104 protein-coding genes and 2 tRNA genes (1 of these 106 running past the window's edge) are annotated in these 115343 nt (G+C 34.0%); 65 read left to right on the top strand and 41 right to left on the bottom strand.

Annotated features, from left to right (window positions below):
* The 12 genes from porZ to K8B81_RS14190 form a co-directional block, all read left to right on the top strand.
* A protein-coding gene (gene porZ / locus K8B81_RS14245; RefSeq protein ID WP_223682247.1) for a type IX secretion system anionic LPS delivery protein PorZ crosses the window boundary here: on the top strand, positions 1-1774 show its 3' portion. Its footprint begins 509 nt before the window's first position; 1774 of the gene's 2283 nt are visible here — the last part of the coding sequence; the start codon falls outside the window, past its left edge; the stop codon is at positions 1772-1774.
* 34 nt (positions 1775-1808) lie between these two features.
* Positions 1809-2867 carry an acyltransferase family protein gene (locus tag K8B81_RS14240; RefSeq protein WP_223682246.1) on the top strand — a complete coding sequence of 353 codons (1059 nt, stop codon included), beginning with the start codon at positions 1809-1811 and terminating at the stop codon, positions 2865-2867.
* A 52-nt stretch (positions 2868-2919) separates the two neighbouring features.
* A complete protein-coding gene (recO, locus tag K8B81_RS14235) occupies positions 2920-3633 on the top strand; it encodes a DNA repair protein RecO (protein ID WP_223682245.1) in 714 nt (237 codons plus the stop codon).
* Between the two features lie 84 nt (positions 3634-3717).
* On the top strand, positions 3718-5610 hold the full coding sequence (locus K8B81_RS14230) for an outer membrane protein assembly factor BamB family protein (RefSeq protein ID WP_223682244.1): 1893 nt from the start codon (positions 3718-3720) through the stop codon (positions 5608-5610).
* Between the two features lie 55 nt (positions 5611-5665).
* The gene (locus tag K8B81_RS14225; RefSeq protein WP_223682243.1) at positions 5666-7588 is read left to right on the top strand and encodes an Atg14 domain-containing protein; all 1923 of its coding nucleotides are present in this window, start codon (positions 5666-5668) and stop codon (positions 7586-7588) included.
* A gap of 202 nt (positions 7589-7790) precedes the next feature.
* Positions 7791-11192 carry an isoleucine--tRNA ligase gene (gene ileS / locus K8B81_RS14220; protein WP_223682242.1) on the top strand — a complete coding sequence of 1134 codons (3402 nt, stop codon included), beginning with the start codon at positions 7791-7793 and terminating at the stop codon, positions 11190-11192.
* An 11-nt stretch (positions 11193-11203) separates the two neighbouring features.
* Positions 11204-11584, top strand: a complete 381-nt coding sequence (locus K8B81_RS14215) for a TraR/DksA family transcriptional regulator (protein ID WP_163395408.1) — start codon at positions 11204-11206, stop codon at positions 11582-11584.
* A gap of 90 nt (positions 11585-11674) precedes the next feature.
* The gene (locus tag K8B81_RS14210; protein ID WP_223682241.1) at positions 11675-12271 is read left to right on the top strand and encodes a lipoprotein signal peptidase; all 597 of its coding nucleotides are present in this window, start codon (positions 11675-11677) and stop codon (positions 12269-12271) included.
* Positions 12272-12409: 138 nt separating this feature from the next.
* Positions 12410-15568 (top strand): UvrD-helicase domain-containing protein, encoded by a 3159-nt coding sequence (locus tag K8B81_RS14205; RefSeq protein ID WP_223682240.1) that lies wholly within the window; start codon positions 12410-12412, stop codon positions 15566-15568.
* 81 nt (positions 15569-15649) lie between these two features.
* On the top strand, positions 15650-16843 hold the full coding sequence (gene kbl / locus K8B81_RS14200; protein ID WP_223682239.1) for a glycine C-acetyltransferase: 1194 nt from the start codon (positions 15650-15652) through the stop codon (positions 16841-16843).
* 112 nt (positions 16844-16955) lie between these two features.
* Complete coding sequence (locus tag K8B81_RS14195) at positions 16956-18419, top strand: OmpA family protein (RefSeq protein ID WP_223682238.1); 1464 nt, start codon at positions 16956-16958, stop codon at positions 18417-18419.
* A 64-nt stretch (positions 18420-18483) separates the two neighbouring features.
* Positions 18484-21249 carry a PD-(D/E)XK nuclease family protein gene (locus tag K8B81_RS14190; protein ID WP_223682237.1) on the top strand — a complete coding sequence of 922 codons (2766 nt, stop codon included), beginning with the start codon at positions 18484-18486 and terminating at the stop codon, positions 21247-21249.
* A 648-nt stretch (positions 21250-21897) separates the two neighbouring features.
* On the opposite strand, the gene K8B81_RS14185 is transcribed toward K8B81_RS14190, so the two are convergent.
* Both K8B81_RS14185 and K8B81_RS14180 read right to left on the bottom strand, forming a co-directional pair.
* On the bottom strand, positions 21898-22677 hold the full coding sequence (locus tag K8B81_RS14185; protein WP_223682236.1) for an alpha/beta fold hydrolase: 780 nt from the start codon (positions 22675-22677) through the stop codon (positions 21898-21900).
* A 163-nt stretch (positions 22678-22840) separates the two neighbouring features.
* The gene (locus tag K8B81_RS14180) at positions 22841-23644 is read right to left on the bottom strand and encodes a TIGR00266 family protein (RefSeq protein ID WP_223682235.1); all 804 of its coding nucleotides are present in this window, start codon (positions 23642-23644) and stop codon (positions 22841-22843) included.
* Positions 23645-23821: 177 nt separating this feature from the next.
* Between K8B81_RS14180 and K8B81_RS14175 the strand changes: the two genes are divergently transcribed.
* A complete protein-coding gene (locus tag K8B81_RS14175) occupies positions 23822-24178 on the top strand; it encodes a hypothetical protein (RefSeq protein ID WP_223682234.1) in 357 nt (118 codons plus the stop codon).
* A gap of 90 nt (positions 24179-24268) precedes the next feature.
* The gene (locus K8B81_RS14170) at positions 24269-24787 is read left to right on the top strand and encodes a ferritin (RefSeq protein WP_223682233.1); all 519 of its coding nucleotides are present in this window, start codon (positions 24269-24271) and stop codon (positions 24785-24787) included.
* 61 nt (positions 24788-24848) lie between these two features.
* On the opposite strand, the gene K8B81_RS14165 is transcribed toward K8B81_RS14170, so the two are convergent.
* Complete coding sequence (locus K8B81_RS14165) at positions 24849-26141, bottom strand: aminopeptidase P family protein (RefSeq protein WP_223682232.1); 1293 nt, start codon at positions 26139-26141, stop codon at positions 24849-24851.
* A gap of 567 nt (positions 26142-26708) precedes the next feature.
* On the opposite strand from K8B81_RS14165, the gene K8B81_RS14160 reads away from it, so the two are divergent.
* Positions 26709-27389, top strand: a complete 681-nt coding sequence (locus K8B81_RS14160) for a transglutaminase domain-containing protein (protein WP_223682231.1) — start codon at positions 26709-26711, stop codon at positions 27387-27389.
* A gap of 113 nt (positions 27390-27502) precedes the next feature.
* Here K8B81_RS14160 and K8B81_RS14155 read toward each other — a convergent pair whose 3' ends face one another.
* Positions 27503-28864: a hydroxymethylglutaryl-CoA synthase family protein gene (locus K8B81_RS14155; protein ID WP_223682230.1), complete on the bottom strand. Its 1362-nt coding sequence runs from the start codon at positions 28862-28864 to the stop codon at positions 27503-27505.
* 362 nt (positions 28865-29226) lie between these two features.
* Here K8B81_RS14155 and K8B81_RS14150 point away from each other — a divergent pair, with 362 nt between their 5' ends.
* The 6 genes from K8B81_RS14150 (at position 29227) to K8B81_RS14125 (ending at position 34958) form a co-directional block, all read left to right on the top strand.
* The gene (locus tag K8B81_RS14150) at positions 29227-29892 is read left to right on the top strand and encodes a succinate dehydrogenase cytochrome b subunit (protein ID WP_223682229.1); all 666 of its coding nucleotides are present in this window, start codon (positions 29227-29229) and stop codon (positions 29890-29892) included.
* Between the two features lie 15 nt (positions 29893-29907).
* Positions 29908-31908, top strand: a complete 2001-nt coding sequence (locus K8B81_RS14145; protein ID WP_223682228.1) for a fumarate reductase/succinate dehydrogenase flavoprotein subunit — start codon at positions 29908-29910, stop codon at positions 31906-31908.
* A gap of 22 nt (positions 31909-31930) precedes the next feature.
* Positions 31931-32305, top strand: coding sequence for a four helix bundle protein (locus K8B81_RS14140; protein ID WP_223682227.1), 375 nt, complete (start codon positions 31931-31933; stop codon positions 32303-32305).
* A gap of 46 nt (positions 32306-32351) precedes the next feature.
* The gene (locus tag K8B81_RS14135) at positions 32352-33098 is read left to right on the top strand and encodes a succinate dehydrogenase/fumarate reductase iron-sulfur subunit (protein WP_223682226.1); all 747 of its coding nucleotides are present in this window, start codon (positions 32352-32354) and stop codon (positions 33096-33098) included.
* A gap of 167 nt (positions 33099-33265) precedes the next feature.
* Entirely contained in the window at positions 33266-34090 is an 825-nt protein-coding gene (locus K8B81_RS14130) for a hypothetical protein (protein ID WP_223682225.1), read from the top strand.
* Between the two features lie 100 nt (positions 34091-34190).
* The gene (locus K8B81_RS14125) at positions 34191-34958 is read left to right on the top strand and encodes an amidohydrolase (protein WP_223682224.1); all 768 of its coding nucleotides are present in this window, start codon (positions 34191-34193) and stop codon (positions 34956-34958) included.
* Here the strand turns inward: K8B81_RS14125 and K8B81_RS14120 are convergent.
* Positions 34955-36649: an Ig-like domain-containing protein gene (locus tag K8B81_RS14120; RefSeq protein ID WP_223682223.1), complete on the bottom strand. Its 1695-nt coding sequence runs from the start codon at positions 36647-36649 to the stop codon at positions 34955-34957. The two genes, K8B81_RS14125 and K8B81_RS14120, sit on opposite strands and share 4 nt — an antisense overlap.
* A 183-nt stretch (positions 36650-36832) precedes the next feature.
* Between K8B81_RS14120 and K8B81_RS14115 the strand changes: the two genes are divergently transcribed.
* The 5 genes from K8B81_RS14115 (at position 36833) to K8B81_RS14095 (ending at position 41166) form a co-directional block, all read left to right on the top strand.
* Complete coding sequence (locus tag K8B81_RS14115) at positions 36833-37837, top strand: hypothetical protein (RefSeq protein ID WP_223682222.1); 1005 nt, start codon at positions 36833-36835, stop codon at positions 37835-37837.
* Positions 37797-40154: a hypothetical protein gene (locus tag K8B81_RS14110; protein WP_223682221.1), complete on the top strand. Its 2358-nt coding sequence runs from the start codon at positions 37797-37799 to the stop codon at positions 40152-40154. The genes K8B81_RS14115 and K8B81_RS14110 overlap by 41 nt, the downstream gene beginning before the upstream one ends.
* A gap of 26 nt (positions 40155-40180) precedes the next feature.
* On the top strand, positions 40181-40585 hold the full coding sequence (gene mce / locus K8B81_RS14105; RefSeq protein WP_223682220.1) for a methylmalonyl-CoA epimerase: 405 nt from the start codon (positions 40181-40183) through the stop codon (positions 40583-40585).
* Positions 40586-40722: 137 nt separating this feature from the next.
* Positions 40723-40796: transfer RNA gene (locus tag K8B81_RS14100), tRNA-Ile, on the top strand.
* 163 nt (positions 40797-40959) lie between these two features.
* On the top strand, positions 40960-41166 hold the full coding sequence (locus tag K8B81_RS14095; RefSeq protein ID WP_223682219.1) for a hypothetical protein: 207 nt from the start codon (positions 40960-40962) through the stop codon (positions 41164-41166).
* Between the two features lie 36 nt (positions 41167-41202).
* Here the strand turns inward: K8B81_RS14095 and K8B81_RS14090 are convergent, their stop codons facing one another.
* Positions 41203-41793, bottom strand: a complete 591-nt coding sequence (locus K8B81_RS14090) for a riboflavin synthase (RefSeq protein ID WP_223682218.1) — start codon at positions 41791-41793, stop codon at positions 41203-41205.
* Between the two features lie 57 nt (positions 41794-41850).
* Here K8B81_RS14090 and pdxA point away from each other — a divergent pair, with 57 nt between their 5' ends.
* From pdxA to accC, 6 genes are all read left to right on the top strand, one after another.
* Complete coding sequence (gene pdxA / locus K8B81_RS14085) at positions 41851-42900, top strand: 4-hydroxythreonine-4-phosphate dehydrogenase PdxA (RefSeq protein WP_223682217.1); 1050 nt, start codon at positions 41851-41853, stop codon at positions 42898-42900.
* A gap of 106 nt (positions 42901-43006) precedes the next feature.
* Positions 43007-43549, top strand: a complete 543-nt coding sequence (locus K8B81_RS14080) for a YceD family protein (protein ID WP_223682216.1) — start codon at positions 43007-43009, stop codon at positions 43547-43549.
* Between the two features lie 9 nt (positions 43550-43558).
* On the top strand, positions 43559-43753 hold the full coding sequence (gene rpmF, locus K8B81_RS14075; RefSeq protein ID WP_008465217.1) for a 50S ribosomal protein L32: 195 nt from the start codon (positions 43559-43561) through the stop codon (positions 43751-43753).
* A gap of 173 nt (positions 43754-43926) precedes the next feature.
* Positions 43927-44925: a beta-ketoacyl-ACP synthase III gene (locus K8B81_RS14070; protein ID WP_223682215.1), complete on the top strand. Its 999-nt coding sequence runs from the start codon at positions 43927-43929 to the stop codon at positions 44923-44925.
* 23 nt (positions 44926-44948) lie between these two features.
* Positions 44949-45437, top strand: a complete 489-nt coding sequence (gene accB / locus K8B81_RS14065; RefSeq protein ID WP_110307307.1) for an acetyl-CoA carboxylase biotin carboxyl carrier protein — start codon at positions 44949-44951, stop codon at positions 45435-45437.
* A 99-nt stretch (positions 45438-45536) separates the two neighbouring features.
* Positions 45537-46883: an acetyl-CoA carboxylase biotin carboxylase subunit gene (gene accC, locus K8B81_RS14060; protein ID WP_163395367.1), complete on the top strand. Its 1347-nt coding sequence runs from the start codon at positions 45537-45539 to the stop codon at positions 46881-46883.
* A 232-nt stretch (positions 46884-47115) separates the two neighbouring features.
* Here accC and K8B81_RS14055 read toward each other — a convergent pair whose 3' ends face one another.
* On the bottom strand, positions 47116-48366 hold the full coding sequence (locus K8B81_RS14055; RefSeq protein ID WP_223682214.1) for an OmpA family protein: 1251 nt from the start codon (positions 48364-48366) through the stop codon (positions 47116-47118).
* 447 nt (positions 48367-48813) lie between these two features.
* On the opposite strand from K8B81_RS14055, the gene K8B81_RS14050 reads away from it, so the two are divergent.
* From K8B81_RS14050 to K8B81_RS14030, 5 genes are all read left to right on the top strand, one after another.
* Complete coding sequence (locus tag K8B81_RS14050) at positions 48814-49110, top strand: hypothetical protein (protein WP_223682213.1); 297 nt, start codon at positions 48814-48816, stop codon at positions 49108-49110.
* 28 nt (positions 49111-49138) lie between these two features.
* Positions 49139-49426 carry a hypothetical protein gene (locus K8B81_RS14045; protein ID WP_223682212.1) on the top strand — a complete coding sequence of 96 codons (288 nt, stop codon included), beginning with the start codon at positions 49139-49141 and terminating at the stop codon, positions 49424-49426.
* A 14-nt stretch (positions 49427-49440) separates the two neighbouring features.
* Complete coding sequence (locus K8B81_RS14040; RefSeq protein ID WP_223682211.1) at positions 49441-49737, top strand: PepSY-like domain-containing protein; 297 nt, start codon at positions 49441-49443, stop codon at positions 49735-49737.
* A gap of 15 nt (positions 49738-49752) precedes the next feature.
* The gene (locus K8B81_RS14035) at positions 49753-50049 is read left to right on the top strand and encodes a hypothetical protein (RefSeq protein WP_223682210.1); all 297 of its coding nucleotides are present in this window, start codon (positions 49753-49755) and stop codon (positions 50047-50049) included.
* Positions 50050-50175: 126 nt separating this feature from the next.
* Positions 50176-51516, top strand: coding sequence for a sigma-54-dependent transcriptional regulator (locus tag K8B81_RS14030; protein ID WP_223682209.1), 1341 nt, complete (start codon positions 50176-50178; stop codon positions 51514-51516).
* Here K8B81_RS14030 and K8B81_RS14025 read toward each other — a convergent pair.
* A complete protein-coding gene (locus tag K8B81_RS14025; protein ID WP_223682208.1) occupies positions 51513-53954 on the bottom strand; it encodes a hybrid sensor histidine kinase/response regulator in 2442 nt (813 codons plus the stop codon). The two genes, K8B81_RS14030 and K8B81_RS14025, sit on opposite strands and share 4 nt — an antisense overlap.
* A 135-nt stretch (positions 53955-54089) precedes the next feature.
* Positions 54090-55991 carry a S9 family peptidase gene (locus K8B81_RS14020; protein WP_223682207.1) on the bottom strand — a complete coding sequence of 634 codons (1902 nt, stop codon included), beginning with the start codon at positions 55989-55991 and terminating at the stop codon, positions 54090-54092.
* A 274-nt stretch (positions 55992-56265) separates the two neighbouring features.
* On the opposite strand from K8B81_RS14020, the gene K8B81_RS14015 reads away from it, so the two are divergent.
* The 4 genes from K8B81_RS14015 (at position 56266) to K8B81_RS14000 (ending at position 59534) form a co-directional block, all read left to right on the top strand.
* Positions 56266-57378: an NAD(P)/FAD-dependent oxidoreductase gene (locus tag K8B81_RS14015; RefSeq protein ID WP_223682206.1), complete on the top strand. Its 1113-nt coding sequence runs from the start codon at positions 56266-56268 to the stop codon at positions 57376-57378.
* The gene (gene mtgA / locus K8B81_RS14010) at positions 57378-58145 is read left to right on the top strand and encodes a monofunctional biosynthetic peptidoglycan transglycosylase (RefSeq protein ID WP_223682205.1); all 768 of its coding nucleotides are present in this window, start codon (positions 57378-57380) and stop codon (positions 58143-58145) included. The genes K8B81_RS14015 and mtgA overlap by 1 nt, the downstream gene beginning before the upstream one ends.
* Positions 58135-59088: a lipid A deacylase LpxR family protein gene (locus K8B81_RS14005; protein WP_223682204.1), complete on the top strand. Its 954-nt coding sequence runs from the start codon at positions 58135-58137 to the stop codon at positions 59086-59088. The genes mtgA and K8B81_RS14005 overlap by 11 nt, the downstream gene beginning before the upstream one ends.
* A gap of 116 nt (positions 59089-59204) precedes the next feature.
* Positions 59205-59534 (top strand): YegP family protein, encoded by a 330-nt coding sequence (locus K8B81_RS14000; RefSeq protein ID WP_223682203.1) that lies wholly within the window; start codon positions 59205-59207, stop codon positions 59532-59534.
* Positions 59535-59734: 200 nt separating this feature from the next.
* On the opposite strand, the gene K8B81_RS13995 is transcribed toward K8B81_RS14000, so the two are convergent.
* Positions 59735-60298, bottom strand: coding sequence for a DUF6642 family protein (locus tag K8B81_RS13995; RefSeq protein ID WP_223682202.1), 564 nt, complete (start codon positions 60296-60298; stop codon positions 59735-59737).
* Positions 60299-60450: 152 nt separating this feature from the next.
* Here K8B81_RS13995 and K8B81_RS13990 point away from each other — a divergent pair, with 152 nt between their 5' ends.
* Positions 60451-60654, top strand: coding sequence for a hypothetical protein (locus tag K8B81_RS13990; protein ID WP_223682201.1), 204 nt, complete (start codon positions 60451-60453; stop codon positions 60652-60654).
* Positions 60655-60689: 35 nt separating this feature from the next.
* Here K8B81_RS13990 and K8B81_RS13985 read toward each other — a convergent pair.
* Positions 60690-60763 (bottom strand) — tRNA-Ala (locus tag K8B81_RS13985).
* A gap of 177 nt (positions 60764-60940) precedes the next feature.
* On the opposite strand from K8B81_RS13985, the gene K8B81_RS13980 reads away from it, so the two are divergent.
* The 3 genes from K8B81_RS13980 to K8B81_RS13970 all read left to right on the top strand — a co-directional run bounded on the left by K8B81_RS13980 (position 60941) and on the right by K8B81_RS13970 (position 63140).
* The gene (locus K8B81_RS13980; RefSeq protein WP_223682200.1) at positions 60941-61705 is read left to right on the top strand and encodes an enoyl-CoA hydratase/isomerase family protein; all 765 of its coding nucleotides are present in this window, start codon (positions 60941-60943) and stop codon (positions 61703-61705) included.
* A 164-nt stretch (positions 61706-61869) separates the two neighbouring features.
* Positions 61870-62322: a 6-pyruvoyl trahydropterin synthase family protein gene (locus K8B81_RS13975; RefSeq protein WP_223682199.1), complete on the top strand. Its 453-nt coding sequence runs from the start codon at positions 61870-61872 to the stop codon at positions 62320-62322.
* A gap of 74 nt (positions 62323-62396) precedes the next feature.
* Positions 62397-63140: a UDP-2,3-diacylglucosamine diphosphatase gene (locus tag K8B81_RS13970; RefSeq protein ID WP_223682198.1), complete on the top strand. Its 744-nt coding sequence runs from the start codon at positions 62397-62399 to the stop codon at positions 63138-63140.
* Here the strand turns inward: K8B81_RS13970 and K8B81_RS13965 are convergent, their stop codons facing one another.
* From K8B81_RS13965 to K8B81_RS13930, 8 genes are all read right to left on the bottom strand, one after another.
* Positions 63141-64355 (bottom strand): cytochrome c3 family protein, encoded by a 1215-nt coding sequence (locus K8B81_RS13965; RefSeq protein ID WP_223682197.1) that lies wholly within the window; start codon positions 64353-64355, stop codon positions 63141-63143.
* 73 nt (positions 64356-64428) lie between these two features.
* Positions 64429-64785 (bottom strand): hypothetical protein, encoded by a 357-nt coding sequence (locus K8B81_RS13960; RefSeq protein ID WP_223682196.1) that lies wholly within the window; start codon positions 64783-64785, stop codon positions 64429-64431.
* A gap of 84 nt (positions 64786-64869) precedes the next feature.
* Positions 64870-65733: a carboxypeptidase-like regulatory domain-containing protein gene (locus K8B81_RS13955; RefSeq protein WP_223682195.1), complete on the bottom strand. Its 864-nt coding sequence runs from the start codon at positions 65731-65733 to the stop codon at positions 64870-64872.
* 125 nt (positions 65734-65858) lie between these two features.
* Positions 65859-67139: an MFS transporter gene (locus K8B81_RS13950; RefSeq protein WP_223682194.1), complete on the bottom strand. Its 1281-nt coding sequence runs from the start codon at positions 67137-67139 to the stop codon at positions 65859-65861.
* Positions 67129-68829 (bottom strand): single-stranded-DNA-specific exonuclease RecJ, encoded by a 1701-nt coding sequence (recJ, locus tag K8B81_RS13945; protein WP_223682193.1) that lies wholly within the window; start codon positions 68827-68829, stop codon positions 67129-67131. The genes K8B81_RS13950 and recJ overlap by 11 nt, the downstream gene beginning before the upstream one ends.
* A 203-nt stretch (positions 68830-69032) precedes the next feature.
* Positions 69033-69377, bottom strand: coding sequence for a HopJ type III effector protein (locus K8B81_RS13940; RefSeq protein ID WP_223682192.1), 345 nt, complete (start codon positions 69375-69377; stop codon positions 69033-69035).
* 132 nt (positions 69378-69509) lie between these two features.
* Positions 69510-70229: a 16S rRNA (cytidine(1402)-2'-O)-methyltransferase gene (gene rsmI / locus K8B81_RS13935; protein ID WP_223682191.1), complete on the bottom strand. Its 720-nt coding sequence runs from the start codon at positions 70227-70229 to the stop codon at positions 69510-69512.
* A gap of 37 nt (positions 70230-70266) precedes the next feature.
* Positions 70267-71283 carry a hypothetical protein gene (locus K8B81_RS13930; RefSeq protein WP_223682190.1) on the bottom strand — a complete coding sequence of 339 codons (1017 nt, stop codon included), beginning with the start codon at positions 71281-71283 and terminating at the stop codon, positions 70267-70269.
* A 230-nt stretch (positions 71284-71513) separates the two neighbouring features.
* Here K8B81_RS13930 and K8B81_RS13925 point away from each other — a divergent pair, with 230 nt between their 5' ends.
* Positions 71514-72107 carry a thymidine kinase gene (locus K8B81_RS13925; RefSeq protein WP_223682277.1) on the top strand — a complete coding sequence of 198 codons (594 nt, stop codon included), beginning with the start codon at positions 71514-71516 and terminating at the stop codon, positions 72105-72107.
* 20 nt (positions 72108-72127) lie between these two features.
* Positions 72128-72547: a hypothetical protein gene (locus K8B81_RS13920; RefSeq protein WP_223682189.1), complete on the top strand. Its 420-nt coding sequence runs from the start codon at positions 72128-72130 to the stop codon at positions 72545-72547.
* A 66-nt stretch (positions 72548-72613) separates the two neighbouring features.
* Here K8B81_RS13920 and rpoN read toward each other — a convergent pair whose 3' ends face one another.
* From rpoN to K8B81_RS13900, 4 genes are all read right to left on the bottom strand, one after another.
* Complete coding sequence (rpoN, locus tag K8B81_RS13915) at positions 72614-74074, bottom strand: RNA polymerase factor sigma-54 (RefSeq protein WP_223682188.1); 1461 nt, start codon at positions 74072-74074, stop codon at positions 72614-72616.
* 152 nt (positions 74075-74226) lie between these two features.
* Positions 74227-75672 (bottom strand): asparagine--tRNA ligase, encoded by a 1446-nt coding sequence (gene asnS / locus K8B81_RS13910; RefSeq protein WP_223682187.1) that lies wholly within the window; start codon positions 75670-75672, stop codon positions 74227-74229.
* 45 nt (positions 75673-75717) lie between these two features.
* Positions 75718-75897: a hypothetical protein gene (locus K8B81_RS13905; protein ID WP_223682186.1), complete on the bottom strand. Its 180-nt coding sequence runs from the start codon at positions 75895-75897 to the stop codon at positions 75718-75720.
* 147 nt (positions 75898-76044) lie between these two features.
* Entirely contained in the window at positions 76045-78411 is a 2367-nt protein-coding gene (locus tag K8B81_RS13900; RefSeq protein ID WP_223682185.1) for an efflux RND transporter permease subunit, read from the bottom strand.
* Positions 78412-78589: 178 nt separating this feature from the next.
* On the opposite strand from K8B81_RS13900, the gene K8B81_RS13895 reads away from it, so the two are divergent.
* From K8B81_RS13895 to K8B81_RS13880, 4 genes are all read left to right on the top strand, one after another.
* Entirely contained in the window at positions 78590-78919 is a 330-nt protein-coding gene (locus tag K8B81_RS13895) for a DMT family transporter (RefSeq protein ID WP_223682184.1), read from the top strand.
* A gap of 10 nt (positions 78920-78929) precedes the next feature.
* Positions 78930-79691: a sensor histidine kinase gene (locus K8B81_RS13890; RefSeq protein WP_223682183.1), complete on the top strand. Its 762-nt coding sequence runs from the start codon at positions 78930-78932 to the stop codon at positions 79689-79691.
* Entirely contained in the window at positions 79654-80373 is a 720-nt protein-coding gene (locus K8B81_RS13885) for a LytR/AlgR family response regulator transcription factor (protein ID WP_223682182.1), read from the top strand. The genes K8B81_RS13890 and K8B81_RS13885 overlap by 38 nt, the downstream gene beginning before the upstream one ends.
* Before the next feature lie 111 nt (positions 80374-80484).
* Entirely contained in the window at positions 80485-82755 is a 2271-nt protein-coding gene (locus K8B81_RS13880; RefSeq protein WP_223682181.1) for a cation:proton antiporter, read from the top strand.
* A 90-nt stretch (positions 82756-82845) separates the two neighbouring features.
* Here K8B81_RS13880 and K8B81_RS13875 read toward each other — a convergent pair whose 3' ends face one another.
* The 3 genes from K8B81_RS13875 to pyrH all read right to left on the bottom strand — a co-directional run bounded on the left by K8B81_RS13875 (position 82846) and on the right by pyrH (position 86893).
* Entirely contained in the window at positions 82846-85341 is a 2496-nt protein-coding gene (locus K8B81_RS13875; RefSeq protein WP_223682180.1) for a DUF5686 family protein, read from the bottom strand.
* A gap of 118 nt (positions 85342-85459) precedes the next feature.
* Complete coding sequence (gene frr / locus K8B81_RS13870; RefSeq protein ID WP_223682179.1) at positions 85460-86023, bottom strand: ribosome recycling factor; 564 nt, start codon at positions 86021-86023, stop codon at positions 85460-85462.
* Between the two features lie 162 nt (positions 86024-86185).
* Positions 86186-86893, bottom strand: coding sequence for a UMP kinase (gene pyrH, locus K8B81_RS13865; protein ID WP_223682276.1), 708 nt, complete (start codon positions 86891-86893; stop codon positions 86186-86188).
* 183 nt (positions 86894-87076) lie between these two features.
* On the opposite strand from pyrH, the gene K8B81_RS13860 reads away from it, so the two are divergent.
* A complete protein-coding gene (locus K8B81_RS13860; protein WP_223682178.1) occupies positions 87077-87694 on the top strand; it encodes a thioredoxin family protein in 618 nt (205 codons plus the stop codon).
* A gap of 371 nt (positions 87695-88065) precedes the next feature.
* Here the strand turns inward: K8B81_RS13860 and truB are convergent, their stop codons facing one another.
* The 6 genes from truB to K8B81_RS13830 all read right to left on the bottom strand — a co-directional run bounded on the left by truB (position 88066) and on the right by K8B81_RS13830 (position 92104).
* On the bottom strand, positions 88066-88761 hold the full coding sequence (gene truB, locus K8B81_RS13855) for a tRNA pseudouridine(55) synthase TruB (RefSeq protein WP_223682177.1): 696 nt from the start codon (positions 88759-88761) through the stop codon (positions 88066-88068).
* Positions 88761-89558: an undecaprenyl-diphosphate phosphatase gene (locus K8B81_RS13850; protein ID WP_223682176.1), complete on the bottom strand. Its 798-nt coding sequence runs from the start codon at positions 89556-89558 to the stop codon at positions 88761-88763. Before K8B81_RS13850 ends, truB begins: the two co-directional genes overlap by 1 nt.
* Before the next feature lie 85 nt (positions 89559-89643).
* The gene (locus tag K8B81_RS13845; protein ID WP_223682175.1) at positions 89644-89904 is read right to left on the bottom strand and encodes a DUF3098 domain-containing protein; all 261 of its coding nucleotides are present in this window, start codon (positions 89902-89904) and stop codon (positions 89644-89646) included.
* Positions 89905-89984: 80 nt separating this feature from the next.
* Positions 89985-90860, bottom strand: a complete 876-nt coding sequence (locus K8B81_RS13840; protein WP_223682174.1) for a cell division protein FtsX — start codon at positions 90858-90860, stop codon at positions 89985-89987.
* Positions 90861-91096: 236 nt separating this feature from the next.
* Positions 91097-91687 carry a molybdopterin-dependent oxidoreductase gene (locus tag K8B81_RS13835; protein ID WP_223682173.1) on the bottom strand — a complete coding sequence of 197 codons (591 nt, stop codon included), beginning with the start codon at positions 91685-91687 and terminating at the stop codon, positions 91097-91099.
* A gap of 69 nt (positions 91688-91756) precedes the next feature.
* Positions 91757-92104, bottom strand: a complete 348-nt coding sequence (locus K8B81_RS13830) for a winged helix-turn-helix domain-containing protein (RefSeq protein ID WP_223682172.1) — start codon at positions 92102-92104, stop codon at positions 91757-91759.
* A 281-nt stretch (positions 92105-92385) separates the two neighbouring features.
* Between K8B81_RS13830 and K8B81_RS13825 the strand changes: the two genes are divergently transcribed.
* From K8B81_RS13825 to K8B81_RS13815, 3 genes are all read left to right on the top strand, one after another.
* Entirely contained in the window at positions 92386-95478 is a 3093-nt protein-coding gene (locus K8B81_RS13825; protein WP_223682171.1) for a leucine--tRNA ligase, read from the top strand.
* Between the two features lie 306 nt (positions 95479-95784).
* Complete coding sequence (locus K8B81_RS13820) at positions 95785-96057, top strand: hypothetical protein (protein ID WP_223682170.1); 273 nt, start codon at positions 95785-95787, stop codon at positions 96055-96057.
* 33 nt (positions 96058-96090) lie between these two features.
* Positions 96091-96270: a hypothetical protein gene (locus K8B81_RS13815; RefSeq protein ID WP_223682169.1), complete on the top strand. Its 180-nt coding sequence runs from the start codon at positions 96091-96093 to the stop codon at positions 96268-96270.
* 76 nt (positions 96271-96346) lie between these two features.
* Here K8B81_RS13815 and K8B81_RS13810 read toward each other — a convergent pair whose 3' ends face one another.
* A complete protein-coding gene (locus K8B81_RS13810) occupies positions 96347-96748 on the bottom strand; it encodes an MmpS family transport accessory protein (RefSeq protein WP_223682168.1) in 402 nt (133 codons plus the stop codon).
* A 178-nt stretch (positions 96749-96926) separates the two neighbouring features.
* On the opposite strand from K8B81_RS13810, the gene K8B81_RS13805 reads away from it, so the two are divergent.
* The 3 genes from K8B81_RS13805 (at position 96927) to K8B81_RS13795 (ending at position 100346) form a co-directional block, all read left to right on the top strand.
* Entirely contained in the window at positions 96927-98915 is a 1989-nt protein-coding gene (locus tag K8B81_RS13805) for a sensor histidine kinase (protein WP_223682167.1), read from the top strand.
* A gap of 13 nt (positions 98916-98928) precedes the next feature.
* Positions 98929-99558, top strand: a complete 630-nt coding sequence (locus tag K8B81_RS13800) for a response regulator transcription factor (protein WP_223682166.1) — start codon at positions 98929-98931, stop codon at positions 99556-99558.
* Between the two features lie 101 nt (positions 99559-99659).
* Positions 99660-100346: a zinc metallopeptidase gene (locus K8B81_RS13795; protein WP_223682165.1), complete on the top strand. Its 687-nt coding sequence runs from the start codon at positions 99660-99662 to the stop codon at positions 100344-100346.
* Positions 100347-100466: 120 nt separating this feature from the next.
* Here K8B81_RS13795 and K8B81_RS13790 read toward each other — a convergent pair whose 3' ends face one another.
* From K8B81_RS13790 to K8B81_RS13780, 3 genes are all read right to left on the bottom strand, one after another.
* Complete coding sequence (locus tag K8B81_RS13790; protein WP_163395318.1) at positions 100467-100937, bottom strand: Lrp/AsnC family transcriptional regulator; 471 nt, start codon at positions 100935-100937, stop codon at positions 100467-100469.
* A 210-nt stretch (positions 100938-101147) separates the two neighbouring features.
* Positions 101148-101897: a uroporphyrinogen-III synthase gene (locus K8B81_RS13785; RefSeq protein ID WP_223682164.1), complete on the bottom strand. Its 750-nt coding sequence runs from the start codon at positions 101895-101897 to the stop codon at positions 101148-101150.
* An 11-nt stretch (positions 101898-101908) separates the two neighbouring features.
* A complete protein-coding gene (locus K8B81_RS13780) occupies positions 101909-102586 on the bottom strand; it encodes a DUF4271 domain-containing protein (RefSeq protein WP_223682275.1) in 678 nt (225 codons plus the stop codon).
* Positions 102587-102694: 108 nt separating this feature from the next.
* On the opposite strand from K8B81_RS13780, the gene K8B81_RS13775 reads away from it, so the two are divergent.
* The 3 genes from K8B81_RS13775 to K8B81_RS13765 are packed head-to-tail and all read left to right on the top strand — an operon-like array spanning position 102695 to position 105276.
* Positions 102695-103420 (top strand): polyprenol monophosphomannose synthase, encoded by a 726-nt coding sequence (locus K8B81_RS13775; RefSeq protein ID WP_223682163.1) that lies wholly within the window; start codon positions 102695-102697, stop codon positions 103418-103420.
* 10 nt (positions 103421-103430) lie between these two features.
* Positions 103431-104771 (top strand): dihydroorotase, encoded by a 1341-nt coding sequence (locus K8B81_RS13770; protein ID WP_223682162.1) that lies wholly within the window; start codon positions 103431-103433, stop codon positions 104769-104771.
* Between the two features lie 7 nt (positions 104772-104778).
* Positions 104779-105276 (top strand): DUF4296 domain-containing protein, encoded by a 498-nt coding sequence (locus K8B81_RS13765; RefSeq protein ID WP_223682161.1) that lies wholly within the window; start codon positions 104779-104781, stop codon positions 105274-105276.
* Here K8B81_RS13765 and K8B81_RS13760 read toward each other — a convergent pair.
* Positions 105271-106272, bottom strand: coding sequence for an NAD-dependent epimerase/dehydratase family protein (locus K8B81_RS13760; RefSeq protein WP_223682160.1), 1002 nt, complete (start codon positions 106270-106272; stop codon positions 105271-105273). The genes K8B81_RS13765 and K8B81_RS13760 overlap by 6 nt on opposite strands.
* A gap of 332 nt (positions 106273-106604) precedes the next feature.
* Here K8B81_RS13760 and tyrS point away from each other — a divergent pair, with 332 nt between their 5' ends.
* From tyrS to K8B81_RS13745, 3 genes are read left to right on the top strand one after another with little or no spacing between them, the layout of a single operon-like run.
* Positions 106605-107900, top strand: coding sequence for a tyrosine--tRNA ligase (gene tyrS, locus K8B81_RS13755; RefSeq protein WP_223682159.1), 1296 nt, complete (start codon positions 106605-106607; stop codon positions 107898-107900).
* 32 nt (positions 107901-107932) lie between these two features.
* Positions 107933-108139 carry a hypothetical protein gene (locus K8B81_RS13750; RefSeq protein ID WP_223682158.1) on the top strand — a complete coding sequence of 69 codons (207 nt, stop codon included), beginning with the start codon at positions 107933-107935 and terminating at the stop codon, positions 108137-108139.
* A 49-nt stretch (positions 108140-108188) separates the two neighbouring features.
* Entirely contained in the window at positions 108189-108392 is a 204-nt protein-coding gene (locus K8B81_RS13745) for a type II toxin-antitoxin system RelE family toxin (protein WP_223682274.1), read from the top strand.
* Here K8B81_RS13745 and K8B81_RS13740 read toward each other — a convergent pair whose 3' ends face one another.
* The 4 genes from K8B81_RS13740 to K8B81_RS13725 form a co-directional block, all read right to left on the bottom strand.
* Complete coding sequence (locus tag K8B81_RS13740; protein ID WP_223682157.1) at positions 108393-109373, bottom strand: LuxE/PaaK family acyltransferase; 981 nt, start codon at positions 109371-109373, stop codon at positions 108393-108395.
* Positions 109374-109463: 90 nt separating this feature from the next.
* Complete coding sequence (locus K8B81_RS13735; RefSeq protein WP_025571362.1) at positions 109464-109799, bottom strand: T9SS type A sorting domain-containing protein; 336 nt, start codon at positions 109797-109799, stop codon at positions 109464-109466.
* 105 nt (positions 109800-109904) lie between these two features.
* Positions 109905-111095, bottom strand: coding sequence for a hypothetical protein (locus K8B81_RS13730; protein ID WP_223682156.1), 1191 nt, complete (start codon positions 111093-111095; stop codon positions 109905-109907).
* A gap of 174 nt (positions 111096-111269) precedes the next feature.
* Positions 111270-114059 (bottom strand): TonB-dependent receptor, encoded by a 2790-nt coding sequence (locus tag K8B81_RS13725; RefSeq protein ID WP_223682155.1) that lies wholly within the window; start codon positions 114057-114059, stop codon positions 111270-111272.
* Positions 114060-114292: 233 nt separating this feature from the next.
* Between K8B81_RS13725 and K8B81_RS13720 the strand changes: the two genes are divergently transcribed.
* Entirely contained in the window at positions 114293-114976 is a 684-nt protein-coding gene (locus K8B81_RS13720) for a response regulator transcription factor (protein WP_223682154.1), read from the top strand.
* Positions 114977-115343 lie beyond the last annotated feature (367 nt).

The raw sequence follows: 115343 nt of genomic DNA, 5'->3' as shown, positions 1-115343 counted from the left end.
AACCACTCTTTTTAATGGTTTTATTTATGCAGCTACTTCAAGCGGAATAAGACGAGCAGATAGTACTAATGCAAATTTAGTTGATTACAAACAATGGGCGGTAGTTAACTCAGGTGATTGGTCAAGTGTTGAAACGCTGGACACAGTGCTTATTGCAGTTAATTCTGGCGGGTATATTCATAGGTATAATTCAAATTCATTTGTTGGCTTTTTTCAGCTTCCACAATCTTCTACAGATATGAGGGCCATAAATCACCAGTTGTTTATAACTACGCCCGGGGCAATTTATGTTTACAATAATCAAATGGTTCTCAGTCGGCAGATCTCTAATACTCAGGTTTTAGATGCAAGTTTGAATTTTAGTTGTGCAACTGCTATTGATGATTTTATTTATATTGGAACTAAAGAAAATGGGTTATTTACTTCTTCCCTTTCAGTTTCAACAGTTTTTGAAAATAAAACACCAGGTGGACCTTCAAAAAACAACATTTTTTCAATTTATGCTGCTTCAAATCAAACTTGGGCAGTATATGGGGATTACGATTTGTTTTATAATCCGTATGCTCTAGATAGCTACGGTATTAGTAAATTTAGCTCGTCTGGTTGGTTAAATATTCCATATTCCAGTGTTTTAAACGCTCAGTCAATAACCAGAATAATTGTAAATCCAAAAAATACAAATGAGGTTTTTGCAAGTTCTTTTTTCTCTGGATTGTTAAAAATTGAAAATGATGTTCCAACTGTTTTATATAATGAGAAAAATAGTGGTTTAGAAAGTTTAACAGCCGGAGGTCCAACTTATATTGATATTCGTATTAATGGAACCGCTTTTGATCAAGCAGGGAATTTTTGGGTAACTAACAGCCGAATAGAAAATGGATTGAAAGTTTTAAAAACAACTGGGCAATGGCAAAGTTATTCGATGAGAAGTATTCTTTCAAAAGCCGAAGACGTAAGTTATGCAGATATTGTGATTGATAAAAATAATGTAAAATGGATAGCAACAAATAGAGATGGAGTAGTTGGTTTTAACGAAACAACAAATACGTTCAAGAAAATGACAACGGGTACTGATGCTGGAAATTTGCCAGTTGCTGATGTCAGAGCGATAGCAGTTGATACGAAAAATCAACTCTGGATTGGAACGACAAAAGGACTTCGCATTTTGACAAACGTAGGTAGTTTTCAATCCGAAAATCAATTAAAAACAAATCCAATTATTATTATCGAGGATAATTTAGCTCAGGAATTATTATATGAACAATTTATCACTTCAATTGCCGTTGATGGAGCTAATAATAAATGGATAGGAACTGTAGATTCAGGTGTTTTTATGGTATCGCCAAATGGTCAGGATACAAAATATCATTTTACGATAAACAATTCGCCCTTACCAGCTAATACTATAAACGATATTAAAATCAATGATAAAACTGGTGAGGTTTTTATTGCGACTAATAAAGGAATGATTTCCTTTAAAGGGGTAGCAACAGAAGCAGTTGATAATTTAAATAATGTATATGTATACCCAAATCCAGTACGGCCATCATATACGGGAACGATTAAAGTAGCCGGATTAATAGATAAGGCTAATGTTAAAATAACTGATGTAGAAGGGAATTTAGTTTATGAGGCAATATCAGAAGGAGGAACAATAGAATGGGATACAACTGCTTTTGGTCGTTATAAAGTAGCATCAGGAGTTTATATGATTTTTATTTCTTCAAAAGATGGTGCTGAAACAAAAGTTAAGAAAGTTATGATTGTAAGATGATTTGATTGTTACTCATAAATGATTTAGATTCAATATGAAAAGCTTACCAAATTTAACTTCATTAAGATTTATTTTGGCATCGTTGGTTGTGTTTTTCCACACGTTTCAATTTAGTAAAAATAGAGGTTTTACTTCTTATGATAATTTTTCCATTTTTGATAAAGGAGAAGAAGCTGTTTTTATGTTTTTTTCATTAAGTGGTTTTTTAATTATAAGACAATTATATATTGAGAAGTCAATTTATAATTCAATTAATTTGCAACACTTTTTTTTAAGAAGGATTTTAAGGATTTTTCCATTGTACTATTTAATATTAATCTTTGGATTACTATATTATAGGTTTATTTTACCATGGTTTGGATTTAATTTTCAAAATAATTATAATTTTTTACATGGTATTTTTTTATCAGCCACTTTGTTTTCAAATATTTTTGCCTCATATAAGCCAGGAGGTATAATAGAAATATTATGGTCAATAGCAATAGAAGAACAGTTTTATCTGCTAATAGCGCCATTAATTTTCGTATTGCCGTTAAAAAATATAGTAAGGTTTTTGTTGTTTTTTACAGTTTTATATTTCTGGCTCTATTTTTCAGATTTTGTTGATTTTTTAAAAAGCTATAAAATGTTATTTTTTTATTTTTCTTTTAGCGGAATGTGTTCAGTCATATTGCTAAATGAAAAGATAAGGATTCAAAAAATTAGATATTTTGTTTTTATAACTCTTGTGGTATATTTTACAACATCTATCTTTAAAGATAATTTGAGTAATTGGGCTTATCATTTTTTCAGTATGATATTATTCGGATTGACGATTTGCCAATTAGTGGAAAAACCAATCCTGATATTGGAAAGTAAAGTGTTGAATCATTTGGGCAAAATATCATATGGTATATACATGTATCATGCTATAATGATGCAAATTGTAGGATTAGTTTTTTTAAAATTTGATTTTCACTTAAAAGTGTCAAGCTTTTGCTCAATAATTATTTTTAATTTTTTAGTTTTTACTTTTACAGTTTTAACAGCAAATTTGTCATATAGATATTTCGAAAGTTATTTTTTAAATTTGAAGAAAAGACTAAGCAAATAATAATTTTTGACATGGCTAATTTGAATTTTAACGCTATTTGAATATTTAATATATGCTGGTTAAAACCAAAGCAATCGTTATTTCGGCTTTAAAGTTTAATGAAAAAAGCCTGATCGTAAAATGCTTCACACTTTCAAACGGACTGAAATCCTATTTTGTGCGTGACGCTTTTTCGAGTCGGAAAGCAAGCCAGAAAATTGCTTATTTTCAGCCTCTGTCTATTCTCGAAATAGAAGCAGTGCATAAAAATAAAGGCACTTTAGAAAACTTCAAAGAAATCAAAACAGCTGTTCCTTTTCAAAGCATTCATACAGATCTTGTAAAAAGTACAATGGTCATGTTTCTTTCTGAAATTTTGCATTATTCAATACAGGAAGAAGAAAAGAATGAATCATTGTTTGTGTTTTTAGAAACAGCGCTCACATGGCTCGACCATCACGATGAAATTTCTAATTTTCATTTAATTTTAATGTTGGAAACTACAAAATATTTAGGTTTTTATCCTGATATTTCAGAACTTGATTTGCCATATTTTGAAATGAATAATGGTGTTTTTACTCTTTTTAAAGGATCAGATTCCCTGTCTGAACACGAAACAAATCTGTTTAAAAAACTACTGACTTTAAAATTTGATAATGATCAGAAAACCTTTCACGTGATTGAAAAACAAATACTGCTAAAGATTCTGATTGATTATTACAGCTTTCATTTAGATGGTTTTAAAAAACCTAAATCACTTGAGGTTTTGAAAGAAATATTTTCTTAAATAAAGTTTAATTTGTATATATTCGCAGACAATTATTTCATTCATAATTGCCACATATCTATTCATTAATTAAAAAAATCTACTATGAAGAAAATTACTTTTTCAATTATTTTACTTCTGGCTGTTTCGATTTCTGCTGTTTCTCAAAGGAAGTATGATGAAATTGTTACAACAGAAAATGCCGTTCAGGATTTAGTACAAAACGAAATTACCGGTGTTGTTGTATTTAAGGAAGGCGGAACTATAAAAGGCTTAGATCCGGAAACAAAAAAAATTGTCTGGACCCTGACTAAAGATGATTTTGGAACTACTTCAGCAGGAGATATTTTGACAGATCCTGATTTTGGAAAAATTTTTAAGGAGAAAAGCGATTTAACCAGTGTTCCGGGAAGTCCATACGTTGAAGCTTATATCAATAGCAAATATTTAATTATTAATACCGATAGCGGGAAAGTAGTTTACAATTCATCTAAAGAATCGTTCTGGGTAACGCAGTCAGATTTTATTCCTGAAACAGACGAATATCTGCTTACTTTGAAAAAAGACGGTGACATGGCAATCGCTTTATTGGATATGAAAACAGGAGAATTGAAATGGAATACTACAGTAGATAAAGCAAAATCATTATTTAGTTTTTCTTTTAAAGAATCTGCAAACACAAATATTGCGACAGTACACGGATCAGTTATTTACTATTTGTTGTACGGAAAATTATATTCTTTCGACAGAAACTCAGGGAAATTAAACTGGAAAGGTGAAGAAGATTATTCTAAATTCTTTTTAACTCAAAATGATAAAAATATTGTGGTAGTTAATAATGCAGGAACTTTTTCTACCAAACAATACTTAAATGTGTTGAATACTGAAACAGGAAAAAGTATCTGGAAAGAATCTATCAAAACAAAAAGAGTGGTTTATCTGGAAGACTGGGGGACAAAAATCTTAGTAGCTCACTACAGCGGTTTTAATTTTTATGATTTAACTTCAGGTGAAAAAATATGGAAAAAAGATGCTCGTGGAGACGGTTTAAAAAGAGTTATCCCAATCGATCAGGATTTCTTATATGTAGCTGAAAACGAAATGATGCTAATCAACAAAGACGGTGAAAAACTTTGGAAAAAATTCATCGAAATTTCTGACGACAAAGAAGATCCAATTTATTATTTAGGAAAAGTAGGTGAAAAAGTTATGTACCTGACAGGTACTTACGGAAATATGGTTGATTACAAATCAGGAATTAAACTTTGGAAGCGTAATATTAATTTTGATAAAAATCGTCCTGTATTACCTGCTTACGATGAAGCTACAAATTCTTACGTAGTTTATAACGACGAAAAATTATACAAGTTTGATCCAAGTATTAGCGATAAACCGGAGCCTTTCGCAAAAGTAAATATCAAAAAAGAAAAAGAATTAAACAGTATAGAGCAGTTTCCTTGGGGAGTTGTACTTTCTGGACCAGTTGAAGTAATGGGGGTAAATGTTGACGGAACAATTAAATACCACCATACTTATACACAGCCAGGTGAAGGAACAAGACGTCTTATTAAAAGTGCTGCTATTGCAGGAAGCATTGGTATGGGTATAGGTTCAGCAGTAAGCGATATCAAAGGAGCTGAATTAACAATGACATACCGTGATTCTTCAGGAAAGATGAGATCCACAGTTATAAAAAAGGAAGATAAGACTAACCAGGATCAGGCAAAAGCTTATGCAGCAGGATCAGCAGCTCTTGGCATGGTAGCAGCTAAATTTAATTCCCGTTTTAATGCGATGAAACAAAACAGAGATTTCTCTTATATTTTTGCAAAAGCAGATACTGGAGAAAAAGTTTTGGTTAAAGTTAGTAAAGCGGATGGTGTTGAAGTAGATAAAATTATTTTTAACAACAATAAACCGGTTTACGAAATCGATCCGGCAACTCAGAATATCTTTTATGTTTCTGATAAGTCTATTCAGATTTTTAACAAAAAATAAAAAATGTAAAACCTTTAAGGCCATCAGATACAATTTCTGATGGCTTTTTTTGCCTATGAAAAAAACAGTACTCTTAATCGTTTTGCTTGTAATTGGTTCAATGCAGGCACAAGAAAAAATAAGCTCTAAAACCAAGAAATTTAAAATTCCGATAATTAGATATCCCGAGTACCAAGTTCTAGACAACGTATTAACTCAGACCGCTTTTTATCAAATGGATAAATCACTGCAGGAAGAAGAATCTAATTTAAAGAAACATTTTTTTAATATTAATGGATATATAAAAGATCCCGTAAACGGCAAACTTAAATTTTTTTTAACTTTTGCCATGCCCAGATATACAGATTCGAATATTGACAGTACTTATAATAAAAAAGAAAATAAATGGACTTACAGTGGTCGTTCTAACTATTTGACAAATGTAAGACTCGATGTTAAATATGGAGATAAGATTTTATTGACTAAAGATTTTGGAGGTTCAGAATCCTATTCATTGAGTATCGGAAATAATGGTTTAGGTGAAGTGAAAATTGCAGTTTCAGAACATGATAAAAAAGTAAGAGCTGCAGTTAAGGAGGCAGATTACAGTACTATAGGGCTTGGGTTTGACAATGTAATTTATCAGGCAGCAGCAAGAATCCAGGATTTTTTAAATTATAAATTTGGATATTCGCCTGATAAATCGAAGGAAAGATTTGAATTTGTAACATCAAAAGGACATTCAGAATACAAACAGATGCTTGCTTTTGAGACAGAAATTACAGCTCAGATGGAGAAAGTAAGCCTTGAAAAAGGTTTAGATGAGAAATTACTAACACCACATTTGCTGTATTTAGAAAGTTTATTAGTAAAATATCCGCCTTCCCCTGCAAATGAAGATATTCGTTTTATTGTTACTAACAATCTGGCGCAGACTTATTTTTTACTTGAGAATAAAGAAAAAGCATTGCAGTATGCTAATCTATTGATTGAAAATGACAAACAGGATTCAAGGGGGTCTGCTATTTTAGAAAGAGTAAACAAGGCTAATTTTGCAGATAAAAAGATAAGAAATCACACTACTCGTTTTATTGAACTTAAAAAATTAGGAGCGAAAATTGAAGAAGAAAAAGAAGAAAAACGATTAGCTTTTTTTGAAAAAATAGAGCAGCAGGAAGCAGAATGGGAAACTGAAAAAGCCAACCGTGAAGCAAAACTGGAAAAAGCCAAAATCCAAAGGAATAATATGCTCGATTCGATTCCGTATCAGCTTAATGCTAAATTGTTAGCAAAAGTAATTGCCAGTCTGGGAGGAAGTGATGCTTTGAAGAAAATTGAAAAAGCACATCTTTTTTCTAAACTTACGATTGAAGGAAATAAAGTGCCTCAGACAGAAGAAAAATGGGCTACAAATTCTAATTATCTTCTTAGAAAAAAAATGCCTGAAAGCTATTATGAAATTTTGAATGGAGCAGAAGCCTGGAGTCATGATGACCGTGAAAGCGGCGTAAATGCAAAATGGGCAAAACTTACCTCTTATGATCATAATAATTTATCTAAGAATGCTGATTTAGTAAACTTTCTTACTGATTTAAGACTCGATTTGTGGAATAATTTTGAAGTTTTGGAAGATGAAATGTACGAAGGAAGATTATGTTATCATTTAAACTACTTTGAAAAAACACTAAGCACAGGAAACAGAACAATTCCAAAAACGGATTATCATGTTTTTATAGATAAAGAAAATTTCAATATAGTTTCAACAGAAAAAACAGAATTTGATAACGGAAATAAGAGTTTCTTCGAGAGAAAACTTTTTGGAGATTATCGTCCGGTTGCAGCCCTGAATTCGGGAAAACTTCCGTACAATGTGCGTTACGAAATTGAAGATTTTAATGGCGAGACTATCTATCAGGAACAAAGGGAAAAAGTAGAAATAAACCCGGTTTTTGGAAATCGTATTTTTATGAAAGAAGTTTATTTCGGAGGATTTAAATAGTCTTTAATTTCTTTAAAAAAAATAACATAGAATTGACTACTTTTTGGTTTATTGACTCCTATCTTTGAGATTAGTACCAGAAAGTAGTCAATTCTTTTGTTTTTGATCTGGTATGTCTCTATAAAAGTGTGAAATTTCAAGAAATTGATGGACAATAATTCAAAATTCCTTACTTTCGCACCTCGTTTAAGAAAAGGATAAAATGAGTACAAAATTTACTGAATACAAAGGACTTGACTTGCCAACTGTAGCGTCTGAAGTTCTTGATTTTTGGAAGAAAGAAAATATATTTGAAAAAAGTGTAACTACTCGCGAAGGTGCTGAACCTTACGTATTTTTTGAAGGTCCGCCTTCAGCAAACGGATTACCGGGAATTCACCACGTAATGGCACGTGCGATTAAAGATATTTTTTGCAGATATAAGACTCAAAAAGGTTTTCAGGTAAAAAGAAAAGCCGGTTGGGATACTCACGGTTTGCCTGTAGAATTGGGTACCGAAAAAGAACTAGGAATTACAAAAGAAGATATTGGTAAAACGATTTCTATCGAAGAATATAACGAAGCGTGTAAAAAAACCGTAATGCGTTATACCGACGTATGGAATGATTTGACCGAAAAAATGGGTTATTGGGTTGATATGGAAGATCCGTATGTGACTTATAAACCAAAATATATGGAGTCTGTTTGGTGGCTTTTGAAACAAATCTACGATAAAGGTTTGTTGTACAAAGGATACACAATTCAGCCTTATTCTCCAAAAGCAGGAACGGGATTATCTTCTCACGAAGTAAATCAGCCGGGTGCTTACCGTGATGTTACCGATACTACGATTGTAGCGCAATTCAAGACTTTGCCGGAAACTTTACCAAGCTTTTTACAAGGTTTTGGTGATATTCATATTTTGGCCTGGACGACAACGCCATGGACATTGCCTTCAAACACCGCTTTGACCGTTGGTCCAAAAATCGATTATGTTTTAGTTAAAACTTTCAATCAATATACTTTTGAACCAGTAAATGTTATTTTGGCTAAAAACTTAGTTGGAAAGCAATTCGGAAAAGGATTTTTCTTAAGTGAAGACGACGCTGATTTTGACAATGTGAAAAACGGCGACAAAAAAATTCCATACAAAATCTTAACCGAAGCAAAAGGAAAAGATTTAGTAGAAATCCGTTACGAGCAATTATTGCCTTACGTTTTACCTTATGAAAATGCTGAAAATGCATTTAGAGTAATCGCTGGTGATTTCGTTACAACAGAAGATGGAACGGGAATTGTGCATACAGCACCAACTTTTGGTGCAGATGATGCTAAAGTTGCAAAAGAAGCAAAACCGGAAGTTCCGCCGATGTTGGTTTTAGACGAAAACGGAACTCCGGTTCCATTAGTAGATTTACAAGGGAAATTCACCTCACATTTAGGTGATTTAGCGGGTAAATACGTTAAGAATGAATATTACGATGCAGGAAAAGCTCCGGAGAAATCTGTAGATGTTGAAATTGCAATTCGTTTAAAAGAAGAAAATAAAGCATTTAAAGTTGAAAAATACGTGCACAGTTATCCGCACAGTTGGAGAACAGACGAGCCGTTATTATACTATCCTCTAGATTCTTGGTTCATTAAAGTAACCGATGTAAAAGATAGAATGTTCGACCTGAACGAAACTATCAATTGGAAACCTAAATCTACTGGTGAAGGACGTTTTGGAAATTGGCTTAAAAATGCCAACGACTGGAACTTATCTCGTTCTAGATATTGGGGAATTCCGTTGCCAATTTGGAGAACTGAAGACAAAAAAGAAGAAGTTCTTATTGGTTCTATTGAAGAATTGTACAATGCGATCGAGAAATCTATTGAAGCTGGTTTTCAAAAAGAAAATCCGTTTAAAGGTTTCGAAATCGGAAACATGTCCGAATCAAATTATGATTTAATTGATTTGCATAAGAATGTTGTTGATAAAATTACTTTAGTTTCTGCTTCTGGAAAACCAATGAAGCGCGAAAGTGATCTAATCGACGTTTGGTTTGATTCTGGAGCTATGCCGTATGCACAATGGCATTATCCATTTGAAAACAAAGACAAAATTGACGAAAACAAAGATTTTCCGGCTAATTTTATTGCTGAAGGAGTAGACCAGACTCGTGGATGGTTTTATACATTACACGCGATCGGAACTTTGGTATTTGATAAAGTGGCCTACAAAAATGTAGTTTCAAACGGTTTAGTGTTGGATAAAAACGGACAAAAAATGTCTAAACGTCTGGGTAACGCAACAGATCCTTTTGAAACCATTGCAGAATACGGTCCAGATGCGACACGTTGGTATATGATTTCAAACGCTAATCCTTGGGATAACTTGAAATTTGATATCGAAGGAATTGCTGAGGTTCGCCGTAAATTCTTTGGAACCTTATACAACACGTATTCTTTCTTTTCGTTATATGCCAACATCGACGGATTTAAATATGAAGAAGCTGAAATTCCGTTAAACGAAAGACCGGAAATCGATCAATGGATTATTTCTGAACTGCATACGTTAATAAAATTTGTTGACGAATGCTACGAAGATTACGAGCCTACAAAAGCAACAAGAGCGATTTCTGACTTCGTTCAGGAAAACTTAAGTAACTGGTACGTTCGTTTATGCCGTCGTCGTTTCTGGAAAGGCGAATATGCTAAAGATAAAATCGCAGCTTACCAAACGCTTTATACTTGTTTGCTTACAATCAGTAAATTGAGCGCTCCGGTTGCTCCATTTTTTATGGATAAATTATACCGTGATTTAACAGCTTCGACGGGAACCGAGGATTTTGCTAGTGTTCACTTGGCTGAATTCCCAAAATTTGTCGAAAACTTTGTTAATAAAACGTTGGAAAGCAAAATGCAGAAGGCGCAAACTATCTCATCTTTGGTTTTATCACTACGTAAAAAGGAGATGATCAAAGTGCGTCAGCCTTTGCAAAAGGTAATGATTCCAGTACTTGACGAGAATCAGCGTGCTGAAATCGAAGCTATTTCCGACTTGGTAAAAGCTGAGGTAAACGTGAAAGAAGTGGAACTTTTAGATGATGCATCAGGTATTTTGGTAAAACAAATTAAACCTAATTTTAAAGCATTAGGTCCACGTTTTGGTAAAGATATGGGGTTGATTTCTAAGGAGATACAAGGTTTTTCTGCAGAGCAGATCAATCAGTTGGACAAGCAGGGAACGCTAGATATTGTTATTGCAGGAAATAATGTAACTTTATCATTAGAAGACGTCGAAATAACATCGCAGGATATCGAAGGATGGCTGGTTGCAAATTCAAACGGAATTACAGTTGCGCTTGACATCACCATATCTGAAGAATTGAAAAATGAAGGTATTGCGAGAGAATTGGTAAACAGAATTCAGAATATCCGTAAAGATTCAGGATTTGAAGTTACTGATAAGATCAAAGTACAAATAAAAAGAGACAGCATTTTAGAAGAAGCTGTTTCAAAAAATGAAGATTATATAAAATCGGAAACATTAACACACGAACTGGTTTTTGCTGACGCTTTAGAAAACGGCACAGAAATTGAGTTTGATGATATTAAAACAATGATATTAATTTCAAAATAAGTATAAATACCATGATAGATGAAATTACAAGATACTCAGACGCTGATTTAGCAGAGTTCAAAGAAATAATTCAGGCAAAAATTAAAAAAGCACAAGAAGATCTTGATTTGATCAAAAGTGCCTATATGAACGATTTGAATAACGGAACAGACGATACTTCTCCAACTTTCAAAGCTTTTGAAGAAGGAAGTGAAACAATGTCTAAAGAAGCAAACTCTCAGTTGGCTATCAGACAAGAGAAATTCATTCGTGACTTAAAAAATGCCTTATTCCGTGTTGAAAATAAAACATACGGTATTTGCAAAGTAACAGGTAAACTAATTGGCAAGGAAAGGCTTAAAATCGTGCCTCATGCAACAATGAGTATCGAAGCTAAAAACATGCAAAGATAAATCACCTTCAAATTACAAAAGAATTAACGCTCCATCAGGGGCGTTTTTTTTGATTTAATTGTTATTTTTGCCAACATTAAAATTCACAACATGTCATTAAGAAAAGCATATCTCCTTATATTCATAATATTATTAATTGATCAGGTTTCTAAAATCTATGTAAAAACAAATTTTATTTTAGGTGAGGAGGTTATGATTTTCAATTGGTTTAAAATACATTTCATAGAAAATGAAGGGATGGCATGGGGAACTAAAATCCCCGGAGAATATGGTAAATTAATTTTGACTGTATTTAGGATTTTTGCTGTTTTCGGCATTGGATACTGGTTATATGATTCTGTAAAAAAACATGCGTCTTCTTATTTAGTTGTGGCCATTGCACTTATTTTTGCGGGAGCTGCCGGGAATATTCTGGATTCTGTTTTTTATGGTGTCATTTTTGACAGCAGTTATAATAATTTAGCAACTCCTTTTTCTCCTGAGCCGTATGGTACATGGTTTCATGGTTTGGTTGTAGATATGTTTTATTTTCCTATCTGGAAAGGAGATTTGCCTGCATGGATTCCTTTTTTTGGAGGAAAGCGATTTGAATTTTTTAATGCTATTTTTAACGTTGCTGACGTGGCCATTTCTACAGGTGTAGGTATTTTGCTTGTTTTTAATAAAAGAGCATTTCCAAAACATTGATCTTGTTTTAAAAAGTCAAAAAAAAATAAAATCCAAATTCTAATAGTATGTGATTGCCATCATCTATTAGAATTTGGATTTTGCATTTATTGGTTTTAATATTTAATGTGCTATTTTTACAAGACTAAAACCAAGCTTATGCAAAGCCCGTCTTTCTCAATTTATGATGCTTCTGCAGGTTCCGGAAAAACCTATACTCTGGTTAAGGAATATCTTAAAATCATTCTTTCTTCGCCTAAAAATGATGCTTATCGAAATATCCTTGCAATAACATTTACGAATAAGGCAGTCCATGAAATGAAAGGCCGTATTGTTGGAAGTTTATCTGAATTTGCCAAAGACGAACCTTCAGAAAAAGCCATAGATCTGATGGAAGATTTGTCCCGGGAAACAGGACTTTCTGTAATTAAAATCAAAACAAAATCTCAAAATATTATCAAGCATCTTATTCATAATTATGCTGCTTTTGATATTTCTACCATAGATAAATTTACGCATAAAGTAATCCGGGCTTTTGCTCACGATTTAAATTTGCCCATGACTTTTGAGGTGACTCTGGATACCGAAAATTTGTTGATTGAAGCTGTTGACGCCATTATTGCACAGGCAGGTCAGGACGAAACACTGACTAAATTGCTGATTGATTTTACAATGGAAAAGACCGATGATGATAAAAGCTGGGATGTTTCGCGTGAAATCCTTGAAACAGGTCGTTTGGTTTTGAATGAAAATAATCGAAATGAAATTATTCATTTTAACGATAAAACGATCGAAGAATTTGTTGTCATTAAAAAGAAAATGCTGGCTTTGTGTCAGGAATTAGAATCAGAAAATGAACAATTAGCTGTTGAGGCGCTTTCTTTAATCGATAAAAATGGAATCGACTTAAAATCTTTTTCCCGTGGGACTTTTCCAAATCATTTAGAAAGTATTCGTGACGGAAAATTCAATCCCAAAAATAAAACCTTTCATCAATTTGAAGATATTGCAATTAACAAAACGGCTAGTGACAGGGCTTTGATTGAAAATAGTATTCCGCAGCTGCTTCAGATATTAGACAAAGTCTATAAAAACTTTGAAAAAAGGGATTTTTACAAGGCCTTTCTAAAAAATATTACGCCACTTTCTTTGTTGAATACAGTTAGTAATGAGCTGGCTAAAATTCAATCGGAACAAAATGTATTGTCAATTTCAGAATTCAATGCGATTATTCATCGTGAAATCCAGAATCAGCCTGCGCCATTTATTTACGAACGTTTAGGCGAACGATACCGTCATTTTTTTATAGATGAGTTTCAGGACACTTCAGAGATGCAATGGCAAAATTTAATTCCGCTGATCGATAATGCACTTTCCGGACAGGATGATTTAGGTAATAAAGGAACCTTGATGATTGTTGGGGATCCAAAGCAATCAATTTATCGCTGGAGAGGAGGAAAAGCAGAGCAATTTATTGAGCTAAGTAAAGATTTAAATCCGTTTAATAACCCCGATAAATCTATAAAACATTTAGATACCAATTATAGAAGTTACAGCGAAGTAATTGATTTTAATAATGCTTTTTTTAAATTAATTTCTGCTGAATTTTCAAATGAGGATTATAAAAATTTATACGAAAATCATAGTTTTCAGAATGCAAACTCTAAAAAAGGAGGTTATGTAAATATTTCTTTTCTGCCTATAATTGAAAAAAATGATTTTGCAGATGAAGAAGAAGAGATTGAAAAGTCAGATTTGTATGTTCTGACAACTTTAAATACAATTCAGAAAGTTCTTCATGAAGGTTTTGAATACAAAGATATAGTGATTTTAACCCGTAAAAGAGATCAGGGAATCGCTATTGCAAATTATTTGACAGAACAAAATGTTCCGCTTTTGTCATCAGAAACATTGATGATTCAAAATGCTACTGAAGTGAGGCTGATCATCCATTTGCTGAAGTATCTCAATAATAGCATTGATTTGGAGGCAAAAGCAAATTTTCTGCATTTTCTGGGAAATGCAAAGGAGATCGAAATGCCAATTCATGATTTTATTGCAGAAGGAATGAATCAGAAAGCTGAAGATGATTTTGAAAAATGGCTTTTATCCTTTGATGTTTCGCTTTCTTTTGAAAATATTCGAAAAAAATCACTTTATGAGGCCGTAGAGATTATCATATCAAAATTTATTCTCCCTTCAGAAGGAAATGCTTATGTGCAATATTTTCTTGATATTGTCCTGGAGCGTGATATTCGAAATCAGGCAGGAATAGCTGATTTTCTAGCTTATTGGGATAAGAATGGAGAAAAATTTAGTATTCCGTCTCCCGAAGGAAATAATGCAGTTCGTATTATGACAATTCATAAATCGAAAGGTTTAGAATTTCCGGTGGTAATTATGCCTTTTGCAGAAGAAGATTATAACAGAAAACCCAAAGATAAACTCTGGCTGGATACTGAAGAAGCAGATTTGGGAGTTCCGAAAGCTCTCATTGATAATAGTAGTGCTGTAGAAAGTTTTGGAGAAAATGCTTCTGCTGTTTTTAATCTAAAAAAGCAAGAGGAGCTATTAGATAATATTAATGTTTTGTATGTAGCATTAACAAGGGCAGAAGAGCAGTTGTATGTTATTTCTCAATCGCTAAAAGAAAGAAAAGATGGAGAATTTCCAAGTAATATGGCTTCATTTTTTATTAAATTTTTAATCCATAAAGGAATTTATGATCCTGATAAAATGGAATATGAATTTGGAAATTCAAAGAAATTTTCTGTATCTGATAAAACACTGACTGTGTTGAAAACAATTCCGGTTGTTTCGGAAGTTTTAAATCTGAAAAATATTAAAATTGCTCAGCGTGAAGCCTTAATGTGGGGTACACACCAGCAAGAGGCAATTTCATATGGTAATATTGTGCATGAGATTTTAGCTTTCGTGAAAAATAAGTCAGATATTGAATTAGCGCTTACAAAGGCAATTGAAAATGGATTGATAACACAAGATCAAAAAGAAATTGTTGCTAAAACACTATTTGAAATCGTAAACCATCCAGAGATAAGTATTTGTTTTAACGAACAAAATACTGTGTTAAATGAGTATACAATAGTCCAAAAGGAGGGGAAAATCTTAAAACCGGACAGAATTGTGTTGACAAAGGATATGGAAGCTTATTTGCTGGATTATAAAACCGGAGCTAAAAATCCTAAATACGTGCATCAAATTCAGGAATATCAAAATGCAATTGAAGATTTAGGATACAAAGTGTTAAAAAGAACTTTGGTGTATATAGGTGCTGAAATTGATGTGGTAAATTTGTGATAAAATTAATCAGATGTTAAATGATTTACGTAGCTTTAATTTGGCTAATGTATTAATTTTTAACATATTATAAATATTGAGATGTACGGAAAAATTAAAGAGTATTTACAAAGTGAGCTCCACGCAATTGAAGAAAACGGGATTTTTAAAAAAGAACGTATTATAACCTCTGCTCAGGATGCAGAAATTACTATTTCTACAGGGGAAAAGGTTTTGAATTTTTGTGCTAATAATTATTTAGGACTTTCATCGCATCCTGAAGTAATTCAGGCAGCAAAGAATGCAATGGATACACACGGTTTTGGGATGTCATCTGTTCGCTTTATCTGCGGAACACAGGATATTCATAAAACTTTAGAGAAGAAGATTGCAGATTTTTATGGTACAGAAGATACTATTCTTTATGCAGCCGCTTTTGATGCTAATGGAGGAGTTTTTGAGCCCTTATTAGGAGAAAATGATGCTATAATCTCAGATAGTCTGAACCATGCCTCTATTATTGATGGGGTACGTTTGTGTAAAGCTGCCCGTTATCGTTATGAAAATAGTAACATGGCAGATTTAGAACAGCAATTGATTAAGGCTAATGAAGCTGGTGCACGTTTTAAATTAATCGTTACAGATGGTGTTTTTTCTATGGACGGACTTGTAGCGCCACTGGATGAAATTTGTGACCTTGCAGATAAATATGATGCAATGGTGATGGTGGATGAATGTCATGCAGCCGGATTCATTGGAGCAACAGGAAAAGGAACCCTTGAGGCAAAAGGGATAATGGGAAGGGTTGATATCATAACGGGGACCCTCGGTAAAGCTCTTGGAGGTGCAATGGGAGGATATACTACTGCCAAAAAAGAAATCATCGAATTGCTACGCCAGCGTTCACGTCCTTATTTGTTTTCAAATTCTTTAGCTCCCGCAATAGTGGGCGCTTCAATTAAAGTTTTTGAACTCCTGGAAAAAGATACATCTTTAAGAGATAAATTGGCCTGGAATACCAGTTACTTTAAAGAAGGAATGAAAAAAGCAGGTTTTGATATTATAGATGGGGATTCAGCCATTGTTCCTGTGATGTTATACGATGCAAAATTATCCCAAACGATGGCTAATGAGCTTCTAAAAAAAGGAATATATGTAATTGGCTTCTTTTTTCCTGTAGTTCCTAAGGGCAAAGCACGAATTAGGGTACAGTTATCTGCAGCTCATACTAAAGAACATTTAGACAGAGCAATAGAAGCATTTGTATTTGTAGGCAAAATGTTAAAAGTTATATAATTACCATTTTGAGGAATTTTTGTAGGTTTTTTTTAACATAACATTTTGTATTTAAAAAATTACGTGTTACTTTTGTCTATAATTAACTAAATTGTAATTAAAAAAAATAAGTATGAAACATCTTAACAAACTTTTTGTTGCTGTATTAATGGCGATGGGCTTAAATGCTCATGCACAGGACAGTAACAATCCATGGGCTATCTCTTTTGGGGTTAATGCCGTTGATACCAGAACAAGTTCTGGTTCAGGAAGTGGTTTCTTTGATCAACACTTTTCTCAGCCATTCGCTGTTAAAGACAACTGGAATATTCTTCCTTCTTTATCTTACATTGGTGTATCTAGATACGTTGGAAGTGGTTTTTCTCTTGGTTTACAAGGTTCTGTAAACAAAATTGATAAATATGTTGTATTTGATCCATCAAGTGCAGATCATGACTCAAGAGGAAATGTTGTTTACAATCCAGGAGATTTAATGTACTACGGAATTGATGCTACTATTAAATATAGCTTCCAGGAATTAATTAAATCTAAAGTAATTGATCCTTCGTTATCTGTTGGTGGAGGTTATACTTTCTTTGGTGATAGCAGTTATGGAACTGTTAATCCAGGTGTTGGTTTAACTTTTTGGTTTACAGATGCTATTGGTCTTGAACTTGCTTCAAGATATAAATGGGCTGTAGGTGGTGATAGAGAAGATGCTTCTGGTACTCCGGATGCTCCATCTCACTTCCAGCATACTGCAGGTTTGGTTTTCAAATTCGGAGGTAAAGATACTGACGGAGACGGAGTTTACGATAAAGATGACGCTTGTCCGGATGTTGCTGGTTTGAAACAATTCAATGGTTGTCCTGATACTGACGGAGACGGAATTGTTGATGCTTCTGATGCTTGTCCAGATGTATTTGGTCTGGCTGCGTTAAACGGATGCCCTGATACAGACGGAGACGGAATTGCTGATAAAGATGATGCTTGTCCGGATGTTGCTGGTTTAGCTGCTTTAAAAGGTTGTCCTGATGCTGACGGTGACGGAGTTGCTGATAAAGATGATAAATGTCCTAATGAGGCTGGTCCAAAAGAAAACGGTGGTTGTCCTTTCTTAGATGCTGATAAAGATGGAGTTTTAGATAAAGATGATGATTGTCCTACTGTAGCTGGTCCAGCTAGTAACAGAGGTTGTCCTGAAGTAACTACTGAAGCATTAGAAGAACTTAAAGTTCAGGCTAGAGCTGTTTACTTTAACTCAGGTAAAGCTACATTCAAAACAGGAGATAAAGAAACTCTTGCAAGATTAGATGCAATTAAAGAAATCCTTAAAAACTATCCTAATGCGAAATTCAGTATTGAAGGTCATACAGATAGTGATGGTTCAGACAAATTGAATCAAAAACTTTCTGAAGACAGAGCAGCAGCAGTTATGAATGCATTAATCGAAAGAGGAATTAGTGTTGATAACTTAGTTTCTAAAGGTTTTGGTGAGTCTCAACCAGTTGCAAGTAATAAAACTCCAGCAGGTAAAGCTCAAAACAGAAGAACTGAAATCAAACATATTGGTTCTAAATATGAAGGTAAACTATAATTTACTTTTCTAAATAATTTTAAAAAGCCATTCTTAATTGAATGGCTTTTTTTATTTTTATCATATGATAAACACTTCTTTTTTAGAAAAAATTGCAGCTACTATTATTCAGGATTATTCCGATAGATTATTTGAAATTACTATTGTTCTTCCTAACAAAAGAGCTAAGGTTTTTTTGATTGAAGCATTAAGGAAACAAACAAATAAAACCATTCTCTCTCCTGATATTATTTCAATTGAGGATTTTGTACAGGAAGTTGCTTCTATTCGTTCTGTTGATTCAATTGAATTGTTGTTTGAATTTTACGAAGTTTATCTCTCTGTTACAGAAAAACAGCATCAGCAGTCATTTGAATTATTTGCAAATTGGGCAAAAACACTTCTTCAGGATTTTAATGAAATTGATCGCTATCTTCTGGAGCCTTCTCATGTTTTGTCTTATCTAAAAGATATTGAAGATATTAAAAAGTGGGGTATTGAAGTTGAAAATAAAACGAAACTCCTTGAAAATTATATTGATTTTTGGAAATTGCTGCCAATTTATTATGAAGCTTTATATAGCCATTTGTTAAATAAAGGTTTTGGTTATCAGGGGTTAATATATCGTGAAGCAGTAAATAACTTAAATCATTTTTCAAACGCTATTTCGAATAAAACTTATGTTTTTTCGGGTTTTAATGCTTTAAATGCTGCTGAAGAGAAAATAGTACAGCATCTTTTAGCTCTTGATCAGGCAAAAATTTATTGGGATATAGATCAAACTTTTCTAAATGACCCTTACCATGATGCAGGACTTTTTGTAAGGCGGTTTAAAGAAAACTGGAAACATTATAAATCAAATCCTTTTGAGTGGATTACGGATGATTTTTCTCAGACAAAGAATATTCAGGTAATAGGAACCCCAAAAACTATTGGACAGGCAAAACTTTCCGGAAGCATTATTGAAAGTATTCTGAAAGATAATCCAGGTTCTTCTCTTGATAAAGTAGCAATTGTGCTTGGTGAAGAAAATTTACTTATACCAGTTTTGTATTCTTTGCCAAATTCTGTTGGTGCATTGAATATTACTATGGGGTATTCAGGTAAAAACAATCCGTCACAAATTTTAATTGCCAAATTGTTCAAAATGCATACAAATGCTCTTTCCAGAAATGGGGCAAGTTATGTTTTTTATTACAAAGATGTGCTTGATATTCTCACACATCCGTTGATTCAGCCTTTTGCCAAAACCGGTCAATTAGTTAAAGTTATAAAGGAAAATAATTATACTTTTATTACCCATAACAGATTAAACGAACTCAATTTTAATCCGTCAGATTTATTTAGTCTCCTGTTTAGAAAATGGGAAAATGGGGCTCTGGTTGTACTCGAAAGTATTTCGGCACTTTTGCTTTTGATTAAAGAAAATTTCAGTAATGACAATGAAGAAGAGAAAATCGCAAAAACTTTTGTGTTCTCTATTTTTAAAGTTATCAATAAGTTAATCAATTATTATTCTAAGCATACTCATATAGATAATATCCAGACTTTGTATGCAATTTATAAGCAAGTAATAGACGTTGCAGAGGTTTCTTTTGAAGGAGAACCTTTAAATGGGTTGCAAATTATGGGGGTTTTGGAAAGCCGCGTCCTTGATTTTGATACCGTAATTGTAACTTCTATGAATGAAGGGAAATTTCCTGCCGGCAAATCTCAAAATTCATTTATCCCATATGATGTAAAGAGGGAGCTTGGGTTGCCGACTTTTAAAGAAAAAGATGCTATTTATACGTATCATTTTTATCATTTGCTGCAAAGAGCTAAAAATATCTATCTGATACATAATACCGAAAATGACGGACTAGATGCCGGCGAACGAAGCCGATTTATTACACAATTAGAAGTGGAAAAGCAACCAAAACATAATTTAACTTTTGATATTTACAATCCGGTACTGCCAACAACTGCATATAAACCAATGTCAATTCCAAAGTCAGATGCCGTAATGGAGCGTTTGAAAGAAATTGCTTCTACAGGATTTTCTCCTTCTGCACTGACAAGCTATATTCGGAATCCAATCGATTTTTATTTTCAAAAAATACTTCGCATCCGGGAAGTCGAAGAAGTTGAAGAAAATATTGCTTTGAATACACTCGGAACCATAATTCATGAAACACTGAAAGCCTTATATGAACCTTTTATTGGTAATTTTATTTCGGAATCCGATATTTTGAATTGCTTTAAGCTTTTAGATAACGAGGTTTTAAAACAGTTTAAGCTGGTTTACAAAGAAGGTGAAATCAAAAAAGGACGTAATCTTCTGGCTTTTGAAGTTGCAAAACGTAATGTTTCTAATTTTTTAAAAATGGAATTGGAGGCAATCAAAAATGGGGATGCAATTAAAATTATCGCTTTGGAAGAAACATTTGGACGCAATTTAATTCATCCTAGTCTGCCATTTCCTGTTTTAATCAAAGGAAATGTAGATAGGATTGAACTACGTAACGGAAAGATAAGAATCATTGATTATAAGACAGGAAAAGTTGAAAAAGCTAATGTTGTCCTGAAATCATGGAACGGTTTGACTCAGGAGCTTAAAAATGATAAAATTATTCAGGTATTGGCTTATGCTTTTATGTTTGAAAAGGAAGCTGGGGAATTTCCTGTAGAAGTAGGAATTATTTCATTTAAAAATTTGAAGTCTGGTTTTTTACCGTTCGGATTTAAGGAAGATAAAGAATTGGATATCACTGTTACTAGTGAAAAGTTAAATAATTATTTGAATGAGGTTGTATTGTTGTTAAATGAGATTTTTGATGCTAATATTCCTTTCGAAGAAAAAATAAATTGATTGTCAGAAAGCTATTGAATATATTCGGATTTTTAAAGCTGTTAGATAATTTGTTTTGCCGAATGACTCTTCAAAAGATGTCTCCAATTATAATAGATTGCTTTGAACATGTTGATAAGATCAAATAAACAAATAAAAGGAATGATTATTACTGATCATGATTATCAGAATGTAATCAAAATTTCTACTAGTTTGGTTTTGATTAAAGAAGGCAAACGACATCATATAAATAAGAAAGAAGATCTTATTGAGAAAGGTTATTTGTCAAATACATCCTTTATTTAATTATATATTTTTAATTACCGCAATTTTATAAATTATTAAATTAAATTTTATTCTTTTATATTATTGTTTTTTAATGAGATATAAATTATTAAGTAAGATTTTTTATGCAGTTTATTTTAAAAAGAAAGAATTGATGTGTTATTAATAAAAGTGATACTAACACTTATTTTTAGGGCGTATTTTAACAGTCATTCATTGAAAAGTTATATTTATTCAAATACCTTTGTCGCGTCTAAAAAAATATATTATTTTAGAAATTTGACATGAGAAGTCAAAAATTAAAGCGATTAAGATTTTGCCCCCGATAATGAAGAAAGGCCGTTTCACAATGATGATCGGTCTTTTTTCTATTTTACGCAATTCTTAATCCCTGAAAAAATCAGAGAGAACTTTTTTCAAATCTTCCTTATTCTCAATTTGGCTCATGTGCCCGTCCTCAAAAGAAACAAGTTGCGCATTTGTATTTTTGATTTGGGATATATTTTCATCATAATTTAAAACAGGATCTTTTTTTCCCAAAACCAATAAAACAGGAAAAAGGTTTCGCTTCAAAATATTTTCCCTGTCTTTCCTGATTTTCATTCCTTCCAGTGAAGCTACAATTCCCTGCAAAGGTGTTTTTAATGCTTCTGTTTTTACTTTTTCAATTTCGTTTGCAAGACGCTCGCGATTATTCTCACTAAATAAATTTGCAATCGCCATACTAACAAAGCTGGCATAGTTTTGTTTTACCGCTTTAATAGCACGAGTTCTGTTTAGTTTTTTTTCTGCACTATCTTCTTTGGAAGTCGAATTTAGTAAAACAAGTTTTTGTAGTTTTTCGGGGTATAATTCGGCGAAAGCCAGACCAACGTAACCGCCCATTGAATGCCCAAGAATTATCGCTTTTTCAATTTTCAGATTTTCTAAAACGCTATTGACAGCTCTGGCATTTTCTTCCATTTCATGAACATAACCTAAACATTCGGATTCACCGTGGCCTAATAAATCAATGGCAATTAAGTGATAATTCTCAGAGAAAAAAGCAGCATAATCCTGCCACATTTTTTTGTTTTCCAGAAAGCCGTGAAGTAAAACAATCGCTGTTCCTTCGCCTGAATCAGTATAGGATATGGTGGTGTTTTTATATAGAACGGTTTTCAAAATGAAGTTTTATAATGTGAAAAGCAAAGATAAGAAACGATAAACCATATAAGAAATTTAAGTTTAAAATATGAGTTTTAGCTGTTATGTTGTGTTGTTTTCTTATAGCAATTGCAGTTTTGGTATAAATAAAATAGACTTCATTTTGAAATCTATTTTTAGATTAAAACCGATTATCTCCATCCAAAAGATTTCCCAATCCGCCAAGAAGACTTCCTTCATCACGACTGTTTCCCCCGGATCTTGGTGCCGATGCAATGATGCGGTCCGCGAGTCTGGAGAAAGGTAATGATTGTATGTAAACTGTTCCTGGTCCTTTTAAAGTAGCATAAAATAAGCCTTCACCTCCAAAAATAGAATTCTTAATACCACCAATAAATTCAATATCATAATCGACGTCTTTGGTAAAACCAATAATGCATCCCGTATCTACCTTCAGGATTTCACCGTGACCCAAAACTTTCTTAGCCATTGTCCCTCCCGAATGTACAAACGCCATTCCGTCCCCTTCAATTTTCTGCATGATAAAACCTTCTCCGCCAAATAAGCCGCGACCTAGTTTCTGAGAAAATTCGATCCCGACTGAAACGCCTTTGGCAGCGCATAAAAAAGAACTTTTCTGGCAGATAAATTTCCCCTGAAATTCGGTTAAATCAATCGGAAGGATTTTTCCCGGATAAGGTGATGCAAATGAAACTTTACTTTTGCTATTACCATGGTTTAAAAATGCGGTCATAAACAAGCTTTCGCCGGTAAGGACTCTTTTTCCTGCATTTAAAAGTTTGCCAAACAAACCTGATCCCTGTTGTTGTGAACCGTCGCCAAATATGGTTTCCATTTGGATGTTGTTCTCCATCATCATAAAGCTACCAGCTTCGGCAATTACAATTTCCTGTGGGTCTAACTCTATTTCAACATATTGCATTTCTTCTCCAAAAATCTGATAATCTATTTCGTGTGCCTGCATGATTTCTAAGTTATATAGTTTTAAAATAAGTCGAATGATGCGCTGTAATGTTACAACTTTTGATATTATTAAGAGATTTTTAAAAACAAAAACAGCCTTTGTTATTTTAAATTAGTCTTAATTACGCATTTAATTCGTTTAAATTCTATATTTTTGCAACGTTATAATTTTATCAGAATGGCATTAGTTAGCGATTTGACCACAAAAGTATTATTTGAAACCGAAAAAGGATATAGTTATCAGTGTGATTTGACTAATAGTATCATCATTAATTTTACTGATACAGAGTCAAGTTATAAAATTCAGGATTTTTTAATTTTCCAAAGAAAAGTCAATAGTGTCGATATTTTAGACATGCTTTATGATTTGTCTGATCATGCTGATGTACAGCTGATTGAAACTACTAAAAAAAATTTCTCCAGAAATCTTACCATCTGCGAAATAGTGCAGCTTCGTGAATTATTAAACGGGACTAAATTTACACTTAGTTTGCATTCTATGCTTTGTAGTATTGCAAATGTTGAACTAATTTAGATTCTTACTTAGATTAAATCCAAATTTTCAGTCGATTAAGGCTTTTGTTTTTATATTTTGTAAATTTACATGTATAAAAAATTAATGATTATGAAAGATTTACTAAGAACCAGTACTTCATTAACTGAAGGAATAGAAAATATATTGAACTTACAGGCAAAAATAGAAAGTGACGCTTCTAATAAATATTTAGCTATGGCTGCATGGCTGGATAGAAACGGTTTTGAAAATACAGCATCGTATTTGTACAAGCAGGCGGAAGAAGAAAGAGAGCATTTTCTGAAAATTTTCAAATTCATTACAGATATGGGAGGGATTGCTGTTACGCCATCTGTTCCGGAAGTGCAGCAGGAATTTGCTTCTTTCAGGGAAGTATTCGAAATTGCTTTACAAAATGAAATCGCCGTTACTCAGGCAATCAATAGAGTAATCGCAAAATGCAGAGCTGAAAATGATTATGCTACAGAAGATTTTATGATGTGGTATGTAGCAGAGCAAAGAGAAGAAGAGAAAAATGCAAGAAGAGCTCTAGAGCTTTTTGAGTTAATCAACGAAAACGAAGCTACAGGCAAATTTGAATTAGATCTTCAAATATCAAAAATTGCATAATAATCGATTTTATAAAAATTTAAAAGCCCTTAATACTTTTAATATTAAGGGCTTTTTTTATTTATGTATTCATCAGACTCTCAATCTCATCAACTTCAATCGGAATATTACGCATTAAGTTAAAAGGTTCTCCTTTTTCCTGAACTACAACATTATCTTCCAGACGAATTCCGAATTTCTCTGCCGGAATGTAAATTCCCGGTTCAACAGTAAAAACCATATTCGCCTTCATAGGTTCGTGTAATAATCCGTAATCGTGTGTGTCCAGTCCCATGTGGTGAGAAGTCCCGTGCATGAAATATTTTTTGTAAGCCGGCCAGTCCGGATTTTCGTTCTGAACATCAGCTTTGTCAATTAATCCTAAGCCTAATAATTCAGAAGTCATGATTTTACCCACTTCAACATGATATTGTTTCCAAAGCGTTCCCGGTGTCAGCATTTTTGTCGCTTCATTTTTCACTCTCAAAACGGCATTGTAAACCGCTTTTTGACGATCTGAAAAACGTCCCGAAACCGGAATCGTTCTGGTCATGTCGCTGGAGTAATTGGCATATTCAGCAGCAACGTCAAGCAAAATCAAATCTCCAGTTTTACATTGCTGATTGTTTTCGATATAATGCAAAACATTCGCATTATTTCCCGAAGCAATAATTGGCGTATAAGCAAAACCTTTAGAACGGTTACGAATGAATTCGTGTGCCAGTTCGGCTTCGATTTCGTATTCGGTAACATTTGGTTTTACAAATGACAACAATCTGCGGAAACCTTTCTCGGTAATATCACAGGCATGCTGAATCAAATCGATTTCTTCACTTTCTTTTACAGAACGGATTCTTTGTAAAATTGGGTTACTTTTTGCCACATTATGCGCAGGGTATTTTTCTTTCCACCATTTTACAAAACGGGCTTCGCGTGTTTCAGTTTCAACAGCAGCACGGTAATGTTCGTTAGTGTTGATGTACATCGTATCGGCATAGGTCATCATTTCGTTCAAAACTTTATGAAAATCCTGCAGCCAGTAAACCGTTCTGATTCCCGAAACCTGAAAAGCACGTTCCTTGGTCAGTTTTTCACCTTCCCAAATCGCGATATGTTCGCTGGTTTCTTTCAGAAAAAGTATTTCTTTCTGGTTTTCATAAGGTGCATCCGGGAACAAAAGCAAAATACTTTCTTCCTGATCGACACCGCTCAGATAAAAAATATCCCTGTGTTGGGCAAAAGGCAAAGTACTGTCGGCACTAATCGGGTAGATGTCGTTTGAATTGAAAACGGCAACCGAATTAGGTTTCATTTCTGCCGTAAATTTTCTGCGGTTTTTTACAAAAAGATTGCTGTTTATTTGATGATATTTCATAATAACTTGTTTTTTGAACTTCGAATTTCAAAATTACATATTTTAAGGCATCAACATAAAATTGATTTCTTAAAGTTTTATTATTTGTTTAGGAATTTTTATTCGTTTTAATTTTAACCGCAGAGTTAGCTAAGGTTTACGAAAAGCACGCAAGTTTTTTTGCTCGCAAAAGTCGCGAAGTCGCAAAGTTTTTCTCCATCTTGTCATTCTGAGGAACGAAGACATGAGCGAAAGCGAATTGGCGAAGCAATCTCCGCAAGTAACTCGACAAAGCTTAATAAGCGCAAAGTTCTGTCGTTTCGACCTTTTCGGAGAAATAACACTCGTAGCTTCACAAAGATTGGTAATTTATTTCACGCAGATTTTGCAGATTTCTCTAATCTTAGCAATTTAGAATTTTTATGTTGTGTCCCAAGGGCGGGCTTTCGGCATAAAGGATACCTCCTGTATACCTCACGCAAAACTCGGATTAACATAAAGTTGATAATGAAAATCATTTTTCAATCGAGGGAATTTGTATATTACAATTCTTAAAACGCTCTTGATATAAACAACTACAAAATAAAAGTGAAGGCAAACAAACTTATAATATTACTAATTCTATTTATTTCAATTTCTGGTTATTCTCAGATTAAGAATTTTCAAGAGGTAGAAAAATATGTCAAAGAGGTTCCGAAATCTGAAACATCAAATGTAGAATCTTTGGCTCTTTATCTTAAGAAAAACGCTAAAACAAAAACCGAAATTTCAGCAAGAATTTATTTTTGGATAATAGAAAATATAGAATACGATTGGGATACTTTTTTAAATAACAAGGACATTGATGTTTCTCCTGCTGCAACTTTAACAAACAGAAAATCTGTTTGCTCTGGATATGCAAATTTGTTTAAAGCAATTTGTGATATTGCCAAAATAAAATGTGCTGTAATTACTGGTTATGCTAAAGGATATGGGTATAAAGGCGAAAAACTAAGTGACACAAATCATGCATGGAATGCGGTAAAGCTTTATGATAAATGGGCACTTATCGACGTGACATGGGGAAGGCAAACTATTATTACTGATGAAGGAGAAGGGAAATTATGGAATGCCAGATATTTTTTAGATGATCCAAATGACTTTATTCTTGAACATTTTCCCCAAGATGAAGTATGGCAATTATTAGATAATGAAATAAGTATTGATGCTTTCTTTAGTGCTGAAATGGAAGAGAAACGAAAAATAAGATTACATCAAGATTTTAATTGATGAAATAACTCAAAGCCTGAATTTATAATCCATGTCCTCATAATATCATAAAAAAACCAAAGCTTTTTAAACTTCGGTTTTATTTGGGGTTTTAAAAATTGGAATTTTAAAATTTAATCCACCCATTTATAATAACGTGCTCCAATCAGAGTCGGAATCTCTGTTTCGATTCTGTCTAAAACCCATTCATTTTTAGGAGTTCGAACGCTTTGCTTTTGTTCTTTTTTGTGAAGGCTTTCGTAAGTTTCAAATCCAATTTCTGTACTTTCTTCCAGATTTTCAAAAAGTTGGATTTTGGCCAAAGCCGATTGCCATTCCGGTTGAATTGTTCCTTCAAAAACTTTTGATTTCGATCCGCTTCCATAAGCTAAGAAACCAAATTTAGTTCCGGAGATTTCTTTTTTTGTATCATAATAATGAGCTAAAGTCGATAATAATCCCATAAAAATAGAACCTGTATAAAGATTTCCTATTAAAGAAGAAGCTAATTCTGCAGGCTGCAATTTCTCGGTAACGAATTTTTTGTATTCATCGGATTTTCCAATCTCTTTAATTTTGTTTTGGTAATCTGCCGGTGCCATATCATCAGCAATAATTTTATCAATATGATCTAAAGCATAGATTTCAGACGACATTCTGCGTCCCTGAAAAGAATAGGGAAGATGCATGATAATGCTGTTCCAGGTATTGTATAAAGTTTCGGTTGTGTTTTTTAATTTCTTGAACGAAAAGTAAGCATTTCGCGTACGATCCATATAGCATTGATTCGAATATTGGCCATCAAAAACTGGCTGGTCTTTATGGATTTCGATTTCGGCTTCTAAATTGTCAAACCACGATTCGTTATTTGTATTTTGTGTAATGGCTTCTTTTGAAATGCTTCTGTACGGTTTAAAAAAGTCAAAAACCCCTTTTGTGCTTGTGGCCCAATTGTCATCGAAAGCAATGATTTTTGGATTTGCAGTAATCAGCATTGCAACCGCTCCGGCACCTTGTGTATATTCTCCACCAGAATTTAAATCGTATTTTGCAAAGTCACTGGTTACTACGATTGCTTTTTTCGATGGATTCAATTTTACAAAATCCAAACAGTTTTGCATGGCATCAACTCCGCCAATACAAGCAAAAGTGAAATCGACAACATCACATTCAGCCAAAGCATCTTCGCCAAATTTTTGCTCTATTAAACTAATCAAATAAGAAGCAATTGGTTTCGAACTGTCAATACTGCTTTCGGTGCCAACATAGATTCGGCTGATTTCATTTAGGTTTATATTGTTGTCAATAATAAGTTTTGTTAAAGCATTTGCTCCAAAAACTACCGCATCCTGATAAACGTCCGGAAAAGTCATTTTTAGTAATCCAAGACCTTTTTCTAATTTTTCTGGTTCGATATTCCTGGCAATTGCTAAAGTTTTTATGGGTAAATGTATCTTAGCTACATCAAAAGAAATAGCGTCAATTCCTGTTTTCATTCTCATTTTTTTTTGAAGACTGTAAAGGTAAAGTTATTAGAATGGAATGACAATTTTTGCGAGTATAAAATTCTGGTTTAAGGGGAGTTTTGGAGAAAAGTAGTCAGAAGTTGCAGTAAAATAATAATTTAGCAATGTTTTGTTATTTTTTTATGAGATTACTATTTTCTGAAATAGAGGTGGTAAATTATACATTTGAAAATTTTTATAATAATTTAATGCGTATTCTGCTTTTTTAATACGTAAAAGTACGTATATGCAACCTATTTTAAAATCATTATAAATAACAACGAAATGGTTGTAGTTGATATGTAATTGAGTTATTTTTGCTTAATTTTTTAAAACAAACTACTTAAACACTTATGGCACAATCTGCACTATTGAATGCTTCCATCTTAAAGAAAGTAGCTATGGCTCTTTCGGGAATATTCTTAATCACTTTTTTAGCGCTGCATGTTACCTTAAACTTCATTTCTGTTATTAGTGAAGACGTTTTTAACGAGGCTTCACATTTTATGGGTTACAATCCGCTAATACAATTTGTAATGCAGCCAATTTTGGCAATTGGAGTAATTTTCCATTTCATAATGGGCTTTATACTTACTGCTCAAAACAGAGCTGCTAGGCCTATTGCTTATGCGAATTATAACGGAGCTGCAAATGCATCATGGAGTTCTAGAAATATGATTATTTCTGGATTGGTTATTTTAGCATTCTTAGGACTGCATTTTTACGATTTCTGGTTTCCTGAAGTTACGTATAAATACATAGCAGGAACTGCACCAGATGCTACAAGATATTATGGTGAGTTAGTTCACAAATTTCATGACCCAATCCGTACAGGATTATACTGTGTGTCGTTTATCCTTTTAGGATTTCACTTATGGCACGGGTTCGCATCTTCTCTTCAATCTGTAGGGATGCACAACAAATATTCAAGATTTTTGGCAAAAGTGGGTTACTGGTTCGCAGTTGTTGTTCCGGCACTTTTCGTAATTATCGCCTTATTTCATCATTTCAAACAATAATTAATATCAATTATAATGGCATTAGATTCAAAAATTCCAAATGGTCCTATAGCGGACAAATGGACAAATTATAAAGATCATATTAATTTAGTAAACCCGGCTAACAAACGTAATCTTGATATTATCGTAGTTGGTACAGGTTTGGCTGGAGGTTCAGCTGCGGCTACTCTAGCAGAGTTAGGATATAACGTAAAAGCATTTTGCTTCCAGGATTCTCCACGTCGTGCGCACTCTATTGCAGCACAAGGGGGTATCAACGCGGCAAAAAACTATAAAGGTGACGGTGACTCAGTTTACAGATTATTCTACGATACTGTAAAAGGAGGTGACTACCGTGCACGTGAGGCAAACGTTCACCGTTTGGCTGAGGTTTCTGCCAATATTATTGACCAGTGTGTGGCTCAAGGTGTACCATTGGCTCGTGAATACGGTGGATTATTAGATAACCGTTCTTTTGGAGGAACATTGGTTTCGCGTACATTTTACGCACAAGGACAAACCGGGCAGCAGTTATTGTTAGGAGCTTATTCTGCAATGAACCGTCAGATTGGCCGTGGAAAAATAAAAATGTATAACCGTCATGAAATGCTGGAATTAGTAGTTATTGACGGAAAAGCGAGAGGGATTATCGCTCGTAACTTAATCACTGGAGAAATTGAAAGGCATTCTGCTCACGCGGTAGTAATTGGTTCAGGTGGATACGGAAACGTATTTTTCCTTTCTACAAATGCTATGGGAAGTAACGCAACAGCAGCGTGGAAAATTCATAAAAAAGGAGCGTTTTTCGCAAATCCTTGTTACACACAAATTCACCCAACATGTATTCCGGTTTCAGGAGATCATCAGTCTAAACTGACTTTGATGTCTGAATCGTTACGTAATGACGGTCGTATTTGGGTTCCTGCAAAATTAGAAGATGCACAAGCTATTCGTGAAGGAAAGAAAAAAGCAACTGATATTGCTGAAGCAGACAGAGATTATTTCTTGGAAAGAAGATATCCTGCTTTTGGTAACCTGGTTCCTCGTGACGTTGCATCCCGTGCGGCTAAAGAAAGATGTGATGCTGGTTTTGGCGTTAATAAAACGGGCGAAGCAGTTTATCTTGATTTTGCGGCTGCTATCGAACGTTACGGAAAAGAAGCTGCTCACGTAAAAGGACTGAATGAAAATGATAAAGCTTTAGTTACTAAATTAGGAACTGATATCGTAAAAAGTAAATACGGAAACTTATTCCAAATGTACTTGAAAATCGTTGACGAAGATCCGTATGTAACGCCAATGATGATTTACCCAGCGGTTCACTATACAATGGGAGGAACATGGGTTGATTATAACTTAATGACTACAATTCCTGGATGTTTCTCCATTGGAGAGTCTAACTTCTCTGATCACGGAGCAAACAGACTTGGAGCTTCTGCTTTAATGCAAGGTTTAGCTGATGGATATTTTGTATTGCCATACACTATTGGGGATTACTTAGCTCCGGATATTAAAATGGGACCAATTTCTACTGACTTGCCGGAATTCGTTGAAGCTGAAAAATCAGTAAAAGATTTGATCAATAATTTTATCAATAATAACGGAACTCATTCTGTAGATTATTTCCACAAAAAATTAGGTAAAATTATGTGGAACAAAGTAGGTATGGCCCGTAACGCTAAAGGTTTAGCTGAAGCTATGGAAGAAATTGCCGCTTTACGTGAAGAGTTTTATAAAGATGTTAAAGTACCTGGAAGTGCTAACGAGTTTAATCAGGAATTAGAAAAAGCAATCCGTGTTGCCGATTTCTTAGAATTAGGAGAATTGTTTGCGAAAGATGCTTTACACCGAAATGAGTCTTGTGGAGGTCACTTCCGTGAAGAATATCAGACAGAAGAAGGAGAAGCACTTCGTGATGATGAAAACTTTGCATACGTAGCAGCCTGGGAGTACAAAGGAAAACCAAGTGATGCCGTATTACACAAAGAACCTCTGGTTTACGAAAACATTAAATTAGTTCAAAGAAGTTATAAATAAAAAAGGTTAAGAGTTAAGGGTTATGAGTTTAAAGTCGTTCGAAGATTTGGAATGCTGGAAAGCAGCACGAGAATTAAGAATCTTTGTCTCTCGAAATATTCTTCCAAAATTTCCAATTGACGAAAAATATGCCTTAACAAGTCAGCTTAAACGATCTTCTAGATCTGTTAGTGATAATATTGCCGAAGGGTTTGGAAGATATCATTATCAAGAAAATATTCAATTCTGCAGAATTGCCAGAGGTTCTCTAACAGAAGCTTTAAATCAGGTAATTACAGCTTTAGATGAGAATTATATTGAAGAAGATTTGTTACAAAAATTTAGAGAAAGGTTCGAAAGAACCAAAGCAATATTAAATGGATATATAAATTATTTAGCTAGGACTAAAATGGAGTAGTAACCCTATGACGTTTAACTCTTAACTTATAACACATAACATAAATATGAAACTTACATTAAAAATATGGCGTCAAAAAAACGCACAAGATAAAGGAGGGATTGTAGAATATCCTATCGATGGAATCGAACCGGATATGTCTTTCCTTGAAATGCTTGATGTTCTTAACGAACAATTAATCAATAAAGGAGAAGAGCCTGTAGCATTTGACCACGACTGTCGTGAGGGAATCTGCGGAATGTGTTCTTTATTCATCAATGGTGAAGCTCACGGACCGGACAGAGGTGTTACGACTTGCCAGTTACATATGCGTATGTTTAAAGATGGTGATACGATTTTTATCGAACCATTCAGAGCAAAAGCGTTCCCTGTAATCAAAGATTTAGTTGTTGACAGAAGTTCTTTCGACAGAATTCAGCATGCAGGTGGATTTATCTCTGTAAATACTTCAGGAAATACAATCGATGCCAATACAATTCCAATCAACAAAAGCGATGCTGACAAATCATTCGATGCTGCAGCTTGTATTGGTTGCGGCGCATGCGTTGCAACTTGTAAAAACTCATCTGCAATGTTATTCGTAGGGGCAAAAGTTTCGCAATATGCTTTATTGCCACAAGGTAAAGTTGAGGCTACAGAACGTGTATTAAACATGGTTCATCAAATGGATTTAGAAGGTTTTGGTAACTGTACTAACACCGGAGCTTGTGAAGTAGAATGTCCTAAAGGAATTTCTCTTGAAAATATCGCACGTATGAATCGTGAGTATTTGGCAGCAAGTTTAAAAGGATAAGTTACTTTATCATAAAAACTATAAAAACGCCCCAATTGTTGGGGCTTTTTTTGTAGTATAAATAATCTTAATAATTTGTTTATATTTGGAAAAAAAATGCTTTTACAATATGATAGAAGGCATGCAAAATCAATTAAATCTATATGAAAAAAAAACTACTCCTATTATTGCTAACTTCTTTTGTATTCGCTTGTTCGAGTGATTCAGGATCAGATGATTCTCAAAACTCATCTTCTAATAAAATAAAAAAAGTTGAAGAAATTCAAAATGGCATAGTCATAAAAACAAGTGAATATGAATATAATAATTTAGGAAATATTTCTAAGCTAACTATAAAAGATCAGGATAAATTTTACCAGACAACATTTAACTATGACTCAACTAATAAAATGATTAGTTGGAATTTAAAAGAATACTATATATCCAGTCCTTCCGATGTAATAGATCAATTAAATTCGTTAGAATATACAAATGGACTGATTACGAATATGTGTATTGCCCGAACAAAAAAACAATCGGGGTATGTAACAAATTCAACCGATAGAATTAGTCAGACCTATTCAAATTCTGCTCTGACATCTATAAAACATTATGTTCAGATTACCGGAGGGGAAAAAACAGTATGTTCTGATGTTACAGATGTTGATAATGAGGAGCTTTTTGAATATTCTAATGGAAATTTAATTCGTTATGAAGCACCAGGGACCGGTTTGTTTGATTCATATTATAAGATACAATATGACGAAGGGAATAATTATTTATCAGGTATAAAACCAGATGCATTTAGGTATTGTTTGGGAAGTCAGGTGTCTGTAAATAATTTAAAAACGATAAGTGTATATGATTATTATTCTGATAAACTCACGGCAACGATTAAATTTGAAAACACTTATGATAAAAATAAAAATATTATAAAAGCTGTAGAAAAATATTATAGTGCAGGCAGCACAACGCCGTCTAATACAACAACTATGAATTACTATTATTACTAATTAAAAGTAATTACGAAAGATCAAAGCTAGACCAATAGGTTTTAAAAACGCATTCATTAATTTGGATGCGTTTTTTTATCTTTATATAAAATTGAAAAATATGAAAATAGCCCTTATGCAATCGAATCTTGTCTGGGAAAGTCCAAAGCATAACATTATTAATTTCGAAGCTAAAATAAACGAAATAAATGCTTGTGTTGATTTGATCGTGCTTCCTGAAATGTTTTCAACCGGATTTACTATGAATGCTTCTAAAATGGCTGAAGCGATGGATGGAGAAACTGTTGTTTGGATGCAGCGTTTAGCTAAAAATAAAAATTGTGCTATTGCAGGAAGTTTAATTATTTCAGAGAATAAGGAATGCTATAATCGCTTTGTTTTTACTTTTCCATCAGGTGAAATTCAATATTATGATAAAAGACATTTATTTACCCTGGCAGGAGAAGAGAAAGTATATACGGCAGGAAATAAAAAGCAAATCGTGGAGTACTTAGGCTGGAAGATCTGTCTGCAGGTTTGTTATGATTTACGTTTTCCTGTATTTGTAAGGAATGTCGAAAATTATGATTTGATTTTATATGTTGCCAACTGGCCAAAAGTCCGCATAAATGCCTGGGATATACTGCTCAAAGCCCGCGCGGTTGAAAACCTTAGTTATGCCATTGGGGTAAACAGAATAGGTTTTGATGCGAACAATCATCACTATAATGGTCATTCGCAGGTCGTTGATTTTCTTGGTAATCCAATTTTAGAGCCTCAGGAAAATGAAGGTATTTTTATAGTTGAATTAGATAAAAAAATAATGTTGGAAACCCGAAAAAAAATGAATTTCCTTAGTGATAAAGATCTGTTTGAAATACAGAGCTAAAAAGCGGTTTTCTTTTTCTTTTTTTCTGCATTTAACTTTGCCTGTTCATTCTTTTTCGCCAGTTCAGGACTGTATGGGATACTTAAATCTATAGATTCAACTTTGTCCCAGTTTGCATGCAGGTCAATTTCTTCCTGATAATAAAATACTTCTTCAGAATATCTTTTTTCTAAATAGTTTCCGGGATCGTACACTTTGTTTTTATTGTCGTCATAAATAACCCTCACAGAATATATAGCAGGTTCTAAAAGCAGAAACTCAAAATTAGTTTTGCTTTCAGAATAATCACTGGCAAGTACAACGTCTCCTTTTTTATTAGTTAATTCAACTATAATCGGGAAACGTTTTACATTTTGTAGATTCAGTGTAAGATTTCCGTACTCTTCTACTTCACGTGTGTTCAGTTTGTATGATAAAGTATCATTCGATTTTTCATAAAAATCAGTCAATGCACCAGGTAAAAACGTAAAATTATATTTTTGTGCCGGGTCTTTTTTAAAATCGATATACAGTTTTTGCTCAAATTCATCATATTCTGTTGTATAATCCACAGCTGTAGAATCTTTGTTGACTAACTTAATTTTTGACTTGTCGAAGTTGATAAGTGGAGTTGCAGTTTCAAATGTAAACCTGTCTCTGAAATGTATGATTCCGTTTTGTACTGCAGTTATATTCAGGGTGTCTTTTTTCTGGTTTTTGATTCTGAGACTAAATTTTTTATTGTAATCTTCCTTACTTACTTCCAGTGATAAAGAGTCGGCTTTTATTGGTTTATACCAAACTTGCAAAGAGTCCTTTTTTGGAAATTGTGTTATAATGGTTTCTAAAACTTGAGTATTGTTCCTGAGTACAATTTTGGGTTTTGAATCTTTATTAAAGTTTTGTTGTCCTTCATACGGAAGCAATAGTCGGTTCCCTGATGCCTGTATCGGTTTAAAAGTTTTCAAAGGAACTTGCTCTTTAAATAACTCAAGTTCGTAAACAGTATCGTTTGGAATCGTTATGGGTTGTTTGATAAATCCAATTTTATCATCTTTCGGATTAAATTTATTGTTGTTTCCTTTGTCTTTTAAAGCTACCAAAAGATATTTACCAGCCTTTAGATTTTCTAATCTAAAAACGGTTAGACTGTCTAACGTATTGGTGATGTATCGTGGATTTTCTTTATAAATGACAGAGTCCTTAAATTTATCATTGACTTCGTAAAGCATTACAGTGACAAAATTATCAGCAGTTTTATTATAAGAATCTTTAATTCTTCCGTTTAAGGCAAGAGAATCAATATAAGTACCCGTAGAGAAAACATATTTGAATTGATTATACGGATTTCCTTCATTATTATCTGCAATACTTTGTCCGAAATTAAAACTATATGTAGTGTTGGGCTGTAAGGTATCTAGAATTTTTATATTGATAAATTTGCTTGCATTGGTAGGTGTTATAATAGGCGAATTTTTCATTGGCGGAGAAATAATCAACTGTTTATTGGCGTTTTTAAGCTTTACATATTCATCAAATGTCAGTGTGATTTCGTCTGCTTTAAAATTGGTGCTGAAATTCTCAGGAGAACTCGATCTTAAAACAGGGCCAAGCGTGTCTTTTAAGCCACCAGTTATGCTGCCGCGCTTCGCGCAACTCATCATTAAAAATACCAATAAAAAAGTAAAATATTTTAAGCTGTTTTTCAACATAACGATTCGTAATTTAATTACACAAAATAACAACTATATTTGCTTTAATTGAAATTTTTTATCGTTTTATTGGGTTTTGGAATTTTGAATTAAATGGTTTTTAAATTTAATAAAAAGTTATAATTTCAAATTTACAAACGGGATATAATTTCTTACATTTGATTCCAATTTAATTTTCAGGTTTTGAAGAAGATTTTCTTTATAATATTACTTTTCTTTTTGTTTATTTCGTGTAATGATACTCCTAAACCAATTGTCTCTTTTTACTATTGGAAAACAATTTTTAAATTATCTGAAACAGAAAAAGAAGCTATTCTTGACAATAATGTCCGTAAAATTTATATCCGTTATTTCGATATCGATTTGCATCCAAAAGATACAAGTCCTATTCCTTTAATGCCAATTCGCTTTATGGAAAAAATGAATAGTTTTGAGATTGTCCCTGTGGTGTATATAAAAAATAAAGTGATGCTGAAACCGCATCTTGATGTTGAAGATTTGGCACAAAAAACGGTTAAGCTTATAAACGATATCAATTCTAAAAATAACATCAATAGTAAAGAGATTCAGGTTGACTGCGACTGGACACTCTCAAGCAAAGACAATTATTTGAAATTTATTGAGTTATTTAAAAAGCTTTCGCAAAAGAAAATCTCAGCAACAATACGATTGCATCAGATAAAGTATTACAGGAGAACCAAAATACCAAATGTAGATTCAGGTGTTTTGATGTATTACAATATGGGTACGATTGCTCCGGATTCACTAAATTCTGTTTATGATAAAAAAGTTGCAGATCGTTATCTGAAAAGTTTGAAAAAATATCCGTTGCATCTTGATTTTGCCCTGCCGGTTTATTCCTGGGCAGTTCATATTAGAAATCAAAAAGTAACAGGATTACGTTCAAAGCTTAATGTAAACGAACTTAAAAAGGATAAAAATTTTGAACAGAGAAGTGCTGTTTTTTTTAAAGTGAAACACGCTAATTATAAAAACGGCATATTTTATGAAGAAAATGATGTATTAAAAATAGAGGCTATTTCATCAGAAGATTTAATTGAAATGGCGGAAAATCTGAATGACAATAGCCCTCAAAAACCAAACGAAATTATTTTTTACGACTTAGACGAATTCAATTTAAAAAACTATGAAAAGAATATTTTTAAGCAAGTTGTTTCTTGTTTCTAGCGCTTCCTTATTATTTGTATATGGAATTATTTATGCCTGTGCTGGCGGAGATGACTGGGATTTTTTTGGTTACAATTCAAACTTTACGCCGGAGACTTTTGCAGATAAATCCTATTCACCACTTTTTTTAGCGGGAGATGTTTTTTACGGTATCGGATTTGACACTGAACATAATTCACGCTTCAATGAAAACATAAAATCGGATTGGGTTACCTATCTCAAAGGGAGTGTAGATGCAGCAACTGTGAATTATTTTTTAATTGGAGATGATAAGCCGCGTTATTATTCAGATGAAAAGAGTACAATAAAAAACAAAGAAGAAGTTACCCAACTTCATGTATATTATAAGAATAAAAAAGAGAATACTGCTTCAGTAAAATGGGGTAAAAAAATCAGCCTTAAAGACAGTAAGGTAAAAAACTTTATTGAGTTTTTGTATTTGGCACAAAAAATTGAAACCGTATCAATTGGGGGAGATTATTGGAGTTATGATCCGGTTGTGGCCAAAACTTTTGATGACCTGAAAATGATTCAGTCTATAGAAAATGTTTACAATACGACTTCAGATCCATTTTTGAAAAACAGATATTGGTTCCTGACTATGAAAGCCCGTTTTTACAGCTCTGATAAGAAAGCGGCGATTGATTTTTTTAATAAGACAGAAAATTCAGTTCCTAAAAATACGCTGTATTATCGTGCCCTCTCTTATGTGGCAGGAATTCATTACAAGCAGAAAAAATATGCGCTTTCTAATTATTTGTATGCTCAGGTTTTTGATAAATGCCCTGAACTAAGAATAGTAACTGCGTATAGTTTTCACCCAAAAAACGATGCCGACTGGACCAAATCATTGGCAATGGCAAAAAACAATAAAGAGAAAGCTGCTCTTTGGGCAATACACGGTTATTACAAAGATGAAAAACAAGCCATTGAAAAAATATACGAACTGGATACTAAAAGTGAGCACCTGAATTATCTGGCAACGAGATTAGTAAACAAGCAGGAACAGGCAATCAATAATTCTTTTCAGCAGAATGCCGGGGAAAATGTGCCAATGAAAAACCAGACTGTGGCAGAAAATAAAACAGAAAATCAGTCAAAAATAGATAAAGCGGGTTTTGATTTAGTCGGAAAAATAGCTGCAGCAGGAAATACAGACAGACCTTATTTGTGGGATTTATCCCTGGGATATCTGCAGACTTTAAAAGGAGATTATGCAAATGCGGATAAAAGTTATGACAAGGCAGTAAAAACACTTCCGAAAACAGAATTGGCAGGAATGCAATTGCGTTTGCTTCGTTTTGTAAATAATCTGAGCAAAATAGATAAGCTTACTGATAAAAACGAAAAAACAATTTTAGCTGATTTGAATTGGCTTTACAATGAACTTCCGAAGACTTATAAAGGACAGGAGTTTCGTTATCAAAATGCCGCTTCATGGAGCAGAAGTTATTTGTCAGCACTTTACAAAGGCAAAGCTGACCCTGTCATGGCTGAAATATTTGGTGAATCACGTTACAGCTATTGGAACGATGGAAACTCTTTTTATGATAACGAAAAAAATCTGCTTGATATAAAAGCATTTTTGTCTAAATCGAATAAAACCGAAATTGAGAAAATTGGCGCAGGAATCTATAGTTTAAAACTAAAAGATATCAATAATTTTCAGGCTGTTCAGGCAACCTTTAAAAATAAGATTTCAGAAGCAATAGGATTTATGCAGCAGGCAGATTCTGTTCAGTATCAAACCTTTTTAGGTAATCCGTTCAACGGAAATATTAAAGATTGCCACGACTGCGATCACGTTGCTTATCAAAAAAAGAAATACAGTTACCTCGATTTTTTAAATACGATAAAAACGATGCAGGAAAAACTGGCTCAAAAAGAGGATGTTTACACTAATAGCTTATTGCTTGGAAATGCATTTTACAATATTTCACATTTTGGCAATGGAAGAACTTTTTATGAAATAACGATAGTAGGTTATGGATCAAGTCCATATTCTTTCAGAGATTCGATGAAAGAAATGATAACCAATTGTGATGTGTCAAAAATGTATTACCAAAAAGCATTTGAAGCGGCAGCTACCAAAGAGCAGAAAGCAAAATGTATTTATTTAATGTCGAAGTGTGAGCGCAATCAATATTACAATAATAAATATAACAAGGTAAACAGCTGGTGGGAAATTCAGGACGATAAAATTAATTTTATTGCCTGGAATGGATTTAAAATATTGAAAAAAGAGTATTCGGATACAAAATATTACCAGGATGTAATTGCAGAATGCGGTTATTTCAATACTTATGTCAATCAATAGATTTTTATCTTTAATTTATAAAGGTTATGGTAAATAAAATTGAACACATAGGAATTGCAGTAAAGAATATCGATGATGCCAATGTTTTATTTGAAAAACTATTAGGTGTTCCGTCGTATAAAACCGAAACGGTAGAAACAGAAAATGTAGTAACTTCCTTTTTTCAGACAGGAACCAATAAAATTGAACTTTTAATGGCAACAAATCCTGAGAGTCCAATTGCAAAGTTTCTGGACAAAAAAGGAGAAGGAATCCACCATATCGCTTTAGATGTTGAGGATATAGAAGCAGAAGTTGCCCGATTAAAAAAGGAAGGTTTTGTTCTGATAAATGAGCACCCAAAACCTGGAGCCGACAATAAAATGGTTGTTTTTTTACATCCCAAAACTACAAATGGTGTTTTAATTGAGCTTTGTCAGGAAATCAGGTAGTTTGTAGTGTTTTAATAATTGCTTGATAATCAATTTGGTTTTAAATAAGATTTGTTAATATTGAAATTAAGTAGAAATGAGAGTGTAAAATATTTGGAACGAATAAAAAATAGTAGTAATATTGCAAACTCTTAACCGGTCCTATAGCTCAGCTGGTTAGAGCACCTGACTCATAATCAGGTGGTCCCTGGTTCGAGCCCAGGTGGGACCACAATTTAAAAAGCTTCATAATTTTTTTATGAAGCTTTTTTTGTATCATAGCTTTTTTGAATAAAAAAGCAATATATTTGTAGCGGACTTTATAAAGAACCACGCTTTAAAGGTCTGCAAATCAGATTTAAGGGAAACTAAGATTTTAAACTATTTCGTTTTTTATGAAAGTAATAAATAAAATTACTACTGTTATTTTTGTGTTGTTTGGCGCTTTGGGAGCTTTTGCACAGCCTCCTTCGCCTGATGGTCCTGAGCCGCCTCCTTCGCCAATCGATGGTGTTGGTCTTTTGATGTTGGCCTTTGCTGCAATTTCATTAGGGATATATGTAATTTATAAACATAAATTAAAAACAAAAGCTTCAGTGTAAAACTGAAGCTTTTGTTTTGTAAGGAAGTTTATAGTTTTATTGGTTGATGGAATAAAGTCTTGCAATGTACTTTCCAACTACATCGAATTCTAAATTAACCTTCGTTCCAACTTGGAAATTTTTGAAATTGGTATTTTCAAAAGTATAAGGTATTATTGAAACGCTGAATTCGTTTGTTCTAGAATTTACTACTGTTAGGCTGACCCCGTTTACCGTTATTGAACCTTTTTCAATTGTAATATTATTTAGGTTTTTATCGTATTCAAAAGTGTAATTCCAGCTTCCGTTAGCTTCTTCAATTTTTACGCAGGTTCCGGTTTGGTCTACATGACCTTGTACAATATGTCCGTCAAGGCGGTCACCAAGTTTCATTCCTCTTTCTAAATTAACGATATCACCGACTTTCCAGTCTCCAATGTTGGTTTTTAAAATGGTTTCCTCAATTGCTGTTACGGTATAGAAAGAATTTTTTATGGCTACAACTGTCAGACATATTCCGTTATGGGATACGCTCTGGTCAATTTTTAATTCATTTGTAATAGATGAATCGACCGTTATATGAAGGTTGTTTTGGTCTTTTTTTATTTCTTGAATCCTTCCTAAGGTTTCTATGATTCCTGTGAACATTGTGGGTTTTATTTACTAAATTTGCACATCAAAATTAGTAATAAATAATTGGAGGTCATGAATAAAAAAGCAGAAAATATAATTGTTGGAATTTCGATTGGAGATTTAAACGGTATTGGAAGCGAAGTTATATTGAAAACATTCGAAGATTCCCGCATGTTGGAACTATGTACACCGGTTATTTTTGCAAATGCCAAGATACTTTCTTTCGTTAAAAAAAGCTTTACATCAACAGTTCAGTTTCATGGAGTTGACAAGTTAGATCAGATTATCCCTGGTAAACTTAATGTTTTTAATCTTTGGAGAGAAAGTGTTGAAATAAATTTAGGCACAAATGATGAGAAAATAGGAGAGTATGCTATAAAATCTTTTGTGGCTGCTACTAAGGCACTGAAAGAGGGAGAGATTGATGTTTTGGTGACTGCTCCTATAAATAAGTACAATATCCAGTCAGAAGATTTTAAATTTCCGGGTCATACAGATTATCTGGATCAGGAATTAGAAGGAAATGCATTAATGATGATGGTTCATGATGACTTAAGAGTTGGTCTGCTGACAGATCATGTTCCTTTAAATGAAGTTTCTTCTCATTTGACAGAAGAATTAATTACAAGAAAAATCGAAACTATACGAAAATCGTTAATTCAGGATTTTAGTATTGTAAAACCGAAAATTGCTGTTTTGAGTTTAAATCCACACGCAGGTGATGGAGGCGTAATAGGAAAAGAGGATGATTTAGTTTTAAAACCTGTATTAAAGAAAATCTTTGATGCAGGAACTATGGTTTTTGGCCCTTTTCCTGCAGATGGTTTTTTTGGAAGCGGCCAGCATGAAAAATATGATGCGGTTGTAGCAACATATCACGATCAGGGATTGATTCCTTTTAAAACATTATCATTTGGAAAAGGAGTTAATTATTCTGCAGGACTTAATAGGGTAAGGACATCGCCGGATCATGGTACTGCTTATGATATTGCAGGAAAAGATATGGCAGATTATAATTCATTTAAAGAGGCTGTTTATCTTGCAATTGATGTTTTTCGTTCACGTAATCAGTATGAGGAGATTACAGCAAAACCTCTTAAAATAAAAGAAAAACAGTTATAAACAAAAAAAGGTGAATAAGATTATTAGTTTTATAATAATTTTATATCTTTGCACCCCAATTCAGGTGTCTGGGTTTTAGATCCTAATTGTACAAATTGATGTTGAAATGAGCAAAACAAAAGAATTTTTAATTCCTTTCGTGGGATTAAAGCTAGGCAAACACCATTTTGAATATCAAATAAATAAGAAGTTCTTTGAGGACTTTGATTATGATGAGTTTCAAAATTCGGATATCAAAGTCACTTTAGTTTTAGATAAGAAAAGCAATATGCTGGAACTGGATTTTAAGCATAAAGGAACAGTAAATGTGCCTTGTGACCTGACCAGTGAAGATTTTGATTTGTCTGTAAAAGGAAAGATGAAGCTCATCGTTCGTTTCGGGGAAGAATTCAACAATGATAATGAAGAGTTATTGATTCTGCCTCATGGTGAATTTGAAATAGATGTGGCACAATACATTTATGAAATGATTGCATTGTCAATTCCGCAAAAGAGAATTCATCCGGGTGTAAAAGACGGAACTTTGCAGACAGAAGCCCTGACAAAACTAAACGAGTTAAAAGTTAAGGAACAAAAGGAAGAGAGTAAACAAGAAGAAGATATTGACCCGCGTTGGGAAAAATTAAAAAAACTATTAACGGATAAATAATATAGTAAAATGGCACATCCTAAGAGAAAAACCTCGAAAACAAGAAGAGATAAGAGAAGAACACATTATAAAGCTACTGTAGCTCAAATCGCTACATGTCCTATCACAGGTGAGGCACATTTATACCACAGAGCTTACTGGCATGAAGGTAAAATGTATTACAGAGGGCAAGTTGTTATCGATAAATCTGAAGCGGTTGCTTAATACGTTTTTGTAAATGATATTAGAACTCTCACTATGTGAGAGTTTTTTTTGTTGGATACAACTTTCTTTTTTAAAGAAATTTACGACAATACGTTTAGATTTTTTTTTGTAATTTTCAAGTCTTTTAAAAATTTTTCAGATACCCAGTATTTGAGAGGAAATAATAGAATATAATGAATACAATCACAGCCGCAATTACCGCTGTTGGAGGATACGTTCCTGACTTTGTACTTTCTAACAAAGTACTAGAAACAATGGTTGATACCAATGATGAATGGATCACAACCCGTACGGGAATAAAAGAAAGAAGAATACTTAAAGATGCTGATAAGGGAACTTCCTATCTTGCTATAAAAGCAGCACAGGATTTAATAGCAAAAGCCAATATTGATCCGTTGGAAATTGATATGGTAATAATGGCAACAGCTACACCGGATATGATGGTGGCTGCTACAGGCGTATATGTTGCCACAGAAATCGGTGCAACTAATGCATTTGCTTACGATTTACAAGCGGCTTGTTCCAGTTTTTTATATGGAATGTCTACTGCAGCGGCTTATGTGCAGTCAGGACGTTATAAAAAAGTACTGTTAATTGGGGCAGATAAAATGTCATCAATTGTAGATTATACAGACAGATCTACCTGTATTATTTTTGGGGATGGAGCCGGAGCGGTTTTATTCGAGCCAAATTATGAAGGTCTTGGATTACAAGATGAATACTTGCGAAGTGATGGTGTTGGACGCGATTTTCTTAAAATTCCTGCAGGAGGGTCTTTGATTCCTGCTTCTGAAGAGACCATAAAAAACAGACAACACAATATCATGCAGGATGGTAAAACAGTATTTAAATATGCTGTTACCAATATGGCTGATGCCAGTGAATTAATTTTACAAAGAAACAAGCTGACAAAAGAAGATGTGAACTGGTTAGTACCACATCAGGCAAACAGACGTATTATTGATGCTACTGCCGGCAGATTAGACCTTGAAGATTCTAAAGTACTTGTAAATATCGAAAGATATGGTAATACCACTTCCGGAACATTGCCATTAGTACTGGCTGACTTTGAGAATAAGTTTAAAAAAGGAGATAATGTTATTTTTGCCGCTTTTGGTGGTGGATTCACCTGGGGATCTATTTACTTGAAATGGGCTTACGATATGAAATAAATTAAAACTAAAAACGAATCATTATGGATTTAAAAGAAATTCAAAACCTAATCAAATTTGTAGCAAATTCGGGAGTTGCAGAGGTGAAGTTAGAAATGGATGATGTAAAAATCACTATCAGAACAACTTTAGAAACAAATGTAACTGAAGCTACTTATGTACAGCAATTACCAGCTCAGGCTGCATTGCCGCAAGCAGTTGCTCCGCAGCAAACTGCACCGGTAGTTGTAAACGTAAATAGTGAAGCGGCTGCTCCTGCTGAAAATTCTAAATTCATTACCATAAAATCTCCAATTATTGGGACATTTTACAGAAAGCCATCTCCGGATAAACCAGTTTTCACTGAAGTAGGAAGTACTATCGCTAAAGGTGATGTTCTTTGTGTAATTGAAGCAATGAAATTATTCAACGAAATTGAATCTGAAGTTTCAGGTAAAATTGTAAAAATTCTTGTTGACGATATGTCTCCTGTAGAATTTGACCAGCCTTTGTTCTTAGTTGATCCATCTTAATTTTAGATGGTTAGATCGTTAGATTTTAGACTTTTTTTAAAAGTGCTTGAAATCTAATAATCCAATTGTCTAATTATCTAATTATCTAATTTTAAAAAGATGTTTAAAAAAATATTAATTGCGAATAGAGGAGAAATTGCATTACGTGTAATTCGTACATGCAAGGAAATGGGAATCAAAACTGTAGCAGTTTACTCTACAGCCGATGCGGAAAGCTTACATGTTAAGTTTGCTGATGAAGCGGTTTGTATTGGTCCTCCTCCAAGTAACTTATCGTATTTAAAAATGTCAAATATTATTGCTGCTGCAGAAATTACAAATGCAGATGCAATACATCCGGGATACGGATTTCTTTCAGAGAATGCTAAATTCTCTAAAATTTGTCAGGAGCACGGAATCAAATTTATTGGTGCAGCTCCTGAAATGATCGACCGAATGGGAGATAAAGCTTCTGCAAAAGCTACAATGAAAGCAGCAGGAGTACCATGTGTGCCAGGTTCAGACGGATTATTAGAATCTTTCGAACATGCGCAAAAAGTAGCTAAAGAAATCGGATACCCGGTTATGATGAAAGCTACTGCAGGTGGTGGTGGAAAAGGAATGCGTGCCATCTGGAAAGAAGATGAGCTTTTAAAAGCATGGGAAAGTGCACGTCAGGAAGCTGCTGCTGCTTTTGGAAATGACGGTATGTACATGGAGAAACTTATTGAAGAGCCACGTCATATCGAAATTCAGGTTGTCGGTGATTCTTACGGAAAAGCATGTCACCTTTCTGAAAGAGACTGTTCTGTTCAGCGTCGCCACCAAAAACTTACTGAAGAAACACCTTCACCTTTCATGACTGATGAATTGCGTACAAGAATGGGAGAAGCGGCTGTAAAAGCAGCTGAATTCATTAAATACGAAGGAGCAGGAACTGTAGAATTTTTAGTGGATAAACATAGAAACTTCTATTTCATGGAAATGAATACACGTATTCAGGTTGAGCATCCAATTACTGAACAGGTAATTGATTATGATCTGATCCGTGAGCAGATTATGGTTGCTGCCGGAATTCCAATTTCTGGTAAAAACTATCTTCCTGAATTACATGCTATAGAAGTTCGTATTAACGCTGAAGATCCTTATAACGATTTTCGTCCTTCACCAGGAAAAATCACTACGCTTCATATGCCTGGAGGACACGGAGTTCGTTTAGATACGCACGTTTACTCAGGATATAGCATTCCGCCAAATTACGATTCCATGATTGCGAAGTTAATTACAACAGCGCAGTCGCGTGAAGAAGCGATTAGTAAAATGAGAAGAGCTCTTGACGAGTTTGTAATCGAAGGTGTGAAAACGACAATACCTTTCCATAGACAATTAATGGATGATCCAAAATACATTGCAGGAGATTATACGACTGCTTTCATGGATACTTTCAAAATGAATAGCCCGGAATAGATAATATTAAACCTCATTGAAAAATGAGGTTTTTTTATGCCTTGATTTTAGTGTTTGTTGATTGTTTAAATCCATATTTAATTATGACAACTAAAAGTAATTCTTTACAGTGCTCATTCTGATTTTAAATTCAGTAGTCTTAGGGACTTATAAATAAGCGACTGTGATATATAAAAAAATGCCACATCTTGCGTGATGTGGCATTTTTAATTATTAGATTACAAGCGATGTGTTAGTTTTTTATTTTGAAAGTAACTCTTCGAACTAACTTTCTTGCGGTAGCAGACTCTTTATCTACAGAAGAATCTACGCCACCTCTCATGACATTAATTCTTTCAGGGGCAATTTTCGCTTTAAGAAGAATTTCTTTTACATTGTTTGCTCTTTCATCTGCTAATTTTTCGTTGTATGAAGCATTACCAATTTCATCAGCATAGCCCGTAATGTCAACAGAAGCTGAAGGATTGTTTCTTAAATAGTTTAGTACAAAATTAATACCATCCATAGAGGATTCATTTGGAGTAGATTTGTTGAAATCGAAATAAGCGGCAACATAACCTCCGTTCACTAAATTTGTGATTGATTCCTTATCGCTCAATGGAGCATCAGATCTGCTTGGATAAGTTTTTGTTAAGTACCTCTCTAATTCATCAGGTATGCCGTTATTATTTAAGTCAACAGCTCTTCCTTTAGAATCCACCATAAGTCCTGCAATAGTGTTAGGTTCTAAATCTAAATAATCAGCTACACCATCTTTATCACTATCATTTAACATTTTTTCAAGCTGATCAATTCTTTCTCTTTGAACAATTACTTCATTGTCAACAATAGTAACCCAGTCGGCGTGTTTTTCGTTTTTTCCCAGATATAATGTCAACCCTATAGTACCATTAAATAAAGCTCCGTTGAAACCTTTTTCGGGATTTAATGCAGCTGCATCATATGTATGGTTTTGAAGGGCATTCACAATAGTTGAAAAATCTCCCGTAAGAACCAATTTGTTAGAAAGTTTAACCTGACCTGTTACACCGATTATGAAATTAATCATTTTGTCGTCTATTGAAGAGTTTTTATCTTCAAAATATGCAGCACCAAAACCTGTATGCCCTAATAGGCCAATTGTCTGTGTCCAGGTTTCAAAATTCATAATTCTACCAAAGTTGGCTACACCCTGAATATCAAATCTATAATATTTGGTATCAAAAGGAGTTGTGTTTTTTTGTTCCTGGAAACTATTGAATCCTAAATCAGCTTTCAGACCAAATTTGTTATTAAGCATGTATCGAACCCCTAAATCAACAACGTACGGACTTATAGTTGAGGTGTAATATTTCATTGGCTTTTGTGGTTTGTTAAATCCCCCTGCTAATTCGATAGACCATTTGTTGAAATTGCCATCAGCCAAACTTTCGACACTGCTTGTTTGAGCATTAGTCTTTACAACTGTTACAAGCAGAACAAGTAATAGTATAATTTTTTTCATTTTTATATTCCAATTTTAAAATTTGTGCAAAATTACAACTTAATTTTTAACATTTAAGCATGGGGCTAACACAATTATTATGAATTGTTTGCGATTATGTTAAAATTTTTTTTGAGGTTATAATTTTTGTATTATTATTCTGTTTATTCTGCATCATTTTTAAATGAGTTCAAAAATTTATTTTGGGAAAGTATATGGAATCATAATCTTTCCTAGATGTCAAAAAATTAGAATATAAATAACATAGAAACACTTTTGTGTATATTTTTTACACAGAGGTTGTGTTAAATTATACAGTTGTTATTACTTTTAAAAATGTTTTTATTTGGCTAACTTATTAAAAAATAGTACTTTAGATGTCTGAAGGCTTTATTTTTTGATTATGGCACAATAATTTCTTTCTCTAATGTGTAAAACAATAATTAAATAATTTAAAATATACACATTATGAAAAATTTATTTTTATCAGCCGCAATTGTTTTGGGAGGTTTAACTTCATTTGCATCAACTTCTCCAATTTCAAATAATATTGTAAAAACTATTACAATTCAGGACGAATATACTGAAGTAAAATTAGAAGAATTGCCAGCTGCAATTACAGAAGCTCTTAAAAAAGCATATCCGGATGCTGTGCTTACAAAAGCATATAAAAATGAGAAATCAGAATACAAACTAGATGTTACAGTTGGTGACAAAGTAGGTAATCTTTTTGCTAATGCAGATGGATCATGGATTAAAAAATAATTTAAGTAATCTTTAAAAATGACTTATTATGAAAAAGATAATCTTAACAGCAGCAATAGTTTTAGGAAGTTTGTCAATTCAGGCATCAATATTAAGTCCGGTAAATACAATTACTAAAACAATATTTCAGGACGATTATAAAGAAATCGATGCTGTTCCGGCAGCCATTAAAACAGGTTTAGATAATGCTTATCCAGGTGTAAAACTTGAAAAAGCATTTGTAAACAGCAAAAAAGAATATAAAATTGAAATTACAGTTAGAGGTGAAAAATCTACTGTTTTCACAGACGAAAAAGGAAATATTCTTAAAAAATAAATAAAAGAAGCATTATGAAAAAATTAATTTTATCTGCAGCAGTTATTTTAGGAGGTTTATCAGTTCAGGCAGCTATTCCTCACGTAAAAAATTCAAATGTTAATTCTTTCTTTTTTCAGGATGAATACACAGAAGTTGCTTCAGATGCAGTACCGGCAGCTGTAAAATCTACAGCAGAGAAATCTTTTCCAAACACTAAACTCGAAAAGGTATATAAAAATGCTAAAAACGAGTATAAACTGGAAATTTCGAACGGGGACAAGAAGTATACAATTTTTACAGATGCATCAGGAAATGTCATTAAAAAGTAACTAAATTAAATCATTATGAAAAAGTTAATTTTATCCGCAGCGATTGTTTTTGGAAGTTTATCAATCTATGCATCAACAATTACCGATGCTCAACCACAAAAAACTTCCCTGGTGTTTCAGTCAGAATTTACTGAAATTAGTAACGACGATGTTCCCGCAGCTGTGAAGACAGCTCTGGAAACAGCTTATCCGGGTGCCGTGCTTGAAAAAGCATATAAAAACGACAAAAACGAATACAAATTAGACATAGCAGTTGGAGACCAGAAGGCTACTGTTTATTCGGATGCTGAAGGTAACTGGTTAAAAATATAATTAGGTGAATTAGATTTATGTTTTTGGTGAAAAAGAGATTGCTTAACAGCAGTCTCTTTTTTTTTACATAATTTTGTGATAATACTGCATTAATAGTGGTATTTTAGCAAAAAGACCTGAAAAGCAATGCCAAAGATATTATTAATTGAAGACGATATTTCATTTTGCAAATTATTAGAAAGGTTTCTCGAAAAAAAAGCATTTGATGTCATTATTGCTTTCTCTGCAGAAGAAGCCCGGTTATATATCAAAAAAGAATCTTTTGATTTGATTTTGACAGACCTCCGTTTGCCTGATGCTGACGGTATTGTTTTGATGTCTGAATTTAAAATGTCTCATCCTGAAATTCCTGTTATACTTATGACAGGCTACTCGGATGTAAATACTGCCGTAAAAGCAATTAAAAACGGAGCATCTGATTACATCTCGAAACCATTTAATCCTGATGAAGTTTTATTGGTTATTACCAATGCACTCCAAACGGCACCAACTGAAAAAGTTGTAGTAAAAGAAAAAAAAGCTGCAAATAAACAGGCTCCACCAGAAAATGAGTTTGTGAAAGGAATTTCTGTTGCTTCCAAAAAATTATTAGAGCATATTAAACTGGTAAGTCCTACTGACATGTCTGTTTTAATTATAGGGGAAAGCGGCACAGGAAAAGAAATTATTGCAAAAAGCATCCACCAGCAAAGCCAAAGAAAAAACAATAATTTTATAGCAGTTGACTGTGGTGCGATTCCGAAAGAATTGGCAGCGAGTGAGTTTTTCGGACATTTAAAAGGATCTTTTACCGGAGCAATAAGTGACAAAACAGGATATTTTGAAGCAGCAAACGGAGGAACCATTTTTCTGGACGAAATAGGGAATCTTTCCTATGAAAATCAGATTCAGTTGTTAAGGGCACTTCAGGAACGAAAAATAAAACCAGTCGGCAGCAATAAAGAAATTAATGTTGATATCAGGATTATTACAGCTACCAACGAAGATTTGCGTGAAGCTGTTAAAAATGGTGATTTTCGTGAAGATTTGTATCATCGAATCAATGAATTTTCTATTCAGTCACCTTCATTAACCGACAGGGGAGAAGATTTGATGGTTTTTGCCGATTATTTTTTAGAGAAGGCAAACCAGCAATTGAATAAAGATATTATAGGATTTTCACCAGAGGTAGTAGCCATTTTTCAAAAATACAGCTGGCCTGGAAATTTACGCGAGCTTCAAAACTGTATCAAACGTGCTACGCTTTTGTCTCAGGGAGATTTTATCGAAAGCGATGTTTTGCCTATTGAGTTTTTTCAAACAGAAAAACTGGGCAGTTCAGGGAGTTTTTCTTTGTCTGATAATGAAAGGGAAGCCATTATTCATGCTTTATCCAGGACTCAAAATAATAAATCTGAAGCGGCAAAGCTATTGAAAATAACCCGAAAAACGCTTTACAATAAATTAAAACAATACAATATTGACTAAAGAATTTCTTTTTTTAAACCATCAAATAACAAGTCTATTTTGGTTTTTAAATTAGTAAAAAGAGGGTCTAAATTTGAGTTTTCTAAATTATTTTGTTCTAATTTTTTCAGGATTTCACCAGTTTCATGTGCCTGAATCTGTCTGAACATTGGTGCCATCCTGTGACTGATCGCATTTATTTCGGCAATATTTTTTTTCTCAACGGCATTTTCTAAATCTTTTAAATTTCGGATTGTACTTTCGATAAATGATCTGATAAACTCTTTTGCCGATTCATTATCATTTCCTAAAAACTCTTTTAAAGTTTCTAAACAATAAGTTTTTGAAGAAACCTCTTCTTCTCTTTTTACAATTTTATTGTCTAGACTTATGGTATTGTCTAAGACTTTCTGAATGGTTTCAAGTAAGACTTTGGGAGAGTAAGGTTTGTTTATTACTGTAGAAAATCCGGCATTCGTGTAAGTAGAAAAATCTAAATCGGTCCTTCCTGTTATAGCAATGATGGGCTGATTTTTATAAAATGAACCTTTTTTACTTTTCAATTTTTTAACAAACAAGAAACCGTCAATTTCAGGCATCTGAATATCTGTAATAATAAAATCAAAATCAGTATTCTCAATAGTTTCTAATGCTTCTGCAGCACTCGTAAATGACAAAACCTGATGCCCCTGCTGTTTTAAAACAGTACTCGTCAGATTCAGCAAATTGACATCATCATCCAAAACGATAAAAGTAAATTTTTCTAAGCTTGTAATAATTTCTTTTGATGCTGAGTCGGACTGGCTTGCACTTGTATCAAATAAGAGTGGTAGTTTAATTTCAAAAGTGCTTCCTTCTCCAAATGTGCTTTCAAGCTTTAATTTTCCGCCTAAAATCGAAATGATTTTTTGGCAGATGGCCAGCCCTAAACCTGTCCCCCCGTATTTTTTTTCGATGTTTTCATTCGCCTGGGCAAATTCTTCAAAAACGAGTTTCTGATTTTTCTTTTCAATACCAATACCGGAATCTTCAATGGTAATGGTAAAAAAATCATTTTCTTCGGCAACATAAGCACTGATTCTTATAAAACCCTGCTCTGTAAATTTATAGGCATTTCCAATAATGTTGCTCAAAATTTGTTTCAGACGAAACGGATCGCCAACAATCTTTGAATTCAGTTTTTGATCAACATTAATAATAAGGTCAATGTCTTTTTGTTTGTAAACAGTCTGGATGCTTTTGGCCACTTCGTCAATGATTTCAGGTAATAAAAAGGGAACTTTTTCAATCGTAATTTTACCTGCCTCGATTTGAGAAAAATCTAATAAATCCTTTACGAGCTGTGTAATATATTCAGATGAATTCTTTATGTTTTTAATGAAATACGACTGTTTGGTATTCACATCAGAATTGCTCAAAAGTTCAGAATATCCCACAATGGTACTCAGCGGGGTTTTTAAATCATGACTTACCGTTGAGATAAGCTGCTCACGGCTTTTAAGAAGGTTTTTGGTTTTAAAATTGGCAATCTCTAGCTGTTTTTTATACAATTGCGATTTCGAATAATCGCTTACAATAATGATGGAGAACACTACGGTAAGCAGTAAACCCACGATTGCTGAAACGGTAACGATTTCATTTACTTTTTTAAGTGATTTTTCTTTTAATGAATTGTTTTTAATGGAATTGATAATAATTTCCCTTTCAATTATCCGAAGAACTTTTCGGAGTTGTTCAGAAATTGCAATTTCATTTTTAAGCAGTTTATTTTCTTCAAAATTGAGCGACTCTTTTTTCTTTTCAGCTTTTTGTTTTACGTCACTCAAAAGCTTTTTAGAATTGGCTAAAATCGAATCAGAAGCTTGTTTGCTCAAAGTATTGGTACTATCGTCAGGAATATTCTGGTTTAGATAATCAACATATTTTTGCAGTACATTTCGCTGATAACTTCCCAAATCATTGGGGTTTTGAGTAAAATCCTGAAGTTCCAGTTTTCGGAGTTTAAACTCCATTTTAGTAATTTCATCAATGGCGTTATTTACTGAAACTTCATCATCAGCCTTATTTTTTATAGTTTTTAATTGTCTGATGTTTTCTGTTTTTTCAGACAATAAATAAGCAACGCTGTCCAGCAAAACCTTTTGATATTCTGTGGTTACAATCTGTTTCAGTGTATCTAATCTGGATTTTAAGGAATCTGTTTCGATAAGGTAGCTTTTGAAATCCTTTTCAGAGTTGGTCTGAATTGTTTTTCGGGCTAAACTTTCTGTTTTATATACATTTGAAAAAAGTTTGCTGACTCTTAATATTTTAGTTTTTTCAAAAGCAATTTTATCTTCTAACTTATTGTAAACTACATTTTCAGAATATAAAAACCATCCCACAACCACTACTAATCCGATCAGGGCAAGGTAGCCGAAAAGTACTTTAATGGGCATATAGCTTCTTTTGCTTTCCATAAATTGGTATTGAGAAATTCGCTTTTTGAAATGATTACTGCAATTTATTCAATATTTTCTGTTTTAAAAAGCCAAACTTTCTATAAAAAAAAGCCACAGAGTGTAAATCTGTGGCTGGAATATTTTGCTTATGTATTAAAGGGTTTCGTTAAGCCATTTAAAAAATTCGTTTTGCCAAACCTGTGCATTTTGAGGTTTTAAAACCCAGTGATTTTCATCAGGGAAATAAAGAAAACGGCTTTTAATTCCTCTTAACTGTGCAGCCTGAAAAGCTTCCTGACTCTGTCCGATTGGTACACGGAAATCTTTTCCGCCCTGAATGATTAAAATAGGCCTGTTCCAGTTTCCAACCAAAGTTGCCGGATTAAAAATCGTATATGCTTTTTGCGCAACTGCATTGTCCTTTTCCCAGTAAGCCCCGCCAAAATCCCAATTGTTAAAGAAAACTTCTTCGGTGGTTCCAAACATACTTTGTGTATTGAAAACACCATCATGAGCGATAAAAGTTTTAAAACGGTTTTTGTGAATTCCGGCCAGATAAAATACAGAGTAGCCTCCGTAGCTTGCGCCAACACATCCTAAACGGTTTTTATCAACGTAGTTTTCTTTGGCTACATCGTCAATTGCAGAAAGGTAGTCGTCCATAACCTGACCTCCCCAATCCTTACTGATCTGCTCATTCCATTCTACACCGTGACCCGGCATCCCGCGACGATTTGGCGCAACAACTACATAGCCTTTCGCAGCCATTAAAGAGAAATTCCAACGGAAAGAATACGATTGTGTCAACGGACTTTGAGGTCCTCCCTGACAGAACAATAAAGTTGGATATTTTTTTGAAGCGTCAAAATTTGGAGGTAAAATTACCCAAACCAGCATTTTTTTGCCGTCAGTTGTAGTCACATAACGTTTTTCGGTTTTGCTCAAGGTTAATTTTTTATACGTTTCAGTATTGATATTTGATAATTGTTTCCAGGTATTTTTCTTTAGATTAAAAGAAAAAATTTCTGAGGCATGATTCATATCAGATCGTGTTACGATAATATCATCTCCGGCAAAACCAACTAAGTCATTTACATCAAAATCACCGTTTGTCAATTGCCGAACTGTAATTGCAATTCGTGTCAAACCCGGAAAATTTACTGTAAAAAGCTGTTTAGTTCCATCGACTGGTGCAACAAAAAAGACATTTTTACCATCCTTGCTCCAGATAAAATTATCTACAGTTCCGTCCCAGTTTGCAGTTAAATTTTGTTTAATTCCTTTAAACTCAACAATAATATCATTTTTATCAGACTCGTAACCGTCACGTTTCATTTGCAGCCATGATAAATTTCCTGTTGGAGAAAATTGAGGAGCTGTATCGTAACCCAAATTGTCTTCGGTTCTGTTTATTGTTTTTTGAGTTTCTAAATTATACTCGTAAATATTCGTGTTTGTAGAAACGGCATATTGAGTTCCGGCTTTTTTCTTGCATACATATAAGATGCTTTTGCTGTCCGGAGACCAGATGTAATCTTCATCACCACCAAAAGGTTTTTGTGGGCTGTCAAAATTTTCATTCTTCAAAATGTCAATTCCTTTTGCGCCATCTTTGTTTTCTTTGTAAAAAACGTGATTAAATTTTCCTTCGTTCCAGGTATCCCAATGGCGATAATCCAAACCATTATAAATTTGAGCATCCGATTTGTCAAGATTCGGATAGAAATCTTTTCCTAGAACTTTTTCCAGTTTTACTTCTTCATTATACACCAAATATTTTCCGTCAGGCGAAATGTTTTTGTCTGCCAGAACCTCTTTAGTGTCTTTGATTTCAGTTGCGTTTCCTCCGTTTACTGGCAGAATGTAAAATTTAGAATGCGATTTGTTTTCCTCTACAGAAGGAGTTGAAACTTTGAAAACAACATTTTTACCGTCTTTCGAAAGTCCAAGTGGTGTTACTCTTCCTAATTTCCATAATAATTCCTGTGACATTACATTTTGTCCGATAGCATTCAAACTCATCATTATTAAGGTTATAAATAATACTTTTTTCATAATAAAAATCTAATTTTAACAGCGCTAAAAATACAACATTTAGGCTTTGATTAGTTAAATTTTAAACTCTATATAATTGTTAAAATTTAAATTCCAAATTCCAAGGGAGTACTAAAGTTTTTTTCTCATAAATTCACGAATTTAATTTATAAACATTGAATAAGTAGTGATTAAATTTAAAGGCAAAGTTTGGAATTTGGAATTTAAAATATTGTAATTTAACCCACGATTGGGATTTGGGATTTAAAATATTGGAATTTAATAAATTGCTAAGATGGAACTTAGTTATTGGGAACTAAAAAACTGGTTTACTAATGTAGAGTATACCATAGTTGGAAGCGGGATTGTAGGACTTCATGCAGCATTGCGCTTACGCGAAAGATTTCCGGAGTCAAAAATTCTGGTGTTAGAAAAAGGCATGCTGCCTCAGGGGGCAAGTACAAAGAATGCTGGTTTCGCCTGTTTTGGAAGCATTTCTGAAATCATGGAGGACTTAAAAACACATACTGAAGAAGACGTTGTCGAATTAATAGAAAAACGATGGCAGGGTTTACAATTGCTTCGAAAAAGGTTGGGAGATGACATAATTGATTTCAGGCCTTATGGCGGTTATGAATTGTTTTTGAAAGGGGATGAATTCGGATTTAATGAATGTATTTCTAAAATTCCTTTTATAAATGAAGTTTTAAAACCCCTTTTCAAGGCAGAAGTATTTACCAAAGAAATTGACCGTTTTGGGTTTGAAAATATTCAGGAGTATTTGATTTTTAACCCGTTTGAAGCGCAGATTGATACTGGAAATATGATGCAGGAATTGCTGAGAAAGGCTGTTGCCGCTAATATTTTAATTCTGAATCAGCAAACTGTAACGTCTTTTACTGATGCCGGCAATCATGTTGAAGTGGTGTTGAATGATTTTAGTTTTAAATCTAAAAAATTGCTTTTTGCAACAAACGGATTTGCAAATACTTTAACAAATGGCGCAGTAAAGCCTGCCAGGGCACAGGTTTTAATTACAGCGCCAATTCCAAATTTAGATATCAGAGGGACTTTTCATTTAGACAGGGGCTATTATTATTTCAGGAATATTAGTGACAGAATTTTGCTTGGAGGAGGAAGAAACTTAGATTTTGAAACTGAAAAGACAACTGAATTTGGCCAGACCAAAATTGTGCAAAATAGATTGGAAGATTTATTGAAAAATGTAATTTTACCAAACCAGGATTTTCATATTGCACATCGATGGAGTGGTGTTATGGGAATCGGAAACAGTAAAAAACCTGTTGTATCCCAACTATCTGATAACGTGTTTTGTGGAGTGCGTTTAGGCGGAATGGGAGTAGCAATAGGTAGTTTAATAGGAACAGAATTAGCAGATTTAATTTAATGGCAGCCAAGAAACCAACACCAAAAAAAACAACCGCAGGCAAATCGAAACCTGCTTCTAAAAAATCAAATCGTAGTTTGGGACAAAAAATAAAATGGTTTTTCATAAAAGCTGCTTTATGGTTTTTCGGAATTTCGATTGCATGGGTTGTAATTTTTAAATATGTCCCTGTATTTTTTACACCGCTTATGGTGATACGGGTCATAGAGAACAAAATGTCTGATAAAGAAATATATTTCGATCATAACTGGGAACCAATAGAAAAGATCTCCAAAAATCTTCAAAAAGCCGTTATTGCCAGTGAAGACGGAACTTTTTTGTATCATAACGGATTCGATTTTAAAGCACTTCAAAAGGCCTACAAAAGCAACGAACGCGGCCGCAGGATTCGTGGAGGAAGCACCATTTCTCAGCAAACAGCCAAGAATGTTTTTCTCTGGCAGGGAAAAAGTTATTTCCGTAAGGGACTCGAAGCTTATTTTACAGTGCTGATTGAACTCATCTGGGGCAAAGAACGTATTATGGAAGTTTACCTGAACAGTATCGAAATGGGAGATGGGGTTTATGGTGCTTATGCCGCAACAGAATACTGGTATAGACGTGATGCATCAAGCCTGACACCAATGCAGGCAGCAGGTATCGCGGCCATTTTGCCAAATCCAAGGAAATTTAAAGCAACGGGATCTTCAAGTTATATCAACAGAAGAAAAGAAAGAATTATTCGCGAAATGCGCGCCGTTGGTAAAATAAATTATGATGGAAAGTAAAAAAAGCTTTTTTCTGCTTTTCATATTCCTGACAGCTTTTGGCTTTGCCCAGAAAAAGACTGAAATCGGTTTTATTACTGATAACGATTTGTATACTTCCTCTAAAAATGATATGTATTATACCAATGGACTGGAAATTTTTTACAGGTTTTTGTCGAAAAATAACAATGAAAAGATCAATAAAGAAATCACCGAATTCAGGATCGGTCAATATATTTATAATCCGAGGTTTATTAATGAGGAAGCGGTTACCATAAACGACCGCCCTTTTACCGGATATCTTTTTGCGGAGGCTGGACACAGTTTTTTTTATCAGAGTGAATCAGTTTTGAAAACTGATTTTCAGTTAGGCTACATGGGACCGAATGCTTTTGGTAAAGAAATGCAGGAAAGTTTTCATCATATAATTGGGTATAAAAAAGTATATGGCTGGGAAAATCAACTGCATAATGCCCTGGCTGTACAGACTCATGTTATGTATTCGAAAAAATTATTTTCTAAGAAGCATCATGACTATGTAGATTTTCATTATCAGTCAGAAGCAAATCTGGGAACTATTTTTACAGGAGTTTCTACAGGATTTTTAGCCCGGTTTGGGTTTAAAAAACTATTGCCGGTTTACGACTCAAATCTGCATGATGCATCGGTAAGTTTTGAACCACAGTACAATGTTCGTGAATTTTACTTTTATGCGATGCCAAGCGTCAATTATCAATTTTATGATGCGACAATTCAGGGAAGTATGTTTAATGATTCAAGTCCGGTGACTTTTGATTTAGAACCTTTACGTTTTAATGCTGAAGCAGGGTTTAAATACCGACATAATAATTTTAATATATCGTATTCATTTTTGTATCGTGGAAGAGAATTAAAAGATCCTGTTCATAATACGAATACGGGCTATTTTTACGGTTCGATTCGGTTAGGGTTTTTACTGAAATAAGTTATAAAATTTACAATTTACGGTTAACCATAAAATCGTATTTCTAAGTTTTGTACTTTTATATATAATGCAGAATAAAATCATTTCTAACCAATAACTTAAAAGCAAAAAACAGCATGGGAAAATTTGTAATTACCAAAAGAACAAATGGAGAATTTCAATTTAATTTGAAAGCCGGCAACGGTCAGACGATTTTGACAAGCGAAGGATATTCGACAAAAGCAGCTTGTTTAAACGGAATAGAATCTGTAAAAACGAATTCACAGGACGATTCAAAATTTGATAAAAAAGAATCTTCTAGTGGGAAGTTTTATTTTTCATTAAAGGCTTCAAACGGACAAATTATTGGAAACAGCGAAATGTACGAAAGTGCTTCAGGGAGAGATAATGGAATTGAATCTGTAAAAACTAATGCCCCGGATGCTTCAACTGATGATCAGGCTTAGGTTTAGATTTGTAAATAATATGATTAAAAGCTCTCGTAATCGAGGGCTTTTTTTGTTAACTTAGGTCTTAAAAAGTTGAAATTTCTAATATAGCCCTGATGGGAGCGGCATCCTTTTTCCTGCTCCTTTACCAGGAAAAAGATATAGCGGACAGCAGGACAAAACGTCTTATTGAAAACAAATAATCTGCTTCTAAAAAACTAATAATACAGCCTAAAATCCAGAAGTTTACAAAGATCGTAATGCTTTTCGTAGAGTGTTTCTACAATTTCAATGAGGTCGTCCTCTTCCTGGCATAATTTGAAAAAAGCTTTGTCAACAGAGCCGGTACTTGTAAAATTGTTCGAAAACGTACCATAACCGGAAATCGCTCGTGCTCCGGTAATATCCAGGAAATACTGTGCTTCCTCTTCGTTGAGGTCTAATATTTTTGAATTGGCAAAATGCAGGATTTTACCTTTCATTTTACCTTCAAAGATTTCGGCGATTTCTTCCAGGCTGTAATAGTAGTTGTTGAGGCAGATGTTGTTGGCTTCGCCCTTCATTACCAGATAGATGATTTCGTAATCTTTGAAATTATGATCGTCATAAAGCAGGTTATTCAGGCTTTCCTCGAGTCCTTCAATAGTATCGCAGGTTTTGTGAATGCTGGAAATTCCCTGATTAAAGGCCAGTTTTTCAAGACTTTTAACCACTTCGGTAGCAGTGTCGTTTTCTATATCTGGTACACCTTCCAGGCAGAAAATAAATTTATCAGAATCCATGGAATTTAATTTTTATAGTCCATTCAGGTTAAAAGCGTTTTTTTTTTGTTGTCAGCAATTTAATTATAATTACTTAGATAGAAAAGCCTGTTATAACAGATTTGTACAATTACAGAGGTTTAACATTTTGATAATATCCGGAAAATTTTAAAATGATAATTTTAGTGAAATTTAAGGATATGGAAATCAATTGGATAATAATTGGAGTTGTAGCAGTAGTACTAATGTTGCTAATTTTGTTTATGATTAGAAAAAATCAAAAAGAGAAAAAGAAACTGACAGAGTTTCTAAACAACGACTATAAAAAATCTAAAGAAGACGAACCGGATTTTGAAGATACTGCTAATGAGAAATAAAAAACTCAGGTTTTTTAACCTGAGTTTATAGTTTGTGGAGAATACCGGATTCGAACCGGTCACCTCTTGCCTGCCAGGCAAGCGCTCTAGCCAAATGAGCTAATCCCCCGTGTATAAAGTTTGCGATGTCACCTTCCCGAAAGCTTTCGGGACGCTCTAGCCAAATGAGCTAATCCCCGTTTCGAGAGCAAATAAAGTCAATTAATTTTCAAAAAACAAATTTCAAATCAATATAGCTCAAAAAATAGTTGTCAAAACCGTAACTTTACTTTTAAAACTATTATTTATGAGTTCAGAAAATCCAAACGGAAGCTTAACAACTTCCTTTCAAAATACGGTGGCTACCATTCAGTTTGGTCACCCTGCCAGTAATTCTTTTCCGCGTGAATTGCTGGATCGACTAACAGCAGAAATCAATTTGTTAAGCCGAAATGAAACAGTTTCCGTTATCATCCTGCAAAGCGAAGGTTCAAAAGTATTCTGTTCCGGCGCTTCGTTTGATGAATTGCTGGCGGTGCAGAATGAAGAACAGGGAACCGAATTTTTCTCCGGTTTTGCTCATTTGCTAAACGCTATGCGAAACTGTACCAAACTTATTATTGGACGCGTTCAGGGAAAAGCCGTTGGAGGAGGCGTGGGCATTATAGCTGCCTGCGATTATGTTTTGGCAACGCCTGAGAGTGCCGTAAAACTCTCGGAACTCGCTATTGGTATTGGTCCGTTTGTTATTGAGCCTGCTGTTTCCCGTAAAATCGGTAAAATGGCAATGACCCAAATGACTTTGGCAGCTCACGAATGGAAATCCGCAAGCTGGGCCCTGCAAAACGGACTGTATTCAGCACTTCATAATGCTGATTTACTGGATGCGGAAGTGGAAAATTTTGCACAAAAACTCAGTTCATACAATCCCGAAGCGCTATTTGAAATGAAGAAAATTATTTGGGAAGGTACAGAACAATGGGAATCGATATTAATCGAGCGCGCGAAAATCACCGGAAAACTGGTTCTTTCAGATTTTACAAAAAAGGCTTTATTGGAATTCAAGAAGTAATTTTTTCAGGAGCTGATTCCTGCTCTCCGCTATATCTTTTGTGGCGAACCCCGCCACAAAAGGATGTCGCTGCGATCAGGGCTAAAAACCGTAAATCAAGACCTTTTTGTATTAAAACACCATTTCTCAACATCTATTTCCTAAATTTGCAGAAAAAACAACCGATGAGTAATATCAGAATTACAAAACAATTTAGTTTCGAAACCGGACACGCTTTATACGGTTACGACGGAAAATGCAAGAACGTTCATGGACACAGTTACAAATTATCGGTAACGGTTATTGGTTCGCCAATCACGGACCGTTCAAATGTAAAATTCGGAATGGTGATTGATTTTTCGGATCTAAAGAAAATTGTAAAAGAAGAAATCGTCGATCAGTTTGACCATGCAACTGTATTTAATGAAACTACTCCACATATAGAATTGGCAAACGAACTGAAAAATCGTGGGCATCATGTAATTCTTGTCGATTATCAGCCAACCAGTGAAAATATGGTAATTGATTTTGCTGACAGGATCGTAGCAAGATTGCCTTCAGGAATTAAACTTTTCTCACTAAAACTTCAGGAAACCGACTCTTCATTTGCAGAATGGTTTGCGTCTGATAATATGTAATAAAGTTTTAAGTTAAGAGTTAAACGTTAAAGTCAAAAACTCATAACTTCTAACATCTAACTTTTAACACACCAATGAAAAAAATATATTTTGCTTCTGACCAGCATTTTGGGGCTCCAACTCCTGAATTGAGTCTTCCTCGTGAAAAGAAATTCGTAGCCTGGCTTGATGAAGTAAAAAATGATGCGGAAGCTATTTTTTTATTAGGTGATTTATTCGATTTTTGGTTCGAATATAAAACAGTTGTACCAAAAGGCTTCGTTCGTATTTTAGGTAAACTGGCCGAAATTCGCGACAGCGGAATCCCAATTTTTTTCTTTGTCGGAAATCACGATTTATGGATGCATGATTATTTTGAAACCGAATTGAATATTCCGGTTTATCATGACAATAAAGAATTTATCTTTAACGGAAAAACATTTCTGATTGGTCACGGGGACGGAAAAGGTCCCGGAGACAAGGGATATAAAAGAATGAAAAAGGTCTTTACAAATCCGTTTTCAAAATGGCTTTTTCGCTGGCTTCATCCTGATGTTGGCGTTAGTTTAGCACAATACTTATCCGTAAAAAATAAACTCATTTCCGGTGATGAAGATGTGAAATTTCTGGGCGAAGAAAATGAGTGGCTGGTTTTGTATGCCAAACGAAAACTTGAAACCAAACATTATAATTATTTTATTTTTGGTCACCGTCATTTACCCATGATCATTCCGGTTGGAGAAGATTCAAAATATGTAAATCTGGGTGACTGGATTGGTTATTTTACGTACGGTGTTTTTGATGGAGAAACTTTTGAACTCAAAAAGTTTGAGAAATAATTACTTTTTAGCTGTCGGATATATAGCAATTTTGTGTGTTCTTAGCGAATAGCTGTTAAAAGCAGCACTATTCGACTGCTGAAAACGGATTACTTTCGAATCTTGTGTTGGCATATGACATTCGACGCAATTATTCGTTAATTCCGATTTTGAAATTGTTTTTAAGGTTACAGCCTTGTGTTGCGTGCTTTGATGACAGCTCATACAGATTTTGGAGTACGAAATACTTTTTTGTGGCGTATCCTGATGAGGGTTATGACAGGTAATACAGTCCATAGTCTGGCTTTTTTGAAAACATTTGCTTTGAGAAAGCAGGCCTAACTGGTTTCCATGTACGTCATAAGTCAACGTGTCTTTTGTACGTCGGTTTTCCTGAAAATAATCGGTCAGACTTTCTCCAGGTTTAAATTGAAATCGTGATTTTAGTTTCATTTTATCATTCCCCGAATGGCATAAAGCACAGGCATCTATTCTTTGCTGCCTGTTCAGATTACGAAAAGACAGCATATTTTGCGCTTTCTTTAAATCAGGAAATTTTAAATGCGTCCGGACATGTTCTTTTGCCGGACCATGGCAGCGCTCGCAATCTAATCCGTAAATTAAAGTGTTTTTGTTCATAAAGTTATGAACTTCCATTCCCATATAATTATAAGCTTCGGAACTGCTTGTAGTCACATAATCGCCTGCAATATTAGAACTGTGGCACGAAAAGCATTCTTTTTGTATTTTTTTACTAAAATCGGCTTTCATGTTAGAATAATCCGGACTAGTTGCCCAGTTGTTTGTAGATTTATAGTAGGAAATGGGTAACTCATAAAAATTGTGATTTTTCCAGTAACCGCTGGTTTGAGCATGTTTAAAACCAAAGAGAACATCAAAAGGATAAGCTTTAACTTCTTTCCCATTTTCATACAATACCTGATAAAGTGAATCGTTACGTTCCTCCATGACAAGTTTAGTGGTTTTGTCATAGACGAAAGTATTTTTGCCATTTGTAAAATGTCCTAAAATATTCTTTTGAGTAGCAGCTAATGTAGCTTTGTAATGTGCGCTGAAAATAGAAGTTTGATGTTGTTGCTGATGACATTGAATACAGCTTTCAGAGCCAGCATAATCGGTTCCGCGAGGATCAATATAATCATCGGCTTCATTTTTACAACTTATTAAAAGCAGCGTCAGGGCAAATAAAGTAAAAAGAGTAAGGGCTATTTTCATTATAGTAAATATACTTTTTTAAAATAAATAAATTTCAATTATGGAAAATAACTGTTAAATAATTTGGAATTTCTTAGTTTAAGCCCGGTCCGTATACATATTCATCCAGATCCAACCGGAATAAAGTTCCTTCAATTAGATCCTTTATTGATTTTATCTCTTTCATCGAAACTGCTAAATCTACTTGAGATAAGGGTGTTTTGAGTAAAAATTTATGGCAGCTGTTTTTTAACTGGCAGGATTCACAACAAGTATTTTCAATAAGGCTGTCCTCAATCAAATCACAAAACTGATTCAATTCGGCAACAGAAAGATAAAATCCGGTTTCCCTGAAAACCAATTGTACTTTATCTAAAATTGTTTTGTTTTCCTTTTTCCAGTAAAAGGCCACTCCAAAGTTATTGTGGTATATCTGTTCAATATCTTTCATTATAAAATCCTTTATTTCAACAAATATAAATATTATTTATATTAATTCTAAATAAAAAAAACATAAAAGGGTAAAATTTTCAGTTTACTGACACATTGTGTTAAGGTAGAATGTTAAGCTTTGTCCTGTTTTGCTCCAATTCGCCATATTTCTTTCTCTGTAAAAACTATTTTCAGTGGCAGACTTAGCAGTAGAAATAGAGAAAAATTTGCTTTTTTCGTTGGCTTTTATACTTTCAATCCATTGAATAGTGACCGCAATATCGCCCATTTCTTTATCAAGATAAATATCGTAAGGCTTTAGGTCAACTGAAAATAATCCGGTTTTTTTGTCTTTGACTTCAAAAATAATGTCTTTTTCAATTACTATTGTAGAAGGTAGGCCATTTTCAATTTTATAAAAATTCAGTCTGAATTTAACCGATTTAAATTCGTTAGAAGTAATATTGAAATTGAAATCATTGACTTTACAATCTTTTTTGATTCGAAATTCCATTCCTCTTTCACGACTCAAATAATCATCGACAGTCTTGTCATGAACGGTAAAAAAATTAAAATGCATAAGCCCCAGACCTTTTGCACTTCTGCCAAATTGTTTGGGTTTGGTTTTTTTAAAAGCGACTACAACTTCTTTTAAAGTGTTTTCAGAAGGTGTCATCTCAATATCATTATGATCAGATTTTAGTTGATTGACTAATAATTTTTTCGTTTCAAAACCAACATGAGAAAATACAACTGTATCATTTGGAGTTACTTTTTCATTTAATTTTAATTTGAAAAGACCTTTTTCGTTTGAAACAGTTCCAGCATTTTTATTGACGATTCCGATATTTACATAACCGAGTTCTTTGCTGTTTTGAGCATTTTTTAGTTTGCCTGAAATTATCGATTCTTGTGCAAATATGATGGATGTAAAAAGAATGGGAAATAGGATAGTAGTATATTTCATTTGCTTTTTTAGAATAAAGAAATGAAATAAGATTAAAATTGAATTCTATTTTATCCTATTTTTAACATTTTGTAGGAAATTAATGTATTGAATATAAATAAAATAGGTGATGAAGTGGAATTTGATTACTCCAATTTATGATGATCTTCCATGTCTCTATTTAGATCTAAATTTCTAAAAGTTGGTGATTTAAGTGCGGTTACAATAACCGTTAAAAGCGTCACACTTCCACCAAAAACAACTGAAGTTACAGTTCCCATTAATTTGGCAGTTGCACCGCTTTCAAAAGCGCCCAATTCATTAGAAGAACCCACAAAAATTGAATTTACAGCACCAACACGGCCACGCATATGATCCGGCGTTTTAAGCTGCAGGATAGTTTGCCTAATTACAACCGAAATTCCGTCAGAAAGTCCACTCAAAAATAAAGCGAACACCGAAAGCCAGAAAAAAGTGGAAAGGCCAAATAAAATAATCGACAATCCAAAAATAAATATGGCTGCTAAAAGTTTCTTGCCTGCATTTTTATTTAAAGGCACATACGCAGAAACAAGTACTGTAATGAAAGATCCTACTGCAGGAGCAGCCCTTAAAATACCAAAACCTTCAGAACCCACTTTTAAAATATCCTGAGCAAAAACAGGCAATAATGCTACGGCTCCTCCAAAAAGTACCGCAATCATATCAAGCGATAATGCACCTAAAACAATCTGGTTTTTGAATACAAAAGTCAAACCTTCAGTAAGACTGTCTTTTATAGATTCCCCAATTTTTGGATTTAAGATTGGTTTTTTGCTGATTTGCGATAAGGCAATTAAGGAAAGAATAGAAAATCCGAATACCAGACACATAGACCAGTGAACGCCAATCCAGTTAATTGAAAACCCCGCCAAAGCCGGGCCCATAACGGCTCCAATCTGCCAGACTGTACTGCTCCAGGTTGCCGCATTTGGATATACTTTTTTAGGAATGATCAGGGATAAAAGAGAGAAAATAGTTGGTCCCATAAAAGAACGTACAATTCCGCCAACAAAGACAAGAGCATAAATGGAATATAAAATGTAATCTTTAGACCAGTCTCCAACAACTGTTGGCCAGGTTAACAGGAAAAGTCCAAAACTAATGACTGAAAAGCCTAAAATACATTTTACCAATAATCCTTTCTTTTCTCTCTGATCGACAATATGTCCTGCGAACAAAGCCATTGAAACGGCAGGAATAATTTCCATCAAACCAATAAAACCTAATGAAAGTGGATCTTTTGTCAAACTGTAAACTTCCCATTCAATCACAATAAACTGCATGGACCAGGCAAAAACCATTGCAAAACGCAACAATAAAAACACATTAAATTCTCTATAGCGCAACGCCTGATACGGGTCGTTTTTCTTTTCGTTATTTTTCATTACTTCTAATGTCTTTCAGCATCAGCTGGGTGGTGATATTCCCGTTCCATTCGTTTTCAGCAATGCAGTACGCCAGTTGAAACGGATTTTGATTTTGTGCAATATTTATTTTTTTTCCGAGTCCAAAACCAATAGCGGCCATCCCTTCAGAGTTGTTTTGTTTTACAAAAAGCCTTAAATGTTCTTCTTCTGAACCAAGAGTTTTGGCATATCCCGTATCTTTTGCATTTCGTGTCATAAAAACCGGTGTCATATTTTGTGGGCCAAAAGGTTGAAATTGTTTTAAAATCCGAATCAGTTTTGGCGTTATATCAGCGAAATCAATTTCAGCGTCAATTTCGATTTCCGGAGTCCGCATATCGGGATGAATGGTTGATTCGACGCATTTCTCAAAAGCGGCTTTAAAAGCCAGGTAATTTTCTGCTTTCAAAGTCATTCCTGCGGCGTACATGTGACCTCCAAATTGCTCCAGATGCTCTGAACAGGTATCTAAGGCATTATAAACATCAAAACCTTTTACAGATCTTGCCGATGCCGCATATTTATCACCGCTTTTAGTGAAAACCAAAGTAGGACGGTAATAAGTCTCAATTAATCTCGAAGCCACAATTCCAATTACGCCTTTGTGCCAGTCTTCCTGAAAAACAACGGTTGAAAAGCGTTCTTCTTCGTTGTTTTCTATGATTTGCTGAAACGCTTCTTTGGTAATTTTTTTATCTAAATCTTTTCTGTCAGCATTGTATTGTTCGATTTCAGAAGCAAATTGCTGGGCCTGTTCAAAATTAAACTCGGTTAACAATTCAACCGCATGATTGCCATGTTTGATTCTTCCAGCGGCATTAATTCGCGGAGAAATAATAAACACAACATCGGTGATGTCTAAAACTTTCTTTTTTACCTGATGAACAAGAGCTTTAATTCCTGGTCTTGGCTCACTATTAATTACTTTCAAACCGAAATAAGCCAGAACACGATTTTCCCCCGTAATCGGAACGATATCGGCAGCAATTGCAGTGGCAACCAAATCCAGATACGGAACTAAATCTTCTATCGTTTCATTTCGGTTTTGGCCTAAAGCCTGAATCAGTTTAAAACCAACGCCACAGCCGCATAATTCATCGTAAGGGTAGGAGCAGTCTTCTCTTTTTGGGTCTAAAACTGCAACAGCATCCGGAAGAAATTCTCCGGGGCGGTGGTGATCACAAACAATAAAGTCAATGCTTTTTGCTTTCGCGTAGGCGATATGATCGATGGATTTGATTCCACAGTCTAGAGCGATAATTAAAGAAAATCCGTTATCGTCTGCAAAGTCAATTCCTTTATACGAGATTCCGTAACCTTCGTCGTAACGGTCCGGAATATAAGTCGCAATGTTTGGGTAATGGGATTTCAAATATGAAGAAACCAAAGAAACCGCAGTCGTACCGTCCACATCATAATCGCCGAATACCAGAATGTTTTCCTGATTTTCAATCGCTTGTTCAATTCGGGCTACGGCTTTATCCATATCTTTCATTAAATAAGGATCATGCAGGTGTTCTAAAGATGGGCGAAAGAAATTTTTAGCCTCTTCGAAAGTTTCAATTCCACGCTGAATCAAAAGTGTGGCTACAAAATCTTCTACATTTAAGGCTTGTGCCAAATGTTTGATTTTATCTTCAGAAGGTTTTTGTTTTATGGTCCAGCGCATTTTGATTTTAGATTGTTGATTTTAGTCCCCATAGCTATCGGGACTAAAAACGTTTAATTTGATGTTTATTTTTTTAACCACAAATTACACAAATTTCCACCAATTCAATTTGCGAAAATTTATGTAATTTGTGGTTGAATGTTTTGTGTTTGGCTTTTTCAGAATTTTAATTATTTCAGAATGTGGAATTCTAAAATCTAAAATTATTTCAATTCTAAAGCATTTCCTTCAAACTGAATTCCGTTCCAGCCTAAGTTGATGAAATTTCGAATATTTTGATGATTCGTTCCGTTTGGATCTCCCAGAACTTCATCAAAATAAAAAGCGCCAAAGCATGCTAAAGTTTCTTCTTTGCTTAAATTCTGTAGTTTTGCGAAAGAGAATAATTTGCAGGAACCTGAGTTTTCACCTGCAGCGTTATGTTGTGTTCCGTTTTGAAAAGCAGTTGGCGTAAAGTTGTAGTTTTCTTCAATTACTGCAATAGTTTCAGGAAATGTGATTTGTGTTGGTGTTTGTTTTACTTTTTCTAAAAAGGCTTGTATGCTCATAGTTATAGGGTTGTTTTTTTGCCACGAATTACACGAATTAACACGTATTGAATTAGTGAAATTGGTGGAATTCGTGGCGAACTTTTTAATTAATCTGTGATAATCATTTTAATCTGTAGCTGAAATAATTATTTATTCTTCTTCGTCTTTTGAATATTTACTTTTTTTGGCTTCTTTCTCTATTATTTTTCCAGCAACAACCACGACGATTTCTCCTCTTGGAGCTGTTTTTTCAAAATGTGCTAAAACTTCTTTTGCAGTGCCGCGGACATTTTCTTCGTGTAGTTTTGATAATTCCCTTGAGACACAAACTTGTCTGTCTTCTCCAAAATAAGTAATAAATTCGGCTAACGTTTTGACCAGTTTATGTGGTGAAACATACAAAATCATCGTTCGGGTTTCTTCGGCTAAAGCCAAAAATCGGGTCTGACGTCCTTTTTTCTCCGGAAGGAAACCTTCAAAAATAAAACGGTCATTCGGTAATCCGCTGTTTACTAATGCCGGAACAAAAGCCGTTGCACCTGGCAGGCATTCTACTTCAATTTTATTTTCAACACAGGCCCGGGTCAGTAAAAATCCGGGATCTGAAATGGCCGGAGTTCCTGCATCTGAAATTAAAGCGATGGTTTCGCCGGCTTTTAGGCGGGCAATTAGATTTTCGGTGGTTTTATGTTCATTGTGCATATGATGGCTGTGCATGTGCGTGCCAATTTCAAAATGCTTTAAGAGTTTACCGCTCGTTCTGGTGTCTTCGGCCAAAATCAGATCGACTTCTTTGAGAATCCTGATGGCGCGAAAAGTCATATCTTCTAGATTGCCTATTGGCGTTGGAACGATATATAGTTTTGACATAGTTTATTGGTGAAATGTAAAATGTGAAACGAAAAGGTTATGAAAATTTCTTCTCAATAATTCCCAGAAAACGCTCTTCATAATCTTCTTTTCCCTGCCAGTCGTTGTAGTCAGGTTTTACCATTGTTTCTATGAATTCTTTGGCTTCACTAAAACTGTCAAATGTCAAAAGCTGATTTAAAACACGGCTGTAATCTTCCGTGTTGTTTCCAAAAAGATTTTTGGTAAAGGCTATACGGTCATTCAGATCAATATGGAAACCTCTGGCGAGTTTTTCGTTTAACGGAACTGTCTTCGTTTTTACCGGTTCTGTAATTGTAGCCTGAACTGGTGCCTGCTTCTCCTGAAATTCATTTATTGAAGCTGCAGGAGCAGAAGAATAGTCTTTAATCTCATCTACTTTAACAAATTGTGCATCTACATAACTAACACCCAGAATATCTTCCAGCGAAATTGTAACGGCATCTGATTTTGCCGGCGTTTGTACTTTTGGTTCTTCAGGTTTTATTTCTTCTTTTTCTAATTCAAATGCAGGTTTAAAATCCGCGATTGGTTTTAAATCGCTTACTGTTTTAAAAGAAAATTCTTCTTCAGGTTCTGATTCTATTTTGGTTTCAGCAACAGGCTCTTCCATTTTTGCAGCAATTTCTTCGACTTTTTCTACGGGAATATCGACTACCGTTTCTTCTTGCACAACTTTTGGAACTTCAGTAACGACTTCAATCGGAGTTGCTTCAATAATTTCAGGTTCATGAATAACTGTTGCTTCAATTACAGTTTCTTCAACAGCAGCGGGAAGTGTTTCTTCAGCCTTAATTTCTGCAGGAAGATTATTTTCCTCTTTGTCAAAAACAGTTGCAATCTGAGATTCTATTTCGCTATATCCGATAGTGGGTTTTATATTGTCGAAATTTTCTTCTACAAATTTTAAAACAGTTAATTTTTCATATAATTTCTGTGTTTCCAGATACAATTGATTGATATCGGATTTGTTTTTAAGCTTTAAAATTCGATGTGCAATGCTGATTAAATCGGCTTCCAGTTTTTTTTTCATGACTATTGAAATTATAGTGAATAGGGTATTTTAGTATATTTTGAATGTCTTTTTAATTTGCGAAAGAAATTCGCCTGATATTTATTTTCTGTTAATAAACGCGAGCGAATCTTCAATTTCATAAAAATTCTCTACTTTTGAAAAAGTGTAAAAGGACAATTTTTTACATGAGTTTATTACCAGTACAAAGTAATAAAAACTATTCATTTTTAAAGGTAGAAAAATACAAAATGTTTCTCGAAAATACAGTAAATCACAAAGAACAATTTGGCTGGATTGAAGTTATTTGTGGATCAATGTTTTCGGGTAAAACCGAGGAGTTAATCCGCAGGCTCAAGCGCGCCCAGTTTGCCAAACAAAGAGTCGAAATCTTTAAACCTGCCATAGATACCCGATATCATGACGAAATGGTCGTTTCACACGATGCTAATGAAATTCGCTCAACACCGGTTCCCGCCGCAGCCAATATTGCTATTTTAGCCCAGGGCTGTGATGTTATTGGAATTGATGAAGCCCAATTTTTTGATGATGAAATCATAACAGTCTGTAACGATCTTGCGAATCAGGGAATTCGTGTTATTGTTGCCGGTCTGGATATGGATTTTAAAGGAAATCCATTTGGTCCAATGCCGGGACTTATGGCTACAGCAGAATATGTTACAAAGGTTCATGCCGTTTGTACCAGAACCGGAAACCTTGCTAATTACAGCTTTAGAAAAACGGATAATGATAAATTGGTAATGCTGGGTGAAACCGAGGAATACGAACCGCTTAGCCGTGCAGCGTACTTTAATGCGATGAAAAAAAGCCAGGAGAATAAGTGAAAAGCCTTAACAATACAGACATGAGAAAGCAGAATATTTTATTTTTAGCAATTATTGTAATTGCGATGGGCGTTGCAGGCTATTTCTATTTTTTTATTGCTGAAAATACGGAAGAAGCAAATAAAGAAGTAACGGAATTAGTAGTGAAATACAATAAAAATTGCCCGTTACTTATTCAGGAGGGAATTCGTCTGGATAGCGTAAGTTTACATAAAGAAAGAACGGTTCAGTACAATCTTACCTTGTTGAATGTTGTGAAAGAAAAAGCGGAAGTAAAGGTTATAAAAACGGAAATTGAGAAAAGCTTAATCGGTACAGCAAAAGCAAATCCGGGACTTCAGGTTTTCAGGGATAATGATTATGCATTGGTTTATAGTTACAGTGATAAAAATAAAGTGTTTTTATTTAATGTAAAAATATTTCCGGACCAGTATAAGTAAGCTTTTTAATCCAAATAAAAACCCGACAGCATGTGAATTTTGTCGGGTTTTCTATTTATAAAAAAATTAAATCTTTTTCCTCATCCTTGCAACCGGAATATCCAATTGTTCACGGTATTTAGCAATTGTTCTTCTCGCAATCGGATATCCTTTTTCTTTTAAGATTTCAGCCAGTTGATCGTCCGGAAGTGGCTTTCTCTTATCTTCTTCTTCAATGGTATTTTTAAGGATTTTTTTGATTTCCAAAGTAGAAACATCTTCTCCCTGGTCATTTTTCATTGCTTCAGAGAAGAATTCTTTAATCAGTTTGGTTCCGTATGGCGTTTCAACATATTTACTGTTGGCAACACGCGAAATCGTCGAAATATCCAAACCAACCATATCTGCAATGTCTTTTAAGATCATGGGTTTTAGTTTGGTTTCGTCACCATCCAGAAAGAATTCTTCCTGATAATGCATAATCGCATTCATAGTCACAAAAAGTGTTTCCTGACGCTGTCTGATCGCATCGATAAACCATTTAGCTGAATCTAGTTTTTGTTTGATAAACTGAACAGCATCTTTCTGAGCAGTCGATTTATCACGCGAATCTTTGTACGTCTGCATCATTTCCTGATAATCCTTAGAAACGTGCAGGGAAGGAGCATTTCTTCCGTTTAAAGTCAGTTCCAGTTCGCCGTCCACAATTCTGATGGCAAAATCCGGAACTACATTTTCTGTGACTTTATTATTTCCTGTAAAAGAACCGCCCGGTTTAGGATTCAGTCTTTCAATTTCGTGAATCGCTTTTTTAAGCTGTTCGTTTGAAACACTGTATTTCTGTAAAAGTTTATCGTAATGTTTTTTGGTAAAAGCATCAAACTGATTTTCGATAATATCAATCGCTAAATCAACATATTCAGTCGGTGTTTTATGTTTTAACTGCAGTAATAAACATTCCTGTAAATCACGTGCCCCAACTCCTGAAGGTTCCAGTTCGTGAATTACATGAAGCATTTTCTCGACCATTGCTTCATCAGTGTAAATTCCCTGAGTAAAAGCCATATCGTCAACAATATCCGGAATACTTCTGCGGATATAACCCATGTCATCTATACTTCCTACTAAGAATTCAGCGATTTCACGCTCTTCATCATTCAGAATAAAAGTATTCAGCTGATTGATTAAATCCTGATGAAAACTGATTGGAGAAGCAAAAGGTGTTTCGCGTTCTTCTTCATCGCCATAATTATTCACCTGAGTCTTATAATCAGGAGTATCGTCGTCGCTTAAGTATTCGTCAATATTAATATCCTCTGCTTCGATTCTGTCTGATTCCGCATCATCATAATCATCGTATTCCTCATTAGCAAATTCGTCAGCTTCATATTCATCTTCCTGACCCGCTTCTAAAGCCGGATTTTCGTTCATTTCTTCTAATAAACGCTGTTCAAAAGCTTGCGTAGGCAATTGAATTAACTTCATCAGCTGGATTTGCTGAGGAGATAATTTTTGGGATAATTTTAAATTTAAAAATTGCTTTAGCATTTGTTTTTGTTAAAAGTTTCAAGTTTCAGGTTTCAAGTTGCCAACTGAAAGGTAAACCTGAAATCTGAAACCTGAAACAAATTTTATAATTTTTAGTTCAGGTTCGAATTAACTTGAAACCTGAAACCTGAAACTTTTTTAAACTAAATCTATTAAAATTCCGCACTACCAGGAGTTCTTGGGAAAGGAATTACGTCTCTGATGTTTGTCATTCCTGTTACAAACAATACCAAACGCTCAAATCCTAAACCGAAACCTGCGTGTGTTGCAGAACCGAATCTTCTGGTGTCTAAATACCAGTATAATTCTTCTTTGTCAATTCCAAGCGCTTCCATTTTCTGAACCAGAACATCATAACGCTCTTCTCTTTCAGAACCACCAACGATTTCCCCAATTCCAGGAAAAAGGATGTCCATGGCACGAACTGTTTCTCTTCCAGGTTCTGTGTTGTCATTCAAACGCATGTAAAACGCTTTAATGTTTGCCGGATAATCGTATAAAATTACCGGGCATTTAAAGTGTTTTTCCACCAAATAACGCTCGTGTTCTGATTGTAAATCAGCTCCCCATTCGTTGATTAAGTATTGGAATTTCTTCTTTTTATTTGGAGTTGAATCTCTTAAAATGTCAATTGCTTCTGTATAAGAAACACGTTTGAAGTTGTTTTCTAAAACGAAGTTCAATTTCTCTAACAAAGCCATTTCGCTTCTTTCTGCCTGAGGTTTTGATTTTTCTTCTTCCAGAAGTCTTCCTTCTAAGAATTTCAAATCATCTTTACAGTGGTCTAAAGCATATTTAATTACATACTGAATAAAATCTTCAGCCAAATCCATGTTGTCATCAAGGTCGTTAAAAGCAACTTCAGGCTCGATCATCCAGAATTCTGCTAAGTGACGAGAAGTGTTTGAGTTTTCTGCTCTAAACGTTGGCCCAAAAGTATAAATCTGACCCAAAGCCATTGCAAAAGTCTCACCTTCTAATTGTCCAGAAACTGTAAGGTTTGTATGTTTTCCGAAGAAATCTTTTTTGAAATCGATATTTCCTTCTTCATTTTTAGGAAGATTATCCAATGGTAATGAAGTTACCTGAAACATTTCTCCGGCACCTTCAGCATCAGCTCCGGTGATAATTGGAGTGTTTACATACACAAAACCTTTGTCCTGAAAGTATTTATGAACAGCATAAGACAATACCGAACGCACACGCATAATGGCGCCAAAAGCATTCGTACGTACGCGCAGGTGAGCATTTTCACGTAAAAATTCTAAAGAGTGTTTTTTTGGCTGCATTGGGAATTTTTCGGCATCAGAATCTCCAAGGATTTCCAATTTAGAAACCTGAATTTCGTATTTCTGGCCAGCACCTTTACTTTCAACCAAAGTTCCAATAACAGAAACAGAAGCTCCCGTTGTGATTCTTTTTAAAGTTTCTTCTGGTGTATTTTCAAAATCAACAACACATTGAATATTATTAATTGTAGAACCGTCATTTAAAGCGATGAACTGATTATTTCTAAAAGTTCTCACCCAACCTTTTGCATTCACTTCCTGTAACGTCGTCGTACTGTTTAATAAGTCTCTAACTTTTGTGTGTTTCATTTTAATTTTAGATTTTTAGATTGCTGATTTTAGATGAATAAAAAATCAGTGTTTTATATCGAATTGCAAATATAAACGATAATAATTAATTTTTGAAGCTGTTTCCTGCTCTTCGCTGTATCTTTCTATTTTTGGCAGCAAAAATAGAAAGGATGCCGCTTCGATCAGGGCTAGGGCAGTAGGTTTCAAAAGAAGTAATTTTTTCTTCTCATTTTTTATGCGCATTTTTTGTCATTGCGAGGAACGACGCAACCGCACTACAATGAGATGCAAAGTTTGATTTAGCAAATGAGATTGCTTCGTTCCTCGCAAAGACTTTGCGTTATGTATAAAAATTAATTCGTATCAATTTGTGAAATTCGTGGCAAAATACTACTTCTCCAAACTCTCCAATTCTTCTTTTTTAGTCTTCTTCTTCTCGAAAGTCAAAACCAAAGAAGGAAGCACTACTAAATTAGCAAACATGGCAAAAACCAAAGTACAGGAAATTAATCCTCCTAAAGCAATGGTTCCGCTGAAACTTGATAAAGTAAAAGTCGCAAAACCTAAAATCAAAACGATAGAAGTATAAAAAGTACTTACTCCAGTTTCTCTTAAAGCGCTGAAAACAGATTTTTTTACCTTTCCTCTATTTTGAGTCAGTTCATCTTTGTATTTTGCCATAAACTGAATCGCATTATCAACTGAGATTCCGAAAGCGATACTGAATACCAAAATCGTTGATGGTTTAAGCGGAATTCCAAAATAACCCATTAATCCAGAAGTAATACAAAGCGGTAAAATATTCGTAATCAAAGAAGCCAGTACCATTTTGAAAGAACGGAATAAATACAACATCAAAAATGCAATAGTTGCGATTGCAAACAGCAGCGATTCGATTAAGTTGTGTGCCAGATAAGTTGTTCCTTTCTGGAAAACCAATGCTTTCCCTGTAATCGTAACTTCAAAACGGTCTTTTGGGAAAATTTCGTCAATTTTTTTGCGCAGTTTTCCTTCTACTTTTGCCATTTCATCCGTTCCGATATCTTTCATGAAAGTCGTGATTCTGGCATATTGTCCAGTCGAATCAACATAAGCTTTCATTAGGTTTTCTTTGCTGTTTTTTGTTGCATTTTTAGCATAACTTAAAATAAAAGTCTGCTCTTGCGAAGTTGGCAATTGGTAATATTCCGGGTTTCCGTTGTAGAAAGCCTGTTTTGAATATTTTACCAGATTCACTACCGAAACCGGTTTTGCCAATTCCGGAATTTCAGCAATGGTATTCTGCAGTTCATCCATTTTACGAATCGTCGAAGCTTTCATGACACCTTTTTTCTTTTTGGTGTCCACCATAATTTCCAAAGGCATTACTCCGTTAAATTCTTTTTCGTAAAACAAAATATCTTTAAAGAAAGAAGCGGTTTTTGGCATTTCCCCAATCAAACTTCCTGAAACTTTCATTTGTCTCACTCCATTCAAACTCACAAGAAATAGAACGGCGTAAATACAGTAAACAATTGTTTTTTTACCTTTTACTATAGTGGTAACAGTATTTAAAAGGGTCGAAATATACGTTTTGTCTAAATGGTATAAATGTTTTGCTTTTGGCAATGGCATAAAACTGTAAATAATTGGCACAATAAAAAGTGTCAGTGTATAAACAGAAAGCACGTTGATAGAAGTGACTAATCCGAATTCAAACAGCAATTCGTTTCCGGTGATCATTAAAGTTGCAAAACCAATTGCAGCTGTTAAATTAGTCATGAAAGTAGCATGTCCAATTTTTGAAATCACACGCTGTAACGCTTTTGCCTGATTGTTATGCAGTTTAATTTCCTGTTGATACTTATTAATCAGGAAAATACAGTTCGTGATTCCGATTACGATAATCAGAGGCGGAATAATAGCAGTTAAAATCGTGATTTTATATCCAAATAACCCCAATGTTCCAAATGACCAGGTTACACCGACAATCAAAATAACAATCGAAATAAACGTAGCCCGGAATGAACGGAAAAAGAAAAAGAAAATCAGCGAAACGGTCAATAGAGAAGCACCGATAAACAGCCCGATTTCACCTTTCATATCATTTGCATTGATCGTTCTGATATACGGCATTCCCGAAACTTTCAGGTCAATACCGGTTGTTTTTTCGAATTTATTGATTTTAGGAACTAAATTTTCAAGAATAAAAGTCTTTCTTCCGGCAGTATTTACCAGTTTTTTGTTGATGTAAATTGCAGAACGCACGCTTCCGCTTTCTTTGTTGAATAAAAGACCTTCGTAAAAAGGTAAATTATGGAACAAATCGTACTGAACACTTTTTAAATAAGCAGGGTCTAAAACTTTGTTCTGATCAATAAACGGAGAAAGAACAAATTTTTCATTGACAGTATCTTTTTCCAGTTTTTTCAAATCATTTAAAGAAACGACCAAATCAACTTCTTTCGATTTTTTCAAACCGGTCATCAATTCATTCCAGGCGGCATAATTTTTTGGAGTAAAAAAGTTTTTATCCTGAAAGCCAATAACGACCAGATTTCCTTCTTCGCCAAATTTGTCTAAGAATTTTTGATACTCTTTATTGGCAATATGATCCTTAGGAAGCAGGTTAGCTTCTGTATAAGTCATCGCAAGATTTCTCCATTGAAAACCAAAGAAAATAGTTAAAGCAGCAAGGATAACTAGAATTATAATTCTGTTTTTAAGTATGATTCGGGCAAGTTTTTCCCAAAAACCTACTTTTATAGTGTTTTTCATAAAATTTGTAAAATGGATGCAAATGTAGTTAAAAGTGTTAAAAATCATTTAGTAAGGACATTGTTTTTGCGATTTGTTAACATTAATTAACAAACCTGACATTTATATAATTATTATTTTGATATGAATTGTATGCCGGCTTTTCTCATCTTTGTAGTGTAATTTTAAAGAAGGAAAAATGAATTGGATTTTACTAATTATAGCAGGGCTTTTTGAAGTAGGTTTTGCATCTTGTTTAGGCAAAGCCAAAGAAACATCAGGAATTATTTCAACGTATTGGATGGCTGGATTTTTTGTCTGTCTTTCGATTAGTATGATGCTGCTTTATAAAGCAACCCAGGTTTTACCCATTGGAACTGCTTATGCAGTTTGGACTGGTATTGGTGCCGTTGGAACTGTTTTAGTCGGGATCTTGATTTTTAAAGAACCTGCCACTTTCTGGAGGATATTTTTTCTTTCTACCTTAATTGCTTCAATCATTGGGCTGAAGTTTGTTTCTAGTCATTAAAAATCAACATATGCAGGACAACAATACCATCACTTTTATTTTTTTAGCTATAATTTTATTGCTGATTGTCATCATTGGTTTGATGGTTTTTCAATTAATGAAAGCCAAAAAATCAAAGGAAGATGCCGAAGAAAGTTTTTATGCGCTTGAAAGAAAAGTAAATGATCTGCAGTTAGAAACTTTAGAATCCAAACTGAATCCGCATTTGTTTAAGAACATTCTGAATTCAATTCAGTCGCATGCGTATCAGACTTATTTTGCTTTGGATAAACTGGCCAATGTGCTGGATTATATTTTATACGAAAGCAAAAAGAAATTTGTCACTGCCAAAGAAGAGATTGATTTTGCACTGAACCTGATTGAAATCAACAAAATAAAAATCAGTCCGCTTTTTGAGTTGAAGATCAAAACCAACATTAATAAAGAGGACAAATTATACGAACAGCCTTTACTGGCGCCGTTAATTTCGATTGATTTAATTGAAAATGCTTTTAAACATGCCGATCTGCAAAGTGCCGATGCGTTTATTTCGGTTGTGTTTGAGTTTAAAGACAATGCTTTCTTTATGACAGTTTCGAATAAAATTTCAGATAAAAAAGTCCTGAAAAAGGAACGAAGCGGTTTAGGAAATACAACTTTAGAACACCGTTTAAGAATTATCTACAAGAACAATTTTAAACTTGAAAGGTTTACAGAAAACGATATTTATATAGCCCATCTAAAAATAGACTTACTTGAATACAAAACTGAAATGCTTGCTTCTGGACGATGAGTTACCTGGATTAACGTACCTGAAAATGCTTTGCGAACAAATTCCCGAAGTAGAAATCGTAAAAACGTTTAATAATCCTGAGAAACTATTGACCGAAATTCCGGATCTCGAATTTGATTTGTTAATTTCAGATATCGAAATGCCCGGAATTGACGGCTTGCATCTGGCTGAAATGATTCAGGATAAACTCGTGATTTTTTGTACAGCTTATAAAGATTATGCTGCCGATGCGTTTAATATTGATGCAGTTGATTATATTACAAAACCGGTAAAACTGGAACGTTTGCAAAAAGCAATCTCCAAAGCCTTTGAACGTTTCAATAAACCGGAAACGGCCAAAAAATTCATTCAGTTAAATACAGATAAGGGAAAAACTTTGTTGTATTTTAATCAGATCTTGTATATCAAAACTGCGGTAAGCGACAGCCGTGATAAGACGGTGTTGCTTGCAGACGGAAGTTTTCTCAATCTTAAAAATATTAAATTTGATACGCTTTTAAATGAATTGCCTGAGGCTGATTTCTGTCGTGTCAATAAAAAAGAAATTATTGCGGTAAAAGCAATCAAATTCTTTAATCATAACGAAATTGTACTGCATCATTTAGAAGAAAAGAATAAAAATACTACGCTTTTGCTAAGTGAAACCTATCGTTCCGACTTTTTAAAAAAGGTCAAAATCTAACTTATTACAAAGTTTTTCAGACTTGTTACATAGATTGAAAATTAGGGCTGAATTTGCTTTTACACTAGCTTTTCAGTGCTGATATTTGCCCCATAATTTAAAATACGGGTTATGAATAATATTAAAAATTCTTTATTCTACGTTACAGTCATTGGTGGTTTTACCGCTCTGATATACTGGATGATTTCAAAAGGGGCTTCACTTGAAGCAGGACGCGGAATTATTCAGAAAAAAATTGAAAGCAATCACTGGAATGATTTTTTACATTCGATGATTGAAAACCTGCAGCATCCGTTGGCCATTTTGCTGGCTCAGATTGTGACGATTATCCTGGCGGCACGTTTGTTTGGCTGGATTTTCAGGAAAATTGGGCAACCATCAGTTATCGGAGAAATGATTGCGGGAATTGTTTTGGGACCCTCTTTGGTCGGGATGTATTTTCCGGAATTCTCAGCTACTTTGTTTCCGGCAGCATCTTTAGGGAATCTGCAATTTCTAAGTCAGATTGGTTTGATACTTTTTATGTTCGTGATCGGAATGGAACTGGATTTAAAAGTATTAAAAAACAAAGCGCATGAATCTGTGGTAATTAGCCACGCCAGTATTGTGATTCCGTTCGCTTTAGGATTAACGCTGGCTTATTTTATTTATGGAACTTTTGCACCACAGGGAGTAGCCTTTTCTTCTTTCGGATTATTCATGGGAATCGCAATGAGCATTACTGCTTTTCCGGTTTTGGCCAGAATCGTTCAGGAACGCGGGATGCAAAAGACAAAACTTGGAACTATTGCCATAACCTGTGCAGCAGCAGATGATATAACGGCCTGGTGTATACTAGCAGTTGTAATTGCGATTGTAAAAGCAGGATCGTTTACAAGTGCATTATATGTTATTGGATTGGCAATTTTATATGTAATTATCATGTTGAAAATAGTTCGTCCGTTCCTGAAACGTGTGGGTGATTTAAATTCAACCCGTGAAAGTCTGAATAAACCTGTGGTTGCTATTTTTTTTATTACACTCCTGATTTCTTCTTATGCATCAGAATTAATTGGAATCCATGCCTTATTTGGAGCGTTTTTAGCAGGAGCCATTATGCCAGAGAATAATAAATTCAGGAATATTTTTATCGAAAAAGTTGAAGATGTATCTATTATCGTTTTGTTGCCTTTGTTCTTTGTGTTTACAGGTTTACGTACGCAGATTGGTTTGCTTAACGATCCGTATTTATGGAAAGTTACAGCAGTAATTATTGCCGTTGCCGTTGCAGGTAAATTTTTTGGAAGTGCACTGGCGGCCAAATTTGTAGGGCAAAACTGGAAAGACAGCTTAGCTATTGGAGCTTTGATGAACACACGCGGATTAATGGAGCTGGTCGTTTTAAATATTGGGTATGACCTGGGAGTTTTGTCTACTGAGATTTTTACGATGATGGTCATTATGGCTTTGGTCACTACTTTTATGACTGGTCCGGCCTTGGATTTTATTGGTTATATTTTTAAAGATAAACCAACAATCATTCCACAGGAAATTGGGAATAAAAGCAAATACAAAATCCTGCTCTCGTTTGCAACTCCTGAAAGAGGCAAAAAACTTTTGCAGATTGCCAATAGTTTAGTCAAAAAACAAACCGACAATTCAATTGTTACGGCGATGCATTTGTCGCTGAGTACTGAAATCCATTCTTTTGATGTTAAAGATCATGAGCGCAAAATGCTGGTTCCGGTTATAGAAGAATCAGAGCGTTTGAACCAGAATATGGTAAGTGTTTTTAAAGTAACAAATGATATTGATACCGACATTATAGATACTGCAAATCAGGGAGAATATGATTTGTTGCTAATAGGTTTAGGACAATCTATTTTTGAAGGAACCTTGCTTGGAAAAATCCTTGGATTTACATCGAGGATTGTAAACCCTGATCGGTTGATTGACAAGTTTACCGGGAAAGAAGGTTTGTTTGAAAACTCTCCTTTTGATGAACGAACGCGTCATATTATTTCCAAAACCAAAATGCCGGTAGGGATTTTTATTGATAAGGATTTAGAAGAAGTAGACCGGATTTTTATGCCGATTTTCAGTGAAGAAGATTCTTTTTTGATTGATTATGCCAAGAAACTAATCAATAATAATGGTTCACAAATTACGGTTCTTGATGCCAGTGGTGAAGTAAAGAGTCGACGGGACATGCAGGAAAGTATCCGCTCGATCGAACAAATTGCGCCAAACCATATTATGATTATGCACGACAGAACGATTAAAAAAGAATTTCTTGAAACTCAAAATTTAATGATTATAAGTTTAGATAGCTGGAAAAAACTAATCGAATCTCAAAGTATCTGGCTGAATAATACACCATCGGTTTTGATTTTAAAACCATAAAGATTTAACAAATTCCAAATATTTTAAATTCCAAATTCCATTCATATAAAAATTGGAATTTGGAATTTTTTAATTGAGATTTAAATTTTTTTATAATCCTAAATCTAATACATAAGAAATCTTAACCGCTATATTGTCTTCGATTTTTGGTAATTGATTTGGACCATAACGGTAAAATCCGCTTAAACCAAAGCCTTTAAAGATTTTATTTAATTCAAGCCCGGATTCAAAGAAACCTTTATCCAAAGTTTTATAAGCCGGACCAATATGCTGTTCCGGTTTTTCCATATTTCCCCAGGCCATTCTGGTAACCAAAACTAAGGATGGACGAACTTTTTTGAAAATTTTTACTCTGTTAAAGCCATGTTTTATCTGGAAAAATAGATATTCGCTAGAGAAAAATTCATTAAAATACATCGTTTCAAAACTATTTCTTCCTGAAAAAGTAATACGCTGAATGACGGTTTCTTTGTTGAGGTTGTTAGGCATTGTATTGTACAAATGTGTAATTGGCACATCACCAAGAGCGTAGCCTCCCTGGAATAGAAGGCTGGTTTTTTGTCCGTCTAAATATTTTTTTTCGTATTCTGTTTTAAAATCTATTTTAGCAAAACTGAAGTCATTATCCAGAACATTTGGGAGGGACTGAGTAAACTGAAAAGTAAATCTTGGAAAACGTTTTTCGGTTTCGGATCTTCCTGTTGGTGTCTGCATAAAATTACTAAATGGTGCCCAGACAATAGAAGCCATTGCAGTTGTCATGACATAGTGAGAATACAATTGCCCGTTATGATTAAAAAGATAATCAAATTTAGGTTCAACATATGTTCTTGCTAATTCAAAGACAGCTTCTGTTTTCGGAATAATTTTTGTCTGCAGATTTGTTTTCCAGCTGATGTAATGGTAAAAAGTACTAATGTTGATCGGACGGGGATCATAAATTTTAAAAACGCGTTTGTCAACAGCAAAAACAGTACTCGCAATCTCCCTGACATCATCTGTATAGGATCCGTTTAGCCAGGTATTGGTGTTTTTATCCATTAAAATACCTGAACCCAGGTTATATTTGAAGTTGCCGTCTTTTGTTCCATAAGCACCATAACCTTCAATCCTGAAGCGTTTAGAGAAACGGTCATTGGTAATTCCGCCCAGTCCTAATCGAAAACCTTCATAATTATTATAACTAATTACTTTTTTCAAATCCAGGTCAACCGGTCCAATCGGAATATAACCGTTTATGATTTTCCGGCCAAGCCACAAACGCTTCTCAATTCTTTTATTGATTGAAATACTATCTAATAACTGATATGTTCTTTGACTTTTAAGATCAAGGTTTTCTTTTCGGTATTCATTCCAGAATTCTTCGGGTTTTGTACTTGCATCATCTTTAATTTCGATATAATAAGAAGGATCTTTTATCGGAGTAATAGTGTTATAATGAATGTCGGAATTGTTGCTTTCTGAGAGTACATAAGTAAAATCGGAAGCACTTTTTTTACGGGTCGTAAAAGCATCTTCTGAATCTCCGTCAAACTGAATAGTTCCGCCTAAGATATTAATGTCATCATCATTCTTTCCTTTTACAATTTTGAAAGTAGTGTTTGAAGGAAACCATATTTTTTCCTGCGGGACATATTCAAATTCGTGTATTCCGCTAATATCGAGTACTCCTTTTATACGCATAACAGCTTTTGCAATGGCAAAATTTTCCTGATCAATGTATAAAACACCTTCTAAGCCGGCGGCCTTTCTTTTTTGTTTATTCTTAAAATAAATCATAAAAGTATTACGACCTTTAATGGCTGCTGTGTCCAGTAATTTGTAATTGTAATCTTTTAGCGCATCGTCAGAAACAGGGTTATTGTATTTGGTTTCAAAAAGTTCGTATTTCGAATCATAAATGGAAATAGACTGTAAATTGAAAGCAATAATTTCGTACACTGGCTGTTTAAAACCTGCCATTTTGGTACCCAGAATAGTTTCTTTGAGTTTTTTGTTTGCAAATTGATATTGCGAAATTTTTTCGGTTTGAAACAAATGCTGTTTGGAGATAACTTCTTTAAACTTATAATCAGAAGAGTCAATATTTATTCTATTTTTTTTTAAATCTTTATAAGAAGCAGATGAGTCAATCCTCCCATTTATAGAATCGGGATTAGCCGTAACAATGAGCTTATTGTATGTTTTGTATTCAAAACTGTTGAGTTTTTTCTGTGGATTATTGATGCTTTTATTTGCAATTACCTTTCTTATAATAGCAAATGCCGGATTTTCATTAGAAACAATAACTTCTTTCAGGTCGTCTGTTTTTTGTTTCAGAGAAACCGGATAAAATTTTTTATTGTCCTGGACAGGAATGACTTTTGTTTGAAACCCAATATAAGAAACTGTAAAAGAAGTAATTTTTACATTTGTTGAAAGTATAAATTTCCCATCAACGTCTGTAATTGTATTATTGTTCTCTGAAGTGGTAATAGTAGCAAACGGAAGCGGTTTGTTGCCGGAGTCTTTTACAATTCCGTTTATTTGAAATTGTGCCTGTAGGGTAAGTGTAAAAAACAAAGTAAACAAACAGAATAGCTTCATACAGAGTATTGTGGTTTTGAAACCAAAGGAAATTTATTTTGGTATGCAAAAGTAATAAATAAAAAATCCGTCTGGTATAATTTTAACCAAACGGATTCTTAAATTTATGTCAAATACATTACACTTTCATGATTTCAGCTTCTTTAACAGCTAATAATTCATCTATCTTTTTGATGTATGTATTTGTTAAGTTTTGAACTTCTTCTTCAGCAGACTTACAGATGTCTTCAGAAGTTCCCTCTTTTTCTAATTTTTTAATATCAGTATTAGCATCTTTACGGGAATTACGGATACCAATTTTCGCATCTTCAGCCTCAGATTTTGCCTGTTTTGCCAAATCTCTACGGCGTTCTTCCGTAAGAGGCGGAACACTGATGATAATAACATCGCCATTGTTCATTGGGTTAAAACCAATATTGGCAACCAAAATTGCTTTTTCAATTGCTGATAACATGTTTTTTTCGAAAGGCTGCAAGGTAATGGTTCTTGCATCAGGAACACTAATTTTAGATACCTGGGAAAGCGGTGTTGCAGCACCATAATAATCAACAAAAACGCCTCCAAGCATTGCCGGAGAAGCTTTACCTGCACGAATATTTAGAAATTCTTTTTCTAAATGTGCAATCGTGCCATTCATTGATTCCTCAGTACTTTCTAATATGAAATCTATTTCTTCAGTCATTTTTTTAGATTTTTAGATTTTCAGACTTTTTGGATTTTTAGATTTTTCTAAAAAAGCAATAATCTAATTATGCTAACTAATATAATTTTTATTTTTAATATGTAAAGATTGTCGAAATGTATATTAAAACTAATAATCTAAATTCTAACAATCTAAAATAGTCTAAATATTAACTACAGTTCCTATGTTTTCGCCTTCGCAGATTTTCAAAAGATTTCCAATTTTGTTCATGTCAAAAACAACAATCGGTAATTTATTTTCCTGACTTAATGTAAAAGCCGTGGTATCCATCACATTTAATCCTTTTTTGATTACATCTTCAAAAGAAATAAAGTCAAATTTTACAGCTGAAGCATTTTTTTCAGGATCACAATCGTAAACGCCATCTACACGTGTTCCTTTTAGAATAACATCAGCATTGATTTCGATTCCTCTCAAAACTGCTGCTGTATCGGTAGTAAAATATGGGTTTCCGGTTCCGGCACCAAAAATTACGATTCTTCCTTTTTCGAGATGACGGTCTGCTCTTCTTTTGATATAAGGTTCTGCAATAGACTCCATTTTCAAAGCAGTCTGCAGGCGGGTTTTCATTCCTTTGTCTTCAAGAGCACCCTGCAAAGCCATTCCGTTAATAACAGTAGCAAGCATTCCCATGTAATCGCCTTGTACTCTGTCCATACCTGAACTTGCTCCGGCAACTCCTCTAAAAATATTTCCTCCTCCAATAACAATAGCAATTTCTACTCCTTTGTCGTGAATCTGCTTAATTTCATCGGCATATTCAGCTAATCTTTTAGGGTCAATTCCGTATTGTAAGTCTCCCATTAAGGCTTCGCCGCTTAATTTCAGAAGAATTCTTTTATATTTCATGTGTGTTGCTTTTGTTTGTGCAAATATAGACATATTCTGTTTTTTTGAAATAGAGTTTTAAAAAATTAATTGTTCTTTTCGAATTAAATTTCTGCTGCATTTCTGAATTTTTTTAAATGTGATAAAAGTCATTCAGCAATGTTTTTAAAAAGTGTATTTTTATGGAATCAAAACGAAAGAAATATGAAAAGTATTGTAGCCAAAGCATTATTTAATAGTCATTCTTATACTGAATATCGAAAACTAGTTACTGATTTGTTATCAGAAGGGAAATCTACCGGTCATGAACAATCTGAAAGTCTGACTCATTATACAAGCCTGAACGAAGCCAGAATGAATCGTTTGGAGAAAACCATAAAAATTTCTGAAGATGTAATTTCGAAGCTTCAAAATTTAGACAATCATTATATATGGCTCGTTATTTCAGAAGGATGGTGTGGTGATGCTGCCCAAATACTTCCAATAGTAAACAAGATGGCTTTGGCTTCAGACAAGAAAATTGATCTCAGAATTGTTCTAAGAGATGAAAATGATGAATTGATGAGCCAATATTTAACAAATGGCGGAAGGGCAATACCAAAAGTTATCGTGATTTGTAAAGAAGCCGGAATCGTGCGTGCAGACTGGGGACCAAGACCAAAAGGAGCAGCAGAATTGATGGCAAATTATAAAAGGGATTTTGGGGTTATTGATGAAAAAATCAAAACTGATTTGCAATTATGGTATTTAGCTGATAAGGGAATTTCAGTTCAGGAAGAATTAGTCGAAATTATGGAAAATATAAAGTACAATAGATTGTAATTTTCTTTTAAAAATCGTTTAAAAGTTTTATTTTAGAGGTAATTTGCTGAAAACAAGAATTTTAGTAATAAAAAATACGTTAAAAATGTTTTTTATAAGCTTAAATGTTGTAACTTAGTAATATAATCCCATTTCTACTATTTATTTTCTGATTTACTTTTTTAATTGGTGTTTTATTTAATATTTAATAATTTAAAAATACACTATTATGAAAACGTTATTCGAAAAATTCTACGATTTTTTTTCAAGACTTCTATTTGGAGGAAAAAACATCCCACATTATTAAATCCCAAAGTATGGATTAATTTTATTTTAATGGGAAGCTGAAACAAGCACATTACTGTCGTCACATTTGTAATGTGCTTTTTTGTTTAACCGTTTTTAAGATTTTCTTCAAAAAGGGTAATGTCTATAGCATTTTTAACATCGTAATCACCAATTTTGGTTCGGCGTAAAACAGTTAAATGTGATCCGGTATCCATAGCTTTTCCAAAGTCATAAGCTAAAGAGCGTATATAAGTTCCTTTGCTGCAAACTACCCTAAAATCGACTTCAGGTAATGCAATCCGGGTAATTTCAAATTCATGAATTGTCGTTTTCCTGCTTGCGATTTCTATCGTTTCTCCTGCACGTGCATGTTCATACAAGCGAACGCCATCTTTTTTAATAGCGGAAAAAATGGGTGGTTTTTGATCGATTTCGCCTAAAAATTGCTTTACGGTTTCGTGAATTAAAGCTTCGTTAATATGTTCAGTGGAAAAGGTCTGATCGATTTCAGTTTCCAGATCATAAGATGGGGTAGTGGCTCCTATGTAAAATGTTCCCGTATATTCTTTTGCCTGACCCTGAAGTTCAGAAATTCGTTTGGTGAATTTTCCGGTACAGATTAGTAATAACCCTGTCGCTAAAGGATCTAATGTTCCGGCGTGGCCGATTTTAAACTTTTTTGGAAGTCCGACTTTATTAATTAACAGGTATTTTAATTTATTGACTGCCTGAAACGAACTCCATTTTAAAGGTTTGTCTATCAGTAAAACTTGTCCGTCTAAATATTCTTCAGGTGTCATTATATAATCGTAAGCGGATGAATAAAAAAGTGAATCAATAATAAAACGATTCCGGCAATGATTCGGTAATAACCAAACACTTTAAAGCCGTTTTTGGTTAAAAAACCAATAAATGTTTTAATAGCTAATAATGCTACAATGAAGGCGACAACATTTCCGATAATCAATAAATTGGTTTGGTCCTGAGACAATTCAAACCCTGCTTTGTAATAATCGTAACATTTTTTTGCTGTTGCTCCTAACATTGTTGGAACCGCAAGGAAAAATGAAAACTCGGCAGCAGTTGTTCTGGATAATTTTTGTGACATACCACCAACAATGCTGGCGCCGCTTCGGGATACTCCCGGAATCATGGCCAAACACTGAAATAAACCAATTTTAAGAGCTTGTAAATAGGTGATTTCCTGAGAAGTTTCAGCTGTATTTGGATTATTGAACCATTCATCAACTTTCAATAATATCAAACCACCGATTAAAAGTGAAATGGCAACCGTAACCGGATTTTCTAATAAACCATCAATAAAATCGCTTAATAATAATCCTAAAACGACAGCTGGTATAAAAGCAACTAAAAGTTTAAAGTAAAAATCAAGTGTCTGAAAGAAACGCCTGAAATATAATACCACAACAGAAAGTATGGCGCCAAGTTGAATAACAATCGTAAAAAGCTTTGTGAAGTCTTCGTGCGCAATTCCAAAAAAAGAAGAGGCAATAATCATGTGTCCAGTTGAAGAAACAGGTAAAAATTCTGTGATTCCTTCAATAATGGCAAGAACAATAGCTTGTAATGTATTCATTTATGAGATTTGTTAGATTATTAGAATATTAGACTTCTTAGATAAGTTTAATCTAATAATCTAAGATGTCTGAAGTCTAAGATGCCTATTTAGATTTTTTGAAGATAGAATAAATTGTGATTCCAAAACCAATCAATACGGTTGTCGGAGCCAGTCTGATACGTCTAAAGCTAAAAACTTCTTCGTTAAAAACATTCGGGTCCTTACTTCCTCCTCCAGACATTAAGATAAAGCCTAGGACAATAACACCAATTCCAATCAATAAGATTTTGTAATTGATGTTGTCAAAAAGGAATTCCTGTTTTTGTGGCTCTGATTGCGGTTCTTCTTTATAATTGTTTTTCATCTTGTCATTGCGGGGAATGAAGCAATCTCATTCCAAATATTTAAAGTTTTTAATCAAAAATACTAAGCTCGAATCTAAAATTAATAAAGATCGTCGGTTCTTAAGTTAAGGAAACGCTGTGTAGCAAAGTGTGTACTTACCCAGGTAATTAAAACTCCTAAACCAAATACAGCCAGCAATACTAAACCTATCAAAGCTTTGTCTTCCATAATTCCTAATCCGGGGAAGTTGTTTTCAACATAAAGTAAGAGGGCAATTAATGCAACAATTGCCAATACGGCTCCTAACATTCCCAGTTTTACACTGCGCATTACAAAAGGTTTGCGAATAAATGCTTTTGTAGCTCCAACCATCTGCATGGTTTTAATGATAAATCGGTTAGAATGAATGGATAAACGCAATGAACTGTTGATTAATAAAACTGCGATCACCGCAAGGAAACCGCTGATAATCAAAATCCACATACTTACTTTTTTGATATTATCATTTACCAGATTTACCAATTGTTTATCGTAAACAATGTCTTCAATCATAGTATTTTTACGCAGGTTGCTTTCAATTTTAACAATGCTGTCCCTTTCAACATAATCTGCCTTTAAATGAATATCATAAGAATTTAACAATGGGTTTTCTCCCAAAAAAGTCAGGAAATCTTCTCCAATAATATCAGTATGTTCTTTTGCCGCTTTTTCTTTGGTAACGTAAACATACGATTTTGCAAAAGGAGCTCTTTTCAATTCGGTATCAAATGCTTTGGTAACACTGTCTGTTGCTTCATTTTTAAAGAAAACGGTCATGGCGATTTTTTCTTTAAAATCATTAGCCAGTTTTTTTGAATTGATAATGAATAATCCCAGTACTCCCAAAAGGAATAATACCAGAAATACACTCAATACAACCGAAAAATAAGAGGAAATTAACCTGCGCTTTTGAAATTTATCAAAGTTAGAACTCATAGTATGCTTAAATTATGTGGTAAAAATAATAAACAATTTCTTTATTTAAAGTTATTAACGAACTTTTATACTATAAATGTACAATTAGATATTGAAAATACGAAGCCTAAAAAATGATTTAACCGCAAAGCACGCAAATTTTATACATGGTTTAGTAAAAAAATACAAAGTTCGCAAAGCTTTGTGTTGATAAACCTTTGTGAACTTTTGGTAATATTTGCGTTTAAAATTTAAAGTTATTTGACCTTATAAACCTCTATGCTTTTCAGCCAATACACATGTCGCGGACTGGTTTTGATATCATTTTTACAAATCGCAATCATTTCACCATTTTTAACCGGTTTTCCATTTTCTTCAAATAGAGTGAACGTGTTTTCTCCGGTTGGGTTATTAAAGATTTCTGCCCATGAAAAGGTTGCTTTGTAATCGTCAGAAGCTCTGGCAACAATATAAAAGTTTCGGTCTTTATGACCGGTTTGCCTGATTTTAGCTTTTTCTAAAATATCTTTCAAAAGAACACCTTTGCAAACTTTGTCGTCTTTTTTGATCTCGCCACTTTGGCAAACGACTTTGAAATCATCGATTGTAACTACCTTCATCTTTCTTAAGGAATCAACTGTCAATTGCAGTGGAAATTCAACATCGCCTTTTACTTCAATCTCATGATTGACCATTTTTAAACTGTCTGCAGGGGAAAGAATACGATGTTTGTCATTATCGTTTTGCAAAGTTTTTTCTGTTACAGAAGTTTCTTCTTTTTTAGAAGAATTACATATTGTACATGAAAATGCAATCAATAAAATGAGAATGTAATTTTTAGTTTTCATATAAAATTTTGGAATTTAATTTGAAATCAAATTCAGTATGTTTAAAAAAGAATACTGCTGTTTAAATTTTTAAAATTTCAGGTTTTGACTTTCTCTTTGAACAAAATCCTTAATTCGCTTTTCGACTTCATAAAAAACAACAATAGCTTTTTCACCTTCTTCAGTCAGTCGGGCACCGCCGCCGCCTTTTCCACCAAGCAATTTTACTACCAGCGGACTTTCAGCACGCTGGTTCATTTCTTCCACCAATTGCCAGGCCTGACGATACGCCATTTTCATTTCTTTTGCAGCATTGGTAATCGAGCCCGTTTTCCTGATATTTTCAAGCAGCCAGACTTTTCCTATTCCCAGAAAAGGACCTTCTGTTTCTTCAATCCAAAGACGGACTTCAATATTGTACTTTTTGTTTTCTGCCATCGATGTATTTTTTAAAAGAAAATTTTTGCGTGTAATCGATTTGTGTAATAAGTATTTTAGATTGCAATAATAAGTATTTTTACGTAATTAAAATACGTATTTTGTTATTTTATTTGTTTGTCAGCTAAATAGCTTTGGAACAAAGAACAATAAATGTAAATTTGCGCCATAATTCACAAGTGAGAAAACCTTAGAACCTTTGTCACCTTGCAACTTTGAACCTTAAAAAATGACTTGAGTGAGCGAAAGCATGACTCCATTGAAATAAAATAAAACAAGGAATGAAATACAATCCAAACGAAATAGACGCCAAATGGCAGCAATATTGGGCAGAAAATCAAACTTTTGCCGCTAAAAATAACTCCGAAAAGCCTAAACATTATGTTCTCGATATGTTTCCTTACCCATCAGGAGCAGGACTGCATGTTGGACATCCGCTGGGGTATATTGCTTCAGATGTTTATTCTCGTTTTAAAAGACATCAGGGATTCAATGTTTTGCATCCAATGGGATACGACAGTTTCGGATTGCCGGCTGAGCAATACGCCATTCAGACAGGTCAGCGTCCGGAAGATACAACCCGCGTGAATATTGACGGTGGTGTTGACAAAGAAGGAAAACAAATCGCCGGTTACAGAAAACAATTAGATAAAATCGGATTTTCATTTGACTGGGCGCGTGAAGTGCGTACTTCAAATCCGGATTATTACAAACATACCCAATGGATTTTTATTCAGTTGTTCAATTCCTGGTACAATAAGGATTCAGATAAAGCCGAGGATATCTCGACCTTGGTTTCCATTTTCCAAAAAGAAGGAAATGCTAGTGTAAATGCGGTTTCAGATGATGCAGTAGAAGTATTTACGGCTATTGAATGGAACGCTTTCGCGAAAGAGCAACAGGAGAAAATCTTACTTCAATACAGATTAACCTACTTGGCAGAAACAGAAGTAAACTGGTGTCCTGGTTTAGGAACTGTTTTGGCAAATGACGAAATTGTAAACGGAGTTTCAGAGCGTGGAGGCTATCCTGTCATAAGAAAAAAAATGACACAATGGAGTATGCGAATTTCTGCTTATGCCGAACGTTTGCTTGATGGCTTAAATTCAATTGATTGGAGTGAGTCTATCAAAGAATCTCAAAGAAACTGGATTGGTAAATCAGTTGGTGCTTTAGTTAAGTTTCAAGTTTCAAGTTTCAAGTCTCAGGTTGATGCGCAAAGTGATGAAACTTTAAACGTAAAACCTGAAACAAATTTTATTGAAGTTTTCACAACAAGACCTGATACAATTTTCGGAGTAACTTTTATGACTTTGGCTCCGGAACACGATTTGGTGGCTAAAATTACAACGCCGGAACAAAAAGAAGCGGTTGAAGCGTATATCGAAAAAACAGCTAAACGTTCTGAGCGTGAGCGTATGGCCGATGTAAAAACCATTTCTGGAGTATTTACGGGAGCTTATGCTGAACATCCATTTACAAAAGAACCAATTCCGGTTTGGATTGGGGATTATGTTTTGGCTGGTTACGGAACTGGTGCTGTAATGGCGGTTCCTTGCGGAGACGAAAGGGATTATGCTTTTGCTAATTTCTTTAAAGGACAAAACGGAATGCCCGAAATTAAAAATATCTTCGCCAATGTTGATATTTCTGAAGCAGCTTACGGATCAAAAGATAACGTTGAAATTGCAAATTCTGATTTTTTAAACGGATTGAATTATAAAGAGGCTACTAAAAAAGCCATCGAAAAATTAGAAGAAATTGGTCAGGGAACCGGAAAAACAAATTACCGTTTGCGTGATGCAGTTTTCTCCCGTCAGCGTTATTGGGGGGAGCCATTCCCGGTGTATTATGTGAATGGATTGCCTAAAATGATTGATGTGCAGCATTTGCCAATTATTTTGCCGGAAGTAGAAAAATATTTACCAACTGAAGATGGATTGCCTCCTTTAGGAAACGCTGCAGTTTGGGCTTGGGATACGAAACAAAACAAAGTTGTCAATACCGATTTGGTTGACAATGTTTCGGTTTTTCCTTTAGAATTAAACACCATGCCAGGTTGGGCGGGAAGTTCATGGTACTGGATGCGTTATATGGATGCGCACAACGAAACTGAATTTGCAAGTAAAGAAGCTTTGGCTTACTGGGAAAATGTAGATTTATATATTGGAGGAAGCGAACACGCAACAGGTCACTTATTGTATTCTCGTTTCTGGAATAAATTCTTAAAAGACAAAGGTTTTGCTCCAACCGAAGAACCATTCAAAAAACTGATTAATCAGGGAATGATTTTGGGACAAAGTGCTTTTGTTTATAGAATATCATTTGCATATAGCGAAGTTTCTGATGATAATAAAGAGACGGTTGAAATATTGAATAAGATTCCAACTGTTTTTATTTCTTATGATAAATTAAAGAAGAATGATCAGGTTCTAAATGGATTATTAAGCACAATTGTGTTAAGAGATGAGGTTATTAATATTGTTAAAGAAAGAACTCAATTGCCAGATGAATTTTTAAATAAATTAGTTCCGTTTATTAGTGGGATTCATGTTGATTTAGCTGTTATTAATGATGTGACAAATGAATTAGATGTTGATGCATTTAAGAAACACTCATTATATTCTGATTATAAAGATGCTGAATTTGTTTTAGGCGAAAATGGAAAATACATTGTAGGTCGCGAAGTTGAAAAAATGTCTAAATCAAAATACAATGTAGTAACTCCGGATGATATTTGTGCAGAATACGGAGCTGATACATTACGTTTGTACGAAATGTTCTTAGGTCCGTTAGAGCAGGCAAAACCTTGGAATACCGCTGGAATTTCGGGAGTTTTTGGTTTCTTGAAAAAATTATGGAGATTGTATTTTGATGACAATGGTTTAATCGTAAACAACGACGAACCAACAAAAGACAACTTAAAATCATTGCATAAAACGATCAAAAAAGTGGCAGAAGATATCGAGAATTTCTCTTTCAATACTTCGGTTTCTCAGTTTATGATTTGTGTAAATGAATTGTCTTCTCAAAACTGTCATTCAAGAGCGATCTTAGAACCATTAGCCATTTTGGTTTCGCCTTATGCACCGCATATCGCCGAGGAATTATGGTCGCAGTTAGGACATACCACTTCAATTTCTGATGTTGCGTTCCCAATTTTTGAGGAAAAACATTTAATTGAAACCAATAAAGAATACCCGGTTTCTTTCAATGGGAAAATGCGTTTCACCATCGAATTGCCTTTGGATTTAACCAAGGAACAAATCGAAGAAATCGTTATGAAAGATGAAAGAACATTGAAACAATTAGGCGGACGTACACCAAATAAGGTGATTATTGTTCCTGGGAAAATAATTAACCTTGTGGGGTAAATTATTTTTAAATTCCAATATTTAAATCCCAAATTCCAATTTTACAATTGGGGTTTGGGATTTTTTTGTTTTTGTAGTGTCTCATTTTATGTCCTTGCGAGGAACGAAGCAATCTCACTTTAGTATGTTTTTAAGTTTGCTAGTGTGTTTGCTTCGTTCCTCGCAAGGGACAACCTTTTTGCTCCTTTTCGAGAAAAATAAATCGCGTTCTTTGCGTAAACCTTTGCGCTCTTTTGCGGTAAAATCACTAGTCAATATTGGAATTTAATTATTGAAATTTGAAAGCCCTTGTTTAAAAAAGCGGCCTTGCGCAGTTTATGGATGACCAATATCATGCTTTTGGCAACAAGTATTTTTATAATTTTTATCTGGATATATTTTAAGCCTCAGTTAATATCAACTAAGATCGGAATCGTTTTGGCCATTCTCGCTATGGTGGTTTATCTGTTAGTTTACAATAAATTATTTGGGAAATATAAAGATATTGACGCAACTACGACCAATCATGATTACCTCCAAAAGTTAGTTTTAATTAAAAAGAAACAGCAATTTTTACAAACTAATATGATGAGCCTGTAATTTGTGATGCTAAGTGCCGGAATTGGCTTATATATGTATGAATACGCTAGCCGAATGACTATTTTAGGAGCAGGGTTAACTTATGGGATAACGTTTTTATGGATTTTATTCAACTGGTTTTTTATTCGCCCTAAACAAATTAAAAAACAGCAGGACAAAATAAATAGTCTCATTCAGAGATTCGAAGAGGCAACACATCAGTTAGAATCATAAAAAGACAAAGCTTCGTGTCATTACGAAGCTTTTCTTTTACCAAAAACGAATAAATTAAATTCTAATCTATCTAAATTTATTGTGGGAAAACGTATGGTGTAAGATTTAATACAATTATACCATCATTTGTCGCTGTCACAGGTAATTCGTTTACCAACTTGCCTCCAACATAAATTTTTCCAGTTAGTGTTTGTCCTGGTGCTCCCCCATATCCGCTTGCACTTAATGATGCTCCCATGGATTTAGCCTCAGCAGTAAATTCTTTAGTCCAGGGAAGTTTTGTAATATCTTCGATTACGGCATTTCCTCCTTTTTCAAGATAAGTTACATCAAGATTTCCGGTATAATTTCCTGTTATTTCATATTTAACATCTCTTGATCTGTTTACAGAGTCGTTATCGTTATCATCGCTGCTGCAGGAAGCAAATGTAAATACAAGAGTCAGCATTAACATAATTTGTTTCAAATGTGTTTTCATGTTTAATTTTCTTTACTAATTTATGTTTAAAATTCATTCTATCTCAAAGTTAGAAGCTTAAAAAGCAGCCGGCAATACCTGATAAAATGTATTTTTTACTACCTGATTTCAGGTAAAAGAGAAGGATTTCTTTTTGAAAGTCATTAAGCTTTAATAACTTTGAGAAAATGCCACATTTATGAAGAAACTATACGCCTTTCTATTTTTCCTGTTTTTTTCTGCAATCTCCAACTCACAAGTAATCCTTTCCTTAGATGATGACACTGTATATATTGACAGTGTTGCAAATGTTACTAAGAACATCAAGTCTGACAGTATCAAATGTTTGAATAGTTTTAGATTGTCAAAATTGTTTTTGATGGTTCAGGATGTCAAAAAATCTAAAGAATATCTCGCGCAGGCGAACCGGCTAAAGATGAAATTTCCTTTTTTAAGAGATGCTTCTCTTTACTACAATGCTTATAGTTTTATTGAAAAGGGAGATTTAGACGGCTATGAAAAAGCTTTAATGAATGCGAATAACAAATTAAAAAAATACAGAAACAAAGAAGCGTATAAGCTCCGTGCCATTGTGCTGCAGAATTATGGTATTATACAACAGCATAAGAACAATGAAAATGCCTATATGAAACTACTTGTAAATGAAGCGATTCCAATTGCTAAGAAAAGTGGCGATTTTGAGCTGATCAGCGGTTTGAGTAAAGCTGTTGCCATTATTTTCATGAACAATGATGAGCGTCAAAAGGCTTCAGAATATCTTGCAGAGGCGCAAAGATATATAGAAAATACAACCAAAAAATCGGCAACACTTGCAGAGTCGAAAATGGAGACTTATATTATCAATGCCGAAAACTTACTTGAACTCAAACATTTTTATGATGCAAAAGTAATTTTGGACCGTGCTTTTTCAATCTTAAAAAATTATCCGCAATCCAATCTCAATGATTCTTATTATTATTCAGAAGGCGTATATTATTCCAAGCAAAATAAGTTTAATGAAGCGCTTGTAAGCTTTGGAAAAGGAATAAAATCAGCTCAAAATCATAACAATCTTGTCGCACTTAACAGATTGAAATTTGCAGAATATGAAGTACTTTTTAAACTTAAAAATTTCGATAAAGCCATAAATAATCTGGAATATCTAATTAAAAACACCTCTTTTACAGTAGATAAAAAGAACTATTACAAGGAATTGTCGAAGGTTTATAATGCCACTAAAGACTATTCAAAGGCTTATTTTTATTCGAATAAATATAATGTGATTAATGATAGTCTTAATAATGCTAAATTAAAAAATGAAATCATTGAACTTGAAGCAAAATATAAAAAAGCAGAAAGCGAAAAGAAAATAAGTTTGCTGCAGTCCGAAAATGAAAAAGCTGTTTTGCAGGTAAATAATAACAGGCTTAATATGATTCTTTTTGCTGTTCTTTCATTTCTGTTGTTTTTGACGGTTTTGTTTTTGTGGAACTGGAATAATTATCAGAAAAAGCTAAGCCTTCAAAAAGAAATGAACCATATTCAGGAAATGAACGCATTGGAGAATCAGCAGAAATTATCCGTTTCAAATGCCCTGATTGAAGGAGAAGAAATAGAAAGAAAAAGGATTGCAAGAGATTTACATGACGGACTCGGAAGCATGCTTTCGGGTTTGAAAATGCATTTGAGTATAACCAGTCGTGAAAACAACGAAACGAATCCGAATGTAAATGCAATGCTTAATGATTCGATTAAGGAGCTTCGGAATATCTCTCAGAATTTAATGCCGGAAAGTTTAATGAAGTTAGGACTTGAACACGCCTTAAAAGATTTATGTGCCTCACATTCCAATCCTGAAACAACAATTGAATTTCAATATCTGGTTAAAAAATCAACTCTGCCGGAGCATTTTAAAATAATGATTTTCAGAATTATACAGGAACTTTTAAATAATGCTCTAAAATATGCAAAGGCTTCACAGATTTTGGTTTCCTGTTCACAAAACAAAGACGTTTTCTTTATTACAGTGGAAGATAATGGTATAGGATTTAATGTGGAATCCACTGAAAAACAAGAAGGTATGGGGCTTAAAAACATTAAAAACCGTGTAGCTTTCTTAAACGGAAAATTAGAAATAGATTCAGTTGCTGGTAAAGGAACATCAACTTATATCGAATTAAAAATATAATCCAAAAACAATTATGAGCTACAAAACGGTAATAATAGATGATCATCCAATAGTTATTTCAGGAATTGAAGGTTTATTGTCGGATTTGGAAAATATTGAAATAGTTCAAAAATTTCAATCCGGAACTGAACTGTTGGATTACATCGAAAACCATGAGGTTGATTTAATTTTGATGGATATTTTTTTGCCGATACTAAATGGAGTTGATTTATGTAAAATAATCAAGCAGAAATATCCTAAAATTATAATTATCGGGATGAGCAGTCAGTCTGAAAGAAGCCTGGTGATGCAGTTTATTCAGAATGGAGGAAATGGTTACATTCTGAAAAGTGCTTCTTTTAACGAATTCAAAGACTGTATTTATAAAGCAATCGAAGGGGAAATTGTGTTTAGTGAAGAAGTAAAAACCATAATTAGCCAGCCATTATCTGAAGATTTAGAGCGTATTCCGGCTTTAAGCAGAAGAGAACGTGATATTGCACTATTGTTATCACAAGGAAAGTCAACCCAGGAGATAGCCGACGATTTATTTCTAAGTTTTTTAACTGTTCAAACCCATCGTCGTAATATTCTTCAAAAATATAAAATGAAAAATGTGGCAGAACTAATTGCTTTTCTACTCAAAAACAATATGCTGAACTGAGACAGAATGGGTATAAAAATGCCAAAATGACATTTTGTTAAAATGGTTCATAATTTGCAGATCGTTTTGTAAATTTAGATTCAATCAAATAAAATAAAATCATGGGAAGTGGATATTTAATTATTGCCGGGGCTATTATGTTATTCAGCTGGCTGGTAAGTTCAAGATTAAAAAGCAAATTCGAATTATACTCTAAACTGCAATTGCAGAACGGCATGAGCGGAAGGGAAATTGCCGAAAAGATGCTGGCAGACAATGGTATTTACGATGTTCGTGTGATTTCGACTCCGGGTCAATTAACAGATCATTACAATCCTGCAGATAAAACGGTTAATTTAAGCGAGGCAGTTTACAATCACAGAAATGCGGCAGCCGCAGCAGTTGCGGCTCACGAGTGCGGACATGCGGTGCAGCATGCAATTGGTTATGAGTGGCTCACAATGCGTTCAGCATTAGTGCCTATTGTAAGCATAGCATCCAATTATGTACAATGGATTTTATTGGCCGGAATCCTGATGATCAGGACTTTTCCGCAATTATTGTTGGTAGGTATCGTGATTTTTGCCGCAACAACATTATTTACAATTATAACTTTACCAGTCGAATATGATGCAAGTAATCGTGCGCTCGCGTGGTTAGAAAATAAACGAATGCTGACACAACAAGAGCAGGCGGGTGCAAAAGATGCATTAAAATGGGCAGCGAGAACGTATGTGGTAGCAGCTATTGGTTCAATTGCAACGTTGTTGTATTATATTTCGATTTATTCAGGAAGCAGGAGAAACTAATTGGATAATTGAGATAATTAGTCAATTAGATAATAATAGAAGCCGGATAAATTTAAAATCAATCCGGCTTTTATTATAGCATTAAAAAATATCTAATTATCAAATTGACACATTATCTAATTACAATTGAATCTGCCTGTCAATCTGCTGATCCAGTGAAATAAAGGTTTCAGTTCTCGAAACTCCTTCAATTGCCTGGATTTTGGTATTTAAAAGCTGCATTAAATGTTCGTTGTCACGACAGATAATTTTAATCAAAACCGACCAGTTTCCGGTGGTATAATGACATTCTAAAACTTCAGGAATTTTTCTAAGTTCTTTTACAGCTTCAGAATTTCCTGAAGCTTTGTCAAGATAAACACCTATAAACGCCATGGTATTATAGCCTAAAACTTTTGGGTTTACAGTGAATTTTGATCCTGAAATTACACCAGATTGTTCCAGCTTCTTCAAACGCTGATGAATTGCTGCTCCCGAAATACCTATTTTATTCGCAATTTGAAGAATAGGCTTGCGGGCATCGTCCATAAGATATCGAAGGATTTCTTTGTCGATACCGTCAATTTCAATTAAGAGGGAATTAATTTTCATAGCTTAAAATTTGAAACTATTCTTGTAATTTGAGTTTAGAATAGAAATCAAATGTAGTTAAATTGCTCTGAAAAAGGAAATTCTAATATTGTTTAAATTCCAAATCTCAAATTCCAAATTCCAAAGGGATAGGATTGTTGTAAAATTAAAATTCCAAATCCCAAGTGTTAAGCTGGAATTTGGAATTTTAAGATTGTATATTTTTAGAATTTATTTCGCTTTGTTTGCTTCGGCAATGTATTTTTCCAGGGCCATTGTCATAGAAGGAGTTTCAGGAGTTGGGGCAAGAATATCAATTCTTAAACCGTGATCCAGAGCTTCTTTTTGAGTTGTGCTTCCAAATACAGCAATTCGGGTGTTATTTTGCTTAAAGTCAGGAAAGTTTTTAAACAATGATTTTATTCCGGTTGGACTGAAAAAAGCCAAAACATCATAATAAACGTCTGCTAAATCTGATAAGTCGCTCATTACGGTTCTGTAGAAAATAGCTTGTGCCCAGTCAACTTTCAAACCGTTTAAAGTTATTGGTGCATCAGCATTTAACTGATCAGAGGCCGGCAATAAGAATTTTTCGTCCTTATATTTTTTAATAAGCGGAGATAAATCTGCAAAATCTTTCGCGCCAACGTAAATTTTACGTTTTCTGTACACTACATATTTTTGCAGGTAAAAAGCAACGGCCTCAGACTGACAAAAATATTTCAATCCTTCAGGAACCTTGTAGCGCATCTCTTCAGCAACTCTGAAAAAATGATCAACAGCATTTCGGCTTGTTAAAATAATTGCAGTGTAATGATTAAGATCGATTTTTTGTAATCGGATTTCTTTTGCACTAACTCCCTCCACATGAATAAAAGGTCTGAAATCAATTTTTATTTTGTGTTTCTGTTGGAGCTCAAAGTAAGGGGAGTTTTCCACTTTAGGTTCAGGCTGTGACACCAAAATTGTTTTCACTTTCATATTATAGACATTTACTGAGCCGCCTTAGTAATCCAATAATACAGGAAATAATAAGGGGCTATTTCAAGAGCGCAAAGATACAAAATAAAATAAAACAATTTATTGATTATTGTATTTTGATAAGTTTTAATTGAAATAAAGTATGAAAACATACTGATGCATACTGAAACGCCTATGATTGCTAATGGTATGATTTTAGGAATATCGTCATGATAGAACAAAATTGCATTAACGGGAAGGATTAATAAACCAATATACGTTCTGTAAGTTGCTTTTTGTAAGTTGAAAACATCTACAAATTCATTAATGTTGAAAGAAGTTCCTACGATTTTTTCAATTAAATACTTGGCTAATATAAAATAGGTCAGAAAAGTGACAATTTGGGTAAAAAGCATCCAGTCTGTTTTTTCTGTTTTTACCGGAAACTCAAAGATGTGCATTGTAATTTGTATGAAAAAGGCATACGAAATAATTTGGACAAAAAATAAGGCTACTGTAAAACTGCTTTTGAGATGTGAAACGTCGCGGTAAATTTTAACGTACTTATCTGAGAAAATAAGTTTGGTAAATTCGCTAAATCTGTTTTCATATGCTGATTTAGTAATCGCAACAACAGCAAAAGCCAACACAAATAAAAGTGTTGCCCAATCTTTGTTTTCTATTATCCTGAGGTGAAGCTGTTCCATCATAACATTTGCAAAATTAGTGATTTTTTGTGTCAATAGTTTTATTATAGATTTATTATGAACCAAATGCTATAAAAAAGTTTACTTTTGCGGTGAAATTACGCAGAAAAAATGAGTGATAGTATTGTCATAATTCCTACCTATAACGAAATTGAAAACATAGAAAGTATAGTACGTGCTGTACTTTCGCAACATAAATCTTTTCACCTTTTAATTATCGATGATAATTCGCCAGATCACACGGCTGATAAAGTAACTGCGCTTCAGGAAGAATTTCCGGGGAAACTGTTTCTGGAAAAAAGAGCTAAAAAATCTGGTCTTGGCACGGCTTATGTTCATGGTTTCAAATGGGCTATGCAACATAAATATGATTTCATTTTTGAAATGGATGCTGATTTTTCACACAACCCAAATGATCTTGAAAAATTATACGATGCCTGTCGTCTTGGAGGTGCTTCTTTAGCTATAGGGTCACGTTATGTTACAGGAGTAAACGTAGTAAACTGGCCTCTTAGCAGGGTATTGATGTCTTATTTTGCTTCGGTTTATGTAAAGTTTATTACCGGAATGAAAATTCATGATGCGACAGCAGGTTTTGTATGTTATAAAAGAGAAGTTCTGGAAAAGATAAATCTCGATAAAATCAAATTTGTTGGATACGCTTTTCAAATCGAAATGAAATATAGAACTTATTGTGGTAAATTTGAAATAACAGAAGTTCCGATTATTTTTACCGATCGTACAAAAGGAGTCTCAAAAATGAGCAATGCTATTATTAAAGAAGCAATACTTGGAGTTATTTCACTTCGATTAAAAAAATTATTCAATACACTATAAACGAACGGCGATGAACAGGATTTTAATTAAGAATGCCAAAATTGTAAACGAAGGGACAATTTTTGAAGGTGATGTTTTAATAGAAAATGACTTGATTGTTGAAGTTGCTGACAGCATCAGTCTAAAATCATCTGATTGTAAAGTAATAGATGCAGAAGGCAATTATTTGATTCCGGGCGCCATTGATGATCAGGTGCATTTTAGGGAACCGGGACTGACACATAAAGGGGATATTGAATCGGAGTCGAGAGCTGCTGTAGCTGGAGGAATTACTTCTTTCATCGAGCAGCCAAATACAGTTCCGAATGCCGTTACACAGGAAATTTTAGAAGATAAATACCAAATTGCTTCCCAAAAATCATTTGCGAATTATTCGTTTATGATGGGGGCAACCAATGATAACCTGGAGGAAGTTTTAAAAACAAATCCTAAAAATGTTGCCGGAATAAAGATTTTCCTGGGTTCTTCAACAGGGAATATGCTAGTTGATAAAGAAGAGACTTTAGAAAAAATATTTTCAAGTACACCAATGCTGATTGCGGTTCATTGTGAAGACGAAACTACGATTCAGAATAATTTGGCCGAATTCAAAGAAAAATACGGAGATGATATTCCGGTTACGGCACATAACCTGATCCGTAGTGCTGAGGCTTGTTATATTTCGTCTTCAAAAGCAGTGGCTTTGGCTAAAAAAACTGGAGCGCGTCTGCATATTTTCCATCTTTCAACTGCAAAAGAAATGGAATTGTTCACCAATAAAATTCCGTTGGAAGAGAAAAAAATCACAGCTGAGGTTTGTGTACATCATCTTTGGTTTACCGATGAAGATTACAAAACAAAAGGTAATTTTATCAAATGGAATCCGGCAGTAAAAACGGCTGATGACAGAAAAGAACTTTGGAAAGCCCTGAATGATGGTCGTATTGATGTTATTGCAACCGATCATGCGCCACATACAAAAGAAGAAAAATTACAGTCTTATTTAAAAGCGCCTTCAGGTGGACCTTTAGTGCAGCATGCGGTTGTTGCGATGTTTGAAGCGTACCATCAGGGTAAAATCACGGTGGAAAAAATCGTAGAGAAAATGTGCCATAACCCTGCGAAGATTTTTAAAATCGAAAAAAGAGGTTTTATTAAAGCAGGTTATTATGCAGATTTGGTTATTGTAAATCCAGGTTTGCCATGGAGTGTAAAACCAGATAATATATTGTATAAATGCGGTTGGTCTCCGTTTGAAAATTTTACTTTCAAATCGAGAATTACACATACTTTTGTAAACGGAGTAATGGTTTATAACAATTTTAAAGTAAAAGATATCCGTGCCGGAAAACGATTATTATTTAACAGATAAACTGCAAATGAAGAATTTTGTATTTATAATATTGGTTGTATTTCTTTCTGTAAGTTGTAAAAAAGAGCTGGTCAGGGAGCCTGCTAAACTTATAGAGAAAGATAAGATGATCGATATAATATATGATTTATCTCTTTTGGAAGCCATAAAATACCAGCAGCCTTTGTCGCTGGATTCAGTTGCATCTAACCCAACAAAGTTTATTTTTAAAAAATATAAGGTTGACAGTCTGCAATTTGCGCAAAGTAACATCTATTATGCAGCTGATTATGATAGCTATAAAGAAATGTTTGATGAAATAAATGCGAGGCTGGATAAAGAAAAAAAGAGTACTGAAAAAAAGCTGAAAGCTGAAGAAAAAAAAGCTAAAGCTAAAAAAGCAGCTGAAGCTAAAAAGAAAAACTTAAAAGAAACTCCTAAAGATTCTGTCAAAAAGAAAGTAATTAAAAAAGTCAACATCGATTCTATAAGAAGAATGAGAAAACTTCAGCATAAAGGATTATAATTTCGATGTTTCTTTTATGTACTGATGTACATCCAGAAAAACCGTTCCAAGAGCGGTTTTTATTTTTTCATTCGAATACAGATTTTTCGAATACGAAGCTTTTGCTGTTGCTTTCGTGAGGCTTCTTTTTTGAAAAAATAATGTTGAAAATATGCCATCAGCAATCCATAGAATATTCATGAGTAATGGCGTGGCGTGAATTGTTGGCTTTTTTACTTTTAAAACTTCAGCAATCGTATTGAGAACATCCCTGAACACAATATTGTCAGCAATTAGAGTAAAACGTTCGTTTTTTATATTGCTTTTCATTAGCTCAAAAGCAACTCTTACAACATCATTTATAGTGATAAATCCACTTTTTCCAAGGGTGTAGAATGAAAGGCCTTTACTTATTTTTACATACAGTTCATTGCTTCCGTGTTCAAAAATTGACTTTGTTGCAACGGGAGCTAAAATGACGCCGGGATTTACAATGATTACATCTAAACCTTCCTGAACACCTCTCCAGACTTCCATTTCGGCACCGTATTTTGAAATAGCGTAGTCACTGTGTGGTTTTTCCGGATTCCAGTCGGTTTCTTCGGTAATATAAGTTTCATGGAGTTGTAAATCTCCCAAAGCAGCAATGGAACTCACGAAACAGAATTTCTTTACATCTTTTACTAAAGAAAAATTAACCATATTGGCAGTTCCTTCGATATTGGTTTTTCGAAGTGCATCCTCATCTTTTGGATCGAACGAAATCAAGGCAGCGCAATGATAAACGTGTTCTATACCGATAAAAGCAGTTTCCAGGGAAGGAACGTCTAATATATCACCTTCAATCCAATGGATTTTTTTGAATAAATCGGCTTTTTTATACAATTCAAAAACCGATTTTGTTTTTTGGATATTGTTTTGGCTGCGATAAATAGCCCTGACATTTTCTCCATTTTCAATCAAATGAAGCAATAAATGTGCGCCAACTAAACCGGTTCCTCCTGTTACTAATACCATTTTGTAAAGATACTGTTTTGAGGCAAAGTTACAAAGTTACAAAGGTGCAAAGGCTCAAAGTTTTTTACCCCAAATTACACGAATTTCCCTGTTGATGTAGTTCTAATCAGTGTAATTCCTGACGGTGTTATTTTCACAAAACAGAAACGAAATGTAAACAGCCCTTGAAAAAATTGGAATTTGGAATTTTTTAAAGTTTAGAATTTAAAATTTATTGATTTTTGATATTGCGATTGATTTTTGAAGTTGTCATTGCTTTTTGAATTTGACATTGCCATTGTTTTTTGCCATTGAAATTGATATTGATTACATTTGCGCAAAAATATTTTAAAATGAAGAATCTAGTTGAAGAATTAAAGTGGCGCGGTTTGTACCATGATAGCATGCCAGGAACGGAAGAACAATTGCTAAAAGAGGTAACATCGGCTTATATTGGTTTTGATCCAACGGCAGATTCGCTGCATATTGGCAGTATGGTTCAGATTATTTTGCTGGTTCATTTAAAGAATTTTGGTCATCAGCCCGTTGCTTTGGTGGGTGGTGCAACCGGAATGATTGGTGATCCATCCGGAAAATCTGATGAAAGAAATCTGTTGAACGAAGAAACTTTAGCTAAAAATGTTGCCGGAATCAAAAGTGTTCTGTCACGTTTCTTAGACTTTAATTCAAGCGAACCAAATGCTCCAATCATGGTGAATAACTATGACTGGATGAAAGAATTCTCGTTTATTGATTTTGCCCGTGAAGTTGGAAAACGTATTACGGTAAATTACATGATGGCGAAGGATTCTGTTAAAAAGAGAATTAACGGAGAAGGAGAGGGAATGTCTTTCACAGAATTCACTTACCAGTTAATTCAGGGATACGATTTTTATCATTTATATAAAAACAACAACTGCCTTTTGCAAATGGGAGGTTCTGACCAGTGGGGAAATATTACTACAGGTACAGAATTGGTGCGCAGAATGGGCGGTGAAAATGCGAAAGCTTTTGCATTGACAACACCTTTAATCACAAAAGCAGATGGTTCTAAATTCGGGAAATCTGAAGGAGGAAATGTCTGGCTGGATGCTGATAAAACTTCGGTTTACAAATTTTACCAGTTTTGGGTTAATGCAACTGATGCTGATGCGGAAAAATACATTAAAATCTTTACTTTTTTAGATAAAGAAACAATTGAAGCTTTAATTGCAGAACATCAAACGGCACCTCATTTAAGAGTTTTGCAAAAGAAACTAGCCGAAGAAATCACGATTTTTGTTCACAGTAAAGAAGAATTGGAAAAAGCGATTCAGGCTTCGAATATCTTGTTTGGAAATTCAACTGCTGAGGATTTGAAGAAACTGGATGAAAAAACCTTTTTAGAAGTTTTTGACGGAGTTCCTCAAGCAGAAATCGCAAAAGCAGATTTAGAAAACGGTTTGGAGATCATTACAGTTTTAAACGAAAAAACGGGTTTCTTTAAATCAAACGGAGAAGCAAGACGCGCGTTAACTGCAAATTCTATTTCAGTAAACAGAGAAAAAATCAAAGAAGATTTTGTGTTAACTGCAAATGATTTGATCAACAATCAGTTTGTGTTATTACAAAGCGGAAAGAAGAATTATTTTGTGATTAGAGTGAAATAAATCTGTAACTTTACCTAAATGCACTTTAAATCATGAAGACACAATTTATAACAGACGATAAAGGAAACAGAACAGCTGTTTTGTTGCCAATAAAACAGTATAATAAGCTTCTCGAAAAATTAGAGGATTTAGAAGATGTAAAATTGTATGATGAAGCTAAGAGAAATGATGATGGTTTTAGGATTTCTATAGATGAAGCTTTCAAAATTATTGAAGAAAAGCGAAAAATGGCCAAATAATGGGTTATAAAATTGAGTTTCGAAATAAAGTTTTAAAAGCTTTAATAAAATCAATGAACCTTATTACTCTGCGATTAAAGAACATATTTATGACTTAGCCGAAAATCCAAGACCACAAGGTTATAAAAAGCTGAAAGGCCGACCTGGTTATAGAATTAGAGTTGGTGATTACAGAGTAATTTATGAAATATTTGACGATGTGCTTTTGATAGATGTTATCGATTTAGGACATCGAAAAGATATTTATGAATAATTAAAGAACCATCAAATTACACCCACGTATATCAGAATTATCAAAACGTCCCAATACTTCGAAAGAGTTGTTGGGATTTTTTTTGCCTAAATCCTGCGTGGCAATAAAAGAACAAGAATTGATATTGGCTAAATCAATAACGTTGATTCCGCCTGTTTTTCCGTCTTTTACATACGTCAAAGCATCTTCCGGATCACGAACCAGAATATGCATCCAGGAAGGACATTCAAAAACACCTTCACCTAAAGAATAAGCTTGCGCCAAAAGTTCGGTCATACCGTATTCTGAATGAATAGAAGAAACGCCAAAACCTTTGCAGAGCTGTTCATGCAGTTCTTCGCGGATCATTTCTTTACGTTTGCCTTTCATTCCGCCGGTTTCCATGATAATGGTGTTCTGAAGGCTGAATTGATGTTTTTCAATCAAATCCAGTAAGGCATAAGTAACACCAATCAAAATCACATTCTGCCCGGATTCATCAAGGGCAGTCAGTTTTTTGATCAAGTCGTCATGATTGTGCAAATAAAACCCGCTTTCAGGCTGATTCGATAGTTTTATTAAGTCTTCGACCATATAAATTAACGAAGAGCCATCGCGTTCTAAATAAGATGGTAAGAGGGCTAAAACAACGTAATCTTCGATATTGCCGTAAAATTGTGAAAAGCCTTTTCGGTAGCTTTCTTCATATAGGGAAACATCAGTAACCAAATGTCGGCTTGTAACCATTCCGGTAGTACCGCTGCTGGTAAAAGTTACCTGAGGGAAATCGGAATTTGAAACTACTTCGTGGCTTTTAAAAAACTGAATCGGCAGAAACGGAATTTTTTCCAGCGATTTTACCTGTTGTACATTTACGTTTAAAAAATCACAGAAATTACGATATACTTTGTTGTTCTCATGCTGAAAACGAAACACTTTTAGTGCTATTTTTTCAAATTGTTTGTGACTTGAAATGGTAAATATATCGTTGGCTGTAATCAAAACTTTTTTTTACAAAGGTATAAATTATTGTAGGTGTAAGCGCAATAAAAAAGCTCCAAAGTATGGAGCTTAAAAGTATATTTTCTATGGTTATCGAACAATTAATTTTCGCGTTGCCGAATTGCCTTGTTCGCTTATTTTTATGATGTAAACTCCTGGTGTGAGATCAGGAATACTAAGTTCTTTTGAAGTCAAATGTGTCTGAAGTACTTTTTTTCCTAAAACATCAAAAATTATAATTTCTTTTTCAAGATCGTTTTTTGAAGTAATATATACTTTTCCATTTAATACAGGATTAGGATACAAGCTTAGACCCTCTATAGGAGTTCCCTGAGTTTTAGGCGTTGATTTATTATCCTGAGCTGAGATGCTTACAGTAAAGAAAAAAGCCAGTAAGAAAGTAATATAAAAGTAATTTTTTGCCATCGCATGATTTTAGATAAGTAAATATACAAAAAAAGTTTTCAAAAATTACACCAAAAAAAAACATCCTAAATATTTAGGATGTTTTTAACAATTTATAAGTGAGTCTTATAACTTTTCTAATAAGTTTACACCGTCAACAATTGCCCATGCACCAGGGGTTAAAGCAGCTCCTGTAGCCGTTGTGCTTGTTGTCCAGTTTCCGGTTGGAAAAGCAACTGTAAAACCTGCAGCTCCAGCTCCTGTTAGAGGAGTAGCAGCATCATCAACTTTTACATTTAAAATTTTAATTTTTCCACCAGTAACCTGGTTAGTATTTGTAGCAGCTTCCTGAATTCTAACAGCAACAGCTCCTGTTGTAGTAAATCCTGATATTACAATGTTAGAATATTCACCATTTCCTTCTTTTTTGAATTGGATTGCATCATATTCTACAGTACCTGCAGTTTCAACTGCTGTCCCGGCAGCTCTTCTTAAAGTAATGTTAGAAACTTTAGGAAAGAAAGCATTGTTTACACTTTTTGCTTCGATTTCCATTCCGAAATTTCCAGCGCCTGTTTGGTAAGCATACCAGTTAGTATTTGCCTGACCTTGCCAGCCATCTTGCCAGTCAAAAGAATCATCTGTATTTCCGTATGAAATTAAGTTTTTAGCGCTTACAGTTCCACCGTAAAATTCGAAACCATCATCGGCTCCTTTGTAAGATACTAAGTTTTCTAAAACTGTTCCTGATCCTACTGCATAGAAAGAGAAACCGTTCATTTCTGAGTTTCCGTCAAGGATTTTCTTTCCTGCATATTCTACACGAACGTATTTTAATGAACCACTGCTGTGAGAAGCATTTGATCCTCCGTAAACAATGTTTGTCCCGTCTTCTGAAGTCGCTGTAGTAATAGGAGTCCCATCAGCTGTTTTGCCAGAAACGATTGGTGCATCACCAAATATTATAATTCCACCCCAAGATCCTGGAGTTTTAGATTTCTCTGTAAAGACTACTGGTTCAGCTGCAGTACCAGTTATAACTAATTTACCATCTTTTTCTATCAATAAAGCATCCGCTCCGTTTGTTGCATCTGCCGTAATTACTGATCCGGCTTCAAAAGTTAATGTTACATCTTTTTTTACTCTCACAGTTCCACTCAATGTGTAAGTACCTTTGATGTATGTTTTTGAAGCAGTAATGTCTCCGGTGATTTCTCCTGAACCTGTTGGAGGAGGAGTTACAGTGTCATCATCGCTAGAAGAACAACTTGCGAAAATTAAGCTTAAAAAAGTAAGACTGATTGCTAATTTTTTCATTTTTGAATGATTTTAATTATATTTTTTTTGTGTTATTATTTGTTTCAAAAGTACCTTTGGGATTCCAAAATTTAGTTAGCTAATTGTTATCAAAGTATTATATAACAATCAACTCGATGTAAATTTTGTGTTATGTACTTTAACTAAAAAAGAGCCGTAAAGCTCTTTTTTAGATTAAAATGTATATCCAATGTTTACTGACAAACCAACTCCTTTTTTATATTCACGAAGTACTAATGAGTCTTCGGTAATGTCGATAGTACTGTTTTTTCCTAATTCTTTTCTGTAATAAGGATTAAGTAAATTCTCTGCTGAAAATTTTAAGTCGATGTTTTTAGAAAGTGTACTTGACCACACAAAATCTAACTTGCTAAATGATTTTTCATAAATATGATCCATTCCTGATGAACCTACTGCAAAAATTCTGTCTCCGTACACATTGTAAACCAATGTCATTGTGTTTTTCCACTCTTTGTTTAAAGTAAACTCATATTTCAAGTCTGTATTAATCATCCAGTTTGAGGCACCCTGAAGTTTACGGTTTTTGCTGTTTTCTAATTCATTTCCCTGTTGGGTTAAATCAATTTTTACATCAGTATTCATTAATGAAGTATTGAAACCAAACGTAAAGTTTGATAATGATTCGTTAATTCTGTTTAATGTTAAAATCATTTCAATTTCAGCACCGTAAATAACGGCCTGTTCAGAGTTTTTGAAAGTTGTAATCTGACCTCCACTATTTGCAGTTGGTTTGAAAACTCTTTCGATTGGATTTTCAATTAATTTTCCGAAAGCTCCAATAGCAAACAATTCTTTACTGTTTGGGAATAATTCATATTTAAAATCCGCGTTGTAATTATTGCTGTTCAATAAGTTTGAGTTACCACTTACAGAAGTTGCATCTGGGTTGATGTAGTTGATTGGCAGTAATTCCATAGCAACAGGCCTTGTAATGGTCTTGCTTAAAGAAGCACGAAGATTACTATTCTCATTTACGGCATATTTAGTGTTTATCGATGGAAGGATATCTAAGTTTTCATCCGTTTTCTTACGATAAGCGCTTCCAAATGGATCACCTTGTTCTCTGTACTTAATTTCACGAGTTGAATTTTCAGCTCTTAGTCCTGCATTTAAATCCCATTTTTCTCCAAAAGTGTAATACAAATTGAAGTATCCTGCATTTACAAACTGATTTAGTTTTACTTTGTAGTCCCCATTAGATTCTTCCTGAACATATACAATTCCGTTGTCTATATCATCATTGATTGACGTACTAATGGTATTTAAGTTAGCGGTGTAATTCTTCGCTAAGTTTCTTCTTCCAGAAAAGAAACGATAGCTTGATTGCATGTCGTTTAGGAAATTATTATACCCAACTGATAAATTGTTTTGTTTTTCTTTGTTTCCAAATTTCAGGTTGTATTCTGCTATAGCCGAGAAGTAGAAGTTTCCGTTTACATCTAAATACTGACGGTTCAAGTTGTTTCCTCCGTATGACATATTAATGTCGGTATCACTCACTTTCTGGCCTGTAATAAATTTTCTGTCTGGCTGTTGAAATCCTGTTTTTACATAAGAGCCTCCAGCTTTTATTGTCTGTTTTCCGTCTTCTGTTAATTTGTAATCCCCAAACAACTGAGTATTCCAGTATCTGGATTCTTCAAATTGATTCCCTCTGATAAGATTGTTGTCTACATTTGCTAAACTGTTCGTGTATCCTAACTGATCTTGAATCAAACTTTCGGTAGCCTGAATGAACAAACTTGTAAAATTCAGGTTCAGTCTGTTGGTTTTATATTTTAAACCGGCTAAACCTGAGAATGTAGTTTGGTAAGAGTATTGAGTATTAATTAAATTGTTGTCATAATTACCCTGACCTAAGTTAAAAGTTCTGTCAACTCCTTCTCTGAAAATATATTTATTGTCAAAGTTAAATGACATGATATAACTGAAGTTTCTTTCTTTTTCAAGATCAAATTTTTGTGAGTGTAAAAAACCAATGCTTGAATTTAAAGGACTTGCCGTTTCATTAACATCCCAGTTTTTGTTATCATAGGCATTGTGATATTCATTCGGAGATAATTTTTTACTACTAGGAACAGAACCGAAAACTCCGGATAATTCTCTATCGTCTCCAATTAATCCAAAAGTACCTTTTGTAGATTTTGCATCTTCAGAAAGCAAGAATTTTTTAAGATTGTTGTTTGTGGTGTATCCAAAACCCACATTAAGTTTGGTAATATTTTTAGGCTGTGTAGTTTCAATGTTTACAGTACCTCCAGCAAAATCACCGGAAATGTTTGGATTGAATGTTTTGTAAATATTTAAAACGCCAACAATATCAGTTGGAAATAAATCCAATGGAATGATTTTCTTAAACGGACTGTTTGATGGAGTCTGTAAATCATTAACCAATAAATTATTGTAACGGTCTTCAAGTCCTCTAATGAACAAACCTCTTCCGTCTACTTTCGTAATTCCGGTTATTTTTGTTAGTCCGTCTTCAACGTCACTAACTCCTTTTCTGGACATTTCCTGTGCTCCGATACTTTGTTTAATAACGACAGCATTTTTTTGTTCCAAAAGCAAAGCAGTTTCTTTTTCTCTGTTTCCTCCTGATGACTTTACAACTACATCTTTCAGTGTGTAACCTCCGGCAGATAATACCTGGTTAACAGTAATTGTTTCATTTGCTTTAACAGTAACAGCTTTTTCTACAGATTCATATCCAACGAAACTAAAGATAACAGTATAATTTCCCGGATTTACGGATAAGGAATATTTCCCGTCAATGTCAGTGTTGGTACTAATGTTGGTTCCTTTAATTAAAATATTTGCAAAAGGAAGTACTTCATTATTAGTTTCTTTGTCGGTTAATACACCAGAAATCGTACCTTTGTTTTGTGCGATCGAAATCGTACAGATAAATAATGTAATAAATAGAAATTTTAAATTGAATTTCATTTCAGTGTTGTGTTTAATTTATTTTGGTGCAAAGAAATACACACACTGTAAAGTTCATGTTAGGCACTTGTTATGTTTTTGTGTCTTGTAGATTATCAAATTGTTACCAGATTAAATTACCGTTAACACGACTTTTTAACCGTTGTTTTTATATTATATTTACCATCGCAATTCAAAAACATCAAATCCATAACACATAAAATTTGATGTAAAAATTTCAATTTTTGCTATTTATGAAAAAAACACAAACCAAGATTTTGTTAGTTGATGATGAGCCGGATATTCTTGAAATTGTAGGGTACAACCTGGCCCAGGAAGGCTATCAGATTGTTACCGCTTCAAATGGAAAAGAGGCAATCACAAAAGCTCAGAAAGAATTACCGGAACTTATTATTATGGATGTAATGATGGCCGAAATGGACGGGATGGAAGCTTGTGAACACATTAGAAAAATTCCGGAATTAAATAACGTTATCATAACATTTTTAACCGCAAGAAGCGAAGACTATTCTCAAGTAGCTGGTTTTGATGCCGGTGCTGATGATTACATCACAAAGCCAATAAAACCGAAAGTACTGGTAAGCAAAGTAAAGGCTTTGTTAAGAAGGTTAAAAGAACAGGTAGTAATTACAGATACTTTAAACGTAGGCGGAATCGAAATCAACCGCGAAGAATACAAAATCATCAAGGATAATGTTGAGATTTCCCTTCCAAGAAAAGAATTCGAATTATTCTATTTACTGGCTTCCAAACCTGGAAAAGTATTTAAAAGAGATGAAATCTTAGATAAAGTCTGGGGAAATGAAGTGGTAGTAGGCGGAAGAACTATTGATGTACACATCCGAAAATTACGCGAAAAAATTGGCGAAGACCTTTTTAAAACCATAAAAGGAGTTGGCTATAAATTTGAAGCTTAAATATTCAATAAAAAAATTACACCATATAAGTGATATAAGTTCATTTAATTTATAGTGTTTGTGCTCTAATCAAAGTCAATCTTTGTCAAAGTTTTAAATTTTGGCAAAGGTTGGCTTTTTTAAATGAACTTATATCACTCCTATGTTTGCGAAGTTATTGATTTGAGTTTTAAAAGTCAATAGATTTGAATTATGAAGTGAAAAAGAATGTGAGTAAATTATTTATAAAATAACTCCAAGAAGTATATTCGATATAAGAAACTACCTCATTCTTTTTTATCTTTTAGAGTCTGAACAGAATGTAAGGAATTAAGCAAGACTTAATATCCAGAATATCCAGTAGGAGAAAAGACGAAGGGAGATTCAT

This window comes from Flavobacterium hibisci (assembly GCF_020026925.1).
GTDB lineage: Bacteria > Bacteroidota > Bacteroidia > Flavobacteriales > Flavobacteriaceae > Flavobacterium > Flavobacterium hibisci.
Note: the sequence above shows the minus strand (reverse complement) of the source record. Positions and strands in the feature narration are given on the sequence as shown.

Excerpts from the sequence above, each read along its gene's own strand:
- K8B81_RS13735 (WP_025571362.1), bottom strand. The coding sequence starts at position 109,799 with ATGGCAAAAAATTACTTTTATATTACTTTCTTACTGGCTTTTTTCTTT.
- recO (WP_223682245.1), top strand. The coding sequence starts at position 2,920 with ATGCTGGTTAAAACCAAAGCAATCGTTATTTCGGCTTTAAAGTTTAAT.
- K8B81_RS14045 (WP_223682212.1), top strand. The coding sequence starts at position 49,139 with ATGAAAAAGATAATCTTAACAGCAGCAATAGTTTTAGGAAGTTTGTCA.
- rpoN (WP_223682188.1), bottom strand. The coding sequence starts at position 74,074 with ATGCTAAAGCAATTTTTAAATTTAAAATTATCCCAAAAATTATCTCCT.
- K8B81_RS14070 (WP_223682215.1), top strand. The coding sequence starts at position 43,927 with ATGAATACAATCACAGCCGCAATTACCGCTGTTGGAGGATACGTTCCT.
- K8B81_RS14025 (WP_223682208.1), bottom strand. The coding sequence starts at position 53,954 with ATGGAAAGCAAAAGAAGCTATATGCCCATTAAAGTACTTTTCGGCTAC.
- K8B81_RS14110 (WP_223682221.1), top strand. The coding sequence starts at position 37,797 with ATGAAAAGAATATTTTTAAGCAAGTTGTTTCTTGTTTCTAGCGCTTCC.
- K8B81_RS13940 (WP_223682192.1), bottom strand. The coding sequence starts at position 69,377 with ATGAGCATACAAGCCTTTTTAGAAAAAGTAAAACAAACACCAACACAA.
- K8B81_RS14095 (WP_223682219.1), top strand. The coding sequence starts at position 40,960 with ATGAAAGTAATAAATAAAATTACTACTGTTATTTTTGTGTTGTTTGGC.
- K8B81_RS14225 (WP_223682243.1), top strand. The coding sequence starts at position 5,666 with ATGAAAAAAACAGTACTCTTAATCGTTTTGCTTGTAATTGGTTCAATG.
- K8B81_RS14030 (WP_223682209.1), top strand. The coding sequence starts at position 50,176 with ATGCCAAAGATATTATTAATTGAAGACGATATTTCATTTTGCAAATTA.
- tyrS (WP_223682159.1), top strand. The coding sequence starts at position 106,605 with ATGAAGAATCTAGTTGAAGAATTAAAGTGGCGCGGTTTGTACCATGAT.
- K8B81_RS13825 (WP_223682171.1), top strand. The coding sequence starts at position 92,386 with ATGAAATACAATCCAAACGAAATAGACGCCAAATGGCAGCAATATTGG.
- rpmF (WP_008465217.1), top strand. The coding sequence starts at position 43,559 with ATGGCACATCCTAAGAGAAAAACCTCGAAAACAAGAAGAGATAAGAGA.
- K8B81_RS13850 (WP_223682176.1), bottom strand. The coding sequence starts at position 89,558 with ATGAATACATTACAAGCTATTGTTCTTGCCATTATTGAAGGAATCACA.
- K8B81_RS14090 (WP_223682218.1), bottom strand. The coding sequence starts at position 41,793 with ATGTTCACAGGAATCATAGAAACCTTAGGAAGGATTCAAGAAATAAAA.
- K8B81_RS14140 (WP_223682227.1), top strand. The coding sequence starts at position 31,931 with ATGAGTTTAAAGTCGTTCGAAGATTTGGAATGCTGGAAAGCAGCACGA.
- K8B81_RS13790 (WP_163395318.1), bottom strand. The coding sequence starts at position 100,937 with ATGAAAATTAATTCCCTCTTAATTGAAATTGACGGTATCGACAAAGAA.
- K8B81_RS13730 (WP_223682156.1), bottom strand. The coding sequence starts at position 111,095 with ATGAAAAAATTAGCAATCAGTCTTACTTTTTTAAGCTTAATTTTCGCA.
- K8B81_RS13845 (WP_223682175.1), bottom strand. The coding sequence starts at position 89,904 with ATGAAAAACAATTATAAAGAAGAACCGCAATCAGAGCCACAAAAACAG.
- K8B81_RS13805 (WP_223682167.1), top strand. The coding sequence starts at position 96,927 with ATGAAGAAACTATACGCCTTTCTATTTTTCCTGTTTTTTTCTGCAATC.
- K8B81_RS14055 (WP_223682214.1), bottom strand. The coding sequence starts at position 48,366 with ATGAAAAAAATTATACTATTACTTGTTCTGCTTGTAACAGTTGTAAAG.
- K8B81_RS13720 (WP_223682154.1), top strand. The coding sequence starts at position 114,293 with ATGAAAAAAACACAAACCAAGATTTTGTTAGTTGATGATGAGCCGGAT.
- K8B81_RS14170 (WP_223682233.1), top strand. The coding sequence starts at position 24,269 with ATGAAAGATTTACTAAGAACCAGTACTTCATTAACTGAAGGAATAGAA.
- K8B81_RS13800 (WP_223682166.1), top strand. The coding sequence starts at position 98,929 with ATGAGCTACAAAACGGTAATAATAGATGATCATCCAATAGTTATTTCA.
- K8B81_RS14135 (WP_223682226.1), top strand. The coding sequence starts at position 32,352 with ATGAAACTTACATTAAAAATATGGCGTCAAAAAAACGCACAAGATAAA.
- K8B81_RS14210 (WP_223682241.1), top strand. The coding sequence starts at position 11,675 with ATGTCATTAAGAAAAGCATATCTCCTTATATTCATAATATTATTAATT.
- K8B81_RS14145 (WP_223682228.1), top strand. The coding sequence starts at position 29,908 with ATGGCATTAGATTCAAAAATTCCAAATGGTCCTATAGCGGACAAATGG.
- K8B81_RS13725 (WP_223682155.1), bottom strand. The coding sequence starts at position 114,059 with ATGAAATTCAATTTAAAATTTCTATTTATTACATTATTTATCTGTACG.
- K8B81_RS13840 (WP_223682174.1), bottom strand. The coding sequence starts at position 90,860 with ATGAGTTCTAACTTTGATAAATTTCAAAAGCGCAGGTTAATTTCCTCT.
- asnS (WP_223682187.1), bottom strand. The coding sequence starts at position 75,672 with ATGAAACACACAAAAGTTAGAGACTTATTAAACAGTACGACGACGTTA.
- K8B81_RS14230 (WP_223682244.1), top strand. The coding sequence starts at position 3,718 with ATGAAGAAAATTACTTTTTCAATTATTTTACTTCTGGCTGTTTCGATT.
- K8B81_RS14195 (WP_223682238.1), top strand. The coding sequence starts at position 16,956 with ATGAAACATCTTAACAAACTTTTTGTTGCTGTATTAATGGCGATGGGC.
- K8B81_RS14080 (WP_223682216.1), top strand. The coding sequence starts at position 43,007 with ATGAGCAAAACAAAAGAATTTTTAATTCCTTTCGTGGGATTAAAGCTA.
- K8B81_RS13955 (WP_223682195.1), bottom strand. The coding sequence starts at position 65,733 with ATGAAATATACTACTATCCTATTTCCCATTCTTTTTACATCCATCATA.
- K8B81_RS14165 (WP_223682232.1), bottom strand. The coding sequence starts at position 26,141 with ATGAAATATCATCAAATAAACAGCAATCTTTTTGTAAAAAACCGCAGA.
- K8B81_RS13815 (WP_223682169.1), top strand. The coding sequence starts at position 96,091 with ATGTATGAATACGCTAGCCGAATGACTATTTTAGGAGCAGGGTTAACT.
- K8B81_RS13810 (WP_223682168.1), bottom strand. The coding sequence starts at position 96,748 with ATGAAAACACATTTGAAACAAATTATGTTAATGCTGACTCTTGTATTT.
- K8B81_RS14150 (WP_223682229.1), top strand. The coding sequence starts at position 29,227 with ATGGCACAATCTGCACTATTGAATGCTTCCATCTTAAAGAAAGTAGCT.
- K8B81_RS13905 (WP_223682186.1), bottom strand. The coding sequence starts at position 75,897 with ATGCGCATAAAAAATGAGAAGAAAAAATTACTTCTTTTGAAACCTACT.
- mtgA (WP_223682205.1), top strand. The coding sequence starts at position 57,378 with ATGGCAGCCAAGAAACCAACACCAAAAAAAACAACCGCAGGCAAATCG.
- K8B81_RS13880 (WP_223682181.1), top strand. The coding sequence starts at position 80,485 with ATGAATAATATTAAAAATTCTTTATTCTACGTTACAGTCATTGGTGGT.
- K8B81_RS13950 (WP_223682194.1), bottom strand. The coding sequence starts at position 67,139 with ATGAAAAATAACGAAAAGAAAAACGACCCGTATCAGGCGTTGCGCTAT.
- K8B81_RS13930 (WP_223682190.1), bottom strand. The coding sequence starts at position 71,283 with ATGAAAAAAAAACTGGAAGCCGATTTAATCAGCATTGCACATCGAATT.
- K8B81_RS13890 (WP_223682183.1), top strand. The coding sequence starts at position 78,930 with ATGCAGGACAACAATACCATCACTTTTATTTTTTTAGCTATAATTTTA.
- K8B81_RS13920 (WP_223682189.1), top strand. The coding sequence starts at position 72,128 with ATGAGAAAGCAGAATATTTTATTTTTAGCAATTATTGTAATTGCGATG.
- K8B81_RS13980 (WP_223682200.1), top strand. The coding sequence starts at position 60,941 with ATGAGTTCAGAAAATCCAAACGGAAGCTTAACAACTTCCTTTCAAAAT.
- K8B81_RS13750 (WP_223682158.1), top strand. The coding sequence starts at position 107,933 with ATGAAGACACAATTTATAACAGACGATAAAGGAAACAGAACAGCTGTT.
- recJ (WP_223682193.1), bottom strand. The coding sequence starts at position 68,829 with ATGCGCTGGACCATAAAACAAAAACCTTCTGAAGATAAAATCAAACAT.
- K8B81_RS13760 (WP_223682160.1), bottom strand. The coding sequence starts at position 106,272 with ATGGTATTAGTAACAGGAGGAACCGGTTTAGTTGGCGCACATTTATTG.
- K8B81_RS13770 (WP_223682162.1), top strand. The coding sequence starts at position 103,431 with ATGAACAGGATTTTAATTAAGAATGCCAAAATTGTAAACGAAGGGACA.
- K8B81_RS14180 (WP_223682235.1), bottom strand. The coding sequence starts at position 23,644 with ATGCAGGCACACGAAATAGATTATCAGATTTTTGGAGAAGAAATGCAA.
- K8B81_RS14215 (WP_163395408.1), top strand. The coding sequence starts at position 11,204 with ATGATAGATGAAATTACAAGATACTCAGACGCTGATTTAGCAGAGTTC.
- pdxA (WP_223682217.1), top strand. The coding sequence starts at position 41,851 with ATGAATAAAAAAGCAGAAAATATAATTGTTGGAATTTCGATTGGAGAT.
- K8B81_RS13925 (WP_223682277.1), top strand. The coding sequence starts at position 71,514 with ATGTTTCTCGAAAATACAGTAAATCACAAAGAACAATTTGGCTGGATT.
- mce (WP_223682220.1), top strand. The coding sequence starts at position 40,181 with ATGGTAAATAAAATTGAACACATAGGAATTGCAGTAAAGAATATCGAT.
- K8B81_RS13975 (WP_223682199.1), top strand. The coding sequence starts at position 61,870 with ATGAGTAATATCAGAATTACAAAACAATTTAGTTTCGAAACCGGACAC.
- K8B81_RS14205 (WP_223682240.1), top strand. The coding sequence starts at position 12,410 with ATGCAAAGCCCGTCTTTCTCAATTTATGATGCTTCTGCAGGTTCCGGA.
- K8B81_RS13995 (WP_223682202.1), bottom strand. The coding sequence starts at position 60,298 with ATGGATTCTGATAAATTTATTTTCTGCCTGGAAGGTGTACCAGATATA.
- K8B81_RS13795 (WP_223682165.1), top strand. The coding sequence starts at position 99,660 with ATGGGAAGTGGATATTTAATTATTGCCGGGGCTATTATGTTATTCAGC.
- K8B81_RS14000 (WP_223682203.1), top strand. The coding sequence starts at position 59,205 with ATGGGAAAATTTGTAATTACCAAAAGAACAAATGGAGAATTTCAATTT.
- K8B81_RS14050 (WP_223682213.1), top strand. The coding sequence starts at position 48,814 with ATGAAAAATTTATTTTTATCAGCCGCAATTGTTTTGGGAGGTTTAACT.
- pyrH (WP_223682276.1), bottom strand. The coding sequence starts at position 86,893 with ATGAAATATAAAAGAATTCTTCTGAAATTAAGCGGCGAAGCCTTAATG.
- K8B81_RS13785 (WP_223682164.1), bottom strand. The coding sequence starts at position 101,897 with ATGAAAGTGAAAACAATTTTGGTGTCACAGCCTGAACCTAAAGTGGAA.
- K8B81_RS13775 (WP_223682163.1), top strand. The coding sequence starts at position 102,695 with ATGAGTGATAGTATTGTCATAATTCCTACCTATAACGAAATTGAAAAC.
- K8B81_RS13990 (WP_223682201.1), top strand. The coding sequence starts at position 60,451 with ATGATAATTTTAGTGAAATTTAAGGATATGGAAATCAATTGGATAATA.
- kbl (WP_223682239.1), top strand. The coding sequence starts at position 15,650 with ATGTACGGAAAAATTAAAGAGTATTTACAAAGTGAGCTCCACGCAATT.
- K8B81_RS13900 (WP_223682185.1), bottom strand. The coding sequence starts at position 78,411 with ATGAAAAACACTATAAAAGTAGGTTTTTGGGAAAAACTTGCCCGAATC.
- K8B81_RS14190 (WP_223682237.1), top strand. The coding sequence starts at position 18,484 with ATGATAAACACTTCTTTTTTAGAAAAAATTGCAGCTACTATTATTCAG.
- K8B81_RS13970 (WP_223682198.1), top strand. The coding sequence starts at position 62,397 with ATGAAAAAAATATATTTTGCTTCTGACCAGCATTTTGGGGCTCCAACT.
- K8B81_RS13830 (WP_223682172.1), bottom strand. The coding sequence starts at position 92,104 with ATGGCAGAAAACAAAAAGTACAATATTGAAGTCCGTCTTTGGATTGAA.
- rsmI (WP_223682191.1), bottom strand. The coding sequence starts at position 70,229 with ATGTCAAAACTATATATCGTTCCAACGCCAATAGGCAATCTAGAAGAT.
- K8B81_RS13835 (WP_223682173.1), bottom strand. The coding sequence starts at position 91,687 with ATGAAAACTAAAAATTACATTCTCATTTTATTGATTGCATTTTCATGT.
- K8B81_RS14240 (WP_223682246.1), top strand. The coding sequence starts at position 1,809 with ATGAAAAGCTTACCAAATTTAACTTCATTAAGATTTATTTTGGCATCG.
- K8B81_RS13960 (WP_223682196.1), bottom strand. The coding sequence starts at position 64,785 with ATGAAAGATATTGAACAGATATACCACAATAACTTTGGAGTGGCCTTT.
- K8B81_RS14120 (WP_223682223.1), bottom strand. The coding sequence starts at position 36,649 with ATGTTGAAAAACAGCTTAAAATATTTTACTTTTTTATTGGTATTTTTA.
- K8B81_RS14155 (WP_223682230.1), bottom strand. The coding sequence starts at position 28,864 with ATGAAAACAGGAATTGACGCTATTTCTTTTGATGTAGCTAAGATACAT.
- K8B81_RS14040 (WP_223682211.1), top strand. The coding sequence starts at position 49,441 with ATGAAAAAATTAATTTTATCTGCAGCAGTTATTTTAGGAGGTTTATCA.
- K8B81_RS13895 (WP_223682184.1), top strand. The coding sequence starts at position 78,590 with ATGAATTGGATTTTACTAATTATAGCAGGGCTTTTTGAAGTAGGTTTT.
- frr (WP_223682179.1), bottom strand. The coding sequence starts at position 86,023 with ATGACTGAAGAAATAGATTTCATATTAGAAAGTACTGAGGAATCAATG.
- K8B81_RS14035 (WP_223682210.1), top strand. The coding sequence starts at position 49,753 with ATGAAAAAGTTAATTTTATCCGCAGCGATTGTTTTTGGAAGTTTATCA.
- K8B81_RS13765 (WP_223682161.1), top strand. The coding sequence starts at position 104,779 with ATGAAGAATTTTGTATTTATAATATTGGTTGTATTTCTTTCTGTAAGT.
- truB (WP_223682177.1), bottom strand. The coding sequence starts at position 88,761 with ATGACACCTGAAGAATATTTAGACGGACAAGTTTTACTGATAGACAAA.
- ileS (WP_223682242.1), top strand. The coding sequence starts at position 7,791 with ATGAGTACAAAATTTACTGAATACAAAGGACTTGACTTGCCAACTGTA.
- K8B81_RS14005 (WP_223682204.1), top strand. The coding sequence starts at position 58,135 with ATGGAAAGTAAAAAAAGCTTTTTTCTGCTTTTCATATTCCTGACAGCT.
- K8B81_RS13780 (WP_223682275.1), bottom strand. The coding sequence starts at position 102,586 with ATGATGGAACAGCTTCACCTCAGGATAATAGAAAACAAAGATTGGGCA.
- K8B81_RS14020 (WP_223682207.1), bottom strand. The coding sequence starts at position 55,991 with ATGAAAAAAGTATTATTTATAACCTTAATAATGATGAGTTTGAATGCT.
- K8B81_RS13860 (WP_223682178.1), top strand. The coding sequence starts at position 87,077 with ATGAAAAGTATTGTAGCCAAAGCATTATTTAATAGTCATTCTTATACT.
- K8B81_RS14125 (WP_223682224.1), top strand. The coding sequence starts at position 34,191 with ATGAAAATAGCCCTTATGCAATCGAATCTTGTCTGGGAAAGTCCAAAG.
- accC (WP_163395367.1), top strand. The coding sequence starts at position 45,537 with ATGTTTAAAAAAATATTAATTGCGAATAGAGGAGAAATTGCATTACGT.
- K8B81_RS14175 (WP_223682234.1), top strand. The coding sequence starts at position 23,822 with ATGGCATTAGTTAGCGATTTGACCACAAAAGTATTATTTGAAACCGAA.
- K8B81_RS13875 (WP_223682180.1), bottom strand. The coding sequence starts at position 85,341 with ATGAAGCTATTCTGTTTGTTTACTTTGTTTTTTACACTTACCCTACAG.
- K8B81_RS14015 (WP_223682206.1), top strand. The coding sequence starts at position 56,266 with ATGGAACTTAGTTATTGGGAACTAAAAAACTGGTTTACTAATGTAGAG.
- K8B81_RS13965 (WP_223682197.1), bottom strand. The coding sequence starts at position 64,355 with ATGAAAATAGCCCTTACTCTTTTTACTTTATTTGCCCTGACGCTGCTT.
- accB (WP_110307307.1), top strand. The coding sequence starts at position 44,949 with ATGGATTTAAAAGAAATTCAAAACCTAATCAAATTTGTAGCAAATTCG.